At 49.3% G+C, this 104,484-nt stretch carries 102 protein-coding genes, 2 tRNA genes, 2 pseudogenes and 1 riboswitch (1 of these 107 running past the window's edge); of the genes and pseudogenes, 88 read left to right on the top strand and 18 right to left on the bottom strand.

Going from position 1 to position 104,484, the window contains the following annotated elements:
• Positions 1–577 precede the first annotated feature (577 nt).
• The 12 genes from rpmH (at position 578) to PDUR_RS26750 (ending at position 12,314) form a co-directional block, all read left to right on the top strand.
• Positions 578–712: a 50S ribosomal protein L34 gene (rpmH, locus tag PDUR_RS26805; protein ID WP_025337168.1), complete on the top strand. Its 135-nt coding sequence runs from the start codon at positions 578–580 to the stop codon at positions 710–712.
• A gap of 276 nt (positions 713–988) precedes the next feature.
• Positions 989–1,339 carry a ribonuclease P protein component gene (gene rnpA / locus PDUR_RS26800; protein ID WP_042208922.1) on the top strand — a complete coding sequence of 117 codons (351 nt, stop codon included), beginning with the start codon at positions 989–991 and terminating at the stop codon, positions 1,337–1,339.
• Positions 1,340–1,424: 85 nt separating this feature from the next.
• Positions 1,425–2,258, top strand: coding sequence for a YidC/Oxa1 family membrane protein insertase (locus tag PDUR_RS26795; RefSeq protein WP_042208921.1), 834 nt, complete (start codon positions 1,425–1,427; stop codon positions 2,256–2,258).
• Positions 2,255–2,989, top strand: a complete 735-nt coding sequence (jag, locus tag PDUR_RS26790) for an RNA-binding cell elongation regulator Jag/EloR (protein WP_042208920.1) — start codon at positions 2,255–2,257, stop codon at positions 2,987–2,989. The genes PDUR_RS26795 and jag overlap by 4 nt, the downstream gene beginning before the upstream one ends.
• 100 nt (positions 2,990–3,089) lie before the next feature.
• Positions 3,090–4,466: a tRNA uridine-5-carboxymethylaminomethyl(34) synthesis GTPase MnmE gene (gene mnmE, locus PDUR_RS26785; RefSeq protein ID WP_042208919.1), complete on the top strand. Its 1,377-nt coding sequence runs from the start codon at positions 3,090–3,092 to the stop codon at positions 4,464–4,466.
• Between the two features lie 47 nt (positions 4,467–4,513).
• Positions 4,514–6,400, top strand: coding sequence for a tRNA uridine-5-carboxymethylaminomethyl(34) synthesis enzyme MnmG (gene mnmG, locus PDUR_RS26780; protein ID WP_042208918.1), 1,887 nt, complete (start codon positions 4,514–4,516; stop codon positions 6,398–6,400).
• A 9-nt stretch (positions 6,401–6,409) separates the two neighbouring features.
• Positions 6,410–7,129: a 16S rRNA (guanine(527)-N(7))-methyltransferase RsmG gene (gene rsmG, locus PDUR_RS26775; RefSeq protein WP_042208917.1), complete on the top strand. Its 720-nt coding sequence runs from the start codon at positions 6,410–6,412 to the stop codon at positions 7,127–7,129.
• A gap of 829 nt (positions 7,130–7,958) precedes the next feature.
• Positions 7,959–8,774: a nucleoid occlusion protein gene (gene noc, locus PDUR_RS26770; protein ID WP_042208916.1), complete on the top strand. Its 816-nt coding sequence runs from the start codon at positions 7,959–7,961 to the stop codon at positions 8,772–8,774.
• A 152-nt stretch (positions 8,775–8,926) separates the two neighbouring features.
• Positions 8,927–9,688 carry a ParA family protein gene (locus tag PDUR_RS26765; protein ID WP_042208915.1) on the top strand — a complete coding sequence of 254 codons (762 nt, stop codon included), beginning with the start codon at positions 8,927–8,929 and terminating at the stop codon, positions 9,686–9,688.
• Positions 9,681–10,523: a ParB/RepB/Spo0J family partition protein gene (locus PDUR_RS26760; RefSeq protein ID WP_042208914.1), complete on the top strand. Its 843-nt coding sequence runs from the start codon at positions 9,681–9,683 to the stop codon at positions 10,521–10,523. Before PDUR_RS26765 ends, PDUR_RS26760 begins: the two co-directional genes overlap by 8 nt.
• 105 nt (positions 10,524–10,628) lie before the next feature.
• Positions 10,629–11,792, top strand: a complete 1,164-nt coding sequence (locus PDUR_RS26755) for an aminotransferase class V-fold PLP-dependent enzyme (protein ID WP_042209759.1) — start codon at positions 10,629–10,631, stop codon at positions 11,790–11,792.
• 21 nt (positions 11,793–11,813) lie between these two features.
• A complete protein-coding gene (locus PDUR_RS26750) occupies positions 11,814–12,314 on the top strand; it encodes a DUF4446 family protein (RefSeq protein ID WP_042208913.1) in 501 nt (166 codons plus the stop codon).
• Here PDUR_RS26750 and yyaC read toward each other — a convergent pair.
• Positions 12,289–12,894 (bottom strand): spore protease YyaC, encoded by a 606-nt coding sequence (yyaC, locus tag PDUR_RS26745; protein ID WP_042208912.1) that lies wholly within the window; start codon positions 12,892–12,894, stop codon positions 12,289–12,291. The two genes, PDUR_RS26750 and yyaC, sit on opposite strands and share 26 nt — an antisense overlap.
• A 115-nt stretch (positions 12,895–13,009) precedes the next feature.
• Between yyaC and PDUR_RS26740 the strand changes: the two genes are divergently transcribed.
• From PDUR_RS26740 to PDUR_RS26700, 9 genes are all read left to right on the top strand, one after another.
• A complete protein-coding gene (locus PDUR_RS26740) occupies positions 13,010–13,267 on the top strand; it encodes a putative Se/S carrier protein (RefSeq protein WP_042208911.1) in 258 nt (85 codons plus the stop codon).
• Between the two features lie 13 nt (positions 13,268–13,280).
• Positions 13,281–14,375, top strand: coding sequence for a mechanosensitive ion channel family protein (locus PDUR_RS26735; protein ID WP_052410429.1), 1,095 nt, complete (start codon positions 13,281–13,283; stop codon positions 14,373–14,375).
• Positions 14,365–14,577, top strand: coding sequence for a DUF951 domain-containing protein (locus PDUR_RS26730; RefSeq protein ID WP_042208910.1), 213 nt, complete (start codon positions 14,365–14,367; stop codon positions 14,575–14,577). The genes PDUR_RS26735 and PDUR_RS26730 overlap by 11 nt, the downstream gene beginning before the upstream one ends.
• A gap of 43 nt (positions 14,578–14,620) precedes the next feature.
• Positions 14,621–14,711 (top strand) — tRNA-Ser (locus PDUR_RS26725).
• 232 nt (positions 14,712–14,943) lie between these two features.
• Positions 14,944–15,663: a response regulator transcription factor gene (locus PDUR_RS26720; protein WP_042208909.1), complete on the top strand. Its 720-nt coding sequence runs from the start codon at positions 14,944–14,946 to the stop codon at positions 15,661–15,663.
• Positions 15,660–16,595: a sensor histidine kinase gene (locus PDUR_RS26715; protein WP_042208908.1), complete on the top strand. Its 936-nt coding sequence runs from the start codon at positions 15,660–15,662 to the stop codon at positions 16,593–16,595. Before PDUR_RS26720 ends, PDUR_RS26715 begins: the two co-directional genes overlap by 4 nt.
• A 141-nt stretch (positions 16,596–16,736) precedes the next feature.
• The gene (locus tag PDUR_RS26710; protein WP_042208907.1) at positions 16,737–17,657 is read left to right on the top strand and encodes an ABC transporter ATP-binding protein; all 921 of its coding nucleotides are present in this window, start codon (positions 16,737–16,739) and stop codon (positions 17,655–17,657) included.
• Positions 17,650–18,330 carry an ABC transporter permease gene (locus PDUR_RS26705; RefSeq protein ID WP_052410428.1) on the top strand — a complete coding sequence of 227 codons (681 nt, stop codon included), beginning with the start codon at positions 17,650–17,652 and terminating at the stop codon, positions 18,328–18,330. Before PDUR_RS26710 ends, PDUR_RS26705 begins: the two co-directional genes overlap by 8 nt.
• A gap of 60 nt (positions 18,331–18,390) precedes the next feature.
• A tRNA-Ser gene (locus PDUR_RS26700) sits at positions 18,391–18,481 on the top strand.
• A gap of 394 nt (positions 18,482–18,875) precedes the next feature.
• Here PDUR_RS26700 and PDUR_RS26695 read toward each other — a convergent pair.
• Positions 18,876–19,073, bottom strand: coding sequence for a YjzC family protein (locus PDUR_RS26695; RefSeq protein WP_025337148.1), 198 nt, complete (start codon positions 19,071–19,073; stop codon positions 18,876–18,878).
• A 221-nt stretch (positions 19,074–19,294) separates the two neighbouring features.
• On the opposite strand from PDUR_RS26695, the gene rpsF reads away from it, so the two are divergent.
• From rpsF to PDUR_RS26580, 23 genes are all read left to right on the top strand, one after another.
• Positions 19,295–19,579, top strand: a complete 285-nt coding sequence (rpsF, locus tag PDUR_RS26690; protein ID WP_042208906.1) for a 30S ribosomal protein S6 — start codon at positions 19,295–19,297, stop codon at positions 19,577–19,579.
• Between the two features lie 50 nt (positions 19,580–19,629).
• Positions 19,630–20,124: a single-stranded DNA-binding protein gene (gene ssb, locus PDUR_RS26685; RefSeq protein WP_025701889.1), complete on the top strand. Its 495-nt coding sequence runs from the start codon at positions 19,630–19,632 to the stop codon at positions 20,122–20,124.
• Between the two features lie 21 nt (positions 20,125–20,145).
• The gene (gene rpsR, locus PDUR_RS26680) at positions 20,146–20,418 is read left to right on the top strand and encodes a 30S ribosomal protein S18 (protein WP_025692516.1); all 273 of its coding nucleotides are present in this window, start codon (positions 20,146–20,148) and stop codon (positions 20,416–20,418) included.
• A gap of 556 nt (positions 20,419–20,974) precedes the next feature.
• The gene (locus PDUR_RS26675; RefSeq protein WP_042208905.1) at positions 20,975–22,924 is read left to right on the top strand and encodes an endonuclease MutS2; all 1,950 of its coding nucleotides are present in this window, start codon (positions 20,975–20,977) and stop codon (positions 22,922–22,924) included.
• A gap of 173 nt (positions 22,925–23,097) precedes the next feature.
• Positions 23,098–24,834, top strand: a complete 1,737-nt coding sequence (gene opp4A, locus PDUR_RS26670; protein WP_052410427.1) for an oligopeptide ABC transporter substrate-binding protein — start codon at positions 23,098–23,100, stop codon at positions 24,832–24,834.
• 16 nt (positions 24,835–24,850) lie between these two features.
• The gene (locus PDUR_RS26665; protein ID WP_042208904.1) at positions 24,851–25,828 is read left to right on the top strand and encodes an ABC transporter permease; all 978 of its coding nucleotides are present in this window, start codon (positions 24,851–24,853) and stop codon (positions 25,826–25,828) included.
• The gene (locus PDUR_RS26660) at positions 25,825–26,709 is read left to right on the top strand and encodes an ABC transporter permease (RefSeq protein WP_052410426.1); all 885 of its coding nucleotides are present in this window, start codon (positions 25,825–25,827) and stop codon (positions 26,707–26,709) included. The genes PDUR_RS26665 and PDUR_RS26660 overlap by 4 nt, the downstream gene beginning before the upstream one ends.
• A 323-nt stretch (positions 26,710–27,032) precedes the next feature.
• Positions 27,033–28,064, top strand: a complete 1,032-nt coding sequence (locus tag PDUR_RS26655) for an LCP family protein (RefSeq protein ID WP_042209755.1) — start codon at positions 27,033–27,035, stop codon at positions 28,062–28,064.
• A gap of 204 nt (positions 28,065–28,268) precedes the next feature.
• On the top strand, positions 28,269–28,694 hold the full coding sequence (locus PDUR_RS26650) for a CBS domain-containing protein (RefSeq protein WP_042208902.1): 426 nt from the start codon (positions 28,269–28,271) through the stop codon (positions 28,692–28,694).
• 247 nt (positions 28,695–28,941) lie between these two features.
• The gene (locus tag PDUR_RS26645; RefSeq protein WP_025692509.1) at positions 28,942–29,244 is read left to right on the top strand and encodes a MazG-like family protein; all 303 of its coding nucleotides are present in this window, start codon (positions 28,942–28,944) and stop codon (positions 29,242–29,244) included.
• Positions 29,245–29,250: 6 nt separating this feature from the next.
• Entirely contained in the window at positions 29,251–30,168 is a 918-nt protein-coding gene (locus tag PDUR_RS26640) for a DUF2232 domain-containing protein (protein ID WP_042208901.1), read from the top strand.
• An 11-nt stretch (positions 30,169–30,179) separates the two neighbouring features.
• Positions 30,180–32,186, top strand: coding sequence for a DHH family phosphoesterase (locus PDUR_RS26635; RefSeq protein WP_042208900.1), 2,007 nt, complete (start codon positions 30,180–30,182; stop codon positions 32,184–32,186).
• On the top strand, positions 32,183–32,629 hold the full coding sequence (rplI, locus tag PDUR_RS26630) for a 50S ribosomal protein L9 (RefSeq protein WP_042208899.1): 447 nt from the start codon (positions 32,183–32,185) through the stop codon (positions 32,627–32,629). The genes PDUR_RS26635 and rplI overlap by 4 nt, the downstream gene beginning before the upstream one ends.
• Before the next feature lies 1 nt (position 32,630).
• Positions 32,631–33,992, top strand: a complete 1,362-nt coding sequence (gene dnaB / locus PDUR_RS26625; protein WP_042208898.1) for a replicative DNA helicase — start codon at positions 32,631–32,633, stop codon at positions 33,990–33,992.
• 214 nt (positions 33,993–34,206) lie between these two features.
• Positions 34,207–35,493 carry an adenylosuccinate synthase gene (locus PDUR_RS26620; RefSeq protein WP_042208897.1) on the top strand — a complete coding sequence of 429 codons (1,287 nt, stop codon included), beginning with the start codon at positions 34,207–34,209 and terminating at the stop codon, positions 35,491–35,493.
• A 181-nt stretch (positions 35,494–35,674) separates the two neighbouring features.
• The gene (locus PDUR_RS26615; protein ID WP_052410425.1) at positions 35,675–36,301 is read left to right on the top strand and encodes a DUF2812 domain-containing protein; all 627 of its coding nucleotides are present in this window, start codon (positions 35,675–35,677) and stop codon (positions 36,299–36,301) included.
• Between the two features lie 151 nt (positions 36,302–36,452).
• Positions 36,453–37,115 carry a hypothetical protein gene (locus PDUR_RS26610; RefSeq protein WP_042208896.1) on the top strand — a complete coding sequence of 221 codons (663 nt, stop codon included), beginning with the start codon at positions 36,453–36,455 and terminating at the stop codon, positions 37,113–37,115.
• A 328-nt stretch (positions 37,116–37,443) separates the two neighbouring features.
• Positions 37,444–38,979, top strand: a complete 1,536-nt coding sequence (locus PDUR_RS26605) for a M23 family metallopeptidase (RefSeq protein WP_042208895.1) — start codon at positions 37,444–37,446, stop codon at positions 38,977–38,979.
• A 183-nt stretch (positions 38,980–39,162) separates the two neighbouring features.
• Positions 39,163–39,894, top strand: a complete 732-nt coding sequence (gene yycF, locus PDUR_RS26600; protein ID WP_042208894.1) for a response regulator YycF — start codon at positions 39,163–39,165, stop codon at positions 39,892–39,894.
• Positions 39,894–41,723 carry a cell wall metabolism sensor histidine kinase WalK gene (walK, locus tag PDUR_RS26595; protein ID WP_042208893.1) on the top strand — a complete coding sequence of 610 codons (1,830 nt, stop codon included), beginning with the start codon at positions 39,894–39,896 and terminating at the stop codon, positions 41,721–41,723. Before yycF ends, walK begins: the two co-directional genes overlap by 1 nt.
• A complete protein-coding gene (locus PDUR_RS26590) occupies positions 41,720–43,012 on the top strand; it encodes a YycH family regulatory protein (RefSeq protein WP_042208891.1) in 1,293 nt (430 codons plus the stop codon). Before walK ends, PDUR_RS26590 begins: the two co-directional genes overlap by 4 nt.
• Positions 43,013–43,039: 27 nt before the next feature.
• Positions 43,040–43,771: a two-component system regulatory protein YycI gene (gene yycI / locus PDUR_RS26585; protein WP_042208890.1), complete on the top strand. Its 732-nt coding sequence runs from the start codon at positions 43,040–43,042 to the stop codon at positions 43,769–43,771.
• A 37-nt stretch (positions 43,772–43,808) separates the two neighbouring features.
• Positions 43,809–44,615 carry an MBL fold metallo-hydrolase gene (locus PDUR_RS26580; RefSeq protein ID WP_042208889.1) on the top strand — a complete coding sequence of 269 codons (807 nt, stop codon included), beginning with the start codon at positions 43,809–43,811 and terminating at the stop codon, positions 44,613–44,615.
• On the opposite strand, the gene PDUR_RS26575 is transcribed toward PDUR_RS26580, so the two are convergent.
• Positions 44,584–44,790: a hypothetical protein gene (locus PDUR_RS26575; protein ID WP_025692496.1), complete on the bottom strand. Its 207-nt coding sequence runs from the start codon at positions 44,788–44,790 to the stop codon at positions 44,584–44,586. The genes PDUR_RS26580 and PDUR_RS26575 overlap by 32 nt on opposite strands.
• A 301-nt stretch (positions 44,791–45,091) precedes the next feature.
• Here PDUR_RS26575 and PDUR_RS26570 point away from each other — a divergent pair, with 301 nt between their 5' ends.
• The 10 genes and pseudogenes from PDUR_RS26570 to PDUR_RS26530 all read left to right on the top strand — a co-directional run bounded on the left by PDUR_RS26570 (position 45,092) and on the right by PDUR_RS26530 (position 55,089).
• Positions 45,092–46,330 (top strand): S1C family serine protease, encoded by a 1,239-nt coding sequence (locus PDUR_RS26570; protein ID WP_042208888.1) that lies wholly within the window; start codon positions 45,092–45,094, stop codon positions 46,328–46,330.
• A 289-nt stretch (positions 46,331–46,619) separates the two neighbouring features.
• Complete coding sequence (locus PDUR_RS26565; RefSeq protein WP_036592608.1) at positions 46,620–46,820, top strand: cold-shock protein; 201 nt, start codon at positions 46,620–46,622, stop codon at positions 46,818–46,820.
• A gap of 89 nt (positions 46,821–46,909) precedes the next feature.
• On the top strand, positions 46,910–47,140 hold the full coding sequence (locus PDUR_RS26560; RefSeq protein ID WP_042208887.1) for a cold-shock protein: 231 nt from the start codon (positions 46,910–46,912) through the stop codon (positions 47,138–47,140).
• 211 nt (positions 47,141–47,351) lie between these two features.
• A complete protein-coding gene (locus PDUR_RS26555) occupies positions 47,352–48,755 on the top strand; it encodes a cytochrome ubiquinol oxidase subunit I (protein ID WP_042208886.1) in 1,404 nt (467 codons plus the stop codon).
• The gene (gene cydB, locus PDUR_RS26550) at positions 48,742–49,761 is read left to right on the top strand and encodes a cytochrome d ubiquinol oxidase subunit II (protein ID WP_042208885.1); all 1,020 of its coding nucleotides are present in this window, start codon (positions 48,742–48,744) and stop codon (positions 49,759–49,761) included. The genes PDUR_RS26555 and cydB overlap by 14 nt, the downstream gene beginning before the upstream one ends.
• Positions 49,761–51,653, top strand: coding sequence for a thiol reductant ABC exporter subunit CydD (cydD, locus tag PDUR_RS26545; protein ID WP_042208884.1), 1,893 nt, complete (start codon positions 49,761–49,763; stop codon positions 51,651–51,653). Before cydB ends, cydD begins: the two co-directional genes overlap by 1 nt.
• Positions 51,650–53,467 carry a thiol reductant ABC exporter subunit CydC gene (gene cydC / locus PDUR_RS26540; RefSeq protein WP_042208883.1) on the top strand — a complete coding sequence of 606 codons (1,818 nt, stop codon included), beginning with the start codon at positions 51,650–51,652 and terminating at the stop codon, positions 53,465–53,467. The genes cydD and cydC overlap by 4 nt, the downstream gene beginning before the upstream one ends.
• Before the next feature lie 175 nt (positions 53,468–53,642).
• A complete protein-coding gene (locus PDUR_RS28430; RefSeq protein WP_063619538.1) occupies positions 53,643–53,810 on the top strand; it encodes a CxxH/CxxC protein in 168 nt (55 codons plus the stop codon).
• Between the two features lie 93 nt (positions 53,811–53,903).
• The gene (locus PDUR_RS26535; RefSeq protein ID WP_042208882.1) at positions 53,904–54,272 is read left to right on the top strand and encodes a VOC family protein; all 369 of its coding nucleotides are present in this window, start codon (positions 53,904–53,906) and stop codon (positions 54,270–54,272) included.
• 221 nt (positions 54,273–54,493) lie between these two features.
• Positions 54,494–55,089: pseudogene (locus PDUR_RS26530) on the top strand (Crp/Fnr family transcriptional regulator).
• Here PDUR_RS26530 and PDUR_RS26525 read toward each other — a convergent pair.
• A complete protein-coding gene (locus tag PDUR_RS26525) occupies positions 55,046–55,753 on the bottom strand; it encodes a DUF4386 domain-containing protein (protein ID WP_042208881.1) in 708 nt (235 codons plus the stop codon). The pseudogene PDUR_RS26530 and the gene PDUR_RS26525 overlap by 44 nt on opposite strands.
• 154 nt (positions 55,754–55,907) lie before the next feature.
• Here PDUR_RS26525 and rlmH point away from each other — a divergent pair, with 154 nt between their 5' ends.
• The 6 genes from rlmH (at position 55,908) to PDUR_RS26495 (ending at position 64,271) form a co-directional block, all read left to right on the top strand.
• Positions 55,908–56,387, top strand: a complete 480-nt coding sequence (gene rlmH, locus PDUR_RS26520) for a 23S rRNA (pseudouridine(1915)-N(3))-methyltransferase RlmH (protein WP_042208880.1) — start codon at positions 55,908–55,910, stop codon at positions 56,385–56,387.
• 115 nt (positions 56,388–56,502) lie between these two features.
• Positions 56,503–57,549: a YaaC family protein gene (locus tag PDUR_RS26515; RefSeq protein WP_052410424.1), complete on the top strand. Its 1,047-nt coding sequence runs from the start codon at positions 56,503–56,505 to the stop codon at positions 57,547–57,549.
• A gap of 110 nt (positions 57,550–57,659) precedes the next feature.
• The gene (locus PDUR_RS29035) at positions 57,660–57,980 is read left to right on the top strand and encodes a hypothetical protein (protein WP_156130648.1); all 321 of its coding nucleotides are present in this window, start codon (positions 57,660–57,662) and stop codon (positions 57,978–57,980) included.
• Between the two features lie 246 nt (positions 57,981–58,226).
• The gene (locus PDUR_RS26505) at positions 58,227–61,007 is read left to right on the top strand and encodes a class I SAM-dependent DNA methyltransferase (RefSeq protein WP_042208878.1); all 2,781 of its coding nucleotides are present in this window, start codon (positions 58,227–58,229) and stop codon (positions 61,005–61,007) included.
• Positions 61,004–63,085 carry a DEAD/DEAH box helicase gene (locus PDUR_RS26500; protein ID WP_042208877.1) on the top strand — a complete coding sequence of 694 codons (2,082 nt, stop codon included), beginning with the start codon at positions 61,004–61,006 and terminating at the stop codon, positions 63,083–63,085. Before PDUR_RS26505 ends, PDUR_RS26500 begins: the two co-directional genes overlap by 4 nt.
• A gap of 1 nt (position 63,086) precedes the next feature.
• Entirely contained in the window at positions 63,087–64,271 is a 1,185-nt protein-coding gene (locus PDUR_RS26495) for a GIY-YIG nuclease family protein (RefSeq protein ID WP_042208876.1), read from the top strand.
• 321 nt (positions 64,272–64,592) lie between these two features.
• Here the strand turns inward: PDUR_RS26495 and PDUR_RS26490 are convergent, their stop codons facing one another.
• Entirely contained in the window at positions 64,593–65,183 is a 591-nt protein-coding gene (locus PDUR_RS26490; protein WP_042208875.1) for an isochorismatase family protein, read from the bottom strand.
• 138 nt (positions 65,184–65,321) lie between these two features.
• Between PDUR_RS26490 and PDUR_RS26485 the strand changes: the two genes are divergently transcribed.
• On the top strand, positions 65,322–66,215 hold the full coding sequence (locus PDUR_RS26485) for a TetR/AcrR family transcriptional regulator (RefSeq protein ID WP_042208874.1): 894 nt from the start codon (positions 65,322–65,324) through the stop codon (positions 66,213–66,215).
• Positions 66,216–66,364: 149 nt separating this feature from the next.
• Positions 66,365–67,117 (top strand): leucine-rich repeat domain-containing protein, encoded by a 753-nt coding sequence (locus tag PDUR_RS26480; RefSeq protein WP_052410423.1) that lies wholly within the window; start codon positions 66,365–66,367, stop codon positions 67,115–67,117.
• Between the two features lie 239 nt (positions 67,118–67,356).
• On the opposite strand, the gene PDUR_RS26475 is transcribed toward PDUR_RS26480, so the two are convergent.
• Complete coding sequence (locus PDUR_RS26475) at positions 67,357–67,749, bottom strand: hypothetical protein (protein WP_052410422.1); 393 nt, start codon at positions 67,747–67,749, stop codon at positions 67,357–67,359.
• A gap of 142 nt (positions 67,750–67,891) precedes the next feature.
• On the opposite strand from PDUR_RS26475, the gene PDUR_RS26470 reads away from it, so the two are divergent.
• Entirely contained in the window at positions 67,892–68,245 is a 354-nt protein-coding gene (locus PDUR_RS26470; RefSeq protein ID WP_042208871.1) for a helix-turn-helix domain-containing protein, read from the top strand.
• A gap of 164 nt (positions 68,246–68,409) precedes the next feature.
• Here PDUR_RS26470 and PDUR_RS29030 read toward each other — a convergent pair whose 3' ends face one another.
• On the bottom strand, positions 68,410–68,841 hold the full coding sequence (locus tag PDUR_RS29030; RefSeq protein ID WP_169744878.1) for a hypothetical protein: 432 nt from the start codon (positions 68,839–68,841) through the stop codon (positions 68,410–68,412).
• Between the two features lie 91 nt (positions 68,842–68,932).
• Between PDUR_RS29030 and PDUR_RS26460 the strand changes: the two genes are divergently transcribed.
• From PDUR_RS26460 to PDUR_RS26400, 14 genes are all read left to right on the top strand, one after another.
• A complete protein-coding gene (locus tag PDUR_RS26460; protein WP_233277447.1) occupies positions 68,933–70,294 on the top strand; it encodes a GGDEF domain-containing protein in 1,362 nt (453 codons plus the stop codon).
• 219 nt (positions 70,295–70,513) lie between these two features.
• Positions 70,514–70,594: riboswitch (glycine riboswitch) on the top strand.
• Positions 70,595–70,695: 101 nt separating this feature from the next.
• Positions 70,696–72,069: an amino acid permease gene (locus tag PDUR_RS26455; RefSeq protein WP_042208866.1), complete on the top strand. Its 1,374-nt coding sequence runs from the start codon at positions 70,696–70,698 to the stop codon at positions 72,067–72,069.
• Positions 72,070–72,532: 463 nt separating this feature from the next.
• Complete coding sequence (locus tag PDUR_RS26450) at positions 72,533–74,062, top strand: contractile injection system protein, VgrG/Pvc8 family (protein WP_042208865.1); 1,530 nt, start codon at positions 72,533–72,535, stop codon at positions 74,060–74,062.
• Between the two features lie 21 nt (positions 74,063–74,083).
• Positions 74,084–75,184: a pentapeptide repeat-containing protein gene (locus PDUR_RS26445; protein ID WP_042208864.1), complete on the top strand. Its 1,101-nt coding sequence runs from the start codon at positions 74,084–74,086 to the stop codon at positions 75,182–75,184.
• Positions 75,185–75,196: 12 nt separating this feature from the next.
• On the top strand, positions 75,197–75,721 hold the full coding sequence (locus PDUR_RS26440) for an imm11 family protein (RefSeq protein WP_042208863.1): 525 nt from the start codon (positions 75,197–75,199) through the stop codon (positions 75,719–75,721).
• A 2-nt stretch (positions 75,722–75,723) separates the two neighbouring features.
• Entirely contained in the window at positions 75,724–76,359 is a 636-nt protein-coding gene (locus tag PDUR_RS26435; RefSeq protein ID WP_042208862.1) for a hypothetical protein, read from the top strand.
• A 30-nt stretch (positions 76,360–76,389) separates the two neighbouring features.
• Positions 76,390–76,794: a DUF4280 domain-containing protein gene (locus PDUR_RS26430; protein WP_081949714.1), complete on the top strand. Its 405-nt coding sequence runs from the start codon at positions 76,390–76,392 to the stop codon at positions 76,792–76,794.
• Positions 76,795–76,818: 24 nt separating this feature from the next.
• Entirely contained in the window at positions 76,819–78,057 is a 1,239-nt protein-coding gene (locus PDUR_RS30015) for a contractile injection system protein, VgrG/Pvc8 family (RefSeq protein ID WP_052410421.1), read from the top strand.
• Positions 78,058–78,149: 92 nt separating this feature from the next.
• Positions 78,150–79,685 (top strand): hypothetical protein, encoded by a 1,536-nt coding sequence (locus tag PDUR_RS30010; RefSeq protein WP_233277446.1) that lies wholly within the window; start codon positions 78,150–78,152, stop codon positions 79,683–79,685.
• Between the two features lie 29 nt (positions 79,686–79,714).
• Entirely contained in the window at positions 79,715–80,116 is a 402-nt protein-coding gene (locus PDUR_RS26420; RefSeq protein WP_042208861.1) for an immunity 22 family protein, read from the top strand.
• A gap of 351 nt (positions 80,117–80,467) precedes the next feature.
• Positions 80,468–81,238, top strand: a complete 771-nt coding sequence (locus PDUR_RS30005; protein WP_052410420.1) for a hypothetical protein — start codon at positions 80,468–80,470, stop codon at positions 81,236–81,238.
• 166 nt (positions 81,239–81,404) lie between these two features.
• Positions 81,405–82,976, top strand: a complete 1,572-nt coding sequence (locus PDUR_RS30000; RefSeq protein ID WP_233277445.1) for a hypothetical protein — start codon at positions 81,405–81,407, stop codon at positions 82,974–82,976.
• A gap of 2 nt (positions 82,977–82,978) precedes the next feature.
• Entirely contained in the window at positions 82,979–83,443 is a 465-nt protein-coding gene (locus tag PDUR_RS26405; protein WP_042209749.1) for a hypothetical protein, read from the top strand.
• Between the two features lie 383 nt (positions 83,444–83,826).
• Positions 83,827–84,114, top strand: coding sequence for a hypothetical protein (locus PDUR_RS26400; RefSeq protein WP_042208860.1), 288 nt, complete (start codon positions 83,827–83,829; stop codon positions 84,112–84,114).
• An 11-nt stretch (positions 84,115–84,125) separates the two neighbouring features.
• Here the strand turns inward: PDUR_RS26400 and PDUR_RS28415 are convergent, their stop codons facing one another.
• Positions 84,126–84,836, bottom strand: a complete 711-nt coding sequence (locus tag PDUR_RS28415) for a recombinase zinc ribbon domain-containing protein (protein WP_233277444.1) — start codon at positions 84,834–84,836, stop codon at positions 84,126–84,128.
• Positions 84,837–84,854: 18 nt separating this feature from the next.
• Between PDUR_RS28415 and PDUR_RS26390 the strand changes: the two genes are divergently transcribed.
• Positions 84,855–85,115 (top strand): group II intron maturase-specific domain-containing protein, encoded by a 261-nt coding sequence (locus PDUR_RS26390; protein WP_218918479.1) that lies wholly within the window; start codon positions 84,855–84,857, stop codon positions 85,113–85,115.
• 317 nt (positions 85,116–85,432) lie between these two features.
• Here PDUR_RS26390 and PDUR_RS26385 read toward each other — a convergent pair whose 3' ends face one another.
• On the bottom strand, positions 85,433–86,221 hold the full coding sequence (locus PDUR_RS26385; RefSeq protein WP_042208858.1) for an NAD(P)H-dependent oxidoreductase: 789 nt from the start codon (positions 86,219–86,221) through the stop codon (positions 85,433–85,435).
• 143 nt (positions 86,222–86,364) lie between these two features.
• Here PDUR_RS26385 and PDUR_RS26380 point away from each other — a divergent pair, with 143 nt between their 5' ends.
• Positions 86,365–86,757, top strand: a complete 393-nt coding sequence (locus PDUR_RS26380) for a winged helix-turn-helix transcriptional regulator (protein ID WP_042208857.1) — start codon at positions 86,365–86,367, stop codon at positions 86,755–86,757.
• Between the two features lie 330 nt (positions 86,758–87,087).
• On the opposite strand, the pseudogene PDUR_RS29015 reads toward PDUR_RS26380, so the two are convergent.
• Positions 87,088–87,207, bottom strand: a pseudogene (locus tag PDUR_RS29015) (short-chain dehydrogenase); the annotation flags it as partial.
• 2 nt (positions 87,208–87,209) lie between these two features.
• Positions 87,210–87,569 (bottom strand): helix-turn-helix domain-containing protein, encoded by a 360-nt coding sequence (locus PDUR_RS26375; RefSeq protein ID WP_042208856.1) that lies wholly within the window; start codon positions 87,567–87,569, stop codon positions 87,210–87,212.
• Positions 87,570–87,759: 190 nt separating this feature from the next.
• Here PDUR_RS26375 and PDUR_RS26370 point away from each other — a divergent pair, with 190 nt between their 5' ends.
• Entirely contained in the window at positions 87,760–88,365 is a 606-nt protein-coding gene (locus PDUR_RS26370; protein ID WP_330217231.1) for a DNA-binding protein, read from the top strand.
• Between the two features lie 395 nt (positions 88,366–88,760).
• On the top strand, positions 88,761–91,187 hold the full coding sequence (helD, locus tag PDUR_RS26365; protein WP_042208855.1) for an RNA polymerase recycling motor HelD: 2,427 nt from the start codon (positions 88,761–88,763) through the stop codon (positions 91,185–91,187).
• A 277-nt stretch (positions 91,188–91,464) separates the two neighbouring features.
• Here helD and PDUR_RS26360 read toward each other — a convergent pair whose 3' ends face one another.
• The 3 genes from PDUR_RS26360 to PDUR_RS26350 all read right to left on the bottom strand — a co-directional run bounded on the left by PDUR_RS26360 (position 91,465) and on the right by PDUR_RS26350 (position 94,355).
• Positions 91,465–92,079 carry a TetR/AcrR family transcriptional regulator gene (locus PDUR_RS26360; RefSeq protein WP_042208854.1) on the bottom strand — a complete coding sequence of 205 codons (615 nt, stop codon included), beginning with the start codon at positions 92,077–92,079 and terminating at the stop codon, positions 91,465–91,467.
• A 114-nt stretch (positions 92,080–92,193) separates the two neighbouring features.
• Complete coding sequence (locus tag PDUR_RS26355) at positions 92,194–93,015, bottom strand: SDR family oxidoreductase (RefSeq protein ID WP_042208853.1); 822 nt, start codon at positions 93,013–93,015, stop codon at positions 92,194–92,196.
• A gap of 227 nt (positions 93,016–93,242) precedes the next feature.
• Positions 93,243–94,355: an ATP-binding protein gene (locus PDUR_RS26350; RefSeq protein WP_042209747.1), complete on the bottom strand. Its 1,113-nt coding sequence runs from the start codon at positions 94,353–94,355 to the stop codon at positions 93,243–93,245.
• Positions 94,356–94,625: 270 nt separating this feature from the next.
• Here PDUR_RS26350 and PDUR_RS27605 point away from each other — a divergent pair, with 270 nt between their 5' ends.
• Positions 94,626–95,417 (top strand): DUF2785 domain-containing protein, encoded by a 792-nt coding sequence (locus PDUR_RS27605; RefSeq protein WP_052410419.1) that lies wholly within the window; start codon positions 94,626–94,628, stop codon positions 95,415–95,417.
• 597 nt (positions 95,418–96,014) lie between these two features.
• Here the strand turns inward: PDUR_RS27605 and PDUR_RS26340 are convergent.
• Positions 96,015–96,209 carry a hypothetical protein gene (locus PDUR_RS26340; protein WP_042208852.1) on the bottom strand — a complete coding sequence of 65 codons (195 nt, stop codon included), beginning with the start codon at positions 96,207–96,209 and terminating at the stop codon, positions 96,015–96,017.
• Positions 96,210–96,327: 118 nt separating this feature from the next.
• On the opposite strand from PDUR_RS26340, the gene PDUR_RS26335 reads away from it, so the two are divergent.
• Positions 96,328–96,687 (top strand): winged helix-turn-helix transcriptional regulator, encoded by a 360-nt coding sequence (locus PDUR_RS26335; protein WP_042208851.1) that lies wholly within the window; start codon positions 96,328–96,330, stop codon positions 96,685–96,687.
• A gap of 83 nt (positions 96,688–96,770) precedes the next feature.
• On the opposite strand, the gene PDUR_RS26330 is transcribed toward PDUR_RS26335, so the two are convergent.
• Complete coding sequence (locus PDUR_RS26330; protein ID WP_042208850.1) at positions 96,771–97,334, bottom strand: NAD(P)H-dependent oxidoreductase; 564 nt, start codon at positions 97,332–97,334, stop codon at positions 96,771–96,773.
• 418 nt (positions 97,335–97,752) lie between these two features.
• Between PDUR_RS26330 and pnuC the strand changes: the two genes are divergently transcribed.
• The 5 genes from pnuC (at position 97,753) to PDUR_RS26305 (ending at position 102,042) form a co-directional block, all read left to right on the top strand.
• The gene (pnuC, locus tag PDUR_RS26325; protein ID WP_042208849.1) at positions 97,753–98,430 is read left to right on the top strand and encodes a nicotinamide riboside transporter PnuC; all 678 of its coding nucleotides are present in this window, start codon (positions 97,753–97,755) and stop codon (positions 98,428–98,430) included.
• A complete protein-coding gene (locus PDUR_RS26320; RefSeq protein ID WP_042208848.1) occupies positions 98,427–99,428 on the top strand; it encodes an AAA family ATPase in 1,002 nt (333 codons plus the stop codon). The genes pnuC and PDUR_RS26320 overlap by 4 nt, the downstream gene beginning before the upstream one ends.
• 25 nt (positions 99,429–99,453) lie before the next feature.
• On the top strand, positions 99,454–100,347 hold the full coding sequence (locus PDUR_RS26315) for an NUDIX domain-containing protein (protein ID WP_042208846.1): 894 nt from the start codon (positions 99,454–99,456) through the stop codon (positions 100,345–100,347).
• Positions 100,344–100,904: a riboflavin biosynthesis intermediates N-glycosidase gene (locus tag PDUR_RS26310; protein WP_042208845.1), complete on the top strand. Its 561-nt coding sequence runs from the start codon at positions 100,344–100,346 to the stop codon at positions 100,902–100,904. The genes PDUR_RS26315 and PDUR_RS26310 overlap by 4 nt, the downstream gene beginning before the upstream one ends.
• Before the next feature lie 250 nt (positions 100,905–101,154).
• A complete protein-coding gene (locus PDUR_RS26305) occupies positions 101,155–102,042 on the top strand; it encodes an AraC family transcriptional regulator (RefSeq protein ID WP_042208844.1) in 888 nt (295 codons plus the stop codon).
• 197 nt (positions 102,043–102,239) lie between these two features.
• On the opposite strand, the gene PDUR_RS26300 is transcribed toward PDUR_RS26305, so the two are convergent.
• Entirely contained in the window at positions 102,240–102,719 is a 480-nt protein-coding gene (locus tag PDUR_RS26300) for an Lrp/AsnC family transcriptional regulator (RefSeq protein ID WP_042208843.1), read from the bottom strand.
• Positions 102,720–102,904: 185 nt separating this feature from the next.
• Positions 102,905–104,484, bottom strand: partial view of an amidase family protein gene (locus PDUR_RS26295; RefSeq protein ID WP_052410418.1) — the 3' portion only. Its footprint extends 700 nt past the window's final position; only the last 1,580 of its 2,280 coding nucleotides appear in the window; its start codon lies off the right edge, out of view — the gene reads right to left on this strand; its stop codon occupies positions 102,905–102,907.

Genomic DNA, 104,484 nt, shown 5'->3' with positions numbered 1-104,484 from the left:
CCCAATACGCAGGAAGAGAAGACAAAAAAATATGGATAAACTTGAATTGTTCACAACTTTATCCACAGCTTGTTGATAATATGGAGGACATTCAAATCTATTCACAATCAAAAGTAATACCATCATAGCAAAACTCCCCTTGATTTTCAATGAACCCACGGATATTATCCACAAATTCAACCACTTGTGTATAATTAATAGCCACAATACTACATATTGTTGATAATTTGTTTAGCATTCGACATGATCCGGCAATCATTTATTTTTTTATACACAGGTTGTCCATGCGACAAGGATTTTTTGGCGCTTGTTGGGCATAAGTGGATAACTTTGAGGAATTGTGGATTATTAAATTTGCCTTGGTAGCTGTGGATAAACGTTAATTAGGAGAGGGAAAAGAGGGAGGAGGTTTTCGGTTGACTTTTAGTTCCGATTTATGTTTTAATATATAAAGGTGTTTTCTGTGAGGTGTCTTCTCAGACAAATGAAAATGATGATCTTGTAGATACTGTCCTACCTGGGACGGCCAAGCCGTTTATAGACAGTCCATTAAGTTCCTGCAAGGGAGGTGCAATACATGAGACCGACGTTCAAACCGAATGTAAGCAAGCGCAAGAAGGTGCACGGGTTTCGCGCAAGAATGAGCACGAAAAATGGCCGCAAAGTGCTGGCTGCCCGCCGTCTGAAAGGCAGAAAAGTTCTGAGTGCGTAAGTCAGGTTAGGTAAGACCACTACGGTGGTCTTTTTTTACATATAAGAGGATAAGCATCGCGCTTATCCTCTTATATGTCTGGGGAAACGGGTAGTGTTCCTTACTGGGAGCTTAGCCGTTTCTTCTTGCATAAGAGGGGAAATAACCGGCTGCCTGCGTTAGGGATGGCGCTTTAAGGCTGCTGCCTGCCTCGTTTAATGAAGTCCTCAGGTGACTATAATAATAAGAAGAAAAATTTTGAAGACCCTTTAAGGTCTTTGAAACAAGGAGATTCCCGTGCATAAAAGCTTGCGTTTACGAAACCGCGCCGATTTCAGCCGCGTATACAGACATGGGAAGTCGTTTGCGAATCATCAGTTTGTGGTGTACTGGTTCAACCGAAAGCAGTTGGAGCGGTTCCGGGTCGGTGTATCGGTCAGCAAAAAGGTTGGGAACGCCGTTGTCCGCAACCGGATGAGAAGACTCGTGAAAGAGATCGTACGTCACCACGAAGCCGAGATCGCCGGCGGGCTGGATATGGTATTCATCGTTAGAAAAGGAGCTCTGGACATGAGCTATGCGGAGCTTGAAAAAAGCGTGCTGCATGTGCTGCGCAAAGCCAAGCTGCTCAAGGCTTCGCGCAAATAGATGGGACGGCTGGGCTTGTTTATTTGTCTTCATAATTATGGTATGATTTACGGTGCAATGGAATGTTTAAGAGAGGGGTTATGAAGTGTCTCTATTGAAGACTAGACGAGGAAAATGGTTTCTCCTCATCACCGGATTGGTTCTAATGATGGCTGTTTTGTCTGGGTGCGGTCAATCGGCCACGGTTACGCATACAACAGAGGATTTGAAGAACGGGAACTTTTGGGAAAAAAATGTTGTTTTTTATTTTGCCGAGGCGCTGGAATTATTTGCGAGATGGTTTAACGGAGAATATGCGCTGGCCGTCCTTGCAATGGTAATTATCGTCCGTACGCTTATCTTACCCCTGACGATGAAGCAGATTAAGAGCTCACGGGCTATGCAGGCCATTCAGCCTGAGCTTCAAAAAATTCAGAAAAAATATAAAGACAATCCCCAAAAAGTCCAGCAGGAAACAATGCGGCTCTTCCAGGAGAACAAAGTCAATCCAATGGCGGGCTGTCTGCCGCTGATCGTACAAATGCCGATCTTTATCGCTCTTTACAACTCGATTTATTACAATCCCCATCTGCGGGAGCATTCGTTCCTTTGGCTGCAGCTCGGAAAGCCCGACCATTTGTTCATCCTGCCGGCGCTTGCCGCGATAACGACATATTTGCAGACCAAAATGATGTCGTCGATGAATCCGATGCAGCAGCAGGGCCCTATGCAGTTCATGCTGATGGTTTATCCGGTTTTAATCTTTATTATGTCTTACAACTTCCCGTCCGCACTGCCGCTTTACTGGGTATTCAGCAACCTGTATACCATCGGTCAGAATTATTTTCTTTACCGGGGAAATAGCACTCCCCAAACGGCAGCCGTTGATTCTGACAGCGGTGGTAAGGCGAAGTTGAAGGAGGCCAAAAAGTCCAAATGAACAAAGTCGTCGCGACAGGGAAAACCATTGAAGAAGCTGTAAAGCGCGGACTTGCCCAGTTGGCAGCCGAAAAGGACAAGGTTACGGTCACCGTGCTTGAACAGCCGTCAAGAGGATTCCTGGGATTAATCGGTGCGAAGGACGCGAAGGTGGAACTGACCTTGCTTCCTGAACCTGCACCGGTATCAGCGGCGAGTGCTCCATCACTGCCTCAGCAGAACGAAACAGAGACGACAAGAGAGGCGATCGGGGGCGCACCCCGCCAGGATTCCGAAAAACCGGTAGAGGAAGCTTATCAGGAGGCCATTCGTTTTATAGTGGATGTCGCCCGGAGTATGGGACTTCACGTAGATGTGGAAGTCATTCACTCCAAGGATGCCGACACACTGCAAATCTCCGGTCCGGATTTGGGGCTGCTGATTGGCAGAAGAGGACAAACTCTCGATGCATTGCAATATTTGGCCAATATCGTTGCCAATCGTTATTCCGACAGCTTTATCCGTCTTGTGCTGGATGCGGAGAATTTCCGTCAACGGCGCAAGAAGACGCTTGAGGATCTGGCAGACCGTCTGGCAGGCAGGGTCGTTCGTACCCGCAAGGAAGTTGTGCTGGAGCCCATGCCGTCGCAAGAGCGGAAGATTATCCATTCCAGACTTCAGGATCACCGCCAGGTGAACACCTACAGCAAGGGCGAAGAGCCGAATCGCCGTGTCGTTATTACATTGAAGTAGAGACTATAGCCGCAATGACTCCTTGACACTGTAAGGGGTCATTGTTTTTTTAACGAATATTTGGTGCTTGATTATTTGATGAGGAAAGGTGAAGGTAGACATGTTTAGTGATACAATCGCCGCTGTTTCGACGGCAGTCGGCGAGGGAGGAATCGCAATTATCCGGGTAAGCGGACCGGACAGCATCACTCAGGTAGCACCTTTGTTCCGAAGCCGGATTCCACTGACGGAAGCAGAGAGTCACACCGTTCACTATGGACATATCGTAAGTCCTGGCAATGGCGAAATTATGGAAGAAGTACTCGTCACTGTCATGAGGGCCCCGCGTTCTTTTACGACTGAAAATGTTGTGGAGATCAGTACGCATGGGGGTGTCATCTCGGTGCGCAGAGTGATGGATATACTGCTTCAGCAGCAGATCCGCCTGGCGGAGCCCGGAGAATTTACCAAGCGGGCATTTCTCGGAGGCCGAATCGATCTGTCCCAGGCTGAGGCGGTAATTGACCTCATTCGCTCAAAGTCCGATCGCGCTTTTTCCGTTGCTCTGAAGCAGGTGGGAGGTTCATTGTCGCAGCGGATCGGGGATCTTAGACAAAGTCTGCTGGAGCTGCTCGCTCATATTGAGGTCAATATCGACTATCCCGAGCATGATGTTGAACTGCTGACGGCGGAATATGTCAAAGACAAGAGCAGTGAAGTAATGGCAGGGATTGACCAGCTGCTTAAGACAGCGACTCAAGGAAAAATTCTGCGCGAAGGGATTACGACTGCTATTGTCGGCCTTCCTAATGTCGGAAAATCGTCGCTGCTTAATGCGCTGGCCCGAGAAAATAAAGCGATTGTGACGGATATTCCCGGAACGACCCGGGATGTCATCGAAGAATTCGTCACGATAAACAACATTCCGCTTAAGCTGCTGGATACGGCTGGTATCCGTGAAACTATGGATGTTGTGGAAAAAATTGGGGTAGAACGTTCCAAAGCTGCCGTCAGTGAGTCCGATCTTATTCTGCTTGTGCTGAATGCCAGTGAGCCTCTGCATGAGGATGAATTAACTTTAATGGAACAAATCCACGGTAGACAAGTTTTATGTATCATGAATAAAATGGACTTACCGTCGAAATTGGACAAAAGTGTGCTGCTGCAGCATTTCGATGAATCTGCTATCGTTTCAATGTCCGTGCTGGAAGAGAAGGGCCTTGACCGGCTGGAGGAGGCCATTTCCGAACTCTTCTTCGGAGGCAAGCTGGAGTCCGGCGATTTGACCTATGTCAGCAATGTGCGTCATATCGCGCTGTTAAAAAAATCGCATAAGTCGCTTCAAGATGCATACGAAGCAGCGGAACAGCTGATTCCAATCGACATGATCCAGATTGACGTCCGGCTTGCCTGGGAACAGCTTGGAGAGATTGTCGGCGATACGGCGGCTGATTCGCTGCTGGACCAAATTTTTTCGCAGTTTTGCTTAGGAAAATAAGACATACGGCGCTAGAGAGCCGTTTTTAATATAAAGGAGGAAATGTAATGAGTTATGAAGGAGGAAGCTATGACGTGATCGTCATCGGCGCGGGGCATGCAGGCTGCGAAGCCGCCCTGGCCGCCGCCCGCATGGGCTGCACTACCTTAATGGTGACGATCAATTTGGATATGATTGCGTTCATGCCCTGCAACCCGTCGATCGGTGGACCGGCCAAAGGTCATGTCGTCCGTGAAATCGATGCTCTTGGCGGTGAAATGGGCCGCAATATTGATAAGACTTTCATCCAGCTACGTATGCTTAATACCGGAAAGGGACCGGCTGTTCACGCGCTGCGCGCTCAGGCCGATAAGTTTCTGTACCAGCATACAATGAAAGAAACGATGGAAAAGACGCCGAATTTGACGCTGCGTCAGGGAATGGTAGAACGGCTCGTTGTAGAGAACGGTGTTTGCGCAGGTGTGATAACCAAGACGGGAACGATTTACCGCAGTAAAACCGTCATTTTGACTACGGGCACTTATCTGCGGGGTAAGGTAATTATGGGCGAGACCACTTACGAGAGCGGTCCGAATAATCAACAGCCTTCGGTTAAGCTCTCGGAGCACCTGCGTGAGCTGGGCTTTGAACTGGTGCGTTTCAAGACCGGCACTCCGCCGCGTGTGCACAAGGATACGATTGACTTCTCCAAGACGGAAATCCAGCCGGGTGATGAGCATCCGAAATTCTTCTCCTACGAGACGAAATCGTCGGACAACGAGCAGCTTCCCTGCTGGCTGACCTATACGTCGGAGGATACCCATGCGATTATTAATAGCAATCTGCATCGCGCTCCGATGTTTACCGGCATTATTGAAGGAACGGGACCGCGTTATTGCCCTTCTATCGAGGACAAGGTAGTTCGTTTCAGCGACAAGCCGAAACACCAAATATTTCTTGAACCGGAAGGAAAAAACACTGCTGAATATTATGTTCAAGGCCTGTCTACCAGCTTGCCTGAAGATGTCCAACTCTCCATTCTGCGCTCGATTCCTGGGCTGGAAAAGGTTGAAATGATGCGCAACGGATACGCCATTGAATATGACGCGATGGTGCCTACCCAACTGTGGCCGAGCCTGGAAACGAAGCGCCTGCCTGGTCTGTTCACGGCTGGACAGATCAACGGTACTTCCGGGTATGAGGAGGCAGCGGGACAGGGAGTGATGGCCGGCATTAATGCTGCCCGCAAGGCGCAGGGGAAAGAACCGGTTATTTTGGACCGGTCCCAGGGCTATATCGGCGTGCTGATTGACGATCTTGTGACCAAGGGTACGAATGAGCCCTACCGTCTGCTTACTTCCCGGGCAGAGTACCGGCTGCTGCTTCGTCACGACAATGCCGATCTTCGTCTAACCCCGATTGGTTATGAAATCGGTTTGATTTCTGAAGAACGTTATGCGGCTTTTATGGATAAGAAGCAGAAGGTGGAACAGGAAATCCAAAGAATGCAGGGTACAAAGGTGAAGCCGTCCGAAGTAAATTCCACATTGGAAGAAAAAGGATCTGCACCGATTGTCGACGGCAGCAATCTGCTTATCTTGATGCGCCGGCCGGAAGTGGATTATTCATTTGTAGAGCGGATTTCTCCGCCGCCGGTCCTATTGGATGAGGAAATGAAGGAGCAGGTTGAAATTCAAATCAAGTATGCCGGTTACATCGAGAAGCAGCTTCAGCATGTGGAGCGGCTGCAAAAGATGGAGCAAAAAAAGCTTCCTGATGACATCGATTACAGCGATATTCATGGGTTGGCCATCGAAGCCCGGCAAAAGCTGGCCAAGATTCGTCCGATTTCCATCGGTCAGGCATCCCGCATCTCCGGCGTGACACCGGCTGATATCTCTATCCTGCTAGTTCATTTGGAACACTATAACCGGGTGACCGCAGCGAAAGGATAAGAGACCGTTATGGATACAGTTCAAGATCAGTTTGCTCGGCGGCTGGAAGAGCAGGGGATCTCAATTTCCTCTAAGCTGGATCAGTTTGAGAGTTATTACCGGGAGCTTATTAGCTGGAATGAAAAAATGAATCTCACAGGCATTACCGAACGTGAACAGGTATATACTAAACATTTTTATGACTCCCTGTCACTTGCCTTTTTTGTAGATATGACTGCAGTTGAACGGATGGCCGATATTGGCTCCGGAGCAGGGTTCCCAGGCATCCCGCTTAAAATTGCATTTCCTCATATAAAGCTGACCATTGTTGACTCACTTAGCAAGCGCATTTCTTTTCTCCAGCATGTCTGTGACGAGCTTAAGCTGGAAGGGGTGGAGCTGATTCATGGCCGGGCAGAGGACATTGCAAGACAGGCTTCGCATCGGGATCAATATGACTTGGTTACAGCGCGCGCGGTTGCAAGGATGGCTTTGCTGAATGAGTTTTGTTTGCCTTTTGTACGTAAGGACGGTATTTTCGCCGCCATGAAAGGCAGTGATCCTACGGAGGAAATAAGCGAGTCCAAGTTCAGTCTTAAAGAACTGCGTGGTCAATTGGAAAAGGTAGAATCGTTCAGTTTGCCTGTTGAGGATTCAGCCAGACATATTGTTATTATCCGCAAGACCGGCACTACACCGGTTAAATATCCACGTAAAGCAGGTATACCTGCTAAAACTCCTCTTCTCTAAATGTTTCACGTGAAACATTTAGAAACAGAGGTTTGGCAATCAAAGGCCGTCTTCCGCACGGGAGGCGGCTTAATATAATTGTTAGCAGAGTGTTTAAACTGGCGCTTAAAAGAGCGGTCTTCTGTTTTCTATCCACATGAGGGCTAGAGTAAGCTTATAATAGGAATGAATTCTCGGTCCATGTAGGTTGAGCAGGGGAGAGGACCCTATATCTGCAATGAATAACATTTTACATAACTATATACGCTGAACATGATAAATGACATCAGGATGAGGGTTGCGAAAGGGAAGTTTGGAACTGAAAGAGCGATTGCGACCGCTCAAAAACTTTCTGGACGAAAGTAAGCTTCGAAAGCATAGGCTATCTCCAGATTTCATCCGCAAACACCGGTTAAATCAAGAAGAGTTGGGATGGACAGGGTCCAGAGCCGAAAATCAAAACATTGCTCATAGTTACAGCTACGAATCTGATGCGGAAATGTGAAGTTATCTTATATAACTGCAGTTTATTCGTTTATATTGAAGGAAAATAGGTCCATATGAAGAATAGGATTATGGACAGAAAAGTGATAGAATAATATAGTAACGATGCGGTGCCAAAGGCGCCGTCTGGGCACGTTGATGTTTTTTCATTCTTGCAGCATTATGACCTAGAACCGAATTGCACCTCTTAGTCATTCATGAATTTTAACGATAATTTAGAGGAGCAATTTGCCCGGCATAGAGCTGAGTTGTGCCTGATCCGCATAAAGTTTTTTGATTTGTACGATTGTTTTTCCGAATCAAGGTCAAGATCGTACTATAATGAAATTAGGTGGTAATGAACGGAATGAAAGAACAATTCACCAGACTGTTTGGATTTACCGAGCGAAGCAGCGGAGAAGAAATCAAGCAAATCCGGGTCAATGATGTAGTCAGCAGTCCTTATCAGCCTCGTACAATTTTTGATGATGAGAAGATTGATGAACTATGCCAGACGATTAAAACTCATGGAGTGATTCAACCGATTGTCGTTCGCATGATAGATTCCCACTATGAGATCATTGCAGGGGAGCGGCGCTGGCGTGCGGTTAAGAAGCTGGGGATGGAGACTATTCCGGCAATCGTGCGTGATTTCAACAATTCGCAGGCTGCTTCTATTGCTCTTATTGAGAATTTGCAGCGAGAGAATCTCACTTCCATTGAAGAAGCTGTTGCTTACCAGAAGCTGATTGATTTGCATCAATTGACTCAGGAGAGTCTCGCGCAGCGGCTCGGCAAAAGCCAATCCACCATTGCCAACAAAATCCGGTTACTCCAACTGCCGGAAGAAGTTAAGACCGCTCTGATGGAAAGGCAAATCACAGAAAGACATGCGCGGTCGCTATTATCACTGGATAGTGAGGAAATGCAGCTTAAAGTGCTTGGAGAAATTATATCCAAAGGATTGAATGTAAAGCAGACCGAAGCGCGAATAGCCTTTTATAAGGAATCCTCCAAAATCAAAAAAACAAAACGAATCTCTTATACAAAAGATGTACGGTTGGCACTCAACACGATTCGTCAATCGATTGATATGGTGACCGGTTCGGGAATGGAAATAAAGACTTCTGAAAACGATCGCGGCGACCATTATGAGATCGTTATACAAATTCCAAAAAGATAAAATGATTGCATAGCTGAAGGCGGCCCTGAGGTGAATGGCTGCCTTTTCTGCGACTTATCCATGAAGGTATGACTCTTCAAAAAAATGCAGTCTATCTCATCATCATTGTGAAACGACTACAAGATTTTTCCCAACTATTCGAGGTGAATTAAGTGTCCAAAATTATTGCCATAGCAAATCAAAAAGGCGGTGTCGGTAAAACAACGACTTCTGTGAACCTGGGAGCCGGTCTGGCTACTTTGGGCAAAAGGGTACTGCTTGTTGACATTGATCCGCAGGGTAATACCACAAGCGGCGTAGGCATAAATAAAGCGGATGTAGAGAATTGTATATACAATATTCTGATTGATGACATACCTCCACATGAAGCTATCCTTGAGACGAAAATTGATGGTCTTAACATCATACCAGCCACTATTCAGCTGGCAGGCGCGGAGATTGAATTGGTATCGACCATATCAAGAGAATTGCGGCTTAAGAAAGCGCTCGGCCTTGTGAAAAAGAATTATGATTATATTATCATCGATTGTCCGCCGTCTCTGGGCATTCTGACAATCAATTCGCTGACTGCGGCTGACTCCGTTATTATTCCAATTCAATGTGAATATTACGCGCTGGAGGGTTTAAGTCAGCTCTTAAATACTGTCAGACTGGTACAGAAAAATTTAAATCCTCATTTACAAATTGAGGGAGTCCTGCTGACAATGCTGGATGCCCGGACCAATCTCGGGATACAGGTTATTGAAGAAGTGAAAAAGTATTTTCAGGAAAAAGTGTACCGGACGATTATCCCGCGTAACATCAGGTTAAGTGAAGCGCCATCTCACGGACAATCCATTATCACTTATGATCGGCGCTCCAAAGGTGCGGAAGTGTATTATGAGTTGGCAAAGGAAGTGTTATCTTATGAGTAAGCGTTTGGGTAAAGGATTGGATGCCCTAATCCCTTCCTTGTCCATTAATGAAGATGATAAAGTGGTGGAAATTCCTCTTTCACAGCTCCGTGCCAATCCTTACCAGCCTCGTAAAGATTTTAATGAAGAGGGCATTCAAGAGTTGGCCGAATCCATTCGCCAGCATGGGGTTATTCAGCCGATTATAGTGCGAAGTGTACTTAAAGGCTATGAGATTATTGCTGGTGAACGCAGATTCCGCGCTTCGCAGTACTGTGGAAAGGCAACGATTCCGGCTGTTGTCCGCAGCTTTAGTGATCAACAGGTTACCGAAATTGCACTAATTGAAAATCTGCAGCGTGAGGATTTGAACGCTATGGAAATAGCAGTTGCCTATCAAGGACTGATGGATCAGTTTTCACTTACACAGGAAGAACTATCCTTAAAGGTTGGAAAATCTCGTCCGCATATTGCTAACTTTTTGCGGCTGCTAACGCTTCCGGAAGAGGTGAAGGAATTTGTTTCACGTGGAACAATTTCGATGGGACATGCGCGTGCGATTGTAGGATTGAAAGAACCGGAACTGATCAAGCAGTTCGCTCAGCAATGTGTGGATCAGCAATGGAGTGTAAGGGAACTGGAAGAAGCGGTAAAAAATCTGGACCGTAAACCGTCCGGCGGGGTAAAAACGAAGGTCGTTAAACGCGACCCATACATCGATAATGTGGAAGAAATTTTACGTGAACGATTTAAGACGACGGTGAAAATTAAACAGGGCAAGGATAAAGGCAAAATCGAATTGAATTATTACAGTGCTCAGGATCTGGAACGACTGCTGGAACTTCTCGGAAATTAATGAATACTACCTGGGAAACATATCCTGATCTATCCGTAAAGGATAATGATGGATATGTTTTTTGCACGAAGGAACGGTATGTTCAAAAATCAAGGGGGCGAGAACTTGAATGAGTTTGTCTATTTAGATCATGCCGCAACCTCATGGCCGAAACCTCCGGAGGTTGTACAGGCAATGATGGATGCTCTGCAGCATGCTGGGGCCAATGCCGGAAGAGGAAACTATTCACTTGCTATGGGAACCGGAAGGGTGCTGGTTCGTGCGAGAATGGCATTAGCGGAATTGTTCGGAGTGGCCAACGCGCAGGATATCGCGTTTACGCATAATACGACGATGTCGCTTAATATGGCGATTCAAGGAACACTTCGCCCGGGAGATCATGTCATTTCAACGATGACTGAGCATAATTCGGTACGACGGCCGCTGGAATATTTGCGGAGGACCAAGGGGGTTGAAGTTGATTATTTAAAGGTCGACTTGGAAGGACAGCTTGATCTGCAGGAATTGAAAAAGACTTTCAAATCCAATACTAGAATGGTCATCTGCAGCCACAGCTCAAATTTGCTTGGGAGTATTCTGCCAATTGGTGAAATAGGGAATATGGCCAAAGCGTATGGAGCCGTGTTTTTGGTGGATGCCGCCCAAAGTGCCGGATCACTGGATATCGATGTAGGCAAAATGAATATCGATCTTCTAGCCTTTCCAGGACATAAGGGTCTTCTTGGACCGCAGGGAACAGGGGGGCTGTACATTTCGCCGGAACTCGATTTGGAGCCGCTTATGCACGGGGGTACGGGAAGTCAATCAGAGAATAGCGAGCAGCCGAATGTAAGACCCGACAAATATGAAGCGGGGACGCAGAATACAGTAGGGATTGCGGGACTGCTTGCAGGAGTACAGAAAGTACAATCACTGGGTACGGAAAATATACGCAAGCATGAGTGGAACCTTATTCAATCCCTTATGGAGGGGATGAGAGATATTTCCGGGATGAGATTTCTTGGCCCGGCCGAAGGTGTTCCGCGTACGGGGCTTCTGTCATTTGTCATAGAGGGAGAAGAATCGGCACAAATTGCCCATCGTCTTGACAGGGAGTATGGAATTGCCGTACGGGCAGGAATGCATTGTACGCCACTCGCGCATAAAGCCGCCGGGACGCTGCAGAGCGGCGCGGTAAGAGTGAGTGTAGGTGTGGATACGACAGAACAAGATGTCGGTATGATGCTGCATGCAATGAGGGAACTCTATAGCGGGCGGCGCAGCAGATAAAGAAAAAGGACGGTCTTATCGATGTCAGAAATGAACCAGTTTTTAGGCGATCAACTGCAATGGTTTATCCCGGGTATTGCAATTCTCTTGCTCTTGATGTTTATACTTATTCTTGCGCAGGGAAGCAAACTGCGGTCCATGCGGCGAAAGTATGATGCCATGATGTCAGGAACGGGAATTGAAGATTTGGAAAGCCTGTTGGTCGATTTGAAAACTCAGAACGACCTGCTGGAAGAAACCCAGCAGCTGCAGAAGAAAGCGATAGAAGCGCTTCAGTTAAAATTACAGGGCATAAAAGGACATATTGCTCTGAAACGCTATAATGCTTTTGGAGACCGTGGAAATGACCTCAGTTTCTCGCTGGCCATTCTCGATGACCACCGAACCGGTATGGTGCTTACCAGTCTGCACAATCGCGACAACTCCTATATTTACGCCAAGACGCTTAATGCAGGCGAACCGCAATATCCGCTTTCGCCCGAGGAACAAGAAGTGGTCACTCTTGCGCTGCAGCGGATTTAGAGTGTACATGCCACTGCTTCATAGCCGAAAAGAGGCTGGAAGCGATAATCTCCGATAACTTCATGACAAGGCTAAGCCGTGTGTTTTGCAATACGAAATATTCCATAAAGCCGCCGACGTTAACGATTCCAGTTAAATGGATATCGCCTACCGGCGGCAGTTGTTTGTTTACACCCGCTCCGGGGCGCAGAGGACCCTCAACGACCTGAATCGAACCAACGCTTGTGGAATGTCCCAGACAGGCATCAATGCCGATTATATAGGGGTTGTCATGGCGCTCACGAATCAGGTTAAGCGTCTCCTCCAGATTGACCGCATGCACCGGATTGTCGAGTGTTCCATATAGAGAGAACTGCGGGCTGTGAAAGCGGGACAAGGCTGTGCCTACAAGCGGTCCGAGCGCATCTCCGGTCGAACGGTCGGTGCCGATGCAGACAACGACAATCTGAGCGCCGGCACGGGCGCGGGAGAAATGGAATAGCAGCCGGTGAATGATTGCAGAATAGATTTCAGGGTCTGTATGTGATATTTTTAAACAAGACATTTCTTGCAATGGCATTGGATTAGAGGAATAATACATATAATCTTCCTTTCCAGGACATTTCTACTTGATGTTAGCTAGTATATGGATAGAAGGGCAGTTTTATACTCCAGTATGAAGAGATGAGCCCTGAAGCCTATGAGGAGTGTGACCAATGAACGAGGAACTGTTGATAGCGTTTGATTCTACCCAGCAGGCGCTGCGCGCCGAGATGCTGCTGGAATATGCTGAAATTGAGATTGACACCTGTCCGACGCCAAAAGATATTACCGCCGGCTGCGCCATGTCGATTCAATTTTTTCGCCGCGAGCTTGCTAAGGTTGAACAGATTATAAAGGAAGAGACAATTGAAATCCGCGGCATCTACGGCAGGGACGAGCATGATGGCGGGTACAGATTAATTTCAGAGTGAGGAGGAGGAGGAAATGCGTCACTGGCTGGGCTGGCTGCTGAGTGCCGATACTCCGGAAGGGACAGTGAATCAGGCGGTAGACAAGGCGGTTCAGTTTAGGGATAAAATATGGAACTGGGTAACCGATGCCGATATGTGGGCCAATGTATTGTTTGCGGGCCTGCGTATTATTTTTATATTCATCCTGACACGGATAATCATTAAGGTTGTATACGGCGTTATTGATCGTTCATTGGAACGAAAGAGCAGCAGAGGGTTGCTGGCTAATACACGGCGCTTCTCAACGGTTGGCGAGCTGCTGAAGAATACCGTAACGATTGTCTGCAATTTTATCATGATTCTGATTATATTATCGGAGTTCCATTTCGAACTGGCTCCGCTGCTGGCAAGTGCAAGCGTGCTCGGTCTTGCCATTGGTTTTGGCGCACAGAGTTTGGTGAAAGATGTAATTACCGGCTTTTTCATTATCCTGGAGGATCAATTTGCGGTAGGCGATGTGATTGCAACTGGCGGATTCAAAGGCACTGTTGAAATGATCGGATTGCGTACGACCAAGCTGCTTGGTATTAATGGCGAAATGTATATCATTCCAAACGGTACGATAGCGAACGTGACGAATTACTCGATGGCTAACGCCCTGGCTGTTGTCGATGTTCCGGTGAAAATCGAACAGAGTCTTGAAGAAACGATGGGTATAATCCGTCAGGCGCTTCAAGGCATTGAAGAACGCAATAATAATGTTGTGGCATTTCCGAACGTTCTGGGAATTCAATCGATGAGCACTTCCGAGTATGTGGTTCGCGTAACCGCCAATACGCTGCCGAATAAAAGAGAAGCCGCACAGCGTCAGATTCAGAGCGATATTAAAAAAGCGCTTGAACAGCAGGCGCTGAAGGCTGCGGAGCGGGCTCGACAAGAACAGGCGGAGGCGGAAGCCAAGGCTCACCCCGAATCAGAAACGCAGTCAGGAGCTAAGGTGTTAGCTGACGAGGAACTGTCTGTGCCAACTTCGGAGCAGCAAACCGCGCGCAAGGCGGCAAGAACGGGATTGCTGGAACAGGCGGCTGGGGAAGCCAAAGAAAAAGGGGGGAAGCCTGATGGAACGTAAAAACTTTCAACTGGGTGATATCGTGCAGATGAAGAAGCCGCATCCATGCGGAACGAATGAAATGGAAGTCATCCGCATGGGGATGGATATCCGAATTAAGTGTACAGGCTGCCAGCACAGTGTACTGATTCCCCGCGCTAAATTTGAGAAGAATTTAAAAAAAGTGCTTAGATCGGCTGAGAAAAAAGTGGATAATAATTAAGCTTGCAATTACCCTGGTTGGATGATACAATAAATCTTGCTGCGGAGAGGTACCCAAGAGGCCCAAGGGGGCTGACTCGAAATCAGCTAGGCGTGTCAAAGCGTGCGTGGGTTCGAATCCCACTCTCTCCGCCACTAAAGCCAAAGCTAATAAATGTGATGAAATTAACCTTCTGCCTTGTATAGGCGGGAGGTTTTTTTGTTATGAATTAACAACGCCTAGCGTTCCCGTATCTTAATAATTCTGGTAAGTTAATACTATGTGAACGAATATGCTGAAAGAAACTTTTTTGGTAAGGCTGGGTGTGAGCGGGTCTACTAAAACCTGTTAGCCAGCCGGGGTGCAATTAATGGGGAGGGAATCTTGTTGCAGCATCGTGTATTGTTGGTTGAGGATGACGAAGCCATCAGTGAGATGGTTCGCTCGTATTTAGTGAAAGAGGGCTATCAGGTAGAGAGCGCCTTCGACGGAGAGGCGGCTGAGCATGTTTTTCGCGGTAAAGGTCCCTTTGATCTTGTGCTACTTGACCTGATGCTGCCGAATCGGAGTGGAGTGGATATTCTTCAGAGCATTCGTAAATTAAGTTTGGTACCCGTGATGATTGTGTCCGCAAAAGATACCGATGTCGATAAGGCGCTGGGACTCGGATTTGGAGCGGATGATTATATCAGTAAGCCATTCTCCATGATTGAGCTTGCGGCACGGGTGAAGGCGGCTATCCGCCGGGCGGAATATGCCTCAGGCCGTGGCCCGTTCGAAGAGACAGCCAATCCGAATCACAGCATTACCCTGGGCGGGCTGATGGTGGATTTCGATAATTTCTTGGCGCTGAAGAACGGGGAAGAGGTGAAGCTGACGGCTAAGGAATTTCAAATCCTGAAACTTTTTATGACCCACCCGGGCCGTGTGTTCACCAAAGCGCAGATTTATGGGATGGTATGGGAGGATGAATATTACGGGGATGAGAATGTGATTAACGTACATATGAGAAGGCTGAGGGAGAAGATAGAGGACGATCCCTCCCACCCTGTATATATCAAAACATTATGGGGTATCGGTTATAAGCTGGGAGATGCGGTGCAATGACTGCAGTGCTTGGAGTTGTGATTGTTCTGCTTCTGTTGGGTCTTGTGATGCAACACCGGAAGTCGCGTCATCATTCACGCCAGTTCACATACATCCACGATAAACTGGATCAGATCCTTTCACAGCATTCACAGGAACGGTTGCTGGTGTTCAGCAGCTCGCCCGAACTGCAAACGCTGCTGACTGATGTGAACCGGCTGCTGGATCTCAATCATGAAGGAATCGCCCGGAGAAATAAACTGCAGAAATCAATGCGCCAGATGCTGGCGAATGTGTCGCATGACCTGAAGACGCCGCTGACCGTCGTTCTTGGGTATGTCGAAACGCTGCTGCAGGACGACGATATGGACGCCGAAGAACGGGAGCGGCTGCTGAGGATGATCCACCGGAAGGCTGGAGAGGTAATCACGCTGATGAATACCTTTTTTGACTTGGCCAAGCTGGAATCGGGAGATCATGAGCTCCCACTGTCAAGGGTAGAGGCCGGTGAAGTGTGCCGCAGAAATATTTTGGCCTTTTACGATATCCTAAACGCCAAAGGTATGGATGTAGCGATTGAGATTCCAGATGAAGGCTGTTACATACGGGGGAATAATGAGGCGCTGGACCGGATTCTGTCCAATCTGCTGTCCAATGCGATCAGGTACGGGGCCGCCGGAGGGGTGCTTGGGTTAAAGCTTTATAGTGATACGAACACCGTAAATATTGAAATTTGGGACCGGGGAAAGGGGATTACCGAGGACCATCAGGATAAAGTGTTCGAGCGCCTGTACACGCTGGAGGATTCACGGAACCGGGTCTATCAGGGAAGCGGCCTCGGACTGACGATTACTAAAAGATTAACGGAACAGATGAATGGTAAAATTTCGCTAGTGAGTGTGCCTTTTGTCAGAACGGCCTTTACGGTTGCTTTCCCCAGGTTAAAAATTTGAATCGGCAGTCAGGGTCAGGAGATATCGGTCCTGGAGCCGCCATCTTAAGAATTTCGTAAGATTACATTAATAAAAAAGAAAATTCCGCTCTGTACAATAAAAACCAGGAACAGAAAGAGAAATCCAAAGGGGGAAGCGGAAATGACGGTAATTCTCCGGACACGAAATTTAAGCAAGATGTACAAGGGGGGAAATAGCGTAAGCAGCGTAAACATGACAATTAGACAGGGTGAAATCTACGGATTTCTGGGCCCGAACGGCGCGGGCAAAACAACTGTGATGAAGATGATTACGAATCTCGTAAAGCCGACGGAAGGCGAAATCGAATTTTTCGGTGAAGTTATGACGAGCCGTTCCTATGAGATGCTAAAACGAATGGGGAGCATTATCGAGTATCCGGTTTTTTACGACAAGCTGTCTGCCCGTGAGAATCTGCTGCTGCACGCTGAATATATGGGCTACTACAACCGTCAGGCGATTGACGATGCGATGGAGTTGGTAAAGCTTAGGGGAGTGGATAAGAAGCCGGTAAAGGAGTTCTCTCTAGGCATGAAGCAGCGTCTGGGTATTGCCAGGGCTGTCATGACCAAACCCGAGCTGCTTATCCTGGATGAGCCGATTAACGGCCTGGACCCGGTCGGCATTAAGGAACTGCGCGATGTGTTTCGGATGCTCAGCAGGGAATATGGAATGACGCTGCTAATCTCCAGCCACATTCTTGGAGAAATTGAGCAGATTGCCGATACGATCGGTGTCATTCGCGGAGGTGTGCTGCTTGAGGAGATGGCGATGGATTCCATTCTCAGCCGGAACACGGAATATATCGAGCTGGTGACAAATTCGGTCAGCAAAGCGGTCTATGTGCTGGAGCACAAACTGCATCTGTCGAATTTTAAAGTGATGGACTCCGGCATAATCCGGATTTATGATGAAGGAGTTTCGCAGCATGAACTGAATAAGGCGCTGGTGGTGGAGGATGTGGAAATAGAAAGTATCAGTAAAAACAAGCACACACTCGAAGATCATTTCATAAGCCTGATTGGGGGTGAGGGCATTGCGTAAGCTCATTTCTCTCGAAATCCGCAAGCATAAGCTGGCTGGAATGCTGAAAGGCGTACTCATCGCCAATCTGGCAATCCTCGCCTTCATGATTCTGGTCGTATTCATTGACGGGAGTGAATTTACAACCTATCCTGAGGTTTTTGAAGGGCTGTATATCTCTATCAGGGGTACATTCATCATCTTTGCTTCCGCTCTGCTTAGCAGGTTAATCATTGACGAGTATAAGAACAACACGATGACCCTGCTGTTTACGTATCCTATTTCGCGGATGAAGCTGATGTATGCGAAGCTCATTATCGTGCTGCTGTTCACTTTTGTTAATATCATTGTGTCGAATATAGTGCTCGGGGCCATCATAGTAGGGATCAATGGTTTCACAAACGCCATTCACGGCGAGATCACTTCGAATCTGCTGATTTCGGAGCTGATCAAGACGGGAGCCAGTGCCATCTACGCGGCGGGTATAGGTCTGATCCCTCTGTATGTGGGAATGCGCAGAAAATCGGTGCCGGCAACCATAGTCAGCGCGGTATTGATCGTCACACTTATTTCTTCCGGATCCGGCGAATTCCGCTTGGGAGATCTGGCGCTTGTCTCGGTATCCCTGGGCCTGCTTGGAATAGCTATCGCTTATCTATCCATTCGTGGGGTGGAGCGGGACGATGTCGCCTGAATCGCTTGCCGGAAGAAACTGATTTATGATAAAATATTACCAGTGTGTTTCTGCGGCAATGGAGAGGTACCCAAGAGGCCCAAGGGGGCTGACTCGAAATCAGCTAGGCGTGTCAAAGCGTGCGTGGGTTCGAATCCCACCTTCTCCGCCACTATACTTACATCAGCTTATTAATCCTTCGTCCAATGGGCGGGGGATTTTTTAAATTACTGGTTATGGACTAAAGATAGCGGGCAGCTTTATTTTCTAACATGAGGTAATGCTGAGCACAGCAAAGAAGGACCCTTACGGGCCCTTCCGAGGCAGCACTTGAATGATTTTTGGAATTTCTCTGTAGAAAGCTGCTAAAGCGAGTAAGGAACACTAAAGGCTTCTGTCTAATAAGACTCTGCCGTCAGCACTCTCCTTGGCCAACCATAGTTGCTGCAACAGAATTCCTGTGAGTTTGTCGGGCTTCATTGTCCAACGGAACCACACCTCTCTCGTGTGCTGCCTGAGAATAGTATGGGCTGGCGAAGCTTGTGTTATACATGGCCGTTAAAAAATTAATGCACACGCGCTTTCTCGACCTTTTTCCATTTGCGGTTTTTGTTAGTGGTCTCCGGGAATGTGTCACCTTTCTTCATTTTAATCGACTTCGGGTTCTGAATCTCCGTATGAAAGCTTCGCGCTTCGCCTACCTCCGTATAGATTCCGGGATTCGGGGCCTTTTGGCCTTCTTCAAATTCGGTCTGTTCACCCATTTTTGTCTCCTCCTTTTCACATTAACAATGGATTGCAGTTCTATTCTGCACACTGCATTGCAGCTTCATGTAACGAAGGGCGGTCCATAATTTAGACAGGACAAAAAGGAATAGAGCTTGCATCAGGTCCACAGATTTGGTATATTATTATAGTTCGAGTTTGTGCTCGATCCTTGCTCCTGACCCGATCAGGGGCCTTAGACCATAAGGAGGTGAAAGTTATGCGCAAATACGAAGTGATGTACATTATTCGTCCTGACATTGAACAAGAAGCCGTTCAAGCAGCAGTCGAAAAATTCCAAGGCATCATCTCCAACGGCGGGGAAATTACGAAGCACGATGTGCAGGGTAAGAAACGTCTTGCGTATGAGATCAAGAAATTCCGTGATGGCGTTTATGTTCTGGTTAACTTCAATGCAGAGCCTGCAGTAGTTGCCGAATTGGAACGTCTGATGAAAATTTCTGACGAAGTTATTCGTTATCTCATCACGAACGACGTTGCCTAACAGCGCGAAGTTCGCTTTGTAAGGAAATCGCTCCAAGGAGGGGACCAAAGATGTTGAACCGTGTCATACTGATCGGCCGATTGACCCGCGATCCTGAGTTGCGCTATACGCCTGCCGGCGTTGCCGTAACCCAGTTTACGCTTGCCGTAGACCGGCCTTTTACAAGCCAAGGCGGCGAACGTGAAGCGGATTTCATTCCGGTCGTTACCTGGAGACAGCTGGCGGAGACCTGTGCCAATTACTTGCGCAAAGGTCGGCTGACGGCGGTAGAGGGACGCATCCAAGTACGGAATTACGAGAATAACGAAGGCAAACGTGTATACGTAACCGAGGTTATTGCCGATAATGTCCGGTTCCTGGAATCTTCCCAGAGCCGAGAGGGCGGAAACGCATCCGGCGGGGGAAATATGCCCGAGCCACCTTCATACGGCGGCGGCGGACGCGGAAACAGCGGAAATGGCGGTTTCTCGCGCAACAATAATCAGGATCCCTTTTCGGGCGACGGTAAGCCGATTGACATATCGGATGATGATTTGCCATTTTAATACGGAAGGACTGAAAAGACAATGGCTTTTAAACAAAGAGAAGGCGGAGACAACGACAAAAGACCTCCACGCCGTGGCGGCCGCAACAAACGTCGTAAAGTATGTTTTTTCACTGTGAACAAAATTACTCACATTGACTATAAAGATACGGAACTGCTGAAGAAATTCATCAGTGAGCGCGGTAAAATTTTGCCTCGCCGTGTAACCGGCACGAGCGCAAAATACCAACGCGCCCTGACAATCGCAATCAAACGTTCGCGTCAAATTGCGCTTCTGCCTTACACTACTGAATAAGACAGGCCCAGAGACAGCCGGTAAACCGGCTGTCTTTTTGTGTGCCAAAAATTCAGAAGGGGTGCAGGCCAGCTATCCGCAGACGGACAATTGACGCAGCCAACCCAATGTAGTAAATTTAAACCATCCTATAACGAAGGGGAAATTTTGATGTCGGTGAGCGTTCTTAACTAAGCAATTTCATATCACCTGAAGGCAGAACGGCGGTTGTTATTTAGCCGCTGAAGCGCACGCTTATTTGAGTGTGCCAGAAGCGCATGTTAACGTGTGCTTTTGGCATGGCTGTGCTGTGCCTATGGTGAATGATTTAGTTAAGAACACGCGACGCGTCAATAGCCTCTTTACGGCTGTTATCCCGTCTAAACGAACAAACCGTGCTCTTGCAGCACGGTTTTGTTTGTTTATCTTGAGAAAGAGGCTGTATTATAGCCCCGGACCAAGGATAGGGACCAGTGTAAGGATTAGGGCAAGGAATGCCGCTGCGGCATTCTTTGCCCTTTTTTGCGTTACGAATCAAACCAGGACGAACCACCAAAACCAATGAGGAGGAAAAAACATGCATGCACAAAGCCAGCAAACGCTCGAATATCATCTGATCAAGGAAGAACTGGGACGATATGCCGTCTCCTATGTCGGCAGGAATCTCATTGCGGAACTAGCGCCGATGACTGAGCTTACGGCGATTCACAGAGCGGTGGAAGAGACGGCGGAGGCGAAGGAATTATTAATAAGAGGATCGAGTGTGCCGATACCCTCGCTAGAAGGAATTGAATGGGTAATGTCGCTGCTGGGAACGGGATATTTGTTCAATGAACAGGATTTTACATCGGTGAGCGTATTCTTGAACAGCTGCAGCCAATTACGCAAGTATATGGCTTCCAAAGAAACAGCGCCGCGGATCAGCGCCTATGCATCTTCGCTGGAGGAACTGAAGACGGTCAGAGCGGAAATCGAACGCTGTATCCGATTCGGCGTAATTGACGACGGAGCCAGCAAGGGGCTGGAGAAGGTGCGCAAACGGCAGAGAGTAACCAAAGAACGGCTGCTTAAGAAAATCGAGAGCGTCATGTCGCGCCACCAGTCCATTTTACAGGAGAATCTGTACAGCCTGCGGGGAGGCCGTTATGTGATCCCGGTGAAGCGTGAGTACCATAAGCAGGTGAAGGGCTCGGTGCTCGATCAATCCACAAGCGGACAGACGGTATATGTGGAACCGGAGGAGGTAGCCGCTCTGCAAGGGGAACTGGAGATGCTGTCGGCTGAAGAAGCGCGGGAAGAGGGCATCATCTTAAGCATGCTGACCGGGCTGATCGAACGGGAGCAGGATGCGCTGCGGCTGAATATCGAAATTACGGGCGTGTATGATTTTATTTTTGCCAAGGCGAAATATGCTGCTGCAATAGGGGCGGAAGCTGTAACCTTCAATGACCTGGGGGATATGCGGCTCTGCGGAGCCCGACATCCGATGCTTGCCGGCATGGTTCCGATCCATGTGGAGTTCGGGAGGGGATTCCGGTCGCTGGTAATCACCGGCCCGAATACGGGCGGAAAGACGGTTGTGCTGAAGACGGTGGGGCTGCTCGTTCTGATGGCTCAGTCGGGACTCTTGATTCCGGCGGACAAAGAGAGCCGGCTTCCTGTTTTTAACAATGTAATGAGCGTAATCGGAGACGGGCAGAGCCTGACGCAGTCACTGAGCACATTCTCCGCACAAATGAAGGGGGTAGACGAGATGCTGCGCACCGCAGGACCGAATGTTCTGCTGCTGATTGATGAGCTGGCCGCAGGCACGGACCCGGGTGAGGGCATCGCTCTGTCGATCGCTATCTTAGAGGAGCTGAGCCGCAAAGGAGCCAATATCATTGTCACGACACATTTTAATGAGTTAAAAGTGTTTGCCTCGGCCGCCCCGCAGTTCCAAAATGCGCGAATGGAATTTGACCCGGCTACGCTCCGCCCGCTCTACAAGCTGACAATAGGGGAAGCGGGGCACAGCTATGCGCTGCAAATTGCAGAGAAGCTGGGGATCGACGTCAGAGTCATTGAACGCTCGCGTCAAATTGCCGGCGGTCAGAGCCGCGAACAGCTGGGCGAACAAGAAATGCGGCTGTGGTATGATAACATAGGAAGGCAAGAAGAGGAAGAAACGGCAGAAATGGCAGAAGGCAAGCGGCCGCATGCAGAGGAAGGGCCTAAGGATCGCCCGGCACAGCCGCATTCTTTTGAAGTCGGGGACGCGGTCTATGTCAGTTCGCTCGGCAGGACGGGAATCGTATACGAGAAACGGAATGCAAGAGGCATGGTAGGCGTCATGGTGCAGAAGCATAAGATGCAGATCAACCATAAGCGCCTTAAGCCTTATCTATCCAAAGATGAGCTGTACCCGGATGAATATGATCTCGACATTGTGCTGGAAACGAAAGAAATCCGGAAGAAACGGAAATTGATGCGGCGCAAACATGTGGAAGGCTTAATGATCATCAAAGAAAAGGAGAGGAACGACTGAGAGTAATAAATAATATTGACGCAATGTATATTGCATTGTATGATGTTTAAAATTTTGTTGAAGAAAAAATTTGTATATATCCGTCTATGAATTTGGTCTGAATTGACCGCTGGTTTATTTATTGACCGCTGGATGAGAAAGCGTTTTACGAAACAAGAGAAGGGAAGGAACACATGAACAACAGATATATAATTAGAGTCCTCGCTCCGGTCCTCTTCGTAATGATGCTGTTGCAGGCTTGCAGCGGGACGGGTGCTCCGGATAATCGAAGCGGGAATGGGCCTTCCCCTCTTGCAGCGGGTAATGAAGGCGAACCGAGAGCGGGAGGCACGGTGACTTACGGTTTTCCTTCACCGTTTAAGGGCTTGTTTGAACCGGCTTTTTATGAAGGTGAAGATGATCTCCGTGTTCTGGAATTCATAACGGAGCCGCTGTTTATAGTCAAGGATGATTTAACTACTGTTCCCGGTATTGCAAGCTGGCAGGAATCTGCCGATCATAAAACCTTCACTTTCAAAATAAAGCCGGGTGTGCACTGGCAGAACGGGGATGAATTAACAGTTGAGGACTGGAAATTCTCGCTTGAGGTCATTGCCGATCCGAACTATACCGGTCCACGCTATTACAGTGTGGAAATGATTGAAGGCGCCGAAGCCTATCACGCTGGAAAGGCGAAGCAAATATCAGGCATACGGATTATCGATCCCTATACCATGGAGCTTAAGGTAACAGCCGCGCGCGTCAATACCATTGATAACCTGTGGGCTTATCCGATGAATAAGAGATATTTTGCAGGAGTGGCGGTAAAAGATATGCCGAATAGCGATCAGGTGCGTAAAGCTCCCATCGGTATCGGACCGTTCCAGGTTACAAACATTCAGCCGGGAGAATTTGTTGAAATGTCCCGCTTTGACAATTATTACAAAGGCAAACCTCTCCTTAACGGAGTGCTGTATAAGGTATTTGACGACAAGATGATTACGAGCCTGTTCGAGCAGGGTGTGATCGATATTGAGCAGGCGCCTCGGGATGCCTATGAAAGGCTGAACAAGCTGGATAATATTACGCTGATGCAATCACCGGATTTATCTTACGAGTATATAGGCTTTAAGTTCGGACACTGGGACGACAAGGCGCAGAAGATTGTTATGGACAACCCGAAGTTCACCGATAAACGGCTGCGGCAGGCGATGTACTACGCTCTGGACCGCCAAGGGATTATAGACGGCTTCTCTTATGGGCTGGGCAAGCTGGTGGAAACGCCGATTTCCAGCGAAAGCTGGGCCAAAATTCCAGAGGATCAAATCAACCGATACCCTTATGATCCAGGGAAGGCCAACGAGCTGCTGGATGAAGCGGGTTATACGGATTTGGACGGGGACGGCTTGCGGGAGAATCCCAAGGGAGCGAAGCTCGTGATTCATTTCGACGGCATGGTTGGCGGCACCAATGATGAGCCTCGCACCGAGGCGATGCTGCAGAACTGGAGAGCTGTCGGTTTGGACGTAAGACTAAACGGCGGAGCGCTGAAGGAAATGAATACCTTCTATACAATGGTGGAAGAGGATGATCCGTCTGTGGAGCTGTTTAACGGTGTCTGGGGATTATCCAATGATCCGGACCCTACCGGATTATGGAGGGAGAATGATCTGTGGAACTATCCGCGGTGGTCCTCTAAGGAGAATGAGCAATTGATCCGCGACGGGATTAGCCTGAAGGCATATGACCGCGATTACCGCAAGCAGGTGTATTACGACTGGCAGAAATTAATAAATGAAGAAGTGCCTATGATTTTCTTTGCGGAGCGCGAGACGATTACTGCGGTAAACAAGCGGCTTCAGGGAGTGAAGATCAATGCGTACACCCATATAATCGATCCTTACAAGTGGTGGATAAAAGACAGCGAATAGGGAGGACACGGGCGTAGTGCTAAAATATGCGCTTCGCAGACTGGCGGGCGCGGTGCCGCTGCTGCTTCTGATCTCAATAGTGGTATTCGTTCTGGCCAAACAGATGCCGGGCGACGGTCTTGGCGGGGGACTGAATCCAGGTAATAAAGATCCTCGTTATATGACGGAAATGCGCGAGAAACTTGGGTACGACGATCCATTGGCTATTCAGTATATCCGCTGGCTTAAAGATATGGCAGCTGGTAATTTCGGACAATCCTTCTTGTACAAAATGCCTGTCGGCGAACTGATCGCCCAGCGTCTGCCAGCAACTTTGCTGCTGGCCGTACTCTCGCTTCTCATTACTTATGGAAGTTCATTGGCTCTGGGAATGATCGCCGGACGCAATCCGGGAAGCCGGCTCGACCGCTTGATCCGAACGGCTGCCTATGTTACTTATGCGATCCCTACCTTTATTGCGGCCATCTTCGCCCTATATCTATTTGCGGTAGTTCTGCACTGGGTGCCTCTTGGCGGCACGGTCTCGGTTGTAACTTCGGGAGGACTGTCGTCGCTCGGAGACAGGGTTGTTCATGCTCTGCTGCCTGCGGCTGTGCTGGGACTGTTCAATACGGCGGCCTACACGCTGTTTTTGCGTAATGAAATCGTGGAGAACAGCGGCAAAAATTACGTGCGCACGGCTGTAGCCAAAGGCATATCCAGATCCTCCGTATATAACAGGCATATACTGCGCAATTCGCTCATTCCGCTCGTTACCTTTCTGGGAATGGATATAGGAGGCCTGCTCGGAGGCTCGGTTGTTATCGAGAATCTGTTCGCCTATCCGGGTATCGGGACACTATTTGTGGCTGCGGTATCCGGCCGGGACTACGCGGTAATGATGGCGGTTACGCTAATGACGGGCTTCATGATCGTCGCCGGGAATGTTGTGGCAGATGTGCTGTACGGATGGCTCGATCCCCGCATACGCGCGGGTTACAACGGAGGAAGATGATGATGCACAAGAACTCGCCCGCTTCACTCATTGGCGCCGCCGCCCGTAAATTTGCCGCGAATCGGTTAGCTGCCATTTCGCTGCTGTTTCTGCTCGCTGTGTTGGCGCTGTGTCTGCTTGCTCCTTGGCTTACAGCCTACGATCCAGCGAAGATCGATCTGCGGGGCCTGAATAAAGGTCCGAGCGCTGAACATTGGCTGGGCACCGACAAGGGAGGGCGGGATATTGTCTCCCGTCTGTTATTTGGAGGCCGGACGACGCTGTGGATCAGTCTGTGCGTATCCGCAATCATAGCCGGTACGGGAACCGTGGTGGGGGTTCTGGCCGGCTATTTTGGCGGATCGGCAGATTCGCTGCTGATGCGAATCACTGATGTTATTTTGTCGTTTCCTTTTTTAATTTTTATTATTGTTGTAAAAAGCATCTATCAAGGCGGCGGAATTCCCTCGCTGATCTGGACAGTGGGGCTGCTGGGCTGGGGCGGATTCGCCCGGATCATCCGGGCAAAGACACTGGCCGAGAAAGAAAATGAATATATTATGGCCGCTAGCGCGCTCGGAGCCGGGACGCTGCGGATATTGACGCGCCATCTGCTGCCTGGCCTGCTGAGTGTCTTTATTACGAATCTGATGTGGACGGCTGCGGCCATGATCGGAGTTGAAGCGAGTCTCAGCTTTCTGGGCTTCGGCGTACCCGTCGGACAGCCAAGCTGGGGAAATATGCTGGCGGACGCGCAATCTCCGGCAGTAATCAGGGAACAGTGGTGGGTATGGCTTCCCGCTGGGCTGTTGATTACCGGAGTCATCCTTTCGATCAATTTTATCAGTGAAGGGGTAAAGGAAGCGTTCAGAGTTTCAAGAGAGACATTTATGATTTTTTAAGATTTTGTGAATAGTCGCATCAAAATGCTGCTGCCTTCGTCTATATAGCTATGGAAGACGACGAAACAAATATATTTTTTTCCAAATGTGTCGGTTATTGTTGTTTCATTTTGACTCCAGAGTGATTACAATAGAGTTTGTATTTGTTTAAGCTGCCCTGGAAAGGAGGACCGCTCTGCAACAGTAAGGGTGAAGCGCCGGTGAGAGAAAGTCTGTCCGCAGGACCAATCCGTGACCGCTCCATCCATTTTGTCCGGACGGCCATTCCAATATATAGCACCTATTAACTCTACTCTATTGTAAAAGAGGAATTAATTGTGAGAATAAAGTGGAAAAAAAGATATATTGCCTTAATTGTACTTTTGGTCATTATCGCCGGAGGAGGGTATTTATTCCGTAAGCCGCTGACTGTTCTGGCCTTCGATCTGTTCCTGTCGGACAGGGTAGAAAGTACGCTGGCACAGAAATCTTACCAGCCGCTCACGACGAATGAGGATAATTCCGTAAAGCCTGAGCCGATATCCTATAAGAGCGAGCCTTTCTCTGTGATGCTGCTTGGCACCGACCAGCGTAAGACGGAAACGGCCCGGTCCGATACAATGATCTACGCGGTGGTGCGGCCGGAGGATTATAAAGTTCTGCTTATCTCGATTCCCCGGGACACCTATACCGAAATTATCGGCCATGACGGCGGCAAGAAGGACAAGATTACGCATGCATACGCTTTTGGCGGCCAGCAGATGGCGAAGGATACGCTGGAGGCGCTGCTTGGACATGATATTCAATACTATGCGACCATTAACTTTCAGGGCCTGAAGGATACCGTTGACGCCTTGGGCGGACTGCCGCTGCCGATTCAGAAGACGATCGAGAACAAAGGCAAAGACCATGAGAAATTTACGATTGTTGGCGGGAAGTCTTTTTATAACGGCGAGGAATCGCTTAATTATGTCCGATACCGCGAAGACAGCGACTTTAACCGCACGAAACGCCAGCAGGTATTCCTGGATGTGCTTGCGAACAAAATGCTGTCGCTTAACCAGATCGGCAATGTGTCGGAGCTGCTGAACATATTGGGTGATAATTTCAAGACTGACATGGAGCCTACGATGATTACCGACCTGGCCAAGAAGTTTCTGGGCGGTAAAGAGATGGACATTTCGAGCTTCACCGTTATGGGCGAGGGTACCCGTATTGACGGCGTCTATTATGATGTTGTAAACGATGAGGATCTGAACAAAGCGAAGGCAATGATTGACAACTGGATGAACGCCGGAACGCCGGTGGATCAGTTGATTGAGCCGGGAAAAGCGGGCGATGCGCTGGAAGCCAAGGCTACGTCGGCCGCCCACTAAGACGAGACGGATTCGGACGCTATTTTACTGTAAAAGAGACAGCAGCAGCCCTGGTGAGCAGTTACCGGCTGCTGCTTGTTGTTCCTATGGTATACTATTTGTGGAACTGCGGATTCAGCCTATACGTATAAATAAAACGGACACCCTGGGCCAAGACTGGGAGAACCGTTATTCCTTGGGGACTTTTTGAGGAGGACCAAGAAGATGAATATTGCGTTTTTTTTGCTTCCGAAGCAGGAGGTGGCCTGCGTTACGCTGGATTCCACTCTGCGCCAGACACTTGAGCGGATGGAGCATCACAGATACACCGCTATTCCGATCCTAAGCAGCAATGGCGAGTACGCCGGTACAGTGACAGAAGGAGATCTGCTCTGGTACATGAAGGATTCGCATGGGAAGGTCACTTTTGACAATGCGTCGAAATTTTTGCTGAAGGATGTTCCGCTGCGGATGAACAACAAGCCGGTGTCCATCGACGCGGATATGGAAGATTTGATTAATCTGGCCAAGGTTCAGAATTTTGTGCCGGTTGTTGACGACATGAACCGCTTCATTGGGATTGTCCGCCGCAGCCAAATCATCGAGTACTGCGAGAAGTTTGTATCCCGTCAATCATTGGAATCTTTGTAAGCGGGATCACCCCGTTACAGAAGGTGCGATGGTACGGCCTGTATTCCGACAAAAGGGAATGCGGGCCTTTTATTTCTGCGAGAAACGTACTTGCGTCCTTAGGGGAAGCCGTCAGGCGTTTCTTGTTGAATCACAGCGGCGCCAGGCGAAGGTATTCCGGCTCGAGGGGGGGCCCGTGTTGCGAATAGGCATTTATGCTATAATGGAGAATAAAGCTTTTTCCCGGAGGTAGAGAGACGTGTCCAATATGCCGAAGGATTTGGATGTAGCCAAGCGGGCCAAGGTCATCGAATGGCTGAAGACCGAAGTCATCGACCAGGTTTCCAGGCTGTTTAAAGCACTGTGGGAAGGCAGTACCGCCCGTGTCAGCGACAGCTTGGCGAGTTTGATTATGAGCTCTTATATTCTTGGCCGCAGGCTTGGCATTTCGTACCGTGATATGGACGAGGTGCTGCTGGAGAAGCTGAGGAAGCACCGGCAGGAAGGCCATCAGCTGGAAGATTGGTATCAGGATATATCTGCGTTAGAAGAACATATGCGTAAGAGGTGAACATTGTTGAAATATCGCTGGACATCCGTGGCCTGGAGTATTGCATACCTGCTCCTGCTGTTATCCCTGTCAACCCCGTTTCTCATCATCACGACACTGTTTATGATTATTCCGGCCGCCCTGTTGTTCACTACGCTGAATACAAGGCAGTTTATTTTAACGATTGTGCCCGTATGGCTTGTCCTGGGGCTGATCAGCCCGTTTTATATACTAATAGCCGCATACCTGATTGTTCCCGCGCTCGTAATGGGACGGCGATATAAGAAAAAAGCCACAGCCTCTTCGACGATATTTGCCGGCACGATTACCCTTTTGGGAGAATTTCTGTTGCTCCTCCTTCTGGGAAAGACTCTTTTTCAGTTCGATCTGTATAGTTATGTATACGATGTGCTGAATGAGATGCGGACGATGGCTCTGTCCCCGATGCAGGAATTCGGTATGGGGAGCTTCCTGGGAGGAAGTTCAGAGGACCTCAGCAACAACAGCCGCGCGTTCATTCAGGTCATTCCAATGGCGCTGATTATGTCTTCGTTCGTAATTACTGTGATCACACACTCGATTGTCCGGCCGATTCTGAACAGTATGGGGTATGCCGTACCCAAGCTGAAGCCTGCGCGTGATTGGAGAATTCCCAAATCCTTTATTTGGTATTATTTAATCGCCACAGTGATTCAGTTGCTCTTCTTTAAATCGGATAACAGCTTTATGGTAATGATTACGGCCAACTTGGTTCCGCTGCTGCGGGTTTGCTTTATAATCCAGACGATTGGTTTCTTCTTCTTTATCGCCCATGAACGGAATTGGAACAGGATTATTCCGGTTATGCTGGCGGTAATGGCCATTATGCTGCCTCCGCTGTGGATTATCGGGATTATTGATCTGGTGGTGCCGCTGCGGGAAATGGTGGCCAAATCGAAACGATAGGGTGAGAGCTCATGCCAAAATTTCTGCAAAAACGCTGGCACGGCTATCACACCGTCTGGGCGTTCTTGCTGCTGCTGGTCCTTATTATTATTGTCAGCGTCTATAATTGGGTCCTGGGTGTCATCTGCCTGTTTTTGGCCGGGACGCTGTGCTTCACAATGCTTAAGGCCGAAATATCGTTCCGGCGCAATCTTGTGGAATACATTAACGGCCTCTCTTTCCGCATCAAGCGGGTGGAAGGCGAAGCGATCGGAACGCTGCCGCTGGGCATTATTCTATACGGTGAGGACCGCGCGGTGGAATGGAACAACCGCTATGCAGGGAGCGTTTTTGCGCGCAAATCGCTGGTGAACGAGCCGCTCCAGGAACTGCTGCCGGATTTGGTTCCCCTCGCCGGCGGCGGCGCTCCTGCGAAACGGGAAGCAGGCAAGGAGGGAATCCAGAAGGAAATCCGCGCGGAAATCAAAGTTGACGAGCGCTATTACCAGGCTGTCGTTATTCCAAGCGAGAGGCTTCTGTATTTATATGAAATCACCGAGCTGATCGATCTGCGGCAGCGGTACGAGGAAGAGAAGCTGGCTCTAGGCATTCTGCTGATGGATAACCTGGATGAGGCCGCGCAGGGAATGGACGATCAACAGCGGACTTCGCTGATCGCCAAGGTAACGAGCGAAATTACTGATTGGGCTAAGCAGTTTGAGGTTTATCTGCGCCGCCTTTCCTCGGAGCGTTATATGATGCTGCTGAATTACCGCAGCCTGCAGGCGCTGGAAGAGAGCCGATTCCTTATCCTGGACGAGGTACGGGAAATGACGGCTGATCTGAAGGTGCCGATGACGCTGAGCATCGGTCTGGCCTACGGAGCGGAGTCGGCGAGCGAGCTCGGCGCTCTGGCTCAGTCGAGTCTGGATATGGCGCTTGGAAGGGGCGGCGATCAGGCGGCTGTTAAGGCGGGCCAGCGGCTGTCGTTCTACGGCGGCAAGACCAATGCGGCGGAGAAGCGCACACGGGTGCGGGCGCGCGTCATCGCTCATGCCCTGCGCGATTTGATTCAGGAAAGCGACCGGGTCATCATTATGGGGCACCGCAATCCCGATATCGACGCCGTGGGAGCCTCTATCGGCCTGCTCCGCGCAGCTCAAATGTATAACGTGGAAGCCGATATCGTGCTTGAAGGGCCGAATCCTTCCATTACACGCATGCTTGAGCAGATCCGAAGAGACGAAGAGCTGTACGGCTCTTTCGTCACGACAGAGCAGGCGCTGCAGATGATGACCGAGCATACGCTGCTGATCGTAGTCGATACGCATAAGGCTTCGATGACGATGGAGCCGCGGCTTGTTCAATACGCCAGCCGGATTGTCGTTGTCGATCATCACCGGCGGGGCGAGGAGTTTATCAACGAAGCGGTGCTTGTCTATCTGGAGCCGTATGCGTCTTCCACTTGCGAGCTGGTAACGGAGCTGCTGCAATACATCCATGAGAAGGTCAAACTCAGCACACTGGAAGCGACCATGCTGCTTGCCGGCATTACGGTGGACACGAAGCATTTTGCCCTTCATACGGGGTCGCGGACGTTCGAGGCTGCGGGCTTCCTGCGCCGGCTTGGCGCCGATACCATTCTGATTCAGCGGATGCTGAAGGAAGATTTGCAGGAGTACATCTCGAAAGCGGAAATTATCAAGCATGCCCGCATGGTCTATGATCATATTGCGCTGGTGGTCACAGCGCCTGGCATGAAAATACCGCAGCTCCTGATCGCCCAGACGGCGGATACGCTGCTGGGCATGACCAATGTGCTCGCCTCCTTTGTAATCAGCGAGCGTCCGGACGGCCTGATCGGCATTAGCGCCCGTTCGCTAGGGCGGATGAATGTACAGGTCGTCATGGAGAAGCTGGGCGGCGGCGGACATTTGACTAATGCGGCCGTACAGCTTGAAGGAACTAGCAAGGAAGCAGAGGCCAGACTGCTGCAGGTGCTGGCGGAAATCGAAGCGAAAGAGGGTCTGTTCGAATGAAAGTTATATTCATTAAAGACGTTAAAGGTCAAGGCAAGAAGGGGCAAATCAAAGAGGTATCGGAAGGCTATGCAACTAACTTCCTGCTGCCGCGGGGCATGGCCCGTCCGGCAACCGAAGGGAATATGAAGACGCTGGAGAATCAGGCCGCTGCCGAGCAGCGCCGTAAGGAACAGGAGAAAGAGGAGGCCCAGCAGCTTGGAGAGAAGCTGAGCGGGCTTGCGCTTACGATGAAAGCAAAAGCTGGAGAGGGCGGCCGGCTGTTCGGCGCCATTACAAGTAAGCAGATTGCTGAAGCGCTGGCGAAGGCTAACGGAATCACCATCGACAAGCGCAAAATCGAGCTGGACGAACCGATTCGTCATCTTGGCACGACGCAGGTCCAGGTGAAACTCCATACGGAAGTCAAGGCTGTGCTGAAGGTTCAGGTAACGGAGGAGTAATATGGGCGGAGATCTCTTTTTCGATCGGGTTCCCCCGCAGAATCTGGAAGCGGAGCAGGCGGTAATCGGCGCTATCCTGCTGCAGGATGAAGCGTTGATTGCCGCCATGGAGCGGGTGAATACCGAAGATTTCTACGACAAGCCGCATCAAATGATCTTTGAGGCGATGATACAGCTCGGAGAAGAGAACCAGCCGATTGATTTGGTTACCCTAACGGCCAAGCTTCAAGACAAGGGAGAGCTTGAGACAATCGGCGGGGTCAGCTATTTGGCCAAGCTTGCGCATGCGGTGCCAACGGCGGCCAATGTTGATTACTATGCGCAGATTATCGAAGAGAAGGCGATGCTGCGCAGGCTGATCCGGACCGCCACGCAGATCGTAAGCGAAGGGTATACCGGCGGCGAGGATGTCGCCGATATGCTGAGCGACGCCGAGCGGCGTATTCTGGAAATCTCCAACCGACGCAGCGGCAGCGGGTTCATCGCCATCCGCGACGTGCTGATGGAAGTGTTCGACCGGGTGGAGATGCTCCACCAGAACAAGGGAGGCACGTCCGGTATTCCTTCCGGCTTCGCCGACCTCGATCGGATGACCAACGGCTTCCAGCGCAATGATCTCATCATCGTCGCCGCACGTCCGTCGGTGGGCAAGACGGCTTTTGCGCTGAACATCGCCCAGAATGTGGCGGTGCGCGCCAGAGAGACGGTAGCCATCTTCAGTCTGGAAATGTCGGCCGCTCAGCTTGTGCAGCGGATGATCTGCGCCGAAGCGAATCTGGATGCGAACATCATGCGTACCGGCGACTTCAAGAGCGATGATGACTGGTCGAAGCTGACGATGGGCATTGCCTCGCTGTCGGAATCGGAAATCTATATTGACGACACGCCGGGTGTAACCGTCGCCGATATCCGGGCCAAATGCCGGAGGCTCAAGAAGGAAAAAGGGCTGGGCATGATCGTGATCGACTACCTCCAGCTCATTCAGGGCCGCGGCAAGGGCGGAGAGAACCGCCAGCAGGAGGTATCGGATATTTCGCGGACGCTGAAGCAGATCGCGCGGGAGCTGGATGTGCCGGTAATCGCCTTGTCCCAGCTCAGCCGGGGTGTGGAGCAGCGTCAGGACAAGCGGCCGATGATGTCGGACCTTCGGGAATCGGGCTCAATCGAGCAGGACGCTGATATTGTCGCGTTCTTATACCGGGATGATTACTACAATCAGGAGACCGAGAAGAAGAACATCATCGAGATTATTATCGCCAAACAGCGTAACGGCCCTGTCGGTACGGTAGAGCTGGTATTTCTGAAAAATTTCAACAAGTTCGTCAACTACGAGCGTGCTCACTCCGAACCGTTTGCAGGTTAAGGATAATCATGACAATTTCCGAACGATTGTACATTTTCTTGTGCAATCGTTCGTTTTTGTTTGACTTTAAAAAAGACGGCTGGTACACTGGTAATTGTGCTTTAGCGGATTAAACTGTCTAAAGCGTCCCTCAGGGCTGCGTACATAGCGGTATGCAATGAGCCCTATAAGAAAAATAATGGTGCTGGAGAGCCGCACCTACGGAGGAATGAACATGTCAACGGTAGTCGTTGTGGGAACACAATGGGGAGACGAAGGCAAGGGCAAAATCACGGACTTTCTGGCAGAGAGCGCAGATGTGGTCGCCCGTTATCAAGGGGGCAACAATGCCGGCCACACGATTCTGATTGACGGCAAGAAATTCAAGCTCAGCCTGATTCCGTCGGGCGTCTTCTATAAAGAAAAGACTTGTGTCATCGGTAACGGCATGGTGATCAACCCGGCCGCCCTGATTGATGAAATCAATTATATCCACGAGAACGGATTTGATACAGAAAATCTGGTCATCAGCGACCGCGCCCATGTCATCATGCCTTATCACATGGTGCTGGATGCGCTCGAGGAAGACCGCAAGGGGCCGAACAAAATCGGAACGACCCGCAAGGGCATCGGCCCGGCGTATATGGACAAAGCAGCCCGCAATGGCATTCGGATCGCCGATCTGATGGATGCCGAAGAATTCGAGCTTAAGCTGCGTCATTTGATGAATGAGAAGAATCAGGTTATCACCCAAGTATACGGTGGAGAGCCGCTTGATGTGGAAGAGACTTTGAAGCAGTATCTGGAATATGCGGAAGTGCTGCGCCGCTATGTGACGGACACTTCGGTCGTGCTGAACAACGCCATCGACGCGGATAGCAAGGTGCTGTTCGAAGGCGCTCAAGGCGTTATGCTCGACATCGACCAAGGAACCTATCCGTTCGTAACGTCCTCCAATCCGTCCGCAGGCGGTGTCTGCATCGGCTCCGGCGTAGGGCCTTCGAAGATCAAGCAGGTCATCGGAGTAGCCAAATCGTATACGACGCGTGTCGGCGACGGTCCGTTTCCGACCGAGCTGAACGATGAAATCGGCGATCTAATCCGCGAGACCGGCCATGAATACGGCACCGTTACCGGACGTCCGCGCCGGGTCGGCTGGTTCGACAGCGTCGTTGTCCGCCATGCCCGCCGTGTCAGCGGTCTGACCGGGCTGTCCCTGAACTCGCTGGACGTGCTGAGCGGCCTGAAGACGGTTAAGATTTGCACTGGCTATAAATATCGCGGGGAGGTTATTACCCATTATCCCGCAAGCCTGAAAATGCTGGCCGAATGCGAAGCCGTCTACGAAGAACTGCCGGGCTGGGATGAGGATATTACCTCGGCCAAGACGCTGGACGATCTGCCGGAGAACACGCGCAAGTATGTGGAGCGCGTATCCGAGCTGACCGGCATTCCGATCGCGATCTTCTCGGTCGGACGCAACCGCAACCAGACGAACCAAGTTCTGCCGATTTACGAATAATTAGCAGCGATATTCCACATATCATACGCATATAAGAACCGCAGAGAGCCATGCAATGGCTTTCTGCGGTTTTTTCTGCGTAAGAGCTGTTTTCCAAGTATCCTTCTGAAAAATATCACGGAAAGTAATTTGAATTAATGTTATTTTTTGGAGATTAAAACAGCAAAGGAGCGCAGAGGAAATGGCTCAGAAAAGGATACTTAATCTCTCAGTTATGCCCGATCATCTGGAACAATGGCTGAACGATCAGGCCTCAAAGGGGTATCGGCTCGCGAGAACCTCGAACCTGTTCTATATCTTTGAAGATTGCGAGCCTTCCCGTTACATGTACCATGTTGAGTTTGCCGCAGACTACACATCGAAGGAGCTGAAGGCATACAGGGAATCGTTGACGGGAGCCGGAATTCGGACTTTGACCAAAAATATCAATTTTGGCAAATTCGCTATCGGAAACGTGCGGTATAGACCTTATGGAAGACGGGGCGCATCCTTTGCGTCCTCTCCAGGGAATATGAACGCCGAGCTGTTGATTATGGAAAAGTATAACGACGGGCTGCCTTTTAAAGTCAACACGGACAGGCAGGTACAAATCATGTACTACCAAAAGATCCGCAGCGCTTTTGCGGTAGTGGCCATCTTGCTGCTTCTTACAGCGCTCTTCGGCAGGCCCAATCTGCCCCGTTCATGGGAAGGGGTTAACGTGATGGAAGCTGCTTTGAAGGCGGTGCTTGTTCTGATTTGTATCCCTTTTGCCAGCGCCGCCGTCAGATATTCCCGAAAGATTGGAGCACTGAAGAGGGAAAAGTGATGTTATCGCAGCACTATGACGAAATTCCCTTCCTTGTGTCCTTGAAGGCACAACTTCCGCATGAATAAGCGAACGGACGTTTTCCGGAGCCCATATTGGTCAATAATGGAAAAAGAGCAAGCGGACGCATTGATTCAAGGGAGAGATGGAAATGAAATTTGTGAAACTTACGCTGGGTATCTGCTTAATCGTAGTACTGGCGAGCAGTCTGTCCATACTGACAACAGGCGTTATCGTAAATGCGTATGTTCAATCGGTAATGTCCGGGCTCGGCCTGAAGGTGGATACCCCGGCTCCGGGCTTCGGCGGAATGCTGAGCAGCCTTATGGGTACAAGCGGGAAGGCAACATCCAAAGACACGGTAAAAGACGATGACAGCTCTGCGGCAGCCGATAGCTCAAAGACGCAGGAGCCATCCGATTCGGGCGGCAGCGGCGAGACCGTTCCTGCGGCGACGGCCGGCACCGGAGGAGGCACCGAAGAAGACAAGGCGCCGGACAACGCGCTGCCTGTCATGGGTGAGGCATCAACCGAGGAGCAGAACGGGAGCGCGCAGGATCAGCAGCTGGTCATGACTCCGGAGGCGATGAAGGATTTGAAGGACAATTTGCCGTCCGAGGAAAAAGTCAGCGTGTTCAATATTCTGATGAACAAGGTTCCCCAGGATGAGATGCAGAAAATATCCGCAGCCATGGAGGACGGGTTGACGGCGCAGGAAGTCACGGAGGTTCAGTCGATCATTTCCAAGTACGTCACGCAGGAGGAGTACGACAAGCTGATGAAGATACTGACCTCCGGCACGGGCGGACAATAAATGCACATAACAATTGCATAATTCGGGAAAAAGGGGCTGCCCAACGCCGCTGCAGACGGTGAGGGACGGCCTTTTTGCATGAAACTGCATTAATGGAATGGCCCAGATGTTACCTCTTGAGCGAAAGTTGAAATTTTTCTGCAGGCTGTGGTAAAGTAGACAGGGACCGAAAATGGTTAATTTTTTGTAACCATTTGCCATATCATTCCAATAAAATTCTCAGTTTATACGCAGGATATTTTCTATCGGCAAAATATAGATTAGGCGGTCTTACCATAGTTCCGGCTGCATGGCGATACTACAAGGATAGGCTGAAAGGGAGAGTTTCGTGAAAGGATTGAAGTTAATACGCGGGCTGAAGAAGCAGCAAGGAGAAGTTTCCATGCCTGTGACTGAGCGGAATGACGATGCCGGGGAAGGCATGATGTCCGCTCCAGTGGTTCATAGATCGCGGCGGCGTCTGCTTCTGACATGGCTCGCGGCATCCGCCGGCATTGCGCTGCTCACGGTCTCGTTCATCGGGGCGCATAAGTATTATGTGGAAGCGAATACGGAGGGCTATTACCGGGTTCTGCTGCACGGCAATGAAATCGGGACACTCTCCGACAAGGAGCGGCTGAAGGTTTTATTTGAGGAGAAGCGCAAGGAGTATCAGAACAAATACCCGGACGAGGTTATGGTTCTGCAGACGGACGGCATCACTACCGAGGCGGCCAGAGGCTATAAGCCGGTGATCGACAACGAGGGAACGTTGGATAAATTGGACGGTCTGCTTAAAGCGTACGCCGTCGGCGTTCAACTGGTCGTAGACGGGAAAGCCGTCGGTATCGTCAAAGACCAGGAAACAGCCGGGGCTGTGCTTCAGGGAGTAAAAGCCTACTACATATCCGGGAAGAAAGAAGCATCCGACGTTCCGCAGCTGACCAAGACGGCGGCGGCGTTATCCGCCCCGGCCTCCTCAGAAGACAAGGTAGAGTCAGCGGATATACGTGAGCAAATATCCATCGAGCCGATAAAGGCCAACCCGAATAAGGTGCTGGATGTGCAGAAGGCGGTCAAGCTGCTTACCGAAGGCGTAGAGGCGCCGCTCGTGTATACAGTACATGAAGGAGACACGATCTCCAGTATTGCCACCCGATATGGAATTACGCAGCAGGAAATTTTCCAGAACAACCGGGACGTAAAGGAACTGACGCTGCAGATCGGAGACGAGCTTAAGCTGACGGTGCCGCAGCCGCCGGTTACCGTCGTAACGACGGAGAAGGCGACGGAGCAAATCGTGACGGAACCCGAAGTGATCGTGCGCACCAGCGAGCTTCTGCCCAAAGGCAAGATGAAGGTGGTGCGTCCGGGCCAGACAGGGCTGAAGGAGATGCAATACCGGCTGACCAAAGAGAACGGCGAGGTCGTCATGGAAGAATGGCTCGGACAGACGGTTCTCAAGGCTCCGCTGCCTGAGGTTGTATACCGAGGCACCAAGGTAGCCTATGAAGCTTCCGGATCATTCGCCTGGCCGGTTAGCGGTGCAATCATTTCCAGCAGCTTCGGCGAACGCTGGGGACGGCTGCATAAAGGGGTGGATCTTGTATCCGGCAATCGGACGATTAGGGCCGCCGACGCCGGGACGGTAACTTTTGCCGGAGTGCAGAGCGGTTACGGTAATGTTGTCATTATTAATCACGGCAACGGATATGATACGTACTATGGCCATTTAAGCAAAATCTCCGTTTCCGTCGGCCAGAAGCTGGAGCAGGGCTTCACGATCGGAATTATGGGCAATACCGGGCGATCCACGGGCACCCATCTTCATTTCGAAATTCGCAAAAGCGGCACAGCCATGAATCCGCTCAAATATTTGCAATAATTTGTCATATCTCATACAGGCCGCTCGGGTAATCCCGGACGGCTTCATTGTTATAGGAATAAATATCCATTTTTACTGCTTGAGGACCTGACTGCGTACTTCGTAGGATGTAGCGGGCGGACAGGTATGCTAAAATAATGCTAGGTAGTTTAAAAGTAAGATAGAAGGGTGAAACGGTGGATTATGGGGATGGGAACGATTTTGGTCGTGGACGATGAACAGCCTATTGCCGATATTTTAAAGTTCAATTTGGAAAAAGAAGGGTACGAGGTCGTCTGCGCTTTTGACGGTATAAGCGCTGTGGACCTGGCCTTGTCCAAACGGCCCGATCTCATGCTGCTTGATCTCATGCTGCCCGGCAAGGACGGCATGGATGTATGCCGCGAGGTGCGGTCCGCCCATCTGGATATTCCGATCATCATGTTAACCGCCAAAGACGGGGAAATCGACAAGGTGCTGGGCCTTGAGCTTGGGGCGGACGATTATGTAACCAAGCCGTTCAGCACACGCGAGCTGCTTGCCCGGGTCAAAGCGCAGATGCGGCGCCAGCACAAGCCGGCTCCCGCCGAGACGCAGAGCGAACCGGATGAAGGCAAGCAGGGCGTTCACCATTTCGATTTGTTTATAGATACCGACATGTATACGGTCTACAAGGGCGGGGAACCGCTTGATCTGACGCACCGCGAGTACGAACTGCTCTATTATATGGTCCGCAACGCCGGGAAGGTCATGACAAGGGAGCATTTGCTTCAGGCGGTCTGGGGATTTGAATATTTCGGAGACGTGCGGACGGTCGATGTGACGATCCGGCGGCTGAGAGAGAAAATCGAAGAGAACCCGAGCAAGCCGGAATATATATTTACACGGCGCGGGCTTGGATATTTGATGCACAGTCCCAAAAGCGGAGGATTGTGATGAAGGCCATGTCCTTTTTCCGGACAATTCAGGCGAAGCTGATTATTATTTACGTGCTGCTGATTCTGATCGCGATGCAGCTGATCGGCGTTTTTTTTGTAAGTTCGATGAAGAATTCGCTGACCGATAACTTCACGAAGGATTTGAAGGCCCGGGCGGAAATGCTGTCTATTCTGACGGCCGATAAATTCAGTAGCGAAGCCGGCGGAACGAGTGAAGAATCGTCGGTGGACAGCCTGCGTGGCATGGTCAACAATCTGTACATCAACGGCGCGGAAATTCAGGTGCTCGATGCGAGCGGTAAAATTATCACCACCTCGGTACAGTCGCAGAGCGACTATGTCGGGCGGCGCAATACGCAGACGGTGGTCAGCCGCGCGCTGCAGGGCATCAGCGACAACGAGGAGTATATTATCGGTGACGATAATGTGCGGAAGAAGGTCGTGGCCAAGCCGGTGTTATCGGACGGAAAGGTCGTAGGCGCCATTTACATCGCTGCCGATATGAAGGATCTGTATGCGACGATGGGCCGGATCAACAGCGTATTCATCTCCGGACTTCTCATCGCGCTGGCCCTGACGGCGGTGCTCGGCGTTATACTTGCCCATACGATAACACAGCCAATTAAGGAGATGACGCGGCACGCCACTGCGGTGGCCGAAGGCAGCTTCGACCGGAAAATGCCGATCTTTGGTAGTGATGAGATCGGGCAACTGAGCAAGGCGTTCAATTATATGACCGGACGGCTGCGGGACGCGCTGTCCCAGAACGAGGAAGAGAAGGAGAAGCTCGCCTCCATTCTGACGAATATGAGCGACGGCGTAGTGGCGACAGACGAAGCCGGCCGCGTCATTCTCATGAACCGCCGGGCATCGCTGATGCTGGGGGCGGATGAGCCGCTGCCCAGTGGGCTTGCACTGGACGGGCTGCTTGGCCTCGAGGGTGACCAGACGCTCGCTTTGTCCGGCGGTACGGCGCAGTCCACGATGCTGAGGCTTAAATCTTCCGAAGAGGAGGAACCGAACATCGTGCGGGTAACATTCACGCCGATCCACCGCCGCGAGGGCGGAATCGCCGGAACGATCGCGGTGCTGCAGGACGTCACCGAGCAAGAGAACCTGGAAGCGTCGCGCCGCGAGTTCGTGGCGAATGTATCGCATGAGCTGCGCACGCCGCTGACGACCATCAAGAGCTATGCGGAAGCGCTGGATGACGGCGCGATGGAAGATCCGCAGCTTGCCGGCCGCTTTGTCGGCGTAATCCGCAGTGAGACGGAGCGGATGATCCGTCTCGTTACCGATCTGCTGCATCTCTCGCGGCTCGACTCCAGAGAAGCGCAGCTGCGCTATCAGGAGACGGATATTGCCGAGATGCTGGAGGATGTGGCCGACCGCTTCTCCTTCCAAATCCGGCAGAAGCGGATTTCCATCCGCACCGTCGTCCGCCGGGACATCTCTACAGCCTGGCTCGACAGGGATCAGATTGACCAGGTGCTCGGTAATCTGGTGTCCAATGCCCTGAAATATACACCGGAGGGCGGCAGCATCGAGATGGAGGCGGGACGCAATTCCGAAGGTATGCTGGAGATCTCCGTCCGCGATTCCGGGATCGGCATTCCGAAGAAGGATATTGAGCGCATTTTCGAGCGTTTTTACCGGGTGGACAAGGCGCGTTCGCGGAATATGGGCGGAACCGGACTCGGGCTTTCCATTGCCCGGGAAATTGTCAAGGCGCACGGTGGCGCTATATCGCTGCAATCTGAACTGAACAAAGGTTCTAAGGTTACCTTTACGCTGCCTCTGGAGAAGCAAAGGAGGGATGGAGCGTGAAGGAACGGATCAAGTCCTGGGTTCTGGCGCTGCTCGTCCTGGGCAGCCTGGTGGAGAGTTATTATTTGATCTATCGTCTGCCGGGGAGCGATTCAGCGGTCTTCTCGGAGAATTTATATGTGAAGACAGACAATATGGGCCCTGAGGAAAAAGTTGAGAATTTGCTATTTCCTGATAAAATGATCATTCATCTGGGAAACGACAAGCACACGCTGTTTTACCCAAGTTCGACTTTCTACAATCTTATTCTCACCCGGCTGAAGGGGCGAAGCTTCGAGAGCTTCCAGCGCCGCTCCGTTCAGAGCTTTAACTGGGACAAAATCCGCAGCGAGAATCCAGGGATCGAGCTGTCGTTCCGTTCGGGCATTCCCGTAGCGCTGCTGCAGCGGGTGATGCAGCTCTCCCCGGATTCTTTGTTCGCCGGGGAGAGCGTCGACCGGATCTGGATATACAGCGGGAAGAACGATTCGAAGGCGCATGCCGTTTTTTTCAGCACAAGGGGAGACATCGTGTATGAAGCGGCCAAAGCCGATCTTACCGTGCAGGATGTACAGCAGCATGTGGATTTCGGTAAGTCCTGGACGCCTTACGCAACGTCAAACGGCAGTTATTATGTTCCGGAAAGCAATCTGTCGCTCATGGCGGCCGAGCTGCCTTCCAAGCTGTATACGGTAGAGCAAATCCAGAGCAGCCTATTCTTCGATAGCGGGAGTACCCGGTATATCCGGGAAAAGGACGGCTCTGAAATCTATACGGACAGCAAGCGCAGCCTTCAAGTGGATCAGGAACATAACTGGATGAGCTACAGCGACCCAACGGCGCTGCCAGCGGGCGAGAGCACCAATGCCAGGGATGTGCTGGAGGCGGTTGATTTTGTCAATCAGCATGGAGGGTGGAACGGGACGTACAAGCTGGAAGCGGCGGAGGAAAGCAATCAGGACCGGATTGTTTCCTTCCAGCAGTACTACGGCTCTTATCCATACGGGGCGTACCCGGTTCTGGATCAGCCGAAGCTGCATTACGGGCTTATCGATCTGCGGCTGCAGCAGGGGACGGTCACGACCTACGAACGGTCATTGATGTACAGCGAGGATGATAAAGGTTCGAAAAAGATCGTGGAGCTTCCCGGCGGGGATACTCTGCGGAGGCAGCTCGCGGGGATCAGCCAATCTTCGGCGATTCGCGACCTATACCCTGTCTATCTGCCGGTGGTCAAAGGAGATAAACTTGAGCTGACCCCCGTCTGGAAGGTCGACTTTAGTAACGGAAGCTCGCTTACGCTGAAGTAATACTACATGGTTAAAAGGAGGAAGGGCATGGACTGGGGTAGAGCAAAAAATGTGCTGATCTATTCATTTCTGCTGCTGAATCTGCTGCTGTGCTACCAGCTGTGGATGGACCTGCGGGAGCAGGTCAGCGCCAATCTTGACTTTACCTCGCTATCCAGCTCTACCCAACGAATCATGGAGCAGAAGGATATCCGCATTCTGTGCCCCATTCCGGCGGCTACGCCAGAGCTTCCCGATATTACGTACCGCTATTCGGCCGGTGAGGGGGATGGAACGGTTCAGCTCACCCGGCCGGTTGACAGCAAGCTGATTTTTTCCTTCACCGAGCTGAGCGGGGAGCTGGAGAGCCAGATTCCCGATATCGGGAGTTACCGATTCGATCCTTTGGAAAGTGAGGTCGGCACATTCGTGCTGCATCCTCTGGTCGACGGGAAATGGCCGCTGTTCAGCGTAAGGCTGGAGCTGGTCTACAACAATCAGAGAATCGTCGCCTACCGCCGGCCGCAGATTGATATCGGGGAAGGCGGAAAAGGTGAAGCGCAAAAGGTGCTCCCGGCATCGAAGGCGCTGGGCAGTCTGATCGAGAAGTTCTTCCCGCAGGGCGCGGCAGTAAAAGAAATTGAGCTGGGCTATTACGGAGAGCTGTTTAATTCCGAGAGCCAGGTGGCGGCGCCGATGTGGCGGTTTCTGCTGGAGGACGGAAAATCTTATTACGTCAACGGCATCAGCGCCGATATTATCAGTCCCAAGACACCTTAGTGAAATAACGGATTACGAAAAAAGAGGAGCAGGAGATATGGGGATTTCATTTACGGTGCTGTCCAGCGGCTCAACCGGCAATGCCACAATTATACGGGGCGGCGGGACGACACTGATGATCGACGCGGGTTTGAGCGCGCGGCGGATTGAGGAGTTGCTGGCGATGCGGGAGCTAAAGGGAGAGGAGATTGACGGGATCCTCGTGACGCATGAGCATTCCGATCATATCAAGGGTCTCGGCGCGGTCTCCCGTAAGTTCAATCTGCCGATCTACGCCAACAGCAATACATGGGGCGCAATCGAGAAGGGCATCGGGAACATCGAGGAGCATAACCGGCACGTTCTGGAGACGGGGCAATATAAAGATTTTGGAGATATGCGGGTGGAATCATTCGCCATATCCCACGATGCCGCCGAGCCGGTCGGCTACAACTTCTATGAAGGCAAGGAGAAGCTCAGCGTTGCGACCGACCTCGGCTATGTCAGCGACAAGGTGAGAGCAGCCATCTCGGATGCCGACGTATTGGTGCTTGAGGCGAACCATGATATCGAAATGCTGCGGATGGGGCGGTATCCGTGGAACACGAAACGGCGGATACTCGGCGATATGGGCCACCTGTCCAATGATGCGGCGGGTGCGGCGCTCAGCGAGATTTTGACGGGGCGCACCAAGCGGACCTATCTGGCCCATTTGAGCCGGGATCATAATATGATCGAGCTTGCGAGAATGTCCGTTCGCGGAGCGATGGAAGACAGAGGCTGCTTCTACAAAGACAGCGAGTTCCGGCTCTGCGACACCTACTACGACCGGCCTACGCCATGGGATACGGTGAGCGAATCATAAGATCGTCAAGATCAGACATTTTCCGCTCAAGCTCCTGGCGTGTGATCAGTCCTTTGTCAATCAGCAGCTCGACGGCTGCGGTTAGAGCGAGTGTCATATGATAGTGTTCGTCTTTCAGATCGCCTAGCTTGCCGATAAACTGCGCCAAATCCATACTTGAGGTAAAAGAATCCATAGCCGTTTCTCCTTCCACTATTTGTTGTTTTTTTATTTTCATGAAGACGGCGCCGCTATCAGCGCTATGGTACAATAGAAGAGTATAAGAGGCCCGCTTGCATACGACTTTTCAGTCCGCTTTTCTAGAATTATAGTCTGATAGGCTGCAAAATATTCCGCTTTTACGAGAATGAGCGCTTCAGGGTCAATAACAGGTGAAACATTTTGCCCCGGAGTGCAGTCTAAAATGAGAATGAGGGCACTGCAGGAAGGCTGGCCCATACAGATACGCGAGAGTTAAAAGGGGAGAGGATAACAGAATGGGACTGTTTGATGATGATTTCTATTCAACCAAAGTATCCAGACGGAGAGAACGAAAAGTCTCAAAACGCCCAATGCCCCGCCGCTGGTCGAAACCCTTCAGAGGACGGAGCTTGTCAACGATGCAAGTGTCCGCGATTTGCTCCCTGATCAGCGCAGTGGTCGCTGTTCTGCTGTTCAGTCTCGTCACAGGCCAGCTTTCCCATCCAAGTGGTGCGGCGCCTGCCTTCATTCAGAATATTACGCCAAGCAGCGGCGATCCTTATGAGCGGATTATCAAGGCGGCGGCTACCGTCCGTCCGGCGGTTGTCAGCATAATCAACCATAAAGAAGAGGAAACCAAAGATACCCTGGATGAGTCGGCGCTCGGATCAGGTGTGATTTATAGGAAGACCGGCAATAAGGCATTCATTATAACGAATAACCATGTCATCTCCGGAGCGGGCAAGCTTGAGATTGTTACGGTGGACGGCGAGACCCGCAAAGCGGAGCTTGTCGGCGCGGATAAAGTCAGCGATATTGCCGTCCTCTCCATTGATGCCGGGGGGATTAACACCGTTGCGCAGCTAGGGGACTCCTCCAAGCTTCAACTGGGGGAAACGGTCATTGCGATCGGCAACCCGCTCGGTCTTGGCGACACGCTGACCTCGGGCATTGTCAGTTACACGAACCGCAGCATCCCGGTATCGCTTAACCAGGACGGCGTCTATGATTGGGAGCAGGAGGTTATTCAGACCGATGCCGCCATTAACGAAGGCAACAGCGGCGGAGCGCTCGTGGATCTGAACGGCCGGGTAATCGGCATTAATACGATGAAGATATCCGATACCGGCGTGGAAGGCCTTGGGTTTGCCATTCCGGCCAATCATGTCATCAAGATCGCTGAAGAGCTGTCTCTAAAAGGGAAGATTGCGCGTTCGTACCTGGGCGTATACTCCGTCGATTTGAATAATCCGTATGTTCCGCTTGCCGAGGACCAACGCAAGGCGCTTAAATTGCCGAGCAGTGTCAAAGAAGGCGTTGTGGTTCTTGACGCCGTCGGCCCGGCCAAGGAAGCCGGACTTAAGCTGAACGATGTCATTACGAAATTTAACGGTCAGACTATCGACTCCACGCTGAGCTTGCGCAAATATTTGTACAACGAGACCAAGATCGGCGATCCGCTCACCATCACTTTTTACCGTCATGGCGTAGAGCAGGAAGTTACCGTTACACTCAAAGAGAAGCCGGGGGAATAATTCCGGCGGGAACAGTATATACTAGTAAAGCTTTACTGAGGAAGGCTGGCTTAGCCTGGTTTGGAAAGCCAGCCTTTAACGGTAAAAACTGGATGATTTCCGGGCGCTTAACTTGCCTTTGCTTCCATGATGTGCTACTATGATATTAATCATAATTTAATTTGAGGCCTGAATTTTCACATTGAAAAGGGTTGTCAAGTCGGAGATACAGCCTTTTTCAATGTGTGAATTTTTTCTTTGTTCAAAGATAAAAATAACATATTAATTTATTTTTTGGAGGCATACACCAATGCAAACAGGTACAGTTAAATGGTTTAACGCAGAAAAAGGCTTTGGCTTCATCGAAGTTGAAGGCGGAAGCGACGTATTCGTACATTTCAGCGCAATCGTCGGCGACGGCTTCAAAACGTTGGACGAAGGCCAACGCGTTGAATTCAACGTTGTTCAAGGCAACCGTGGACCACAAGCCGAAAACGTTGTAAAACTGTAATACCCAACCACCGTCCCGCCTAAGAATCGGGACGGTCTTTTTTTAATGACAACCATACTTTGCATATAGAGAAATGGAGGGGAACGGCAATGAACTACCGGAAGAAGCCAGTGGAAGAAATACCGGAAGAGAATACCGCCGTATGGTCCTGCACGAACGATGATTGCAACGGATGGATGAGAGATAATTTTACGTTTGATGTTGCGCCGACCTGTCCTTTATGCAACGCGCCGATGGAGCAGAGTATGAGGATGCTTCCCCAACTGCTTAACTCAAACAGCAACCCTAAAGCGTTGAAGAAGGGTATTTCCATTTCTTAAATGGCGGCAGCCTCAATATAGACAATAGAGAAGCAGTTAAGACGGGAAAACCGTCTTATTTTTTTTGCTTTTGTCAAAAATTTTGTGATTAATGTCACAAATTTATTGATTTTTACCGATAAAAACGATTATAGGTGTGATTAACATCACAATTCACCTCTTAAAATTTTGACAAAATAGAAGCAACTAAATGGGAGAAGGAAGGGAGAATATGGACACAGTTATGCTGTCGCGCATGCAGTTTGCGTCGACAACGATTTTTCACTTTTTCTTTGTGCCGGTAACGATTGGATTATCATTCATCATCGCGATTATGGAGACCATGTACGTCCGCAGCGGCAACGAAGAATACAAGCGAATGGCAAAATTTTGGGGCAAGCTCTTTCTCGTTAACTTTGCGATCGGGGTGGTTACCGGGATTTTGCAGGAATTCCAGTTCGGCATGAACTGGTCGGATTACTCGCGCTTTGTCGGGGACGTATTCGGGGCGCCGCTTGCTGTTGAAGCGCTGCTCGCATTTTTCCTTGAATCAACGTTTATTGGAATTTGGATTTTTGGCTGGGAGAAGGTTTCCAAGAAGATCCATCTGCTGTCTATCTGGTTTGTGGCGATTGGCACCACGCTGTCGGCTTTCTGGATTCTGGCGGCGAACTCATTTATGCAGCACCCTGTCGGATATACGATCAACAATGGCCGTGCGGAGATGAATGATTTCCTTGCGCTGATCACCAACGGTCAGGTTCTGGTTGAGTTTCCGCATACCGTACTGGGCGCTTTTGCAACCGGAGCTTTCCTGATTATCGGCATCAGTGCAATCAAGCTGCTGAGAAAGCAAGATGTTTCGTTCTTTCAAAAATCTTTCAAAATTGCGGCGATTGTCGGCATTATCAGTTCGATCGGCGTTGCCTTCGCCGGCCACTGGCAGGCGCAATATCTGGTTAAGACCCAGCCGATGAAGATGGCCGCCTCTGAAGGATTGTGGGGCAAGAGCGGCGATCCGGCGCCTTGGACGGTAATTGCTAATATTGATCCTGTGAACAAGACAAGCACTCATGAACTGAAGGTTCCGTATGCGCTCAGCTTCCTCTCCTACAGCAAGTTCTCCGGCGAGGTTAAAGGGATGAATGAGCTGAATGACGAGTATGTACAAAAGTACGGTCCGGGCAATTACATACCGCCTGTGCGGACGACCTTCTGGAGCTTCCGGATTATGATCGCGGCGGGCATGGCTATGATTTTCATTACATTGTGGGCTGTGTATTTGATGTGGCGTAAAAAGTTCGATCAGCCGAACACCAAGTTTATGCGCATCTGCTTGTCGGGACTTCTGCTGCCGCCGATCGCCAATACGGCGGGTTGGCTTATGACGGAATTCGGGCGCCAGCCGTGGACGGTATTCGGTCTGATGACAACGGAAAGAAGTATTTCGCCTAACATTACGCCGGGCCAGGTATTGTTCTCGCTAATCACCTTCAACGGTATATATGCGGCTCTCTTTATTGTGCTGATCTATCTGTTCGTCAAAGTTATCAAAAAAGGCCCGTACGCTATCGAAGAAGACTCGCATTCGACGGACCCTTATGACAAGAAGGAGGGAAACCATGCTCTCACTTAATGAACTTTGGTTTGTGCTGATTGCGGTTCTCTTCGTCGGATTCTTCTTCCTGGAAGGCTTCGACTTCGGTGTGGGAATGCAGTCGCAAATGCTGCCGAAGGATGAAAGGCAGCGCCGGGTTATGATCAACTCCATCGGTCCGTTCTGGGATGCGAACGAGGTATGGCTGATTACCGGGGCGGGGGCGATGTTCGCCGCTTTCCCCGAATGGTACGCGACGCTGTTCAGCGGGTTTTATGTTCCGTTTGTCTTCGCTCTGTTTGGTCTGATTCTGCGCGGGGTCGCTTTTGAGTACAGAGGCAAAGCGCAAACCGCCGGATGGAGAACCACCTGGGATCTGTCCATCCTGATCGGCAGCTTCCTTCCGCCTTTCCTGCTTGCCATAGTATTTGCGAGCTTTATCAAAGGCCTGCCGATTGACGGCGACATGCAGATGCACGCAGCCTTTTTCGGCGACATTGTCAATGTCTATACCGTGCTTGCCGGTCTTACGGTTGTCCTGATGTGCAACATTCACGGCCTGCTGTTTACGGCGCTCCGCACCTTCGGCGAGCTGCAGGAACGGGCGCGCAAACGGGCTCGGGCTCTGCTGCTGCCGACAGGCGTGCTGCTGCTGGCTTTTGTCATCATGACTTATTTCCAGACGGATATCTTTGACGTGCGCGGCGCGTTATTATGGGCTATCGTGGTACTGGGCCTGGTCGCTTTCTTGCTGTCGGGTTACTTCTGCAAGCAGAAGCGCGATGGCTGGGCATTCGGAATGACCGGCGCGGTGCTGGGCCTCTCGGTCATCTCCGTGTTCGTGGGCCTGTTCCCCCGGGTTATGGTCAGCTCGCTCGGGGAAGCTTACAACTTAACCATCACGAACGCCGCATCCGGTCATTATTCGCTTAAAGTGATGACAATCGTGACGCTGACCATGCTGCCGTTCGTGCTGGGCTATCAGATCTGGAGCTATTTTATCTTCCATAAACGGCTTAGCGATAAGGAGACTCTTGAATATTAATGGATAGAAATTTGCTTGGGTATAAAGGAGTGAGGCCGGTCTTTCTGGCGGTGGGCTTCCTTACCCTGGTGCAAAGCTTGTCCATCCTGCTGCTGGCCGCATCGCTGGCAGAAGTTATCTCCGCGCTGTTCGCGGGGAAGCCGCTGAAGGAACAATGGGGCACTGCGCTATTGTTCCTTCTTGCATTTCTAGCGCGGCATGCCTGCGGACTGCTGATGAGCAGCATCTCGTACCGGTTCGCCGAGAAGACGGGCAGCGCCATGCGGCGTGAGATGATGGACAGGCTGTTCCGGCTAGGGCCGAGAATGGCCGGGGATCAAGGGACGGGAACCCTGGTGACGCTCGTTCTGGAGGGAGTGACCAAGTTCCGTACTTACTTGGAGCTGATTATTCCGCGTATGGTCGGAATGGCGGTAACGCCTGCGCTGCTGCTCGTTTATGTGTATATGCAGGATAAAATGAGCGGCATTATACTGACTCTAACGATGCCGATTATCATTGTGTTCATGATTCTCATCGGCATGACGGCCCGTAAGCAGATGGACCGGCAGCTGGAATCGTACCGGACGCTGTCCAATCACTTTGTGGACTCGCTACGGGGGCTTGAGACGCTGAAATTTCTCGGGCGCAGCAAGGACCATAGCCAGGCCATCGCGGAGGTCAGCGACCGCTACCGGTCGGCAACGATGCGCACGCTGCGTGTGGCGTTCCTGTCATCGTTCGCGCTCGATTTCTTCACCATGCTGTCCGTTGCTTCTGTGGCGGTCAGTCTCGGCCTGCGGCTGGTGAACGGCGACATGACGCTGGTTACGGGACTGACGATCCTAATCCTGGCGCCGGAATATTTCCTGCCGGTGCGGCTGGTTGGCGCTGACTTTCACGCCACGCTTGACGGCAAGGAAGCGGGCGAAGCGATGAAGAGCATTATCGACCGTGAACCGGTCAAGGCGGTAGCGCTGGAGCGTGCGGAGCCATCTTCTTCGGAAGCTGTGGCAGGAGATGAGGGGCGGCCGGAAGGCCGCTCCCGGAAGGAAGACGCGAAGGATGCTTCAGTGGGTAAACCGGATGGGAATCCGTCCGGCGGCGGGAGCTCAGCGGCAGATTTCGGTCAAAGCGCTGCGGCACTGCCGGAGTCCGTATTTGCCTGGAACGGCAGCAGTACGCTGTCTCTCCAGGGGATCGGCATACGGCATGAAGAAGGAGGCCCTTCCTCGCTGGAGGAGATCAATTTGCAGTTCGCCGGCACTGGCAAAATCGGCATCATTGGCGAAAGCGGCGCCGGAAAATCGACGCTGATCGATGTGCTGGCCGGCTTTTTGCATCCCGGTTGGGGTAGCATAACGATTAACGGCTGCAAGGTGAGCTCGTTGACCGACGACGCCTGGCGGCGCCAGACATCATATATTCCGCAGCGGCCGTACATATTCAGCGGAACGCTGGCGGATAATGTCCGGTTCTATTACCCGGAGGCTTCGCTTGATGCTGTTGCCGGGGCCGTCGCGGCCGCCGGTCTGTCGCCGCTTGCCGCCTCGCTGCCTGGCGGACTGGATGAAAGGATTGGCGGAGGAGGACGTTCCTTAAGCGGCGGGCAAGAGCAGCGGGTCGCGCTGGCGCGGGCTCTGCTGAGCAGCCGCCCGATTATGCTGCTGGACGAACCGACGGCGCATCTGGATATCGAGACGGAATACGAGCTGAAGGAAACGATGCTGCCGCTATTTGAGGACAAGCTGGTCTTTTTGGCTACGCATCGTCTGCATTGGATGGCGGACATGGACTGCATTATTGTTATGAAGCAGGGCAGGGTTGCTGAAGTGGGCACCCATCAGGAGCTTCTTGAACGCAAAGGAACCTATTACGAGCTTGTAGAAGCGCAACTGGAGGGGATTCATTGAAACGGGAAGGCTGGTTTGCCCCCTATGTGTCGTCCTATTTCTGGCGTTTCCTGTTGATTGTCCTGCTGGGCGCGCTCACCGTATTCTCGGCTTCATCCCTGATGTATACCTCCGGCTTTCTGATTTCCAAAGCATCCATCCCGCCGGAGAACATCCTCATGATCTATGTTCCGATTGTCGGCGTCCGCGCGTTCGGCACAAGCCGGGCGGTCATCCACTATGTGGAGCGGCTGGTCGGGCATGATACGATTCTGCGGATCTTGTCCAAAATGCGCCAGCGGCTGTACGGCATCCTGGAACCGCAGGCATTATTTCTGTCCTCGCGCTTCCGTACGGGCGATATTCTCGGCATGCTGGCTGACGACATTGAGTATTTGCAAAATGTATATCTGCGCACCGTATTTCCCGCTGTCATTTCCCTGATCATCTACGTGGCGGCAGTCATTGCCATCGGCACATTCGATGTGCGGTTCGCGCTGCTGGTGGGCCTTTACATTCTGGTGCTGGTCGCCGTGCTGCCGCTCGTTTCCCTGCTGCTGACGCAAAAACGTCAGCGCCAGATCAAGCAGGAGCGCAACCGGCTGTACCAGAAGCTGACCGATGCCGTGCTCGGCATGAGCGACTGGATGATCAGCGGACGGCAAGGCCAGTTCGTAGAAACGTATGAGGCGGATGAACAAGCGGTCGCCCGCACGGATGCCGCGCTGCGGCGGTGGGCACGACTGCGCATGTTCCTGGGCCAGTCGGTGGTCGGCCTCGGTGTGGTGTCCATGATCTGGTGGGCCGGGGGCCAATTCGCGCAGGGGGCTTTTCCCGGCACCCTGATCGCCGCCTTCGCCCTTGTGGTCTTTCCGGTTGCCGACGCTTTCCTGCCGGTATCCGAGGCCATCGAGAAAATCCCGCAGTACCGCAATTCGCTGGAACGGCTCGGGGGTGTGGCGGCAGGGCCGCAGGAGTTGGCGGCGGGGGGCAGAACTGTGGGGGGAACGTCAGATGGGGGCGATTCGGGCAACGCTGATTTGCAATCGTCAGAGGTTGGCAGCGCAGTTGTGAATTCGGCGCATATCTCGATTCGCGGTGCGGGCTACCGCTACGCGAAGGACGGGGAATGGTCGGTCCGGGACTTGACGCTGGACATTCCCCAGGGCAAGAAAATCGCCATCATCGGCCGCAGCGGCGCCGGTAAATCGACGCTGCTGAAGATGATCCAGGGAGCGCTTGCTCCAACCGCAGGAGCTGTGACCATTAACGGCCGGGCTGCCGCCTCCTATGGAGAACAGATTCCATCTATTATCTCCGTGCTGAACCAGCGTCCGCATCTGTTCGATACAACGGTAGCGAACAATATCCGTCTCGGCGACCCGGAGGCTTCGGAGGAGCAAATCGCGCAGGCCGGCGCTTTGGCGAAGCTGGGCGACCTGATCGCCTCACTGCCCGCAGGCTACGACACGCGGGTACGCGAAGCAGGCCAGCGCTTCTCCGGCGGTGAACGCCAGCGGATTGCGCTCGCGCGTATCCTGCTGCAGAACACGCCGGTCGTTCTGCTCGACGAGCCGACGGTGGGTCTCGATCCGCGCACCGAGCGGGAGCTGCTGTCGACGATTTTTGCCGCAATGGAGGGCAAGACGCTGATCTGGGTCACGCATCACCTGGTCGGCGCGGAGCGGATGGACGAAGTGATTTTTATGGAGAACGGCAGAGTCGAAATGCGCGGCACCCACGCCGAGCTGATGGCTTCCGAGCCCCGCTACCGCAGATTGTATGAGCTGGACCGTCCGGGGTATGGGGCGCAGCGCGCCACTTCGGCGAATTGAGCGAAAACGAAGTATTTTTTATAGTGCAAGGGCATTCATAGACCCGTAAAAGAACGGCTGCCTTAGTCGGTCACTTTTACGGGTTATTTGGATTCCTTTTTCGCCGGAATTATGGTAGAACAGAAAGAGGAGTATTACGCTTAAAGAGGCAAAGGGAAAGGGATGCTTGCAGGAAATGTATGTAGTGTGCAAAGAACATCTGGAGCTGGCCATCGACATGTTCGTTGACGAATACGAGGATGCGCCCGACATCGTGGACTTGAAAGATACGGAATTCTCGGACTGGGACCCGCCGGCCAAATGCGCGGAATGCGAGAAGAACGCGGAATTTTTGGTGGTATAAATAGAAATGGGAGAGAAAAAGACGGCTTCCCGCCGTCTTTTTCCGTTAGCAACACATTAGCGGATGGGACAATCAACAGAGGGGGATATACGCATGAATTTGAGCATGAACTGGATTACACTCCGGGTGCGCGATCTGGAGGTGTCCCTGAACTTCTATCACGGGATTCTCAAACTACCGGTTCAACGCAGATTCGAGAGCAGAGGCAGGCAGATCGCCATGCTGGGGACGGATGGGCAGCCGAAGGTTGAACTGATCCAGGGAAGCGAGCCGGTGTTAAAGGCGGAATGCGGGGTGTCCATTGGTTTTGAGGTGGAATCCCTGGATGAGGCGATGGAATACCTAAAGAGCGAGGGCATCCCGACTGTTCGCGGGCCGGTCGCGCCCAATCCCCGCCTGCGGTTCTTTTATATCCTAGACCCGGACGGCTTTGAAGTGCAGCTGGCGGAGCATAGCGATTAGGGTCAGCCCTTAGCCTACAAAAAAGAAAATGTACAACCCGCCTGGCCCCCCTTAAAATGGAGGATGGTGCAAGTCATATCCGATCGGCGTGACCGACCCGGACTACAGCGTGCTGAAATTTACGGCGGAGAACGGGCGGTATTACAGCCATTTTCACTCGGATAATTTTGAGGTGCCCTTGACGCGGTAACTTCTACATTGAAGGAGGGAGGCTGGAAAAAATGAAGCATCTTTTACTGAAATATATGACCCGGCTGACTTCCTTGAGCGAAGCAGAGCAGCACGCGATTCTGGATGAGATTCAGGTGGAAGAATACAGGAAGGGAACCGTTCTGCTCAGGCAGGGGGAGATTCCCGGCAAATGTTATTTTGTCCTGAAGGGGTGCGTACGGCAGCATGCGGTGGATGAGACGGGCCGGGACATAACCTCGAACTTCTACACGGAGGAGCAGGCGATCGCCATCTTCAATGTACATAAGCCGGATAAATCGTCGGATTACACCCTGACCTGTCTGGAGGACTCTGTATTGGTTGTCGGTCAGCTGAACGCCGAGAGGGAGATGTACGCCAAATACACGCAATTGGAGTCCATGACACGCCGGATGATCGAGGAGAGCTTCGGTCAGGTTCAGGAGGAGTTCGCTGCTTTTATCGCTTCTTCCCCCGAAGAGCGCTATAAGACCCTGCTTCTTCGAAGACCCGGCCTTATCGACCGAGTTCCCCAGCATCAGCGGCAAGCTATCTCGGCATGACGCCGGAGTCGCTGAGCCGGATCAAGAAGCGGCTTCACCGCGAATGCGCGGAGACGGAGCTCTGAACAGCAGCCAGATCCCGAAGCCCAGTTCCCCGGCAGTCATCGGCAGCATAAACACCCACTCCAGCCCTTTTACAAGACCCTCGGCCTCAGGCCAAAGCGTGCGGCACACATGAATGACGATATAACCCGCCCCGGCCAACAAGAGCAGTACGCTGATGATCTTAGGTACATTCCCTGTTCGGAGAGCCAGAACCCCCACAATCAGCAGATGCCCGCCAAAAATGATCAAACCAACCGACCATACCGCTGCAAAAGCTCGCAGAAACAGCATCGTCTCGATCTCCAGCTGATTCGCCGTGAAGCTCGAAAATGCCCCGGTACTGCTGCCTGTAAGCAGTGAAACGACGACAAGACTGGAGACGGCCGCACCCAAGACCGCCGTATACGACAAGCGCAGCCATGCGCCCAGCAGGGACAGGCCCGGCTGCACGGGCTTCAGCACCTTATATAATCCCCATGCAGCCACGATGTCACAGACCATAATCAGGGTCCATGCCAAAATCTCAGCCCTGAACAGCAGGGGAGCGGCGGTCAAGCTGCCAAATGTAGCGCCCGGGTCTCCCTCCGTGACCAGACTTCGATGTACATATCCGTACGAGAGTGCGGCGGCAGCCGCCATTAAAATGAGTGAAATACCGGCCGCTCGGGCCGCTGGATTCGACATTTGAATAACCCTCCTCTGAAGAATTCTTCGTGGTTACATTGTACTAAGGAGGGAACGGGACTTCCTTGACTTAAGTTAAGGAGAGATCCGCGTTTGTGTATTCATCGGTCCTTGTTTATCATTAGAGGACGAAGAAAGGGGAGTTCGGATCTTTATGTTCATTCAGCTTATTGCGGTCGGTAAATTGAAAGAGAAATACCTGGTACAGGGCATCCAGGAATACGCGAAACGGCTTACGCCCTACCTCAAGTTCCAGATGATTGAGGTGGCGGATGAAAAAGCGCCCGATACCTTAAGCGAAGCCGAAGTATCGGCCGTGAAGGCGCGCGAGGGCGAGCGCATCCTCGCGCATGTGAAGGAGAGCGCGCATGTTATCGCGCTCGCCATCGACGGCAAGCTCTGGAGCTCGGAAGAGCTTGCCGGGGAGATCGACAGGCTCGGCACCTACGGGACGAGCCATGTCGTGTTCGTCATCGGAGGCAGCCATGGGCTCTCCGATGCGGTCCTGAGCCGCGCGCAGCAGCGGCTCAGCTTCGGGCGCATGACGCTGCCCCATCAGCTCATGCGCCTGGTGCTGGTGGAGCAGATTTATCGGGCGGTGAAGATCAATCGGGGGGAACCGTATCACAAGTAGGGCGAAATTTTTGTGGTACTGAGTATAATTTCTTGATTTTTTGGATGATTAGAGGGTTTCAGATTGTCATGTGGAATTTATCGTAATACCTGATGTTAAGCGAGGAAGTGGACTAGTGGCAGGACCGATATATTATAAGCGTAGATTACTCACTGTTAAGTCTGCAACTGTAACTCCGAATCTTGGTGGGAAAACAGTGCTTGCAAGCGAGCCTTGGACTTTTGTTGAATCTTGGTTGAGGAATAAGAGTACGGCAGAGGCGGCATTCTACTGGGAGCAGGCTAGAAACTTCTATTTAAGTTCAAAATCCCTGCCTCCTACAGCGGCTCCATTACCGCTATATTATTGCTTTTTAAACGCTGCAAAGACACTCTTGATTGTAAAAAAGCAGGCGTTCTCGAACAGCCATGGGGTTGCTGGCAACTTTTCTGGCACCAGATTAACAAGGCCCAGTACCGAAGACGAGAAAATTCGCTTCAAGACACGCGGAATACTGGCTGCACTGAGCAGATTGCTTGATGACCATATTGTACCGGGAGAATATGAATATAACCTTGATCAGGTGTTCTACAATATTCCATACATACATAGAGCATATTCTCTTTCGTACGATACCGAAACAAGAGCTGTGCCGGAGCTCTTCATTCCGTTGAGAAATCCACATTTTGTGTCCAAGCTAGGATCTTCCCAAAGTTGGTTTGTTGCAGAGATAGAGCCAGATCCTCGATATGCAAATGGTCATACGATCAACAAATTACCGTCTGGTTTTGAGCGAGTAAATAATATCAATGATCGGTTTGTAATACGGCTCAAGCGAAGATTCAACTGGAGTAAGGAGAAGATGGAGACGTTTGAGGCATACCATAGAAAGTTAAGGAAGTATGTTATGCCGATAGTAGGGAAAGGTGATAAAAGGTGGTACATGAGACGGGGAAGCAACGGAGATAAGTGGATTGATAGGAGTCCAGTTACATTAGCCTATGCCGCCATGCACCGGTTGAGCGAGCTCTCTCGTTACAATCCAATGATTCTCCGGGGATATTTATCAGGTAAGCATAACTGGATTATTACAGAATTTATTCAGAAATCACCCTATCAGTTTATTAACGAGATCTCTTCCGAAATTACAGGGTTCGAATTTCTTGATACAGGCGTGATATAAAATAGAATCTATATGATAAACACAAGTGATTTTTTGAGCATCGGGGCTTTTCCGGAAAAAGGAAAAGCCCCTTCTGCATGTGGTCCAGCAGAAGGGGCTACGCTTAAAAAATGCTTCTCGGTCTCCTCATTGAAGGCGAGCTCGACGTTGCTGACGCGCTTCCTGTCGTCCAGCGTGATCCGCTTCACGATCAGGTGCACCAGTGTCTTACGCTGCGGGAACGGAGAGCGGTGGAGCAGGGCGTCAAACCTGCCAACCAAGGAACGTACGAGCTCGAAGGAGACGGGCTCGGCCTGATCGTCGCGGAGTTCCAGTTCCAGCTTCGACCGACGGGTAAGCTCGGTGTCGAGCTCCCTGTTCAGGTCGTTCAGGCATTCCGCGAACAGGCTGCGGTCGATCTCGTTCATCTCGTACAGCCCGAGGTTGCTTGAGGCGAGAGAGAATAAGCTGTTGTTGCTGGATCATTTGAAATTCGCTCCTTTTGGCCCATATGATATAATTGAAAGAAAAGTGTTTTTTAGTATGGAGGATATAATGAGATTTATTAATATAAAAATTGATGAAGAGACCCTCTGTCTTGCTCATAACGTTGATTATTCAGAGCATTTTTTATCTCCCTACAGAAAATGACGATAGCATTATATCAGCACGAGAACTAAGTCGGGAGGAAACAGGCCATGAACCCAGTAGAAATCGAAGCAGCAGTCTCGGAATTGGCAATTCAGCCTTTTGATAAGGAGGAGTTTCCGTTTGCCTTTCTTCGGGCATTTGGGAACAAGGAGACGACAATTAAGCGCCTTCGCTCAGGAGAAACGAATAAATCAGACTTAGGTGGGGTTCTACAAACTAACAACATCCATATCGTGGTCGCTCAACCTGGCGAAGTTACCATGGCACTTGCCGAATTGAAAGAAAGCCGGGCAACGATCAGGGCAAAAGCACGCTATATCCTTGCCACGGACGGGGTAGACTTTGAGGCCGAGGATCTGGAGTCCGGCGAGACGGTAGCCTGTGCTTATCGGGGTTTCCCAGATCACTTTGGTTTTTTCTTGTCACTTGCTGGGATTACAACCGTCAAGCAGGTACGCGACAGTTCATTCGACATCCAAGCAACGGGCCGATTGAACCGACTCTATGTTGAGCTTTTGAAAGACAATCCCCAATGGGAAGTGACCGATCGACGTCACGAGATGAATCACTTTATGGCACGACTGATCTTTTGCTTCTTTGCCGAGGACACCGGTATCTTTAACAGCACAAGGCTGTTCACTGACACCATCGAGCAAATGAGTGCGCAGGATGCCTCTAACACGCATGAAGTAATTAGTGAAATCTTCCGCGCTATGAACACAAAGGATCTTGATCACGATAGGGTAAACATACCACGATGGGCCAATGCGTTCCCTTATGTAAATGGAGGACTTTTCTCGGGCAATGTAGATGTGCCGCGGTTCAGTAAGATTGCGCGATCCTACCTACTACACATTGGCCGCTTAGACTGGACGAAGATCAATCCGGACATTTTTGGTTCGATGATACAGGCGGTTGCGGATGACGAGGAACGCAGTGAGCTCGGCATGCACTATACTAGCGTGCCGAACATTCTAAAGGTGCTCAACCCGTTATTTCTGGATGACTTACGGGTACAGCTTGAAGTAGCAGGTGACAACCCTCGTATGCTACTCAACCTACGCAAGCGTCTTTCGAGGATTCGGGTTTTTGATCCGGCCTGTGGCTCAGGCAACTTCTTAGTCATCGCATACAAGCAGATGAGAGAAATTGAAAACATTATCAACGAACGACGCGGTGAACCCGGGCGTGAGAGCGACATACCGTTGACCAACTTCCGCGGTATCGAACTTCGGGATTTTTCAGCTGAAATTGCTCGTCTTGCCCTCATTATCGCCGAATACCAATGCAATGTACTGTATCGTGGGCCCACCCTGGCTCTTGCAGATTTTTTGCCGCTATCATCGGAGAACTGGATCACCTGTGGCAATGCTCTAAGACTAGATTGGCTTAGTATTTGCCCACCGACTGGAACAGATGTGAAATTCCATGATGATGATCTTTTCAGTACGCCATTGAATCAAGCACAGATTGACTTCGAGAATGAAGGCGGGGAGACGTATATCTGTGGAAATCCACCCTATCGTGGAAGTCAATGGCAAACCGACGAGCAGAAGGACGATTTACAGGAAATATTTTCAGATCGGACAAGAAATTGGAAATCGCTGGACTACGTCTCCGGCTGGTTAATGAAGGCTGCGGATTATGGTACGAGGACGCCAACTGTTTCAGCATTTGTGGCTACTAACTCGATCTGCCAAGGACGCCAAGTAGAAACCTTATGGTCGTTGATTTTCGCATCTGGCCACCAGATCACTTTCGCCCATACTTCATTTAAGTGGGCTAATCTCGCCAGTAAGAATGCGGGAGTCACGGTGGTGATTGTAGGCATTTCTACCAATCCAGGTACTGAGCGCCGGATTTTTAGTGAAAAGCCCGACGGGGGAATTATCGTTAAATCTACAGGGCATATCAATGCCTATCTCGTACCTGGCCCTAACATCATTGTTGGTCCCCGGACTACGCGGATCAGTGAGGTTGCCGAAATGACGTTTGGTAACATGCCCAATGATGGTGGGGGGTTGTTACTCGCTCCTGAAGAAGCGGAGAATGCTGTACGGCTACATGGTGTCCCTAGCAAATTCATTCGACCATTCCTGGGATCGCAGGAATACATTCGAGGGCAAGAGCGCAGGTGTATTTGGGTTGACGACTCAGACTATGATGAGGCAGTCGCTAATGAGTGGCTTGCCGCGCGGTTTGAAAGCGTGCGGGATAAGCGGCAGAAATCGAATCGCCCAACCACACAAGCCCTCGCCAACTCCCCCCATCGTTTTGGCGAGGTACGGCAGCACGGAGATGAGCGGATTATTGTAGTCCCTGGAGTGAGTTCCGAAGGTCGTCCATATTTGCCAGTGGGATATCTTCCAGCGGGTAGTATCGTTAGTAACAAGAACTTCGCCATAATGGATGCACCATTATGGAACCTCGCCCTGATAGCCTCCCGCATGCATTGGGTCTGGATTGGTGCAGTTTGTGTTAGATTAGAAATGCGATTTTCGTATTCCAACACTCTCGGATGGAATACCTTTCCTATCCCTACTCTGACTGAGAAGAATAAAGCGGACCTTACCCGCTGTGCTGAGGAAATTCTTTTGGCACGTGAGACACACTTCCCAGCGACAATCGCAGAGCTCTACGAGCCAGAAAATATGCCATCCAACCTTCGTGAGGCTCATGAGTATAACGATGAGGTGCTGGAACGTATCTATATTGGCCGCCGTTTTAGAAATGATACGGAACGGCTGGAAAAGCTATTTGAACTCTACACCAAGATGACAACATCAGCGCCACAGACGAAGAGAAGCAAGAAGGGGGCAAACCAATGACTGCAGGAAACAAATCAATCCCTACCATTTCTGTGTCTTACGCTCGTAACGGAAATTCCACGAAATCCAATGCCCTGGGAATGCGAACTATGCAAGAGCGTGCCTACGAACGGCGAGGCGAACAGTACTTACTTATTAAGTCGCCACCGGCATCCGGCAAAAGTCGGGCATTGATGTTCATTGCCCTAGATAAGCTCCAGAACCAAGGACTCAAGCAGGCAATTATTGTTGTGCCTGAAAAGTCAATCGGATCCAGCTTCAACAATGAGCCGCTGAGCCAGTATGGCTTTTGGACCGACTGGGTCGTGGAGCCGAGATGGAACCTATGTAATGCCCCTGGCTCGGACAACGGAGGTAAGGTTAAGGCAGTCGGTGCGTTTCTTGAAAGTAACGATAAAGTCTTAGTTTGTACACATGCTACCTTCCGTTTCGCTGTCGAAGAGTACGGAGTAGAGGCGTTTGATAACAGGTTGATTGCCGTGGACGAATTCCATCATGTTTCTGCGAACCCGGACAATAAGCTAGGTTTGCATCTTGGTCAGTTTATCTCTCGCGATAGTGTGCATATTGTTGCGATGACGGGTTCCTACTTCCGTGGCGATGCTGAGGCGGTGTTAGCTCCGCAAGACGAGGCAAAGTTCGACACAGTCACTTACACGTATTATGAGCAACTTAATGGATACGAGTATCTGAAACAACTTGATATTGGCTATTACTTCTATTCTGATTCTTATACAGATGACATTCTTAAAGTGCTAGATTCGTCTGAGAAGACCATCATTCATATCCCAAACGTTAATTCCCGCGAGAGTACCAAAAACAAGATTAAAGAAGTTGAACACATCATTGAAGAGCTGGGGGAGTGGCAAGGCACTGATTCCGTAACTGGCTTTCAATTAGTTAAGACGTCAGATGGTAGAGTTCTTAGGATTGCCGATCTGGTAGATGACGATTCGACTAAACGTGACCGGGTATCTAATGCATTGAAAGATCCTATCCATAAGAATAATCGCGACCATGTGGATATCATTATTGCTCTTGGCATGGCAAAAGAAGGATTTGATTGGATATGGTGTGAGCATGCACTTACAATTGGCTATCGGGCGAGTCTTACCGAGATTGTGCAAATCATAGGTCGTGCTACCCGTGACGCTCCGGGCAAAACGCGTGCTCGCTTCACCAATCTGATTGCGGAGCCCGATGCTTCCAAAGAGACGGTAATAGAGGCGGTGAACGATACCCTGAAAGCAATTGCTGCCAGCCTGCTCATGGAACAGGTCCTTTCGCCTCGCTTCGAGTTCAAATCGAAGAGTGCAGCAAGTGGACCGGTGGAGGGATTCGACTATGGAGATGAGGGTTATGATCCAGAAAAGTGTAATGTAGGCTTTAACCATGAAACAGGACAAATGCAGATTGAAATCAAAGGTCTCTTCGAGCCAAAAAGCGAGGAAGCTGCTCGTATATGTCGGGAAGACCTAAATGAGGTCATTGCGACATTCGTCCAGGACAAAAACACTATTGAACGGGGCCTGTTTGACAAAGAAATGGTACCAGAAGAGCTGACGCAAGTTCGCATGGGCAAAATTATCAAGGAGAAATATCCAGAGCTTGACACGGAGGATCAGGAAGCAGTTCGTCAGCACGCCATTGCTGCCCTTAATTTAACACAACAAGCAAAGCAGACTGCGACGAAGGGTACAGAGGGTAGCAATGAGCCAATTGCCAACACTGCTCTTATCGATGGGGTTCGTAAGTTCGTGAACGTTTGTGAACTAGACATCGACCTCATCGACCGTATTAATCCATTCAACGAAGCGTATGCAATTCTATCTAAAGCATTAAGTGAGGATAGCTTAAAACAAGTTGCAGCTGTCATTGCTGCAAAGCGTGTAAGTATACCATATGAAGAAGCTAGAGCACTGACTGAACGGGCTGTTCAGTTCAAAAAAGAGCGTGGACGACTGCCAGATATAAACTCGCAAGATCCGTGGGAAAAGCGAATGGCCGAAGGAGTTGCAGCCTTACAGCGCTTTTCCACACAGCAGAAGGCCGCTCAAGGTAGCGGAGGTGGAATATAAAATGTCTAACCTTTCTGATGACGATCTTCTCCGAGAACTTGGTGTAGAGTATGAAGTAGCAAAGACACGCTCTTACACGCCGCGTGAAGAGCACATCATTGCAGGATTTGAAGAGATCCAGCAATTTGTGAAAAAGCATGGTCGTACTCCGCAACATGGAGAAGAGAATGACATTTTCGAAAGACTGTATGCAGTGCGGCTTGATCGACTGCGCGCACAGGAGGATTGCAGAACCCTACTTACTCCCCTAAATAGCCAAGGCTTGCTAAGTGAGGAAGAGACTAAACAAATCGATCCGGTAACTATCTTGGATGATGATGAGCTGCTTGCTGAACTTGAAGGAATGCTCGCTACTTCAGATATTACAGAATTACGCCATGTTCGCTCTCAAGTTGAAAAACGAGCTGCCGAGGAAATTGCGAATCGCGAGAAATGTGAAGATTTTGCTCGTTTTAAACCTCTGTTTGAGCAGGTTGAGAACGAACTTAAATCGGGGGATCGAGAGACGCGTCCATTTGGTAAGGATGCGAGCATTAATAAGGGGAACTTCTTTATCTTAGGGGGGCAACTTGCCTACGTAGCTGAAATAGGTGATGAATTTAAGGCCCCTAATGGTCATACTGATGCACGACTTAGGGTCATCTACTCTAATGGTACAGAGAGCAATCTTCTCCTCAGATCCTTGCAGCGTGCGTTGTACAAAGATGAGGCTGGACGTCGATTAACCGATCCTATTGGTGGAGGGTTATTTAGCGCAGACTGGGAAGAGAATGACATCCAGAGTGGGACCATCTATGTACTGCGAAGCTTCTCCGATCATCCTTTTGTCTCGGAACATCGTGAACTCATTCATAAGATTGGTGTGACCGGCGGTAAAGTTGAAGCCCGTATCGCCAATGCAGCTCATGATGCTACTTACCTCCTAGCAGATGTGGAAGTCGTAGCAAGCTATAAGCTAGCTAGCATCAACCGGACGAAGTTGGAGGGCATATTCCACCGCATCTTCGCTCCTGCTCAGCTCGATATTACGATCAATGACCGCTTTGGGCACCCCGTACGTCCAAAGGAATGGTTCCTCGTGCCTCTAAATGTAATCGACGAAGCAGTGAGTCGTATTCAAGATGGTTCGATTATTAATAATGTAGTATATGATCCTACGATCGCTCGTTTGGTCGAACGGTTGTAATTGCAGTGGAATTTCTATTTTAAATACTGATAAATAAGCTAAGGACACCTGAGGGGTGTCCTTAGCTTCGCTCTATAGATGATACGGTGAACCCTACCACAAATAACACCGAAATATAACGATAGCTATAAAATAATCACCTGCATACGCGGCTCAGCCTGAACCCTCCGAGGTCGTAGACAATGATTTGTCGTCCACTTTATTCGTTGCCCCTGCCCCTCGGGCAGAGAAGTTCTACCCCAACTGCCCGTATGAAACCGCAGGGGCCGCCTTTTGATTGTTTTTCCCTAAGGATGCCTGGCTCTGATTCCGATAGCTTCTTCAATCAGAAGTCGAAGAGTGAAGGGCGGCACAGGCTAGAATGTCCGCCGTCGTGCGAATTCTGCCAAGCCGCGGGAAGATCACGGAACGCACATGCTCATGCTCCGCCTCACTGAAACCGGTCATGGCGTCTATCGCAAAAATCACCTGATACCCGTGGGCGAAGGCTTCTCGCGCTGTGGTATCCACACCAATACCTGAAGCAATGCCGCAAAGGACGATCGTCGTAATGCCGCGCCGGCGCAACTGCTGATCCAGGTCCGTCGCATGGAAGGCACCCCATTGGCGCTTTGTAATCACGTGGTCGGTGTCCGTGACACCGATCTCTGGCACAATTTCATCCCAGCCGGGTGGCAGGTTCATTGCAGGAGGAGCCTGATCCAGCAAAGGACGCGGCATATCCTTGAAGTCCTTACTGGATACGCGTACGAGCCCCACGAATGCACCTGCATCTCGGAACGCCTTTACCATGGAGGCGGCACGGCTGACGACTTGCTCAGCTGAATGAGGGGCATAGTGGGTTCCAAGCCATTTTTGCAAATCAATTACGATTAAGGCTGTCTGAGGAAAATCAAATAATAATTCTTCCATGAATCATCACACTCCGTGAACAAAATCGAGTTTGACCCTCACCATGACTCATTGTATAAAATTATGAACAATCGGTCACTTGACTCTATGTTTATTATTTTGTACCTTTGGTCAAAGGGTGTCAAGAGAGGATTTGTGATGATGAGTGTAACGAAGCAGGAGATTATCCGTTCAGCTTTCCAGTTGTTTAAGAAAAAAGGGTTTCTTGCGACTTCGATCCAAGAGATCGCCGAGGACTGTTCCATTGCCAAGGGTTCGGTGTACAAATACTTTCCCTCGAAGGAGGACCTATTCTGCCAAGTATTCGATGAGTGTCAGACAGCGTATTTTGACCAGGCAGAGCATCTGAAGAAAACAGAGACGGGGACTCCCAAGGAAGGGCTAGTCAAGCAGATTGTGTTCCGCTATCAGTATTTTATCGAATTCAATCGGATTTTGGTTGAGTTTACGGAGCTCCCTATTACGCAGGATGCTGCCTTCCATCCGCTTCGGAATCATGTTCGCGGCCGCATGATGGAGTGGCACAAGGCTTGGCTGCTGGAAGTTTATGGTTCGCAAATTGAGCCGTTTCTGTGGGATCTGCTGTTCATATACCGTGCCATTCTTAAGGATTATCTGCTGCGCATCCTTTATGAGGTGAAGCCGCTGTCGATTGAAGATACGGCTTGGTTTATCGTCGATAAGTTGGATGCGCTCGCCGCGCACATGAAAAGGGAAGGCTCAAAGGCACTGCTCGGACAAAGTTCTTACGACGCTTTCATCCACATGGGCTCGGAAGACTGGCGGAGGGACAGAGGGCAGGCTGCTGAGGAGCTGCTTGGCAGAGTGACGGCTGCACTGGAGGTCTGGCCTAGCGGGAGCGTTCGGCGGAAGGATCTGCAAGAGGTTATTCATCTGTTAGGCGCTGAGATCGCCCAGCCGCAGCTAAAGCGGCCGCTCATCCAGGCGCTGTGCGCCTTTTTGGAACAGGAGCAGGAGCTTAAGAGCCTGGTCATCCAGTTAAAGCAGATTGTCCTATCTGAACGGGATTGATCCACAGCAAACCCTATCTCAAGTAGGGACAAGTTTTTTGATTACTTTTTGGAGAATACCATATCTTTATCAAGCTAAACATTTGTGCAGTGAAATCCGATAAAGCAAAGGAATGGTACCTGTTCGATTTGCCTAAAAGGAGAGTCTGTATGCCTACTAAACTAGTAAAAAATATCATCATGATTTGTTTGGTTCTTGTATTGTTACCAGCAACATCCATTTGGGCAGCATCCGTCATTACGGACCCGGCTTTGGCGAAAGTCATTCGAGCGGAATTAAAGCTGCCGGCGAATAAAGAGCTGAAGGCGGTTGATTTGCAGAAGTTGAAGTCTTTGTATGCGATGGAGTCCAAGTCTAAAATTACCAGTGTTCAAGGCCTTGAATATGCCGTCAACATGCAGGGCTTATTTCTGCCCAGCCAAAAGATAAGGAATATTACACCGCTGAGCAAGTTGAAAAAGTTAACGTTTTTAGCTATTGAGGGGAATCAGATTACGGACCTTTCACCGATTTCCGGGTTAAGTTCTCTGAAGAATCTGGTTGTTGACGGTAACAAGATAAAAAGTCTGGCGCCGTTAAAAAATCTGAATAAGCTGACCGATCTTCTTGCCAGCAACAATCAGGTAGAGGATCTAAGGCCCATTCAGAAATTGAAGTTAGAATGGCTCTTACTGAGCGGCAATAAAATTCAAGATTTGACGCCGTTGAAAAATCATCCAACATTGGAGTATCTCTATCTGGATGATAACCTCATCCGGGATATTGCAGTGCTCGAAACGATGCCGCAATTAAAAGAAGTATCTTTGGCAAACAACCCGCTGAATGAGCAAGCGGAGCAGGTTATCCAACAGCTGGAGAACAATGGCGTCAAAGTATATTTGGAAAATAACCCCAATTCATAAAAAGAAATGAACAAAACCACTCTGATTGCTTAAGAGTGGTTTTTTCTGTGAAAATCAAAACGGTTGGATGAAATGGCTTTTCACTTCGGGAATTGGGGCAAGCAGCGGTGCGGCTTGACGCAATAGTTGTTCCAACCAGTAAAGGCACCCGATCGGGTGCTTTTCGATTCGTTCTAAGGATGTTACGCCGAACCGTATCACAAAACGTTTAGTTTCGGTTTGGGAGTTAACACACTTTGTTACAGACCCTTGTTTATCCTCCCATACAACTCCTTCAAAACCTCCTCCGTCCTTACTATCAACCGGTCCCCATTCTCCACCTTTACAACTTCCAATCCCTTACCACCCTCATTAACGATATAATTCAATTCGCCAATAAACACCACAATATCAAGCCCTGGATTATAATCCGTGTGTATCAGCAGCAAAAGGTCAATTAATGATATTTCTGAATCTGACTCTGCCTTGTTCTCATAAATATATAGCACACGGATCATGGAGATGAGTGCCGAATGACAAAGGAAGAGAGCATTTTCGAACTGATGGTGATTTCTCATGATATGGGCTAGTTTCATATGATATTGAGCAAGATGATAGTAGTCTTTTACTTTGTCTTGCAAGCTTATCTCCATGACGATTGCCTCCTAATCTAGAAAAGGAAAAGTATTACACAATTATAATACTTATAAATATCAAAATAAATAATGATATTAAACGTTTGGTGTTTACCTTAATGAAACTTGTCTACACTTTTGACATGAAGAGGTGAATACCATGAAGGATAAGGAAATATTAAAGCTCGTAGGAATCCGGATTCGTGCTCTTCGGAAAGAGCGGGGTTTATCTCAGGAAGCTCTCGGAGAGAAGGGCGGATTTCATTTTTCATACATAGGGCAGATTGAACGCGGTGAGAAGAATGTATCTTTATTGAATTTGTATAAGATTGCAGAGTCCCTTGATGTCAATTTGATTCAGTTATTTGCATATCTGGATGAAGAGTTCATGGTTACGCCGGCGGAGAGAGATATCCAAGACATTGTGGGGTTGCTTCGTGAAGCCAATGACGAGAAGATACGGCTTGCTAAAAATGTGCTGAGAGAAATTTTAAGAGGCAGTGCTTCTACATAACCAGTGTTTGACTATTTCCCGATCCCATAATAAATTTATATAAGATGCATATAACAAGGCCAAAGCATGGCCGTGACCTAACCATTCAGAGGCGTATACCCGGCATAGGGGATAACTGCCTCTTTTTTGCCGTTGCATGATGGTGTCGTTGTTTCATAAATCTATTAGTTAGGGGCAGGAGCACGAAGATGAACGAAGAGCTTATAAGACAAATCCTGGCCTTTCGGGAAAGACGGAATTGGGAGCAGTTCCATAACCCCAAGGATTTTTTGCCTGGACAAGGCAAAAGCCCCTGCCACCGTTTGGGTGGAAGGGGCTGCATTAACCTTGGCATCGAATTGAAATTCGATGCCTTCGATTTTCTGGCCTTTCTTCACATGAATCTGCTTCACGATCGTCTGAAGCAGGTTCATTTGCGTTTTGGTGCTGTCGATAGCCTGCTTTACTTGATGTAGAGGAACCGGATCGGCAGAGCTTTGTTCTAGCTGCCAGGAGGCATCCAGCGTTCCGAGTTCCTTGTCAACGGCAGCAATTTCTTTTTGCAGAGGTACAACACGCATGAGAAGGAGGGAGATACCAATTTTGCACCGTTTCACTTTCTACCTACTTATATTCTCCATTCTTTTCGTTTCTGTAGAGACTTTTATATCTGTTTGGAAAAGCCACTACACCTTTGGGCTTTATAGCATGAACATGCTGGCACCTGCAATATCATTTATCGTTTTGGTTTTTGTCATCCGTAAGCAAACGGGGACTTCAAAGCGATTTTGGGTTATCATCACAATCGGGGTCGCTTGTGAATTGATTGCTCAGACGATTTGGGGGTCCTACGAATGGGTATGGTCGATGGAAGCTCCCGAAATCGGCATCGCCGATCTATTTTGGTATTCGAGCTCTTTTCTATACCTGATCGCGCTTTATGTCCGGCTGAAGAGCTCCGGCGAAAGGACCCGGCATCTATTCGATTCCGCCATTCTGCTCATCAGTATATCAGTCATTAGCTGGGAGTACCTGGTGAAACCGGCTTACTACGGAAACAATGACCTGGATTTTTTTACACTTTGGGTAGATTTGTTCTATCCTGTGACCTCAGTTCTAAGGTTTTTTATATTGGTCGTTTGGCTGCTCAACGGTGAGCGGAGGTTTAACAGCAAGGTGCTATTGTTTCTAATGGTCGGATTCGTATGTTACGTTTTTGGAGATTTGCTATATGTGTTTCTCATCGACGTACATCATATGGATTCTCTAGAGACATGGATCGATCCATTCTGGGCATCTGCCTCCTTCAGTTTGGCCTTGGCTGGCTTGTATTCGCTGAATCCGGCTTCGCGACCGATACTGACTGGTGACACGCGCAGCGTCCGGATTCTCCATTTTTCCGTTCCTTACATCAGCCTTCTCCTGTTCGTCGGGCTCTTCAGTGCTGGGCAGCCTTTGAACAGTATCTTTCTTGCAGGCCTTACGAGTATTGTTGTGCTGACCTTGGTCAGGCAGGTGATGTTTCTGCTAGATCGTGAGAAGCTGCTTGAGCAGTTGAAGCATGCGCTCGAACGGTCGGAATACCTGGCCAGCCACGATAGCCTAACGGGACTGCTCAACCGCAGGACGTTCGAACAAAAGCTCACTATCATGCTTTCATCTGCCGCGGTGAGGCAGGAGCAGGTGGCCGTCCTATTCTTCGATTTGGACAAGTTCAAAATCGTTAATGACCTGTATGGTCACCATACGGGAGATCTGCTGCTGCAGGCCGTCGCGGAACATATGACTCTGCTACAGCATGAGGGTATGCGCTGCGCGCGATTCGGCGGTGATGAATTCGCGATAAGTATCGCCACTCCAAGTGAATGGATCGGCCGATTGGATGAAATTACTGGCATTATTATACAGAGTATCCCCCAACGTTTCGAGCTAGAGGGAAATGTCATCAACACTTCGCTGAGCGTAGGCATAGCAGTTTTTCCCGATCATGCCCTTAACGTGACTGATTTGATCAAAAGAGCTGACCAAAACATGTACCTTGCTAAACGTGCTGGTAGCTTCTCACCCTAGATACACGCTGTCTTGTACAAAGCTTTAGTAACGGCAATTTGGGAAATCCTAACTTACAGGACATTAGCCTTGAATCATGAGGGTTAGGAAAGCTATTATGACTTTTATCACAGATCAAACACTTACATAGTATGTAATATGTTAAGGTGCAAGAACGGCATTATTGCCTCAATAACTTAATAGTTAGCAAGCTATGATTGCTATGGGGTCACTATGGCAGGAGCAGCTTCTGGAGAGACTGCGGAAATTCCGCTGCGCCGAAGGGTTCACAATCTCAGGCAAAAGGACAGAAGAGTACTGAATATGTATTATTCGATATTCTTATGAACCGGGAGATTGGAGGACATCCAATCTCTTTTCTTATGGCACCAAGGTATTGCATTCATAAGGGGGAACTAGGTATGGCACAACCAGAATTAAAGAGAGAGCTAGCAAATCGGCATGTTCAACTCATCGCGATCGGCGGCACCATTGGTACGGGATTGTTTTTGGGATCGGGAAAAGCGATTCAACAGGCAGGCCCATCCATCATGTTTACGTATTTCATCGTGGGGATCGCCGTGTTTTTCGTGATGAGAGCGCTGGGAGAACTCCTGTTGTCTAAAGCGGGTTATCAATCGTTTACGGATATTGCGGAAGACTATCTTGGATCTCGGGCCGCGTTCATAACCGGTTGGACCTATTGGTTTTGCTGGATCATGACGGCTATGGCTGATGTGATTGCGGTTGGCGTATATGTACAATATTGGTTTGATATCCCGCAATGGGTACCGGCCATTGTCTGCTTAATCATTTTATTAGGGCTCAACCTGTTAACGGTCAAAAATTTCGGAGAACTGGAATTTTGGTTTGCTTTAATCAAAGTGATCACGATTCTTGCATTGATTGGCATTGGGGTTATTTTGCTGATCATGGGATTTAAGACGGATGCAGGATCGGTGACGGTACGAAACCTTTGGGAACACGGGGGCGTTTTTCCGAACGGCATTTCAGGTTTCTTATTTTCCTTTCAAATGGTGGTATTTGCCTATGTCGGTGTGGAATTGGTGGGTGTATCGGCAGCGGAAACAGCGAATCCGGAAAAAAATATTCCATCGGCTATTAATAAAATTCCTTTACGGATTTTATTTTTCTACGTTGGCGCGCTGTTCGTCCTGCTGTGCATTAACCCGTGGACTGAGCTCAGTCCGGCCGAAAGTCCTTTTGTTAAAACCTTTACTTTAGTAGGGATTCCGATTGCCGCAGGGATTATCAATTTCGTCGTATTAACTTCGGCCGCTTCCGCATGCAACAGCGGGATGTTCTCTACAAGCCGGATTCTCTATAATTTAAGCAAGAAACAGCAGGCGTCCTCTCATTTTGCCAAACTGAATAAAAATCATGTGCCCGGGAATTCGTTATTCATCTCCACGCTTGTCATATCGGTGGGCGCTCTACTCAGCAAACTCATTCCGGAGCAGGCGTTTGGAATCGTGACAACCATAAGTGCCATTTGTTTTATTTGGGTGTGGGGCGTCGTTCTCGTCTGCCATATCAGATATAAGAAGACCCGGCCGGAATTACAGGCTCAATCCAAATTCAAGGCACCCTTTACGCCTTTCATTAACTATGTGGTCTTAGCGTTGTTTGCCGGGATTCTCATCATTATGCTGTTTGCTAGCGAAACACGCCCGGCTTTATTGTTCACCCCTCTGTGGTTTATTCTGTTATTTATGCTGTACCCCAATAGAAGCAAAAGGGAAAAAAGCAGCAGTATAGCGACGAACATCAAATAGATTTGCTGTTAGGAACGCATTGACTTTTCATTAACTAAAAAAAGAACTCGCCAACACTGTGGCGAGTTTCTTTTTCTATATGGAGAGAATCCTGGACAGGGACAACCTGAACAGAGCCTACAAACAGGCCAAACGCAACCATGGAGCGCCGGGAATCGACGGGATGACCGTAGAAGACGCGTTGTGTCGAGACGGTGAAAAGGATTTATGGTCCTCCTATAGAAAACTCCATCACCAAGGAACACTTTTCCTTCTCAACAGCCTCATATTAGGGAAGTCTCCTTGTCCCCCACCCTTATCGATTCGTAAATTATACCCACCTTCCAAAAATACACATTGAAAGTCCCTCAATTAGTGGGCCTTTTTGTAAACTGAAGCTCTTTTTTAACCGATATATGCATATACTTGATTTTTCCAAATTGTCAGAACAGATACAAACCATTCCAAAAGGAGACAGATCCCCATGAAAGATACCATAACTTACGGTCATATCGAAATCATGCCCTATGAATTTACTCATCTTCACGAGCTTAAAATTATGAAAACCGTAAACGACCACGCCCGCATGATCTGTACCGGAATTATTTCCGATGAAAGACGCGAGAGCTACATTCGTGCTTCAGATGAAGAGACTCAGGTCAAAGCCTTTGTCATGGACAACTCCGGCAACCGCCATCCCCTCTTTCGGGGCATTGTCTTGGATGTGGAGGAGAACGTGGTTCACGGCGTCCATTACCTGACCTTTGAAGCGATATCCCATACATACGAACTCGACATCAAGCGGCATAAACGATCTTTTCAAAATCCCAAGCTCACCTATAACGGCCTTATTGAGAGCATTTTGTCCGCCTACCCCAAAGCGGAAGCGCTGGATGTCGTGACCCACAATACACCCATAGGCACGTTCATTATGCAATATGATGAAACCGACTGGCAATTTCTAAAACGGATGGCTTCCCACTTCTATTCTCCGCTCATTCCTGCGGTAGGTTATGGCGTGCCCAAATTATATGTTGGCCTGCCAATGGGTCTGAGCAAGGGAGAAATCACAGCGGCCCAATATAAGGTGTCCAAACGGATCGCGGATTTCCAAACCGCCTCGGATAATCATATTCCCGGCGTGCGGGATGAGGATTTTATCCAGTATGAGGTGAAGACGGAAACCTTGCTGGAGCCGGGCTATGAAGTCACTTTTAAGGGGCATAGCTTGCTGGTCGCCGAAGTGTTAACGGAAATGAAGGACAGTGTATTGACACATACGTGCAAGCTATCCCCGCGAAGCGGACTGCGTCCCATTAAAGAATATAACCGTTCAATCATCGGAGCTTCCATTCAGGGCAAGGTCCTCAGCGTTCACCGGGACAAAATCCGCGCCAAGCTCGACATGGACGACCAGCAGGACCCGAACACCGACTACTGGTTCCCCTACTCTACCATCTATGCGTCTGCAGATAACACGGGCTGGTACTGCATGCCGGAGGAAAACGACAGCATCCGCATCTATTTCCCCAGCTATAAGGAGGAAGAAGGCTACGCCATCAGCTCGGTCAAAAGGGAACCGCAACATTCGTCAGGAAAATCGTCCGCGACTTCTGGACATGGAGCAGCAACCTCAACGCATTCGATTGCATCTGCTTCGTCTGACGGATCAAACTCTTCTTCGTCTCTGCCGGCAGCAGCTCCTGCGCCAGATCGAGATCGTATGGCTGATCCCGCCATTAAGACGCTGCGGACCAAATATGGCAAGGAAATTATGCTGGCCCCGGATAAAATCGTGATTTCCGCTAGTGATATGTCCATTACGATCAGCGACCAAAGTGGAATTGATATTATTAGCGGGAAAAATATCAATATCAGCGCCACCTCCCAGCTCTCGATGTCATCAGGCATCCTTCAGCTATCTGCCGGGAAAATCGAGCTTTCCGGCAATGGCAACAGCATTACGCTGGATAAAACGACAACCTTCTCCGGGACTGAAATCAAAATGAACTAATTGGAGGAGGGAATCAGCGAAATGGATAAACAACAAGCGCTTCAACATTTTTACGAGCATCATTACATGCCCTTGCTGGAAATACAGATGGAGACATTGGAGGCGGAGTTTCACCATGGCAAGGCTCAATTCATTTCGAATTTCACGGCATCCTTTCAAAAGCTATGCTCTCATATTCTGAGGATGCAGCAGCAAGGGGAAAAAGAACCCATTGCCTATATACACTATTCTTTTTTGCGAACTCAGATCCTGGAACAATCCTACTTGTACATGGTTGAGGCTTATTCTGGCAAATGGTATGAAGATCAAGCCGACTGTCGGTTATCCTATGATGCCTCCTGGGTTTATACCCATTTTACGACCATGCTGGAAGCACTTGAACAAGATCGGAAGAAATACATGGGTGTACTCCATGCGGCCGATATCGAACGACTGATGCTGAAAGCCACACCCTTTTTCCATCAATTTGTGAGTTCCATCATTCGCTTGGCGATTACAGAAGCAGTGCAGCTCCCAGAGTACAAGGCCATTCATAAGGCGAAACGTTTGTTCATTCGTACTGGCGAATATAAGGATATCAGCGAAAATATGTATGTCGAGGATCAAGAAATCCCCAATCCGGATGAAGTCAGAGAACGACTGATGCAGACCAATGAGGAGCCATATATCTATGAAAATTTAAGAAATCTTTCTCTTCCTCATTTGCAAGTCGTTGAAAAAGACCTGAGATATAACGATTTCTGCCAAAGTGATTTGCGGGGAAGCCAGTTTCTTTCCTGTGTATTGATGGGAAGCCAGTGGCAAGAAGCTCATATCGAAGGGGGCAGCTTTCGCGGCTCCCTGCTCAGCGATGCCGATTTTAGGTACAGTCATTTGCAGGGAGCCGATTTTAGAGGTGCCAGCGGACAAGCTTATCGGGAACAAGGTCACCGTGTACCGGGCCTGTGTGGTATACGCTTTGACTTTGCCAATCTGGACGAGGCGGATTTCACGGATGTGCATGGTTTTGAGTACGTCTCCTTTGAGGGAGCCTCGATGTACGGAACCAGAGTCCCGCGAAAATACCAACAGCTATGGAAGCTCAGTGATGAACAGCGTAAGTCCATCGTGTGGATGGAGTAAGGAGGAATGTGCATGCGCCATTATTATGTGCTGCTCGATGACAGTCGTATTTCCCGTAACATTGAACCTGTGAATATCGGCCTTTTAAAAACACCATTTGTTCGCATGATCCCGGCTCAGGTTTTAGATGTTCATACGAAGGCAGAGGCAGAGTATACGGATTGGCTGCCTTTTTCAGCATCACAACCACTGCTTTCCGATCCCATGAAACGGATTTTAGAACTATATAATACGCAAGCGCGTTTTAAACAGATGTATATCGTTGACAGAGAATACAAGCGTCAGGAGTTATATTGGATTCCGCATGTCCCTGATCTAGACGTGATTTCGGAGCATACCGAGTTTTATCCGCACAACCAAACCCTAAAACACCTTGTGCTGGATAGCCAAAAGGTCAGGGGACACCATTTTTTTCGGCTATCCAACGTAAGGGAACCTTATTTCATCGTTAGCCTGGATGCTGCCGAAAGCTTGCTTCGCCGAGGGTTGAGCGGTTTCCGGCTGCAAAAGGTAGAACTTTCTTACGAGGAGGCTTGAGCTTGACGGAGTATTGGGATGAATTTTTTTTGAAGCTGCATAATCAACAAGTCTTGAAAGCTCAGTTGGATGTGAGTGAGAACGATGAAGACTGGATGACGATATCCATTGAAGAAGCGATAGAGAAAATTTCCAAAGGCTGTTTGACACTGCCAGATGGAAAGGAAATACAATTCCAAACCCTTCATCTCTACGATAATCAACTCACGATATCCCTGCCGAGTTCTTGGATTCCAGAGGCTCGGGCTAAGCAGACGAAAGATCAACGGGGAAGCTACGTCGTTCAGGACAAGCCTAACGGAATCCTGTTTGGTCTTCACCAAAGCGAGCAAGAACTGGACCCTGCGCAGGTGGAGATCTATCAACAACAGATGATAGAGCAAATGAGCCGTACACAACCGAGTATGAAGCTGGTGGATGAAAAAGCCCTTCCCATTCAGGGCGCTATAATCGGCTGTTATGAATCTATTTTTCTAGTCTCACCCTCACCCTCACCCTATTACCAGATTGCCTTTGTGCGTTCCTGGCGTGGCAAGGCTTTGATCGGGAGTTGTCAATTTAAGTTGGAGGATGCCCCCTTATGGTATCCACTGACCTATGCCATGCTTCATACGTCAAGATGGCTGGAGTCTCCCTAATTTACACACTCATATCAAGGAGGAAATTACATGCTGCTGCCCATACTGCTGCGCGCATTGGTACTTGGTGTACTTGGCGAAGAATATTCCTATGTGGTGAGAGGAGCCACTTTACAATGCAGTCAAGGTACATACCCAGGGGTGCTGAATGCCATGTACAGCCATGGAATTTACATCAAGGATAAACCGGTTCTAAACGTTGCCGATGCCATACCCGGAGCGCATATCAGTAAGGAATACGCCTTTGGCTTATGTGAGCGGAAGTATGGTCTTCCCTGTAAACCCGAAATTGCATTTGGGGCCAAATGGACTCACGGCAAAGAAAATGTGCTGATCGAGGGGGAACACGCCTTACTCAGCAAGTCAACTTTAATATGTTCTTGTCCAGGAGGCGGCGGCATCATCTCGATTCTGGATGACGGACAAAATAGTTAGTTTACGAAGCGAGGAGTCCAAGGTATGAACGTATCACCAACAGCTCTCTTAACCTATCAACATCTGAACTTCATCTGGCCCTACGGCGACGTGCGCTTAAATCAGATTGAAATGACCCACGAGCTTGGAGAACACGCCAGATTGTGGATTACAGGCCGTATTCAGTCCGATCAGGAAGAGGCGATTGCAGCCAGGGCGAGCAGTATAGATGAAATCGAACTCTGGTATACAGACACAGGCGGTCAGCATCCCTTATTCATGGGGCAGTTGTACAGTGTAGATATCGTGCATCTTCATCAGGAAGTACAGGTCACGATCCAGGTCATTTCCCATAGCTTCAAGCTGGATACCGAACTCAAAAACCGTTCCTTTCAGCAAGTGAACCAACAATATGTTGATATCATTGACGCGGTGCTGTCCGATTATTCCGGCTCCGATAAGTTGGATGAAGCGTTTGGGAATCGACCGACGAACCAATTCATCATGCAGTATCAGGAAACGGACTGGAGCTTTTTAAAACGCCTGACTTCCCATGCCGGAGCTATGCTTCTGCCCAATATCACCGCTCACCAGATTCAAATCTGGATCGGAATTCCAGAAGCAAGGCGCCAGATCGCTTTAGAGGATGTGCCGTTTCGGATGCGGCGGCGGATTGCACCCTATTTAAACCATGCGGCTAACGGGAGGACGAATACCTCGGCCAGTGACTATACAGGGTACACCTTCGAAATGCAGGAAATCTTGCAGCCGGGAGATGAAGTCAAGCGGTCTGGCCTCACCTACGTCATTACCAAACGGACCGGCACGATGACAAGCGGCGTCATGACCTGGTCGTATGAATGCGCCTTGGCTCAAGGCGTGACCATTGCCAAAACCTATAATCAGACCATCATTGGAGCGGCGATTGAAGGCAAAATACTGGAAGTGAGCCGCAACCAGGTTCGGCTGCATTTGGATATGGACGACCAGCAGGACCCCACAGATGCCCAGTGGTTCCCCTACTCCGCTGAAGGCAATCAGGTGTGGTATCTTATGCCGGAAAAAGGCGCGCAGGTGAAGCTGTATTTTCCCACCGCGGACGAAGACGATGCCATGGTTATTCATCGGTGCGTACAGCCTCGTCACATGCTGCTCTCCCTCTCCCTCCTTCCCATACGACCCAGGGAGCAGCAGCGGAAACGCCTGCCGAACGGCACCATCGTAAAATGGCCGATCCCGGGGTCAAATCCTTCGCGAATCCGCAGGGAAAAGAAGTGTCCTTAGGGAACTCCGAGCTGAACATAAGCGCTCAGGAAGGCTCGCTGTACATATCCATGAATACCGGTCACGGCGTGAGTCTTCAGAGCACTCAGAATATGCAGATTCAAGCGACAGGCAGCCTTAGTCTCTCCGCCGGAAGCATCTTGCTCAAGGGGACCGATGGTCTGCACCTGAATACAACAACCGATGCGCTGGACCTTGAAGAAGGCGTGAACAACCTTAGCTCGGAAATTTTGCTTAAGGCCTCAATGCATCAGTCCTATCCGGAGCCGCTCCTTTCGAGCTTTGAGCAGCAAGTCGCGAAACTCGGAATCGACGTAGTCTTAGATCAACGCAAGCTGACGAATGTGGATAACTATGCACACGGAGCGAAGCATGACTTACTTGGTTATGCGAAGGGACTATGGAACTTTGTCGTCGATATAGGCGATATAGTCTTAACGGGACAAAACGATGAGGACATGCGAAGAACTTACTCCATCCTGAATCATGGAAAAGAAGTCGCCCCTCTTGAAGAACGAAATGCTACCTTTAAAGGGATGTTAGACACCGTCAGCTACGTTAGAAATACATCCATAAGGGAAATGAAGAACGATGCTTTAGATCATGTCAAGGACACCATGGAGCTTCTTATGGAAAGAGAGCGGAACAAATGGTTAAATCCGTTAACCAGCACACCGGAAGAAAATTACCGGGCGGGACAGACAGCAGTACAAGCTGCCTTTGCCGAGTTGGATCTCGCCGCCACGCTCATTCCCGGAGAACAAGCGTTTACAGCACCGATGAAATTTTTCCGTAAGTTGAAACCAGGGAAGTTCGGTGAACGAGTCGGTAAACAAGTCGGTGAACGCGCCGAAAAATCAGGAATATCCGCAATGCTTGGACAGCTGGAAAAAAAGGAAGGGCTTCCCGATCTCGCAGCCGGAGATGGAAAATTAAAAACCCATGCCATCCGCATCCCGAACAGTCCCGCTTCCCTGGAAGATTTCCTGCAAAGCATAGCCCAAAAGATGAACCTGGGGTTTGGCTCCCATACTCCTGCAACAGCCGGTGGACATTGGGATTTCCATGATCTGGATTTTGACCTTCATAACCCATCCAAAGGTTCGGGTGGAAATCTCTCTCCGGAAAGACAAAAGCAAAAAAATGCGCTAGAATCAGGGGAGTATACGGGTAGAAGTGCTGAGGGGCCGGGTGATGGTAAACGACTCGATAATTCAGTTCCTACAGTTGCAAGCGGTAAATTTAATGACTGGTTCAACGGATTGACAGCAGATCAACTTGATGAACTTTGGCAAAATAAATCAATTAGGAAGAAAATCGAGAGACAACTTAGAGCACCAGGTGGAATGCATGAATGGCACTTGGTTTCACGTGCCCCTGTATTTAAAAGGTGGGGTATTAGTTCTGAACAAATTAGAGACTTGAGAACTGTAATCAGTGAAGTTGAGTTTGTGAATCCTCCCGGGAAACACGGTGGGTTAGGTTCCACTGCAGCACATAATGAATTATTAGCAATAATAGATTCTTCAACAGACTATGAAACATTCATACGAAGATTGAATAACTGGGCAAACTATAGGCTCAAAGGTGGCATAAATTCTTTACCGCAAGGTCTTAGGTTGGATTGATGAAAGATTGATAAATTGGAGGGATTGAATTGGAAAAAGAGGGGATTGTTTCTTTATGGGTTGGTTCGATAAAAAGTGATAATGAATTAATGAAATATGTTACTCTTATCTATGATCAAGAAGGAGAATGCCTACCTTCTCAATTTATTAAGGATTTTAACATAGATATGGATGAATTTGATGAATATTTTATAGAACGCGTTTTCCACGAAAAAGAACTTCTTCATCTTGATGAACTAATAGCTGGTTGTTCTTACGAAGACATAGTTATTCCAAATTATATAACAACGTTTGGAAACGGACTTAACAAGGGAACCAATTGTGCAATTCTTTTATATAATTTTGAATATAATTCCATAAACACCAACGAGATAAGTAATAATAACTATTCGTTTAAGTACATTGGAAGTGTAAAATATAACAATCAGTAATACCAACAATCAATGATTGATAAAAACATCTAATTCCTTAAAGGTATTCTGTATATTATCGGGTTTACATCTTAAAAGCAGAATCGTACAACAACCAACAAACCAAACACAAATAATTTGGCAAAACACTTGATGAACTTTCAAAAGCTTATTCCAACTTGAATCATGAGTAGGAATAAGCTTTTTTCATGTATAAAATTATAGGAGGAAGATAGACATTGACAAAACAGGTACAGGCAGCAGAAAAAAAGGCTTGACTATTAGGAACAACAGAGTATGAAGCGATTAGAGAGTAAATCAGGACATTTTATCAGTAAGTATGTGAGTTAAGAGACCAAGCAGACAAGTATCATGCAAGAGGTATTCTCCGATTATTCCGGCTCGGATAAATTGGATGAAGCGTTCGGGAGTCGACCGACGAACCAATTTATCATGCAGTATCAAGAAACAGACTGGGGCTTTTTAAAACGTCTGGCTTCCCATGCCGGAGCTATGCTTCTGCCGAATATCACGGCTCACCGGATTCAAATCTGGATCGGGATTCCGGAAGCAAGACGCCAGATCGCTTTAGAGGATGCGCCGTTTCGGATGTGGCGGCGAATTTCATCCTATTTCAACCATGCGGCTAACGGAAGGACCCCTACCTCGGCCAGCGACTATACAGGGTATACCTTCGAATGGCCTGAAATCTTGCAGCCGGGCGATGAAATCAAGCGCTCTAACCTCACCTACGTCATTACTAAACGGACCGGCACGATGACAAGCGGCGTCATGACCTGGTCGTATGAATGCGCCTTGCCTCAAGGCGTGACCGTTGCCAAAACCTATAATCAGACCCTCATTGGAGCGGCGATTGAAGGCAAAATACTGGAAGTGAGCCGCAACCAGGTTCGGCTGCATTTGGATATGGACGACCAGCAGGACCCCACAGATGCCCAGTGGTTCCCCTACTCCGCTGAAGGCAATCAGGTGTGGTATCTTATGCCGGAAAAAGGCGCGCAGGTGAAGCTGTATTTTCCCACCGCGGACGAAGACGATGCCATGGTTATTCATCGGTGCGTACAGCCTCGTCACATGCTGCTCTCCCACGATCCAGGGAGCAGCGACGGAAACGCCTACTGAACGGCACCATCGTAAAATGGCTGATCCCGGGGTCAAATCCTTCGCGAATCCGCAAGGAAAAGAAGTGTCCTTAGGGAACTCAGCGCTGAACATAAGCGCTCAGGAAGGTTCGCTGTACATATCCATGAATACCGGTCACGGCGTGAGTCTTCAGAGCACACAGAATATGTTGATTCAAGCGACAGGAAGCCTTAGTCTCTCGGCCGGAAGTATCCTGCTCAAGGGGACCGATGGTCTGCACCTCCATACGATGACTGACACACTGGACCTTGAAGAAGGCGTGAACAACCTTAGCTCTGAAATTTTGCTTCAAGCTTCGCTTCATCAATACTATCCGGAGCCGCTCTTATCTGATTTTGAGAAGCAGGTGGCTGAAAAGGGAATCCAAGCGGTTATGGGAAGTATTGTTCTTGGTAATGTAGGTCAAACGCTGAAGGGAGAATGGGATGCATCTGTCGATTTTATGAAAGGAGTCTGGAACTCGGCTGTCGATGTAGCAGACATCGGGGTCATGGTCATGACTCCTTTGGTCATGCCTGGTAACGTCACAGGCAAAGGGTTTCTGGAACGCAACGAGACAGTAGAAGGGATTAAGCTGGGTATTGAAAAAGGCGTTGAGAAAGGTGCTCGGTATGTCGAAATCATTAAGAACGCACCTGACGTAAAACAAGGATTTATCAACGTTGGAAATGAAGCTAAAAATGACGCTAATTATGTATGGGATAGCGTGACAGAACCTTTCGTAAAAAAATGGGATAATTTCATCCCCAACCCGTTGACCGATACCAAACAGGAAAGTTACGATGCGGGATATGACAGTATAAAAGCAGTGGAACGTGCAGTAGATATATTTACGGTTGTTAAGGGAGGAGCTAAACTCGCTAGGAATCTAGGAAAGCTGGGCAAAGAAGAAGCCTCTCTGTCTAAAGGACACAAGGATGTGAAGGAACAAAACGGCGGGAAAAGCGGCCCCGCTGCATTACTCGGGGACACAGCGAAAGCAGACTCCGCTCTAGCCAAGGCCGGGGATGGAAAATTAAAAACCCATGCCATCAGCATCCCGAATAGTCCCGCATCCCTGGAAAGCTTTCTACAAAGCATAGCCCAAAAGATGAACCTGAAGTTTGGCTCCCTTACTCCTGCAACTGCGGGTGGACATTGGGATTTCCACGGTCAGGGTCCTGACCTTCACTCGACCTCCAACGGTTCAGGTGGAAATCTCTCGCCAGAAAGACAAAGGCAAAAAAATGCGTTAGAATCAGGGGAGTATACGGGTAGAAGTTCTGAGGGTGCGGGTGATGCTCCACCTAAAAAGAACTCCCTGCCGGATTGGCTTAAAGATCGGTGGGAAGCCGGAAACAATTTTAATAAGGAAAATCGTCCTCGTTACCCTTATAATGAAGTTGAGTTGGAAGCAAAAGAAGTGGGAGGCAAAAAGTTCGTAGTTGACTCGTATGTTCCCAACAAGGAAATAGTATCGAGAAAGTTTACACAACTAAGTGAAGTGAAAGAAAGTACGGCTATAGGCTATTTGAGAGAACTTACTCAAAAATATTCATCGGGTTCTAAAGTATCAAATGGTCCTTTTAATCCGAATGCTCTGAAAGGTGGACGACTTAAAGGTGAATTGATACTGGAAATACCAGTTCAAAACAAACCAATTCCGCAGTCGGTTCTTGATGAAGCAACGAAAAACAAAATTACTATTAGGGATATTAACGGGAAGGTGTATAATTGATTATGCAAATATATTATTGTGACGAATGGTCAGACATCAAAAAGAAGCCATGGAATATTTTCGATGAACCTACTGCATCCCTACATCATCAAAAAAAACAACAATATACGGCAGTATTAATCGAGGATGAAAACCCTAAGTATATTGTAAATGTGACAAAAGAATGGGTTTCGGTGGGTTTTTATGATGAACTGACTCGTAAGTATCTGAATTATGATTTTGAAATTATGAGTGGTGGTAAACTTTTTTTAAGAACAGCCATGTATTGGGAATATGATGATGAAACCGACAACGAATTAAACAGTTTGATTATAGGCTTCCGAGAAGATGGCTATATAGCAATGGAAAAGAGAGATTTTAAAACCGGTTCAGTCGAGGAACGTGAGGCTAAAGATACCCTTGAGAAAAATTGGGATGTTTTCCCTGACTTCGGTCAATATCTTCATTTGTGCCGAGAGGAAAGATAGTCTATTCAAAACGTCCACCCAGTGCCGAATGAACCCATCATTCAACCAATAACACTTGTAACGCATGTAATACACGTATAAAGATTTCTCCATTTTGTTTATACGCACATTAATGCTTGAATTTTATAACTAAATAATGTTACTTCATTACGCTGAACAGGTTGATTATGGTCAGATACCATGATTGACCTGTTTTTTGTTATCCTTATAACTTAAATAGGATATTTTTTATGTTTATATTTACATATAAACATAAATTTTCTTAATGAATAATAATATATTTTAAAGATAATTTAACAGCTCACTACACAAAACAATAACTTGTCATCCCTCCCCATCAGAGTTAACATACACACACTCAAACCACGGGAGGGAAATGTGCTATGACAAATTGGCCAGATTGGTTTCTCGAAGCATTACGCCAGCGATTTTATCAATTAGAACTTGCCAGTGAGCAACAAGCCTCATATTCAACAGAGGACAAGAATCTATTCACGCAAATGAATCAATTCAAAAGTCGCCAAAGTGATGAAATTCAGCATTTGTTATCCGAATGGGAAGAAGTGATGGGATATCAGCAAAGCCAGCACAAGCAGTCGATCTATATCGAAGGAGTCAAAGACGGGATTCGCTTAATCCTTCCCGTCATGCAACCTGCAAATGTTCGTTAGCCTATGCTTCGCTAGTCCAAGATTTCGTCTATGTTCAAGCCGCCCTTCATGGTAAAAATAAAATGCGTTGGCGAGAGAATCGTTATCTTCTCCACCAACGCATTGAATAAGTTATCATCAAATTGTATCAGTACATCTTGCCGTATACTTAATACCTGAATCATTTCATCTACACGATCCTTGATTTGTGTCTTTTGGTCGTTATCCTTCTCCAGCAGGATTTTCTGTTGCCGAAGTTCGTTCAGCTCACTTGAGATTCTCACGTTTTCTTCACTGTATACGGCCTCATCAATCTGATTTCTTAACTTGAAATTCACAAGTCCCTTCAAGTCCGATTTCAACTGTTCTATATGTCGCGCGATTTCCAATAATGGTTCTTGCCCTGCCCTACTAGTAAGTACCGATTCAATGTTCGCTTTCAACGTTTGGATAAATGCTTCCTTATTCTCATACATTCGATTGAATACTCGGACAAACGCATTCTGCAAACCTTGCTCATCAACCGACTTAGAATCGCATGCTTCTTTTCCTTCATTCACATACGTTCGACATTGCCATACTACCTTTTTGGATGGATTATTGCTGTTCCAGGTTCGGCGTTTGAAATTGGCACCACAGCATCCGCAAAAGACTTTGCTGCTGAGTGGATATTTGCTGGAGTATTTTTTGCGATCCCCCATAACATAAAGAGAAAGCTGAAAGAACTGACGAGTCGCAGTCAAGGCAGGAATGTACGCAGGGTGATGGAGGAGGTAAAGGCCTTTATCCGCGGATGGCTGGGCTACTACTATGTGGCAGATATGAAGCGAATTCTGCAAAGCTGGAACGAATGGCTGCGCCGAAGATTCCGTATGTACACCTGGAAACAGTGGAAGAAGCCAAGAACGAGGGTGCAAAACCTGAGAAGGCTGGGCATCCCGGGAGGGCAAGCGTACCTATGGGAAATACTCGGCTGGGTTACTGGCGTGTTGCCGGGAGCCCCGTCCTGTCCCGTTCCATAACAAACGAAAAGCTCGCACAGGCAGGATATTATGACTTCCCTGCACAGTACGAGCGTCTTCGTCAATTGCACTCAAACGGTTGAACCGCCGTATACCGAACGGTACGTACGGTGGTGTGGAAGGTCGGCTATCCAACTAATGGATAGCCTCCTATCCGATTACTACGTAAAGCGTTCATAAAAGGGCCGCCATTGACTTGTATACTGTAATCTTTCTCGATTAAAGTAGATTTCCCTTCTGAACAAAATACTTGACGCCCCTTCTGGGCATTGCCTTCCGGCTGCGAGTTCCATTACACTCTCCCCATCAGGCTCCAGTCATAGAGGCGCCGCGCTTTCGGCAATGTGAGCCGTCAAGCCGGTCCGTCCGATTGCGATGTCGCTTGCAAGCACATGGCTGTCCGGATAATCCCCGCCGTTCTGATGTCGGAACGGAATGGGCTCCTCCTCGAATAGGCGCTCGAGATGCAAGCGCCAGGCTGCCATCGCCGCGTCTATGTCGGCTGCCGTCATGCGATCGGTTCCGTAGACGGCATGGGTAGGCAACACATCCATTCCGGGGTAGAAGAGGATGCCGTGAGTAATGGGGAACAGCAATTGCTCCAGCGGTCCATTGATTCCTCGCGGCGAATAATCCTTCTCGGGCCCTCCGGCGGCCACGGACAGCATAGCCCGCTTCCCCTTTAGAATGCCATCGCCGTAGCGATAGCGATTCCCTTCGCCCTTAAAGCCATATGCGAAACCAAAAGCGAATACCCGTTCTACCCAACCCTTGAGAATAGCCGGCATGCTGAACCACCACAGAGGAAACTGCAAGATCACCGCGTCGGCAGCAAGAAGCTTCTGTTGCTCCAATGCGACGTCTGCCGTTTGACGGCCAGTCGAATAGGCGTGCGCTGACTCTTTAATAAAGGATAATCGTTCTGGATTGGCTCGATCCGGGAAGTCGCGCCCATCGAACACGGCCTTCCAGTCCATTCCGTACAGATCGGACAACATGACTTCGTGCCCTTGCTCCTGAAGTGTTTGCACAGCTGTCTCAACGAACTGGCTAGTTAACGAAGTGGGCTCGGGGTGCGCATAAACAATCAATACCTTCTTTGACATGACTCCACTCTCCCTTTGTATTGGCTTACGACGCTTTATTAAGTGCCGTATGAGTGTTATATTAAAATGTATATTGAATTTAGAAAAGTACGCATAATTTTATAATATAGTATTAAAAATCAAACTAATGGAGGGTCATGGCTATGGGAGATCGCAAAAACAAGCTCGAAGCGAATGTGGAAGTGTGTCCTGTCGAAACAACTTTGGATGTCATCGGGGGCAAATGGAAAGCGATCATTCTGTTTCATCTTATCGATGGCCCGAAGAGATTCAATGAATTCCGGCGGCTCTATCCGAGATTGACGCAATTTATGCTTACTTTGCAGCTCCGCGAGCTTGAACGGGATGGCATTATTCACCGCGAAGTTTATAAACAGGTGCCCCCTAAAGTGGAATACTCGCTGACTGAATTCGGAGTGACGTTGAAGCCGATCATCCTTGATATGAAGAAGTGGGGAATAACCTTCAAGAACAGAGTTGACGATATACGGCTGCAAACGGCAGTGCAGGAGAAAGGGGAGAAAGAAGACCAATAAACGAAACCCGGAGAAATCCGGACAAAACAAAAAAGAAGCCTTGAATACCAAGGCTTCTCGGGGTTGTATAAGTGGTGCGGACGAGAGGACTCGAACCACCACGGGGGGTTAGCCCACTAGAACCTGAATCCAGCGCGTCTGCCAATTCCACTCCATACGAAAACCAAATACAAAGTGCTACTATTAAACTGAACCTGCTCTTGCCAGCAGGTTTTCTTTATGCCACCATCTCAGTAGGCGAACCTTGATCGCCATCCCCATGTCGGTGACGAAAACAAAAAGCCACCGTCATTGGCGGTTCCGAATTCACCGTCAATTAAAGTGGCTGATGACAGGTTCTCCATGCGTATGCAAACCTGTTCCGCCTAAATCTGTATTTACTGCCGGAGGAGTAACTTCAATGACTTCTACAGACGTATCCGAAAGCTGGTGTCTCAGACTCATTGTAAATACTAAAGATCATGCTTCTCTTTTTCCCAATCAAAAATGGATTTCAATAAGCTTAGAGCCAACATCTGATCATTCAATGGACGCTCAATGAGCAACTCAGCAATTTGCCTCAGGGCATCTTTTTTCTCCATCGGTCCTATATATCGAAATAATTCCTCTAACGAAATGTCTAGGCCGAGAACCATTTTCTCCAGTGTTTCAAGAGTTAGGTTCTTCTCCCCACGCTCGACTTGTCCGACATAGTTTGTATGTAAACCTGAAAGTTCCCCCAGTTGTTCTTGTGATAAGCCCTTTTCTTTACGCAGTCTTCGAATTCTCTCTCCGATTTTTCTTACAAGTTCCGACTTGGACTCATCCGGCATCTTAACTCACCTCATAACAAGCTTACCTGAGGAAATATGTCTTATTAACACACTATAAATGTTAATTGACTTTTAAATAACACTAATAGATAATCATTTGTATAAGGTAGCATTTCCCATTACAAACAATAAAATTCGATGTTACTCCAAATAATAAAATTTATACTTTGATACGAAGGAGGCCCCTCCCTTGCGCCCTTCCATTCTGAAATCCCTCAAGCCGGATATCATTGTCGAAATGCTGGAAATGGCTTTTCACTTCGAGAATTGGGACAAGCTGCTGAACACATCGGATATTCTGTATAGCTACGCACAGTACATTTATGAAGAGCGGCAGTATTTTAAGGCCAAAAGATTACCTGTGCCGCATGTAAATATGGCGCGTCCGCTGGTTTACTATTACGGGTTCAGTCATCTGATGCGGGGGATTGCTTGCCAGAAGCAGGGCCAGTATGATCAGGCCAGAGAATACATTGATAAATATGCGGAACTGGGCTGGATGGAGGATTTAGGGGAGGAAGGCATGCAGATTGTCGAGGAGTTCAGGTTCCTGGCGAGGGCGAATGGATATGCGCTGGATATTCAGTCGGGGAAGACGGAACGGATGGCGGAATATGTGGCTTTTTTGAAGAAAAATCCGGAGGAACTGCTGCCGGGGATCGATACGATATTGCAGGCTGCGCTGTGGCATGGTTTGAACGTGGATGATCTTTTAGATACGTTTGCGGAGCAGGCTGCTGAGTTTGGGGAGTACGAGGATGCAGGCATTAATTCTGGCTCACCAGTCGGGGAATGACAGGAATTTTAAAAAATGTATGGCCCTATTCGAATCGCTGCGGGAGGGGGCGACTGAGGAGCGGATTCGGCAGTATCAGGGACGCTTGAGGGGATGTCTGATGGAGGTTCAGCAGCAGCCGGTTTAGTCTGTACGTTGCCGACCGCGGCTGCCCTTTGAACGTACCCAGGATAAAATCAAAAAAACCCCGGCAATCCGCCAGGGGTTTAACTATGCATAAATAAAGTTTGCGCACAAAGGAGCACTATGATATGATTGAAAAACGACTAATGTCTTTTTTTGAAAAAACAAAATAATTATCCCATCTTATCTACACTTTAATCTTACCACACGACATTACGGTTTGTCAAACTTTCTTTTTCTTCAAATTTAAATGAAGGAGTGCATGCAGGAAGATGATAAGCGCGAAGGATTGGAAGCAAGAGCAGGAGCGGCTGGATCTGGTTACGGAAAAGCTCCAAGCGAGAATCGCTGAACTGGCGCCGGAAGTGGAGGGTCTGCACAATCAGGCGGTGGACATCCGCAAACAATTTTGGGAGGAAGTTACGGTCAACACAAGTACGGACGAAGATTTTGAAGAGACCTTCTACAGTATCCGGCAGCAAGAAGCGTTATTGTCCGAACGGGAGCGAAGCCACCGGCAGCGCGTGCAGCAGTGGAAAAACATGAAACGGCTGCTGTCATCTCCCTACTTTGGGCGCATCGATTTCCACGAGGATGGCTTGAGCTCTACTGAGCAAGTCTACATCGGTGTGTCATCCTTCGTCGATTCAGACGGCATGAATTTTCTGGTTTATGACTGGCGTACTCCGATCGCGAGCATGTATTACGATTATTCCCCGGGAGCAGCCGGATATGACACGCCGGATGGAACCATCTCGGGGACGATGAAGCTGAAACGGCAGTATCAGATCCGCGATGCGGTACTGCAGAACGTGTTCGACACGAGCGTAACGATCGGCGATGAGCTGCTCCAGCAGGTGCTCGGTAAGGGTGCGGACAATCAGATGAAGAGCATCGTCGCGACGATCCAGAAGGAGCAAAACGCCATTATCCGCGATGACTCAAGCCGGATGCTCATTGTGCAGGGGGCGGCCGGCAGCGGGAAGACCTCGGCAGCGCTGCAGCGGGTGGCGTATTTACTATATACACACCGCGAGCAGCTTAAGGCGGATCAAATCGTTCTTTTTTCGCCTAATCCGATGTTCAACAGCTATGTATCGACCGTTCTGCCTGAGCTCGGTGAAGAAAACATGCAGCAGACGACCTTCCAGGAATATCTGGACCACTGGCTTGGCGGGACGTTCCGAGTAGAGGACCCTTTTGATCAGATCGAATACGTGCTGACAGAAGCATCAAGCCAAGGGTATGAGGCCCGGCTGAAAGGGATGGAGTACAAGGCATCCGCAGACTTTCTGCAAGCTCTCCGGAATTATGCGCAGTGGCTGGAGCAGCAGGGCATGCGCTTCACAAGCATCCGCTTTCGGAACCGCAATTTGATCACGGCCAAGCAAATGGAATCCGTATTTTACAGCTATGATCCCTCCATTCGCATGACCAACCGCATCGCTATGCTGCAGGAGTGGCTGCTGCGTGGATTGACTTTGCTGGAAAGCAAGGAACGTGAGGCGCTTTGGGTGCAGGAGGAGCTCGATTATCTTGATAAGGATCAGTACGCCGAAGCGTATCATGCTCTGCACAAGGAGAGGGGCGTGTTTGACTTTGCCGAGCAGTATGAAGAGGTCCGCGAAAGGCTGGACGGCAAGGGCAGACCGGACGAGGGCGATTTCGACTATGCCGAGCGGGAGGAAGAGCTGCTGCGCCGGATGATCGTGAAGGAGCAGTTTAAGCCGCTGAAGCGAAGCGTGAAGCGGTTGTTGTTCATCGATATGGCTCAGCTGTACGTCCAATTATTCGAAGAAGAGGATGCTTTTAAGAAGATGACCAATGGAGCCGAAATGTCCTCGCTGTGGCCGGAAATCTGTGAACAGACCAAGGAGAAGCTTAACCGGCACGAGCTTTTCTATGAAGATGCGACACCGTACCTGTATTTAAAAGAGCTCATCGAGGGCGTTCGGACGAACACGGAGATCCGGCATGTCTTCGTCGACGAGGGTCAGGATTATTCGATGTTTCAATATGAGTTCCTGAAAAAAATGTTTCCCCGCGCCCGCATGACGGTGCTTGGCGATTTCGGTCAGGCCATCTTTGCTCAGGCCACGGAGCTGTACGGTGAAGATTCGCCGCTCATCCGGCTGTACGGCGAATCTGACACGAGCTTGTTCCGCCTGGTTCGCAGTTACCGGTCAACCCGCGAGATAGTGGAATTCACGAAGTCTCTGCTGCAGGGCGCCAAGGAGATCGTACCTTTTGAACGAAGCGGCAGGAAACCGCTCCTCTCCAAGGCGGGCGACGGCGAGAAGCGGGCAGCGCGAATAGCGGAGCATCTCGTGGCGCTTCAGGTGGAAGGCTTCGTCTCCATCGGCGTCATTACGAAGACAGCGGCCGAAAGCAAAGAGGCTTATGATCTCTTGACGTCTCAGGGATGCCAGGGGCTGAAGCTTGTGACGAAGAGCACGCCCACCTTCGAGAAGGGAATATTGATCATCCCGGTATACCTCGCAAAAGGTGTTGAATTCGACGCCGTTCTCATCTATGACGCATCTTCGCAGACGTATCATCGGGAGAGCGAGCGCAAGCTATTTTATACAGCATGCACGCGTGCCATGCATCGGCTTCTGCTGTACGCAGCAGGAGAGTGGACCCCATTCATTCAGGCATTGGATACGTCCTTGTATGAGGTGGAGCAATATATAAGCTGAACCTAAGATTTCCCATCAGATACCAGTCGCAACTACGAGGAACGTTTGGACTTCCGGCCGCTGTTGTCTCCAGATTTCTTCATTTAAACCACTCTTCGCGGTTGAAATCCGGAGACAAAGGCGATCGCTATCGCTCCTACAGTTCCAAACTTCCCCTTCGTTACTCCTTACCCTGATGTCATTTTTTAAAGTTCATCTTATATAGGAGGGTGCTTTTGGTTTACCCAATATCAATATAAAAACGAAGGAGCTGCCGAGGCATGCTCCTTTCGTATTTTTAACCGATAGTTTCGTTAAGCTGAACCGTATCATCCTCGAGCTTCACAGCTTTCCAACAGGAACGGATTACTTCATGCACGCTGTCGCTGGTTAATTCGAAGATCCCTTGCAGATGGGCTTTCAAAATATAAACTAATGTCCCGTAATGCATCTGTACCATCAGCTTCGGATTCAGGGGGATAAACAACTTCTGCTGAATGGCTTCTTCATACAACTTGTTCATAGGCCCGCACCAGCCATCTGTATAGGCTGCTTGCTTCACCTCGTCATAAATGTAGGGCGAGAACGAATACTGCTCAATAAACTGAAAGCCCTGAGGATACTTTTCACCCAATTCGACAACCCGATTCCAGCCTAATTCGAACTTTTCACGAATCGTTCTGCCCTGCACTAAACCTTCGCGCACATACTCTCCGTTGAATGTGACAATTGCTTTGTACAACTCGTTAACAATATCTTCTTTACTTTGAAAGTAATGATAAATGTTCCCGGTCGATACGCCAGACTCCTTGGCTATGAGCGCCATTGAGGTAGCCTGTAATTCCTTCCGAATGATAATGTTAAGAGTCGTTTCGAGGACGGCCCGCTGAACCTTATTGTATTTTTCAAACATCCAGATCTTCCTTTCCCACCATAAATCGAACGTTCATTCCAATTTAGAATATACTTAATACGTTCTTCAGTCAATACAGCCTCATGGTAGCAGCGGGAGAAGGTTGTAATATCGTTACATATAATTTTTAGCGATGGTCTCCAAATAATCCTCGATCGGCACGGAGTTTCTAAGAGCCATCAGGTCGTTGCCTGCTGCACCGATAACGGTACGGAACTTCTTGCTTTCTCCCGTCGCCAGAGCGACAATGGCATCTACAATGATTTGAGGATCATCCAGTTGGCTGCTGGTATCGGCGGTATTCATAAGATTTTGCAATTTCGACATCAAATCATCGTAGTCTTTAATGTTCTCATCCCTGTTCCAAGTGATACTTTCCTTAAAATTATTTCCTGTAGACCCGCCCTGCTCGATCAATCTAAGCTCGATATTGAACGGCTTCAGTTCGTAATAAAGGCCTTCCGTCAATCCTTCCAAGGCGAATTTGGACATGTTGTACAGCGATCCAAGCGGCACTGCTGTTGTAATTCCCATGAAGGAGCTGATATTGATAAACATACCCCCTCCATTAGCTCTGTAGTGTGGCAAAAATTTGCGAATAACATTGATCGGCCCCCGCGCATTAACTGCGAACTGCCAATCGATCGCGTCCTCTTTGGCTAGCTCCAACGGACCGTAAGTGCCCATACCGGCATTATTGACGACGACGTCAATTTTCCCGAATGCGGCTATGGCTTGTTCCACGGCCATTTGAACTTGCTCCACTTTGGTGACATCCAGTTTGAAAATTTTAATATTGTCATAAGCCGTAAGTTCGGTTTCCTTCTCGGGTGTACGCATGGTGGCCGCGACGTTCCAGCCCAACTCCGCAAATCGAATCGCCGTTAGTTTACCCAATCCTGAACTGGTCCCCGTAATAAAGACTGTTTTACTCATAATAAAACCTCCAATTTATAAATTGAACATTCATTCTATAGCATACAATAGATTAGATCGAATGTTCATTCTAATCCTATAATACAGGAATCCGTTTGTCAAATAATTACGCAGGCCACTTCTGGAAATCAATAGAAACAACAACGAAGGAGCTGCCGAGGCACGCTCCTTTCGCATTTTTAGCCGATCGTTTCGTTAAGCTGAACCGTATCACAAAACGTTTAGTTTCATTGAAAATGAAGGGTCAGGTCGGGATAAATTGCTGAAATTTCAGGGACATGTTTTGCTATAACATTCTTGTCAAAAGTGGATTTGAAAATCTCCGGGTCCGGTAGAAAAGTAACGCTTGTTCCCGTTTCTTTAGTTATACCTACGGTCAACAAGCCCGTTTGAGGGATTCCATGTTTATAATCTTGCCTGAAGACTTTTCCTTCTCGACGAACTTCGATTGAAAGCTTTTGAGAGAGAGCATTAACAACCGCAATGTTAATCCCTTTCTCTCCCCCCGGAGCAACAAAAGAGTCGCTGGTACTATAATGGCTCAGTTCAGTGAGAACGGCTTGCACACGGGACTTTTCTGTGTTCGGAAGGACTTGAACAGGGATTCCTCGCCCGTTGTCGGATACTGTGACGCTACCATCGCCTTGAAGGAAAATGCCTGCTTCACTGCAGAATCCGGCTCGATGTTCCAGGATGGAATTTTCCAGCACCGCCCAGAGGAGATAGTGTGGGTCGTAACCATCGTGGGCGTTACCCAAATAGGCGCTAGCGTTGTTTCTGGTTTCAGCCAATTCCATATAGTCGCTTGTATCAAGCAAGTCGGAAGTCGCAGCCAGCAACAAAAGGAGTGGGAGTACTCTGTGCGAGGGAAGCGAGTACATTCCACCCCGTTCTTCCTGGACAAGGAGGTCAGCTCCAAGCAACGCTTTGATGTGATGGTAGAGTTGTCCGGTTGTTCCCATGTTCAAATGTTCGACAATTTCCGAACCCGAAAGGGGTTCTTTCAACACCGATCTAAGAATGTCCAAGCGTTGTTTGTGACCAAGCGCCGCTAAAATTTTGGCGACTTTCTCGCCGTCCAGATCCAGCAATTGACTGACACGTCTTTCTTGGGGTTCCCATCTGTATCCCTGTTTCTCCCCACGATATTGCCCTGAGTAAAAGACCCCGCCAAGATCCAATTCATCGTTGATCGTTTCGACTAACACGGTATTTTTGTCAAATGTCTGGGTCCGCGAAACTCTGGGAGAGCTAGCTTTTGCGATTTGGCTTACAAGCTGTTCAAGATCACCCAATTGCTTCTTTAAAATATCCAATTCTGCGCCGAAGTCTCTAGGCACTGTCAAACGGATCACCCTTTCACATATTACTTAACTACGTAGTTACGTAATTACATATATATAATAACATGCAATAAACCTGTTGTAAATAATCCCCAAATGAAATAAAGCAGACAGTACAAACAATAAAAAACGCAAGCCCCTTCCATATTTTTATATTAGCAATTTAATGGTAAAGTCATTGAAGTGGGGGAGCTGGCGATAGAAGTTCTGAATGAAGATGGCAATCAACGAGAAACGAACATGGGAATAGAAGGGGGCAACGACAAAATGGAAGAGGAACAACAGGATGTATGGACGCTCGTTCAGCAGACGGTGATCCTGCTCGGGTCTCCCGACTCCGAAATTCGGGAAGAAGCGTACTCCGCTCTGTTCAATTGGCTGCTGGAGGAGAACGCACTCGGGAAGTCTCAAATGGAAGAGCTGCTTCAGCAATCCGTTTCAGATAGCGGGTTGTTTTATGGGATTGGGGAGAAGGAGACGGACAGCGTCTTTAAGCGCACATTTACTTCCCTTTTGATCGCCCTGCAGCTTGCCTGCGATAATCGGGAGCCGTACTTAACTAGAGAAAGCTATAACCTCGCTCTGAATGCACTGGTTCGCTATTGCCATTTGGAAAACGATTTTCGCGGATACGTGGAGGTCAAGGGATGGGCGCATGCCGCTGCGCATGTTGCGGATGCGTTGGATGAATGTGCGATGAGCCGCTATGCGGGAGCGGAGGAATGTGCCGAAATCTGGACGGGCGTGCAAGCCTTGCTCGAAAGACCCGCCGAGGTTTATCAGAGAGAAGAGGACGAACGGCTCGCTACGGCGATCGTCTCTATGATTCAGAGTCAAAAGGTTTCCTTTCCCACGATTTGCGAGTGGTTGGGGCAGATGGAGCCGGCGCGAACGAGGAGCGTGGAAAGCTACACCCTCAATACGAACCGTAAGCACTTCCTTCGCTGCCTGTATACAAGGCTCTATGATCAGAGGGAAAAGTTCGAAGAAACGGGAATGGGACTGAATCGGCTGCTGGAGCTGGAGAAGCGCTTCAATCGGTTTCGTTTACAGGCATAGATTTTTACGAGTTTTTTGTTCACAAGTTTAAGGTTGATACGCTACTAGAACCAACCATCGAAGGCAGCAAGAATATGATGTTTTTTCGTTTGATCCGGAGGTAGTAAAATTCTTCTTGGGCCGAAGGATATCCCTTGGCATAGGAGAAGCCCCTTCACCATTTAATTGATAGAGGGGCTTCATCTATGTAAAATACAGAACTGATTTTATACTAAAGATCATGCTTCTCTTTTTCCCAATCAAAAATGGACCTTAATAAGCTTAGAGCCATCATCTGATCATTCAATGGACGTTCAATGAGCAACTCAGCAATCTGCCCCAGGGCATCTTAACTCACCTAAGTACGGACACTGGAGTAAGACCAACTATGTACCAGCGCATAAGGTCATCATCACTAAACTGCAAAAGCATTGGCCGGAATTTGCCGAATTAGGCATGTCGAAGCTAGACGATATTTTTGCCTTCTGTTAGAAGGAATCTATAAAAGAATTCCAATGCAGAAGACAGGCATTGCGATCAGTTCAAGCTACAACTATGCGATGGTCGTGCTGTTCGGCATTGACTAATACGGGCCTTTTTCAAAAGGTTACAAGAACCTTAGATATTACAGTTATTTGGCGACGCTAAACTAACGGGCAGTTTAACGTAATAAACCTTCGCCGCCTTACGAGTTACGCCGAGCGCTTGGGCAACCGTTTCTTGATTCGGCCAACAATCGCCCTCCCCTCCCATATCCGCGACCAATCCGGATTTGATGGCATAGTATACGCGCGCGTAGACTGGACCGGACAATTTCGTTACCTCCTTCGGCTTTACAGCGATTTACATCATTTTCAATAAGATTGTATAATGATCTATTGTAAAGTATGCATATTTATATCATATACTTACCAAAAGGAGAGTGTAACTTGTGCGCGAAACCTGTGTTCCGAATGGCGTGAAACTAAAAGACACTGGCTTTGGATATACGTTGTCCTTAATAGGCGGTAAATATAAAATGATCATTATGTATTGGCTGTCTGAAAATAAGGTTATGCGTTTTAATGAGCTGAAACGATGTATCGGTACCATTTCCTTTAAAACGCTAAGCATCATGTTAAAAGAGCTGGAGGCAGATGGTCTTATCATACGTAAGGAATTTCCCCAAGTACCTCCAAAAGTTGAATATTCATTATCTGAACGTGGTCTTTCTCTCATTCCATTGTTAAATATGATGTGCGAGTGGGGAGAGAAAAACAGTTCGCCAGCTCTGGTGGCTGTACAGCGGTAGGCATAGCTATTTTGTTTAAATTAAAAGAAGTATCTCCTTAACATTGAAATACTTCTTTTTTATAGCATTCATAAAGCTAACTATTACAGGTTGTCAACAAAATTCAAATAATTTAATGCACTTTTTTCCAACTCGCTTGCAGACGGTTCATTTTCTGTACCCGGCACATTTTCACCCGGCTCATTTTCTGTACCATAAAACGCAAAGAACGAACGATAATCTGCATTGCAGTATAGGAAGGTAGTTTCAAAAGGAGATAATAAATGTTCAAGTGTATAGCGATATCTTCCCTCTTCGTTATAATCTTCTTTTTTAATTCCGGCAGATACAGCTAAAGCAGCTTTGCGGTTCTTTAATTTATCGCCTCCATTTGAACCATAAGCCCACCCATAAGTTAAAACATCGTCAAGCCATTTTTTAAGGAGAGGGGGACAATTAAACCAATATATCGGGAACTGCAAAACAAGATTACCATGCGATTCAACCAATTTTTGTTCTTTTCCCACGTCTATGTTTCCATCAGGGTAAACCTTATGCAATTCGTGAATAGTATACTTTTCCGGATGTTTTTTGAGTTCTTCTACCCATCGCTTATTTATAACGGATGTTTCTATGCTTGGGTGTGTTACGATAACAAGAGTTTTCAAAGATTTGTCCTCCTCAAGTTTATTCTTTCTTGAGTATAAAAATTACACTACAAATATGTAAGTACGCACTTTTAGTACAGGTACTGTCATAAAGGTGAGTGTCACTCCGAGCACATATACTAAATCTTGTTAACACCGTATTATGATTATTCAACTAACGGATACGTTAACGCAATAATGGGTTCTCTGCGACCAAGAAAGGAACTGCCGTGATAAGCTCCTTTCGCATTTTTAGTCGAGAGTTCCGTTAAAGGTAAGCCCTAAACCGGATTCTATCCTTTCTGGAAAAAATAACTTGATCAAAGCCTTCTTTTCTGCTACCTTTGTTAGTAACAAAATGTTATTATCAATGTAATACGAAGATGTAAATCGAATAGTTACATTCACGACATTTAGACGAAAGAAGGAGGGAGTACGTGTGAGGAAATTATTCGGCACTTGGAACCTATATGAATTAGTTTGGCTGGGCCTGTTCTCCGGAACGGCGATCGTATTGACTGTGATCATGCGGGATACTTTTTTCGGGTTCACTGTCTTCATAACGGGAGTATTATGCGTGATCCTCGCGGCCAAAGGAAACCTGATGACCTATGTGTTCGGCATGTACAATACGTTCGGCTACGCTTATTTGGCTTACGTCAACGGATTGTTTGGGGAGGTCATGCTGAATCTGCTCTTCTTCGTTCCCATGAACGCAATCGGCTTCCTGATGTGGAAGAAACATCGCCATGATGGCAAGTTGGCCATGCGGCAGATGGATCGGAGAAGCATGTTCCTCTTAGTGGCAGTTTGTGTACTGGGCAGCTTGTCGCTTGGTTTCGGACTTTCGTTCATTCCCGCACAGAATTCGCCATATATCGATGCCCTTACGACTGTGTTATCGGTCGTGGCGACGTTCTTAATGGTGAGAAGATTTAAAGAGCAATGGCTTCTCTATATTGTCCTAAATACATTCACGGTGCTGCTGTGGGTGATTCGAATGCTGGACGGAAGTACGGATGGCGGACTGATGATCGTTATGTGGGGCGCGTACCTGATCAACGCGATTTACGGGTATTACACTTGGAATAAAGGGGCGAAGGAGGTTCCAGCATGAAAAAGTTAGGATTAACTTTGGGAAAGTTTGCGCCGCTGCATAAAGGACATCAGTTCATGTTCGATACTGCTTTGCAAGAGGTCGATGAGTTAATCGTTGTTATCTATGAAACGGAAGTTATGACGATTCCGCTTCATATTCGGGCGGACTGGATCCGCAAGCTGTACCCGATGGTGAGGGTCATCGAAGCTTGGGACGGCCCGGACGGATATTCGAACGATCGGGAGCATGAGATTAGAGAAGAGCAGTATATCTTGGGTTTGCTGAAAGGCGAACAAGTAACTCATTTTTACTCCAGCGAGTTTTATGGCGAGCATATGAGCCTTGCTCTAGGTGCGGTGGATAGGCGAGTGGATGAAGATCGCAAGCTTGTTCCGATCTCGGCAACGATGATTCGTTCCGATCCTTATAAGTATCGGGAGTTTATAAGTGATATCGTGTACCGGGACTTAATAACGAAAGTCGTGTTCGTTGGAGCGATGTCGACCGGCAAATCTACAATAACTGAAGCTTTGGCCAGGAGGTACCGGACGACATTCGCAAGCGAGTACGGACGGGAGTACTGGACCGAGCATCAAGTGGAAAGAAGAATCGGTCTGGAAGCTTTCGACGTGATCGCAATGGGGCATATCGATCGGGAAGAACAGGCCTTACTGGAAGCGAATCGCTATCTTTTCGTTGATACTAATGCGATTACCACCTACATGTTCGCTTTGGACTATCATGGCCAGACACCCGAGCTGTTAACCCGAATTGCACTGGAAAACGCGCAGAGATACGATTTATTTTTCTTATGCGACGATGATATTCCCTATGATGATACGTGGGACCGCAGCGGGGAGCAGAAGCGGCTTGTTTTCCATCAAAAGATTATCGCGGATTTGAGGGAACGCCGGATTCCCTTCATCACGCTAAGGGGGAGCCTTGAGGAACGGATGCGTAAAGTAGACGAGGTATTGGCCGGGTTCAAGCCATACGACAACTATTTCGGAGAATGATAAATGGGAAAAAGGGGGGAGTATTGTGGATATGCTCGATCATAACGGACTAACGGAACGCGAATTTATGGAGCAGTATCGGGCGGGAGATTACGAGAGACCTTCGGTGGCAGCGGACATGGTTATTTTCACCGTCACGGAGGCGGTTGAGGACAATTACCGCAAGCTTCCGGAAAAGGAGCTGAGGATTCTGCTCATTCGGCGAGGAGGGCATCCCTATCTCGGGAATTGGGCGCTGCCAGGTGGCTTCGTTCGGCTGAACGAGACGACAGAACAGGCCGCTGCGAGGGAGCTTGGGGAGGAAACCGGAGTGGACGACGTATATCTGGAGCAGCTGTATACGTTCAGCGACATTGGGCGCGATCCCCGTACCTGGGTCATGAGCTGCAGCTATATGGCTCTGGTGGCCGGCAGCCAGATTGAACTGAAGGCCGGAGATGACGCTGCCGATGCCGCCTGGTTCAAGGTATCCCACCGGCTGCTGCGGGAGGGCAAGGAGCTGACCGGGGACGGATACGTCAAGACGCAGCAGTATGAGCTGAGTCTGTACTCACATGAGGAGGAACTCGCTGCGGTTGTGGAACGGACGGTGACGGCGAAGCAAACCTCGACAGCCACGTCTTATTCCATCGTGTCCAACGACGGGTTGGCATTCGATCATGCGAAGATTATCGCCTACGCCATCGAACGTTTGCGTGGCAAGGTGAATTATACCGATATAGCACTCAACCTGATGCCGAAGCTGTTTACCTTAACGGAGCTGCAGCAGGTTTACGAGGTCATTCTGGATAAAGAGCTGCTGAAGGCCGCCTTCCGGCGCAAAGTGGCCGATCTCGTCGTGGAAACGGATCATTACACCGAAAATGCGGGCCATCGCCCATCCCGTTTATATCGAAGAAATATGGAGGATTACCGATGATTTACGAAATCGAGGATTTACGACAAGCGTATAACGCCGGAAAGACGTTCGAGTTCGTGTTCTTCTGGGGCCATACGCCGTCCAGCGACGGAAGCGTGGATAAAAGCTGCTTCAGTCAGTGGTGGATGTGCCCATTCGTGATAGATGGAACAGAGTACTCTTGTGCTGAGCAGTACATGATGGCGGAGAAGGCGCGCCTATTCAAGGATGACGAGATGCTGGCTGCCATCTTGAAGGCCAAGCATCCCATGGAGATGAAGGCTTTCGGGCGTACGGTGAGTAACTTCGATAAAGACGTATGGGAGAGCCAATGCTACGGGATCGTTAAGCGAGGAAGCTTGGCTAAATTTTCCCAAAATCCGCGGTTAGGAGATTATCTGAGGTCGACGAAGAACAGGATTCTGGTAGAAGCCAGCCCGCGGGACCGAATTTGGGGTATCGGCATGGGGCAAGCCCATCCGGACGCGGAGAATCCGATGAAATGGCGGGGCAGAAACCTGCTCGGTTTCGCACTAACCGAAGCGCGGGACGAGTTACTGCAGAAAGAAGGGGATTGAAATGGACCGAAAGGAAATTGCGCAGGAGACTTTGCGGATACAGCAGCAAGGCTTCTATGAATGCGATGCGGTGTGTTTCGGAACGATCCGGTGAAGGTGGCAGGCTGGTGGCAGGATCTATTGGATGATGAAGGTTTTGGATTTTTGTTTTCGACAATAATTCAAAAACAATCCTACAAGATGGTGCAAGAATTGTCGGGAGAGGAAAAACCACTTTTGCTATGCTGTGAGTAACGGGGGAGGTAAGCTGATGGATATGCTGGCTCGACTAAACATGGCTTTGGGCTATATTGAGGAGAACCTGACGAACTCTATAGATTATAAGGAGGCCGCGAGAATTGCCTGCTGTTCGGAATACCATTTTACACGCATATTCTCATTCCTATCAGGCATTACCCTGTCGGAGTATATTCGGCGCAGGCGTCTGACCCAAGCAGCATTAGAGCTTAGTCAGAGTGAAAGCAAAGTCATCGATGTTGCGCTGAAATACGGATATGCTTCTCCGGACTCCTTCACCAGAGCATTCCAGGGCATGCATGGAGTAACTCCTTCAGAAGCTCGTACTCATGGTCAATCACTCATCGCCTTCCCACGGATGACATTTCAGTTAACCATTAGAGGAGGAAGTGAAGTGAACTACCGCATTGAAGACAAAGAAGCTTTTCGTATCGTGGGGATCAAAAAAAGAGTACCCATAATATTTCATGGGGTAAATCCAGAGATTTCTTCGATGTATGAAAGTCTAACGCCAGAATGGATTGAAACAATTAAGAGCTTGTCGAATGTTCAGCCCTCAGGACTTATCAGTGCTTCAGCAAATTTCAGTGAAGGACGAATGGAGGAGAGAGGGGAACTTGATCATTACATCGGCGCGGCTACGACTAAAGATGTTCCCGATGGCCTTGAGAAACTAGATGTACCAGCCTCCATATGGGCAGTATTTACAGTCGTCGGCTCTTTTCCGAGTGCGCTTCAGGAGGTTTGGGGACGCATCTACTCCGAATGGTTTCCGACTTCGGATTATGAACTAAGTGAAGGACCGGAAATTCTCTGGAACGAGAATAAGGATGTAGCATCACCTCATTTTAAAAGCGAAGTTTGGATACCGGTTAAGAAAAAATTTTTCCATCATATTTAAAAGAAATGGTGTTGCTCGGCGGCCTATACGCTATGTTAGAAAGCAGTGATGACATAAGTGGTTAAACGTACCGGCGACGGCTCGCGGGAATTGAAAGGCGGAGTATGTGCAGTATAGGGAAGCGCTCCATATTCAGTGAATCGTTCATCTGCCGGATCGTATTGCAGAGTCTTTAAATAGAGCTTGCTGCAACAGTTTCAAGACCTCATGATTCCAGGGTCGGCCGAATACAGCGACTTCGACGTTTTCAAATACACAAACGAGTCCGTGTTCTTGACGTCAGGAATGCTGCGAATCTTTTGAATGATTTCCAGTAAGGAGTTTGTGTTTTGGTAGGCTACTTCAACGATGATCTCATAATTTCCTGCGCAGATCGTCAAAAACGTGATTTGTTCGTATTCGGCAAGAATGTCGGCGACCTTTTCGATATTACCCGACACCTGGATGCCTAGCATGGCTATTTGGGCTGCATTCAATTTGATTAAGTTGGGAATCGCTACGATGCGGATGTACCCTTCCCGGATCAGTCTTTGGGTTCTAACGCGTACCCGAGTCTCGGACAACGATACATATTGCGCTAGCTCCCGGTATGAAGCGCGTCCGTCGTTGGTCAAAATCCGAATGAGTTGATGATCTACCTCGTCAGGAACGTACTCATGATTCGTAGCTTTTGTCATAGGGAGTCACCTTTATGTATATGTTTTTGAGGAAATGCAACGACATTTGTCTAATTTTATCCCATTGTAATTGTAATAACAATTATTAATTTAATTTTTAACTGAATTTTACGAAAAATGAAAAAGCGAAGCCCGAAAAATCGGCAGCTCCGCTCATAAGGCATGTTATTTCATAACTTTAAATGCTATTCAGACTTGAGTCCCTGCAACCTCCCCAGAATCACCGTCGCTTCAGCCCGTGTCGTCGCGGCGTTCGGTTCGAAACGCTTCTCGCTTCGCCCGTTCATCAGCTGCGTCTGCGTCACGGCCAAGACGGAAGCCGAGGCCCATTCGGGAATTTCGTCGCTGTCGGTAAACCGAACCCCTGATTGTCCGTCTTGTGCCAAACCGGCGGCCTTCCCGAGCAGTACAGCCATCTCCGCGCGAGTAACTGACCGATTCGGACGGAACGTCCCGTCCTCGTAGCCAGTAACGATACCGAGATGAACCGCTGCCGCGATATCTTCCCTCGCCCATTCCGGAATATCCGCCTGATCGGTAAAGTTCAGCCCGCTGTTACTCCTCTGCAGTTGCAGCGTTCGGACGAGTAATCCGATAAATTCCGTTCGTGTAACGGGTTCATCCGGGCGGAACTTCCGATCCGGATCGCCCTTTATAAGTCCCCTGCTGAAAGCTTCTTGGATCTGCTCTTCCGCCCAATGTCCTTTGATATCCTCAAGCGTCGCAGCCGGCTTCGGATCGCCGCCGGATGAAACACCTGCAAGCAACGAAGGCGTCAGCTTAGGTGCCTTGCGGTTGCGTGTGGATTCTTGCAAGTCGTAAGCAAAGCTTAACAGCTCGGCATCAGCGTACTTCGAACCGAGTAAGCTGATCCCGACGGGGAAGTCGTCGGCGAACCCTGCCGGTACGGTGACAACAGGGCGTCCGGTGTAGTTAGCCCAGCCGCAATGGGTGCCGAACTGTTCGGGATCGATGAGTACAGCCGGGTCTTCGTGGACAGTCGCCGGCGGAGCCGCGACGGTCGGATATGCTAGTGCATCGAGCTGGTATTCGGAGAAAATTCCGTCTACGCCTTCCGCGAACTTCTTCCGTGCGTCGACTGCGGCAGCGAAGCCTTTTTCGTCGCGCGGTTGTTTGTCGTCCCACGACAACCATTCTTTAGCAGTTTTTTCCATATTGGGGCTGCCGGCGATGATGTCGCCGAAGTTGATTTTGTCGAAAGGCTCGGTCAGTGCTGCCAAGCCCACCGGCCACTCCGCTTTGGTACGTACGAAGTAATCTTCGTGCCCGGTCGTCGCCCAATAAGATGCATCCGCAGGGGCGTAGGTGTTCCACCAGCTCCGATTCAGCGGGATTTTTACAACCGTGGCGCCTTGAGCTTCCAGATCGGCGACCGCTCCGTCGACAACCGAGAGGGTGGCATCGGATTCTGTACCGGGGATATAGTCGTATCCGCCGAACGGCGCGACTGCGTACCCGATCCGCGCACCCTTGAGAGACGTATCGGACAGCGAATCGACATAGGATTTCGGTTTGTTGGCATCCGCTTCAACGGTCCAGGGGTCCTTAGGATCGGTTCCAGCGATCACGTCGAGCAGCATGGCCGCGTCCTGAACCGATAGCGCAAGCGGTCCGATCGCATCTCCGAGCGGGTTGTAGTCGACCCCCGCCATGGAGCCGAGTCCGACCGTCGGACGGAAGCCAACCAGGTTAGTAAACGCGGCGACGTCGGTAATGGAGCCGCAAGACTCGGTTCCGAGGCCAA

Origin of the sequence: Paenibacillus durus, assembly GCF_000756615.1 — a bacterium.
In the GTDB taxonomy this organism is placed as follows: domain Bacteria; phylum Bacillota; class Bacilli; order Paenibacillales; family Paenibacillaceae; genus Paenibacillus_AQ; species Paenibacillus_AQ durus.
This window is presented reverse-complemented; position numbering and strand designations above follow the sequence as displayed.

Excerpts from the sequence above, each read along its gene's own strand:
- PDUR_RS26740 (WP_042208911.1), top strand. The coding sequence starts at position 13,010 with ATGAACGAGGAACTGTTGATAGCGTTTGATTCTACCCAGCAGGCGCTG.
- PDUR_RS26695 (WP_025337148.1), bottom strand. The coding sequence starts at position 19,073 with ATGGGTGAACAGACCGAATTTGAAGAAGGCCAAAAGGCCCCGAATCCC.
- PDUR_RS26490 (WP_042208875.1), bottom strand. The coding sequence starts at position 65,183 with ATGGAAGAATTATTATTTGATTTTCCTCAGACAGCCTTAATCGTAATT.
- PDUR_RS26445 (WP_042208864.1), top strand. The coding sequence starts at position 74,084 with ATGGATAAACAACAAGCGCTTCAACATTTTTACGAGCATCATTACATG.
- mnmE (WP_042208919.1), top strand. The coding sequence starts at position 3,090 with ATGTTTAGTGATACAATCGCCGCTGTTTCGACGGCAGTCGGCGAGGGA.
- PDUR_RS26735 (WP_052410429.1), top strand. The coding sequence starts at position 13,281 with ATGCGTCACTGGCTGGGCTGGCTGCTGAGTGCCGATACTCCGGAAGGG.
- PDUR_RS26675 (WP_042208905.1), top strand. The coding sequence starts at position 20,975 with ATGCATGCACAAAGCCAGCAAACGCTCGAATATCATCTGATCAAGGAA.
- PDUR_RS26555 (WP_042208886.1), top strand. The coding sequence starts at position 47,352 with ATGGACACAGTTATGCTGTCGCGCATGCAGTTTGCGTCGACAACGATT.
- PDUR_RS26635 (WP_042208900.1), top strand. The coding sequence starts at position 30,180 with ATGCCAAAATTTCTGCAAAAACGCTGGCACGGCTATCACACCGTCTGG.
- PDUR_RS26570 (WP_042208888.1), top strand. The coding sequence starts at position 45,092 with ATGGGACTGTTTGATGATGATTTCTATTCAACCAAAGTATCCAGACGG.
- PDUR_RS26480 (WP_052410423.1), top strand. The coding sequence starts at position 66,365 with ATGCCTACTAAACTAGTAAAAAATATCATCATGATTTGTTTGGTTCTT.
- dnaB (WP_042208898.1), top strand. The coding sequence starts at position 32,631 with ATGGGCGGAGATCTCTTTTTCGATCGGGTTCCCCCGCAGAATCTGGAA.
- jag (WP_042208920.1), top strand. The coding sequence starts at position 2,255 with ATGAACAAAGTCGTCGCGACAGGGAAAACCATTGAAGAAGCTGTAAAG.
- yycF (WP_042208894.1), top strand. The coding sequence starts at position 39,163 with ATGGGGATGGGAACGATTTTGGTCGTGGACGATGAACAGCCTATTGCC.
- yyaC (WP_042208912.1), bottom strand. The coding sequence starts at position 12,894 with ATGTATTATTCCTCTAATCCAATGCCATTGCAAGAAATGTCTTGTTTA.
- PDUR_RS26440 (WP_042208863.1), top strand. The coding sequence starts at position 75,197 with ATGCGCCATTATTATGTGCTGCTCGATGACAGTCGTATTTCCCGTAAC.
- PDUR_RS26580 (WP_042208889.1), top strand. The coding sequence starts at position 43,809 with ATGGGGATTTCATTTACGGTGCTGTCCAGCGGCTCAACCGGCAATGCC.
- PDUR_RS26645 (WP_025692509.1), top strand. The coding sequence starts at position 28,942 with ATGCCGAAGGATTTGGATGTAGCCAAGCGGGCCAAGGTCATCGAATGG.
- ssb (WP_025701889.1), top strand. The coding sequence starts at position 19,630 with ATGTTGAACCGTGTCATACTGATCGGCCGATTGACCCGCGATCCTGAG.
- PDUR_RS26760 (WP_042208914.1), top strand. The coding sequence starts at position 9,681 with ATGAGTAAGCGTTTGGGTAAAGGATTGGATGCCCTAATCCCTTCCTTG.
- PDUR_RS26505 (WP_042208878.1), top strand. The coding sequence starts at position 58,227 with ATGAACCCAGTAGAAATCGAAGCAGCAGTCTCGGAATTGGCAATTCAG.
- PDUR_RS26495 (WP_042208876.1), top strand. The coding sequence starts at position 63,087 with ATGTCTAACCTTTCTGATGACGATCTTCTCCGAGAACTTGGTGTAGAG.
- PDUR_RS26715 (WP_042208908.1), top strand. The coding sequence starts at position 15,660 with ATGACTGCAGTGCTTGGAGTTGTGATTGTTCTGCTTCTGTTGGGTCTT.
- PDUR_RS30000 (WP_233277445.1), top strand. The coding sequence starts at position 81,405 with ATGTTGATTCAAGCGACAGGAAGCCTTAGTCTCTCGGCCGGAAGTATC.
- PDUR_RS26615 (WP_052410425.1), top strand. The coding sequence starts at position 35,675 with ATGGCTCAGAAAAGGATACTTAATCTCTCAGTTATGCCCGATCATCTG.
- cydD (WP_042208884.1), top strand. The coding sequence starts at position 49,761 with ATGGATAGAAATTTGCTTGGGTATAAAGGAGTGAGGCCGGTCTTTCTG.
- opp4A (WP_052410427.1), top strand. The coding sequence starts at position 23,098 with ATGAACAACAGATATATAATTAGAGTCCTCGCTCCGGTCCTCTTCGTA.
- PDUR_RS26405 (WP_042209749.1), top strand. The coding sequence starts at position 82,979 with ATGCAAATATATTATTGTGACGAATGGTCAGACATCAAAAAGAAGCCA.
- rpmH (WP_025337168.1), top strand. The coding sequence starts at position 578 with ATGAGACCGACGTTCAAACCGAATGTAAGCAAGCGCAAGAAGGTGCAC.
- PDUR_RS26355 (WP_042208853.1), bottom strand. The coding sequence starts at position 93,015 with ATGAGTAAAACAGTCTTTATTACGGGGACCAGTTCAGGATTGGGTAAA.
- PDUR_RS26650 (WP_042208902.1), top strand. The coding sequence starts at position 28,269 with ATGAATATTGCGTTTTTTTTGCTTCCGAAGCAGGAGGTGGCCTGCGTT.
- PDUR_RS26450 (WP_042208865.1), top strand. The coding sequence starts at position 72,533 with ATGAAAGATACCATAACTTACGGTCATATCGAAATCATGCCCTATGAA.
- PDUR_RS26750 (WP_042208913.1), top strand. The coding sequence starts at position 11,814 with ATGTCAGAAATGAACCAGTTTTTAGGCGATCAACTGCAATGGTTTATC.
- PDUR_RS29035 (WP_156130648.1), top strand. The coding sequence starts at position 57,660 with ATGCTTCTCGGTCTCCTCATTGAAGGCGAGCTCGACGTTGCTGACGCG.
- PDUR_RS26320 (WP_042208848.1), top strand. The coding sequence starts at position 98,427 with ATGAAAAAGTTAGGATTAACTTTGGGAAAGTTTGCGCCGCTGCATAAA.
- PDUR_RS26660 (WP_052410426.1), top strand. The coding sequence starts at position 25,825 with ATGATGATGCACAAGAACTCGCCCGCTTCACTCATTGGCGCCGCCGCC.
- PDUR_RS30010 (WP_233277446.1), top strand. The coding sequence starts at position 78,150 with ATGCAGATTCAAGCGACAGGCAGCCTTAGTCTCTCCGCCGGAAGCATC.
- PDUR_RS26305 (WP_042208844.1), top strand. The coding sequence starts at position 101,155 with ATGGATATGCTGGCTCGACTAAACATGGCTTTGGGCTATATTGAGGAG.
- PDUR_RS26535 (WP_042208882.1), top strand. The coding sequence starts at position 53,904 with ATGAATTTGAGCATGAACTGGATTACACTCCGGGTGCGCGATCTGGAG.
- PDUR_RS27605 (WP_052410419.1), top strand. The coding sequence starts at position 94,626 with ATGGAAGAGGAACAACAGGATGTATGGACGCTCGTTCAGCAGACGGTG.
- PDUR_RS26400 (WP_042208860.1), top strand. The coding sequence starts at position 83,827 with ATGACAAATTGGCCAGATTGGTTTCTCGAAGCATTACGCCAGCGATTT.
- PDUR_RS30015 (WP_052410421.1), top strand. The coding sequence starts at position 76,819 with ATGAACGTATCACCAACAGCTCTCTTAACCTATCAACATCTGAACTTC.
- PDUR_RS26525 (WP_042208881.1), bottom strand. The coding sequence starts at position 55,753 with ATGTCGAATCCAGCGGCCCGAGCGGCCGGTATTTCACTCATTTTAATG.
- PDUR_RS26460 (WP_233277447.1), top strand. The coding sequence starts at position 68,933 with ATGAACATGCTGGCACCTGCAATATCATTTATCGTTTTGGTTTTTGTC.
- PDUR_RS26710 (WP_042208907.1), top strand. The coding sequence starts at position 16,737 with ATGACGGTAATTCTCCGGACACGAAATTTAAGCAAGATGTACAAGGGG.
- PDUR_RS26375 (WP_042208856.1), bottom strand. The coding sequence starts at position 87,569 with ATGCCGGATGAGTCCAAGTCGGAACTTGTAAGAAAAATCGGAGAGAGA.
- PDUR_RS26300 (WP_042208843.1), bottom strand. The coding sequence starts at position 102,719 with ATGACAAAAGCTACGAATCATGAGTACGTTCCTGACGAGGTAGATCAT.
- PDUR_RS30005 (WP_052410420.1), top strand. The coding sequence starts at position 80,468 with ATGCAAGAGGTATTCTCCGATTATTCCGGCTCGGATAAATTGGATGAA.
- PDUR_RS26575 (WP_025692496.1), bottom strand. The coding sequence starts at position 44,790 with ATGGATTCTTTTACCTCAAGTATGGATTTGGCGCAGTTTATCGGCAAG.
- PDUR_RS26485 (WP_042208874.1), top strand. The coding sequence starts at position 65,322 with ATGATGAGTGTAACGAAGCAGGAGATTATCCGTTCAGCTTTCCAGTTG.
- PDUR_RS26500 (WP_042208877.1), top strand. The coding sequence starts at position 61,004 with ATGACTGCAGGAAACAAATCAATCCCTACCATTTCTGTGTCTTACGCT.
- mnmG (WP_042208918.1), top strand. The coding sequence starts at position 4,514 with ATGAGTTATGAAGGAGGAAGCTATGACGTGATCGTCATCGGCGCGGGG.
- yycI (WP_042208890.1), top strand. The coding sequence starts at position 43,040 with ATGGACTGGGGTAGAGCAAAAAATGTGCTGATCTATTCATTTCTGCTG.
- rlmH (WP_042208880.1), top strand. The coding sequence starts at position 55,908 with ATGTTCATTCAGCTTATTGCGGTCGGTAAATTGAAAGAGAAATACCTG.
- PDUR_RS26380 (WP_042208857.1), top strand. The coding sequence starts at position 86,365 with ATGGGAGATCGCAAAAACAAGCTCGAAGCGAATGTGGAAGTGTGTCCT.
- rplI (WP_042208899.1), top strand. The coding sequence starts at position 32,183 with ATGAAAGTTATATTCATTAAAGACGTTAAAGGTCAAGGCAAGAAGGGG.
- PDUR_RS26430 (WP_081949714.1), top strand. The coding sequence starts at position 76,390 with ATGCTGCTGCCCATACTGCTGCGCGCATTGGTACTTGGTGTACTTGGC.
- PDUR_RS26560 (WP_042208887.1), top strand. The coding sequence starts at position 46,910 with ATGAACTACCGGAAGAAGCCAGTGGAAGAAATACCGGAAGAGAATACC.
- rsmG (WP_042208917.1), top strand. The coding sequence starts at position 6,410 with ATGGATACAGTTCAAGATCAGTTTGCTCGGCGGCTGGAAGAGCAGGGG.
- PDUR_RS26730 (WP_042208910.1), top strand. The coding sequence starts at position 14,365 with ATGGAACGTAAAAACTTTCAACTGGGTGATATCGTGCAGATGAAGAAG.
- helD (WP_042208855.1), top strand. The coding sequence starts at position 88,761 with ATGATAAGCGCGAAGGATTGGAAGCAAGAGCAGGAGCGGCTGGATCTG.
- noc (WP_042208916.1), top strand. The coding sequence starts at position 7,959 with ATGAAAGAACAATTCACCAGACTGTTTGGATTTACCGAGCGAAGCAGC.
- PDUR_RS26455 (WP_042208866.1), top strand. The coding sequence starts at position 70,696 with ATGGCACAACCAGAATTAAAGAGAGAGCTAGCAAATCGGCATGTTCAA.
- PDUR_RS26310 (WP_042208845.1), top strand. The coding sequence starts at position 100,344 with ATGATTTACGAAATCGAGGATTTACGACAAGCGTATAACGCCGGAAAG.
- PDUR_RS26470 (WP_042208871.1), top strand. The coding sequence starts at position 67,892 with ATGAAGGATAAGGAAATATTAAAGCTCGTAGGAATCCGGATTCGTGCT.
- PDUR_RS26620 (WP_042208897.1), top strand. The coding sequence starts at position 34,207 with ATGTCAACGGTAGTCGTTGTGGGAACACAATGGGGAGACGAAGGCAAG.
- PDUR_RS26475 (WP_052410422.1), bottom strand. The coding sequence starts at position 67,749 with ATGGAGATAAGCTTGCAAGACAAAGTAAAAGACTACTATCATCTTGCT.
- walK (WP_042208893.1), top strand. The coding sequence starts at position 39,894 with ATGAAGGCCATGTCCTTTTTCCGGACAATTCAGGCGAAGCTGATTATT.
- rpsR (WP_025692516.1), top strand. The coding sequence starts at position 20,146 with ATGGCTTTTAAACAAAGAGAAGGCGGAGACAACGACAAAAGACCTCCA.
- rpsF (WP_042208906.1), top strand. The coding sequence starts at position 19,295 with ATGCGCAAATACGAAGTGATGTACATTATTCGTCCTGACATTGAACAA.
- PDUR_RS26610 (WP_042208896.1), top strand. The coding sequence starts at position 36,453 with ATGAAATTTGTGAAACTTACGCTGGGTATCTGCTTAATCGTAGTACTG.
- PDUR_RS28430 (WP_063619538.1), top strand. The coding sequence starts at position 53,643 with ATGTATGTAGTGTGCAAAGAACATCTGGAGCTGGCCATCGACATGTTC.
- cydB (WP_042208885.1), top strand. The coding sequence starts at position 48,742 with ATGCTCTCACTTAATGAACTTTGGTTTGTGCTGATTGCGGTTCTCTTC.
- PDUR_RS26360 (WP_042208854.1), bottom strand. The coding sequence starts at position 92,079 with ATGTTTGAAAAATACAATAAGGTTCAGCGGGCCGTCCTCGAAACGACT.
- PDUR_RS26385 (WP_042208858.1), bottom strand. The coding sequence starts at position 86,221 with ATGTCAAAGAAGGTATTGATTGTTTATGCGCACCCCGAGCCCACTTCG.
- PDUR_RS26565 (WP_036592608.1), top strand. The coding sequence starts at position 46,620 with ATGCAAACAGGTACAGTTAAATGGTTTAACGCAGAAAAAGGCTTTGGC.